Genomic DNA, 109,338 nt, shown 5'->3' on the forward strand with positions numbered 1-109,338 from the left:
CTATTAGCAATGGGCACCATATAGTCCAGGCGGGGCAGGTTATACCCCGCACACCAGGGGCGTGATGCCCTCGGGCCCGTCATCCTCCAGCGGCTGCGGGGGCTGGGCTGCGGCGAGCTTGCCTTCTTCCACGGTCATGCCGCGCGGCAGGGCCACGCCGTTCTTGGCGGCCAGGACCTCGGCCATGATGCTGACGGCGATTTCGGGAGGCGTCTTGCTGCCTATGTACAGGCCGATGGGGCCGCGCAGGCGTGCCAGCTGTGCGTCGCCCAGGCCGAAGTGCTCGCTCAGGCGCTGCAGGCGCAGCGCGGTGTTGCGGCGCGAGCCGATGGCGCCGACGTAGAAGGCCGGGGATTCCAGGGCTTCCATGAGGGCCAGGTCGTCGAGCTTGGGGTCGTGCGTGAGGCCGATGATGCAGGTGCGCGCATCGGCGCGCATGGTGCGCACGAGGTCGTCGGGCATCTCGCGCGACAGCTGCACGCCGGCCACGCTCCAGTGGCGGCTGTATTCCTCGCGCGGGTCGCAGACGGTGACCGCAAAGCCGTTGAACAGCGCCATGGTGGCCAGGTATTCGGACAGCTGGCCTGCGCCGATGAGCAGCATGCGGTACTCGGGGCCGAAGCTGTTGGCGACCTGCTGCCCGTCATGCACCAGCGGCTCGGGCGCGTCGCTGACCTGCTGGGCGACCTGGCCGGTGGCCTTGTCCACGGTGCGCCGCACCATGCGGCCTTCGTCCAGCCATTGGACGAGTTGCTGCAGCGCAGCAGCGTCGGGATTGAATTCGAGCAGCAGCTCCAGCGTGCCGCCGCAGGGCAGGCCGAAGCGGTGGGCCTCGTCGGCGCTGACGCCGTAGCGCAGCAGCCGGGGCGCGCCGTCTCGCAGGGCGTCGGCATCCGAGGCGTGGCTGTAGCGGGCGATCAGGTCGTCCTCGATGCAGCCGCCGGACACGGAGCCGACCACGGCGCCCGAGGCCCCCAGCGCCATGATGGAGCCGATGGGCCGGGGCGACGAGCCCCAGGTACGCACCACCGTGGCCAGCAGCGCGCGCTCGCCCTGAGCGCGCCATTGCGCGAGGTGGCGCAGAACATGAACATCCAGGTTTTCCATTGCAAATCTCCACGCCGGCACCTGGCTTGCCTGTGCAGCTGGGCGCCTGGCGTTTTTCGGCGGCTATTGTCTCTCTGCATCAAGAAGGGTGCTGCAGCATGTAAAAAGGGCTTGGTAGCGCAGGGCGAAGCATAGAAGCCACAACAAATCTGAGGCCAGAGACGCCGAGCAAGAGCCGCCTCGCGGCGAGGGCGTCGTCCCCCTCCCGCGAAGCGAGAGAGGGGGAAGCGGCGCAGCCGCTCAGGGGGAGCGCCCTAGTACCGCGAAAGCAGCCAGCCGGCACCCAGGACGACGACGATGGCCAGCCCCCAGCACCACAGCGGGATGGCGCGGCGCGAGCGTTCCTCGGCCTCGGTGGCCGGTGCGGCATCCAGCGGCGTGGCCACGCCGGCTGCGGCGTCGTGCTCCCAGGCCTGGGCGTCCACGGTGGGCTCGATGTGGCCGGTTTCATCTGCCAGGCCGGCAGGCAGGTGGGACAGGTCGGCGGTGTCGCCTGCATCGGCAGGCGCTGCCGGCGCGCGCGGGTGGCGCTGCTGCATCAGCGTGTCGAAGCGCGCGAAGAAGTCGTCGGCCATGTTGCGCGCGGCGCCGTCGATCAGCCGCTGGCCCAGCTGGGCGATCTTGCCGCCGACCTGGGCCTGCACGCTGTAGCTGAGCAGGCAGCGCGGCTGTCCTGCGGCGTCGTCGGGCTCGGGGGTGAGGGTGACGTCGGCCTCGCCCTTGCCGAAGCCGGCCACGCCGCCCTGGCCTTCAAAGGCGATGCGGTAGCGCTCGGGCGGCGTGATGTCGGACAGCGTGACCTTGCCGCTGAACTTGGCCGATACCGGCCCCACCTTGACCGCCATGCCCACGGCGTACTGGTCATCGCCCAGGGGTTCAAAGCGGTCGCAGCCGGCCAGGCAGGCCTTGAGCGTTTCGGGATCGTTGAGCGCCTCCCAGGCCTGCTGCTGGCTGACGGCGAGGGAACGGCTGGCTTGCATTTCCATGGCAATTCCTTTCTGCGATGGGGGTGGCCGCAAGCGGCTCAGCGGCCTGGCGCCGCCAGCAGCCGCGCCAGGTGACCGGCCAGTTGCTGCAGCGATTCCAGGTTGTGTACCGCAAGCATGGCATGGGCATGACGATGCAGCACGGCCGCCCCCTGGGCCAGTGGGGCATACCCGTCAAAGCGCAGCAGCGGGTTGAGCCACAGCAGCCGCGCGCTGTGGCGGCGCAGCCAGGCCAGTTCGCGGTCCAGCTCGGCGGCATCGCCGGTGTCCAGGCCGTCGCTGATGATGAGCACCAGGGTGCGCCGGCCCACCAGGCCTGAAACCTGGTGGCGCGCATGCAGGCGGCGCAGTTCGCCCAGGCTGCTGCCCAGGCGCGTGCCGCCGCCAAAGTCGGCAATGGCGGCGTTGGCGCGCTCGAGCATGGCGTCGGTATCGGCCTGGGCAAAGGCCGGGCCCAGGTCGCGCAGCTCGGTGCCGAAGCTGTAGACCTGGCGGCGCAGGCCCGCATGGCGCTGCGTGCCGGTGGCCGCGTGCAGGAAAGCCAGCAGCAGCCGCGCATAGCGCTCCATGGAGCCCGAAACATCGACCAGGGCCAGCCAGGGCAGCGGCAGGCGCCGGCGTTCGCGCCGCAGCAGCTGCAGCATTTCGCCGCCGTGGTGCGATGCCGCGCGCAGGCTGGCAGCCCAGTCGGGCACCGCGCCGCGCTGGCCGGTGCGCGTGCGGCGGCTGCGGTAGCGGGGCAAGGGAAGGGCAATGTCCCTGGCCAGGCGCTGCACCAGCAGGTATTCGCTGGCGCTGAGCTGGTTGAAGTCGGCATGGCGCAGGCGGTGGCGCTCGCTGGCCGTCATGGCGGCGTCCAGCTTCAGCTCTTCATCGACGGCGGCCCTGCCCTCGCCTGCCTGGCGAGGCGACAGCGCTTCCTGTACGCGCGGGCGGTGGCGCGGCGCGGACGGCCGGGGCGCCTGCGGCAGCAACTGGGCCAGCAGTTGCCGGGCCACATCGGGATTGCGGAAGTAGGCGTCGAACAGTTCGCGGAACACGGCGCGGTCCTGGGCGTTGCTCACAAATACGGCCTCCAGCGCTGCGGCCATGTCCTCGCGCGCCAGGCCGACAAGGGGCAGGGCCTGCTGGGCCAGCGCCATGCGCCCGCCGTCCACAGGCACGCCCGCACGGCGCAGCGCACGCGCAAAGCCGACCAGATTGCCTGCCAGCTTGCCGCTGCGCGCATCGCCCAGCCAGCTGGTGCGCTCGCCCCTATCGGCGGCACCGGCGGCACCGGCCGCACCGGCTGCACCAGCCGTCACGGCGCGGGCTCCGGCGCCAGCAGTTGCTGCAGCCGCTCGGGCGTGAGCGCGGCCAGGTCCTCGCGCTGCTTGAAGAGGATGCCTGCCGTGTCGTGCACGACTTCGGGATCGACCCCCAGGGTGTCCAGCGCCACCAGGGCCTTGGCCCATTCCACGCTTTCGGCAATGCCGGGCACGCGCTGGAAGGCGTCGGCAAAGGGCTGGCTGCGCAGCCGTCCCACGAAGCTCGCCACCTGGGCGGTCAGGGCCTGCCCGGCCCCGGGCACCAGGGCGCGCACGATGGCCAGCTCGCGCTCGCGCCCGGGATAGTCCAGCCAGTGGTAGAGGCAGCGGCGCTTGACGGCGTCGTGCAGGTCGCGCGTGCGGTTGCTGGTGAGCACGGTCACGGGCGGCACGCGTGCCGCCACCGTGCCCAACTCGGGAATGCTGACCTGGTACTCGCCCAGGTACTCCAGCAGGAAGGCCTCGAAGGGCTCGTCGGCACGATCGATCTCGTCGATCAGCAGCACGGCGCCGGGCTCGGGCTGCTGCAGGGCCTGCAGCAGCGGGCGGCTCACGAGGTAGCGCTCCTGGTAGACCTCCTGCTCGGCGCGCTGCAGTCGGTCCTGCTGCGGTGCGGCCGCGGGCTGCGCCGAGGCCAGCTCGGCCGCGCGCAGGTGCAGCAGCTGGGCCGCGTAGTTCCATTCATACAGCGCCTCGCGCTGCTCCATGCCGTCATAGCACTGCAGCCGGATCAGGCGGCGCTCCAGCACGCGCGCCAGCGCCTGGGCCAGTGCGGTCTTGCCCACGCCGGGCTCGCCCTCCAGCAGCAGCGGCCGCTGCAGCCGCAGGGCCAGGAAGACGGCCGTGGCCAGGCGCCGGTCGGCGAAATAGCCTTCGGCCTGCAGCGCGGCGACCAGGGCGTCTATGGAGGCAATGGCTTGCTCGGGAACCTTCATTCAGTCCTTATCCAATCGTCATGGAACTGCGCTTCGTCTGCGCTGCGCAAAACTGGCGCAATCCAACTCAGGGACACCGAGGAAGGGCCGCCCCGCACCGAGGGTGTCGTCCCCCTTCAAGGGGGAAGGCGCGAAGCGACTCAGGGGGTCACCATAGTCACCCCAGCATCTGCGATACCGCACGCTGCGTCTGCACGCTGATCAACTGCGCCCGGTAGCGCGCGCTGGCATGCAGGTCGCTGTTGAGGTCGGCATGGTCGATCAGCACCTGGGCGGCCGCGTCGGGCGTGAAGCTCTGGTTGAGCGCGGCCTCCAGCCCCGCATGGCGGAACACGCTGAGCCCGGCGCCCGTGATGGCCACGCGCACGCCGCTGTCGGTCTGGGCGACGAAGACGCCCACCAGGGCGAAGCGCGAGGCGGGCTGCTTGAACTTGAGGTAGGCGGCCTTCCTCGGCACGGGAAAGCGCACGGCCGTGATCAGCTCGCCGCTGCCCAGCGCCGTGGTGTACATGCCCTGGAAGAAGTCGTCGGCCGCGATCTCGCGCCGGTCGGTGACGACGGTGGCACCCAGGCCCAGCACGGCGCTGGGGTAGCAGGCAGCGGGATCGTTGTTGGCCAGCGAGCCGCCGATGGTGCCGCGCGCACGCACCTGGCGGTCGCCGATGCCGCCGGCCAGCTCGGCCAGGGCCGGGATGGCGGCCTGGACCTGCGGGTTGGCGGCCACGTCGGCGTGGCGTGTCATGGCGCGGATTTCCACGGTCTGGCCGTTGACGGCGATGCCGGCCAGGCCCTGGACGCGGTTCAGGTCCACGATCTGTTCGGGCCGCGCCAGGCGCAGGCGCATCGATGGCAGCAGGCTTTGCCCGCCGGCCAGGTACTGGCCGCCCTGGGCGGCCAGGGCAGCGGCGTCGGCCGTGTTGCCAGGGGCTTCATAGGTGAATGCGTACATGGCGCTCTCCTCAGGAGGTGGCTGCGGCGTCGATGGCCGACCAGACACGGTGCGGGCTGGCCGGCATGTCCAGGTCCCTGACACCCAGGGGATGCAGTGCGTCAAGCACGGCATTGATGACGGCGGGCGGCGAGCCTATGGCTCCCGCCTCGCCGCAGCCCTTGGTGCCCAGCGGGTTGTGCGTGCAGGGCGTGCAGACGGTGCCGAGCTTGAATTCGGGGAAATCGTCGGCGCGCGGCATGGCGTAGTCCATGAAGCTGCCGGTGAGCAGCTGGCCGGTCTCGCGGTCGTAGACGCAGTTTTCCAGCAGCGCCTGGCCTATGCCCTGGGCCACGCCGCCGTGCACCTGGCCCTCGACGATCATGGGATTGATGATGGTGCCGAAGTCGTCCACGGCGCTGAAGCGGTCCACGCGCACCACGCCCGTGGCCGGGTCCACCTCGACCTCGCAGATGTACGTGCCTGCGGGAAAGGTGAAGTTGGTGGGGTCGTAGAAGGCGGTTTCGTTGAGGCCGGGCTCCAGCTTGTCCAGCGGGTAGTTGTGCGGCACATAGGCGGTGAGCGCGATCTGGGCGAAGGGGATTTTCTTGTCGGTGCCGCGCACCGTGAACTCGCCGCCTGCGAAGTCGATGTCGGCGTCGCTGGCCTCCATCAGGTGGGCCGCGATCTTCTTGGCCTTGGCCTCGATCTTGTCCAGCGCCTTCATGATGGCCGCGCCGCCCACGCTGATGGAGCGCGAGCCATAGGTGCCCATGCCGAACGGCACACGGCCCGTGTCGCCGTGGACGATGTCCACGTTCTCCACGGGTATCCCCAGGCGCGCGGCCACCACCTGGGCGAAGGTGGTCTCGTGCCCCTGGCCATGGCTGTGCGAGCCCGTGAACACGGTGACGCTGCCCGTGGGGTGCACGCGCACCTCGCCGCATTCGAAGAGGCCGGCCCGCGCGCCCAGGGCGCCCGCGATGTTGCTGGGCGCCAGGCCGCAGGCCTCGATGTAGCTGCTGTAGCCCAGGCCGCGCCTGAGGCCCCGCGCCTCGCTGTCGGCACGGCGCGCGGCAAAGCCGGCCACGTCGGCCAGGGCCTCGGCCTTGTCCATGCAGGCGCCGTAGTCGCCCACGTCGTACTGCAGGGCCACGGGCGTCTGGTAGGGGAAGCTGGTGACGAAGTTGCGCCGCCGTATCTCGGCCTGGGACAGGTTCAGCTGCCAGGCGCAGCGGCTGACCAGGCGCTCCAGCAGGTAGGTGGCCTCGGGCCGGCCCGCGCCCCGGTAGGCATCGACGGGCGCGGTGTGGGTGAACCAGGCATCGACTTCCACATAGACCTGGGGCGTGGCGTACTGGCCGGCCAGCAAGGTGGCATAGAGGATGGTGGGCACGGCGCTGGCGAAGGTGCTCAGGTAGGCGCCCAGGTTGGCATCCGTGTGCACGCGCATGGCCAGGAACTTGCCGCTGGCGTCCATGGCCATCTCGGCATGGCTGACGTGGTCGCGGCCATGGGCGTCGGTGAGGAAGGACTCGCTGCGGTCGGCCGTCCACTTGATGTTGCGGTTGAGCTTTCGCGCACCCCAGGTCAGGCAGACATCCTCGGCATACAGGAAGATCTTGGAGCCGAAGCCGCCGCCCACGTCGGGCGCGATCACGCGCACCTTGTGCTCGGGCAGGCCCATGACGAAGGCCGTCATCAGCAGCCGCTCGACGTGCGGGTTCTGGTTGGCCACGTACAGCGTGTACTCGTCATTGGCGCGGCTGTAGCTGCCGATGGCCGCGCGCGGCTCCATGGCGTTGGGGATCAGCCGGTTGTTGACCAGGTCCAGCTGGGCGATGTGGGCGGCACCGGCGAACACCGCATCCACGGCGGCCTTGTCGCCGATGGCCCATTTGTAGCAGTGGTTGTCGGGGGCGATGTCATGCACCACCGCGCCGGGCACGCTGCCGGCCGCCGCGTCGGCCACCAGCACCACGGCGGGCAGCGGGTCGTAGTCCACCTCCACCAGCTCGGCCGCGTCGCGCGCCTGCTCCAGCGTCTCGGCCACGACCATGGCGACCTGGTCGCCCACGTAGCGCACGGTGTCCAGCGCCAGGATGGGATGCGGCGGCTCCTTCATGGGCTCGCCGTTGGTGCTGGTGATCAGCCAGCCGCAGGGCAGGCCGTTGATCTTGTCGGCCGCCACGTCGGCGCCCGTGAGCACGCCGATGACGCCGGGCGCGGCCCTGGCCGCATCGGTGGAAACGGAGCGCACGCGCGCATGCGCGTGCGGCGAGCGCACGAACACCGCATGGGCCTGGGCGGCCAGCGCGATGTCGTCGGTGTACTGGCCCGCTCCCGTGAGGAAGCGGTAGTCCTCCTTGCGCTTGACGGGCTCGCCGATGTGGGGGAGCTTGGAAAAGTCGGATGCACCCATGGCTGTCTCCTTGTGGTGACCTGCGGCGCTCAGGCCGCAGGCCCTGCCATGGCCTGGCTGCCCTTTTTCACGGCGGCCACGATGTTCTGGTAGCCCGTGCAGCGGCACAGGTTGCCCTCCAGCGCCTCGCGGATCTCGCGATCGCCCGCGCACGGCTGGCGCTGGCACAGGTCCACGGCGCTCATGACCATGCCCGGCGTGCAAAAGCCGCATTGCAGGCCGTGGCACTCCTTGAAGGCCGCCTGCATGGGATGCAGGCCGCCGTCGATATCCGCCAGCCCTTCGATGGTGCGCACCTCGCAGCCCTCGGCCTGCACGGCCAGCATGGCGCAGGACTTGACGGCGTGGCCGTCGACGATGACGGTGCAGGCCCCGCACTGGCTGGTGTCGCAGCCCACATGCGTGCCGGTCAGGCGCAGGTGCTCGCGCAGCGCATGCACGAGCAAGGTGTTGGGTGGAACGTCGATGCGCTGCGCGCGCCCGTTGACGGTGAGCTGGACATTCATCGTGCTGTCTCCTGCCTGTGTTCGGCGGTGATCTGGAACGTGGGGGAACGCCGGAAACCTCGCCTGCCATGGTCGCCCTGCCCGCAGGCGCCCGTTCTAGGGTTGACCCGCAAGCCCGGGCCGGGCGGCGCGGATATTCTCAAAATGACACAGTCGTCACCGCAGCCGCAGCCCGCACCGCTTGCGCCTGCGCCCCCGGCTTCGACCGTGCCCGCCTGCCAGCCCGTTCGCAATCCCTTGCCAGCCAGCCACAGGAGTCCCCGCCCCATGTTCGCCCTGAGCCCCGACGCCGCGCAGCCCTGCCCCGCCGATCCGCGCCACGCGCAGATCGCCCGGGCCCGCAGCCTGGCCTTCGGCGAGCAGGCGCTGGCCGGCATGCCGCCTGCCACTCTGCCCGCCACCCCTGCCGGCATCGCGCCCTGGCTGTGGCGCTCCTGGCAGCGCTGCCTGGCGGCAGGCCGCCGCCCGGGCGAGCGCGTGGTCTACGAAGCGCTGGGGCCGCATGCGCTGCGCCAGGCACGTGACGGCCACGAGGCGCTGCTGCAGGCGGCGCACCCCGTGATGACCCAGCTGGTGGGCGCCGTGGGCGCCATGCGCTACTTCAGCCTGCTGACCGATGCGCACGGCACCGTGCTGGACGTGCAGGGGCCGCTGGACCGCAGCGACATCCGCGTGCAGGCCATCGCCCGTGTGGGCGTGGACCTGTCCGAGCAGGGCGTGGGCACCACCGCCATCGGTGCGGCCCTGGCCGAGCACGGCCCCGTCTGGCTGCACCGGGCCGAGCATTTCTTCGAGGCCAACCGCCACTACAGCTGCGCGGGCGCACCGCTGTACGCCCCGGACGGCCGCTGCCTGGGCATGCTGGACATCACGGGCGTGGACGTGCCCGAGCGGCCCGAGCTGATGCACCTGGCGCTGCGCTGCGCCCGCGCCATCGAGGACCGGCTGCTGCGCGCCCTGCCCCACGCGCTGCTGCTGCACCTGAACTGGCCCGGCGGGCCTCTGGGTCAGGAGGGCGAAGGCCTGCTGGCCGTGGACGCCGAAGGGCATGTGGCGGGCAGCAATACCCTGGCGCGCCAGCTGGTGCCCCAGCCGCTGGCGCAGCCGGGCCAGCCGCTGCACTGCAGCGAACTGCTGGCCATGCCCTGGACGGCGCTGGTGGAGCATGCGCGCCAGCGCCCCAACGAACCGCTGCGCCTGCCGCTGTGGTCGGGCCTGCGGCTGCAGGCACTGGTGCAGCCCGGGCCCCAGCTGCGCCAGCTGCTGCCTGCGCTGGGCACGGCGGCACTCGCTGCCGCCGCCCAGGCCAGCCCGCTGCGCGCCAGCGAGGGCGTGCTGATCGAGCAGGCCCTGCAGGATGCCCAGGGCAATGTGACCCGGGCCGCCCGCGCGCTGGGCATCAGCCGGGCCACGATGTACCGAAAACTGGGAGCCCGCAGGCCCCGCGCGACAACCTGAACGGGACGTTTCCTCGGGTTCACACGGATTTCTTTTAGGGGGAGCAGGCCGCCTGCGGCGTTCGGGTCTCCGTAGAATCGACGGCTTTGGTCCATGCGCCGACAAGAGCGCTGCGCGCCGGCCTACAGGCCGGCGTACGGCGACGGACCCAATACAGCCTACTTTTTGGAGACACCATGCAGGCTTTGCTCAAATTCTCAAGAGGGGTCGACTGGCTCAACAGCCTGGTCGGGCGATGCCTTATCTGGCTGATCCTGGCCTCGACGGTCATCAGCGGCATCAATGCCATCGTGCGCAAGGTGTTGCACACCAGCTCGAACGCCTACCTCGAAGTGCAGTGGTACCTGTTCGCCGCCTCCTTCCTGCTGGCCGCCGGATATACGCTGCTGCAGGGCGAGCACGTGAAGGTGGATGTGATCGCCAGCCGCCTGTCCAAGCGCACGCAGATCTGGATCGACATCTTCGGCTTCGTCTTTTTCCTGACCCCCATGGCGCTGGCCATCCTGTGGTTCGGCACGCCGTTCGTGATCCAGGCCATCCAGACCGGCGAGATGTCGGGCAATGCAGGCGGCCTGGTGCGCTGGCCCGTCTACCTGATGATTCCCCTGGGCTTCGGGCTGCTGCTGCTGCAGGGCATGTCGGAGCTGATCAAGCGCATCGCCTTCCTGAAGGGCCTGATCGACGATCCCACGGCCAAGAAGGGCGAGAAGACCGCAGAGCAAGACCTGGCCGAAGCCCTGCGCGGGCTGGCAGGAGCCAAGGACAAAAGCGGGCAAGGCGCCTGATCGGGGAAACAGACATCATGGAATTCGTGATCCACAACCTGGCCCCGATCATGTTCGCGGGGCTGATACTTTTCCTGCTCGTGGGTTTTCCCGTGGCATTCAGCCTGGGCGCCTGCGGACTGTTCTTCGCCTTTGTCGGCATCGAACTGGGCGTGCTGCCCGAAGCCCTGCTGCAGGCCCTTCCGCTGCGCATCTTCGGCATCATGCAGAACGAGACGATGCTGGCCATACCGTTCTTCACCCTCATGGGACTGATACTGGAGCGAAGCGGCATGGCCGAGGACCTGCTGGAGACCGTGGGCCAGCTCTTCGGCCCCGTGCGCGGCGGCGTGGCCTTTGCGGTGATCTTCGTGGGCGCGCTGCTGGCCGCGACCACGGGCGTGGTCGCGGCATCGGTGATCTCCATGGGCCTGATCTCCCTGCCCATCATGATGCGCTACGGCTATGACCGCCGGGTGGCCTCGGGCGTGATCGCGGCCTCGGGCACGCTGGCGCAGATCATTCCGCCGTCCCTGGTGCTGATCGTGCTGGCCGACCAGCTGGGCCGCAGCGTGGGCGACATGTACAAGGGCGCCTTCCTGCCGGGCCTGATGCTGACGGGCTTCTATGCGCTGTTCATCGTCGTGCTGGCCATCTTCAAGCCCGCCATGGTGCCCGCCCTGCCGCCCGAGGCGCGCACGCTGCGCGAGCCCAATGGCAACTCCGGCCTGCCCTCCACCCTGGTGCTGACCGTGCTGTGCGTGGCGGCCTCGATGGTGGTCGCCCAGTACATGCCCCAGCTGCACACCTGGTGGTCCGGCGATGTGGTGGAGAAGGTCGCTCTGGACGAGACCATCGTGGTGTCCATGTGCTTCGGCGTGGCGCTGGCCTTCATCGCCGCCATGTTCAACAAGCTCACGGGCCTGCACCTGCTCAGCCGCATGGCCGAGCGCGTGACCTTCGTGCTGATCCCGCCGCTGCTGCTGATCTTCCTGGTGCTGGGCACCATCTTCCTGGGCGTGGCAACCCCCACCGAAGGCGGCGCCATGGGCGCGCTGGGCGCGGCCGTCATGGCCTTCGTGCGCGGCCGCCTGAGCATGGACCTGCTCAAGCAGGCGCTGATGTCCACCACCAAGCTGTCGTGCTTCGTGATGTTCATCCTGATCGGCGCGACCATGTTCGGCCTGACCTTCCAGGGCGTGGACGGCCCCAAGTGGGTGGAGGAGCTGCTGGTGTCCCTGCCCGGCGGCGAGATCGGCTTCCTGATCGTGGTCAACATCATGATCTTCGTGCTGGCTTTCTTCCTGGACTTCTTCGAGCTGTCCTTCATCGTCGTGCCGCTGCTGGCCCCCGTGGCCGACAAGCTGGGCATCGACCTGGTCTGGTTCGGCGTGCTGCTGGCCGTGAACATGCAGACCTCGTTCATGCACCCGCCCTTCGGCTTCGCGCTGTTCTTCCTGCGCAGCGTGGCCCCGGCCAAGGCCTACGTGGACAAGGTCACCAAGAAGATGACCGAGCCCGTGACCACCATGCAGATCTATGCGGGCGCCATCCCCTTCCTGCTGATCCAGCTGGTCATGGTGGCCCTGATCATCATCTTCCCCGGCATCGTCTCCAGCGGGCTGGACAAGAAGGTGGAGTACGACCTGGACAAGGTGCGCCAGGAGATGGAGGCATCCATGCCCGAGGCCATCGACTTCAACGACCCCATGTTCAACGGCGACGGCGCGAACCAGCCCCCCGCACCCGAGGGCACCCCTGGCGAGCCCTCGGCCCCGGCGGGCGGTGAGGACGATGCGCTCAAGGCGCTGCAGGACCAGCTGCAGCGCGAGCAGCCGGCCACGCCGGGCGAGAGCAAGTCCGGCAGCTGATCGCAGGCTCCCTCAAGGACAGCAAAGGCCCCGCAACCGCGGGGCCTTTTTTCGTTCGGACCCCGGCGTGCGCCGGTCCCCTGCGCGCATGAAAAAAGCCGGGCAGTGCCCGGCTTTCGCGCATGACGCCCGAGGGCGCCGCGACTTCACAGCTTCTGCGCCGACATGAAGGCGTCGTAGCGCGCCTCGGCGAAGCGGAACCACAGCACCTCGTCGCGCTGGAAGTTGCGGTAGTCGCTGTAGATCTTCTTCCATGCAGGGTTTTTCTCGGCCAGCTCCGCATAGACCGCCATGGTGGTCTTGTAGGAGGCATCGAGCACGGTCTGCGGGAAGGCCAGCACCTTGGCCTTGCTGGCCACCAGTTGCTTGAGCGCGCCTGGATTGCGCGCGTCGTAGCGGGCCTGGGTGACCACATGGGCCTCGTGCGAGGCGGCCTGCACCATGGCGCGCTGCTCGGGCGTCAGCGCGGCCAGCGCCTTCTGGTTCACGTAGAACTCGAGGTTCAGGCTGCCTTCCCACCAGCCGGGGTAGTAGTAGAACGGCGCGACCTTGTTGAAGCCCAGCTTGAGGTCGTCATAGGGACCGATCCATTCGGCCGCATCGATGGTGCCCTTTTCCAGCGCCTGGTAGATTTCGCCACCCGGGATGTTCTGGGGCACGCCGCCCATGCGCTCGATGATCCGGCCCGCGAAGCCGCCGATGCGGAACTTCAGGCCCTTGATGTCCTCGGGTGTCTTGACCTCCTTGCGGAACCAGCCCCCCATCTGTGCGCCCGTGTTGCCGCCCAGGAAGTTGACGATGCCGTATTCGGCATAGAACTCGCGCATCAGCTTGCCGCCGTTGCCGTCCACGTTCCAGGCCGTGAGCTGGCGCGAGTTCATGCCGAACGGAATGGCGCCGCCGATGGCAAAGGCCTCGTTCTTGCCGAAGAAGTAGTAGGGCGCCGTGTGCGCGATCTCCACCGTGCCGTTTTGCACGCCATCGACCACGCCGAAGGCGGGCATCAGCTCGCCGGCCGCATGCACCGACACCTCGAACTTGCCGCCCGACATTTCCTTGATCGCCTTGGAAAACACCTCGGCAGAGCCGTAGATGGTGTCCAGCGAACGCGGAAAGCTGGACGCCAGGCGCCAGCGCACCGCCGCCTGCGCATGAACGGCTGGCGCCGCTGCGGCAGTCAATACGCCGGCCAGACCGGCGTGCTTGAGTGCTTTTCTTCTGTCCATCTCTGTCTCCTCCTGATTCGCTCTGCTTGAGAGCATTCAAAAAAGGCCGGACTGCTCTTGGCAGCTCGGCCCACATACATCATCGGAACAAAAAAGCCCGCCGTCCCCGCTGCATTTCGCAGAGGGGACGCGGGCTTGGCCTGCAGGCGTGGAAGGCATGGACCGTCCTTGTGCGTGCTGCTGGCTGCAGACCTGCTTACAGCTTGGCCGTGGTCATGTAGCTGTTGTAGCGGAACTCCGAGAAGCGCTCCCACAGCAGCTGGTCGCGCTGGAAGGTGCGCAGGCTCTGGTTGATCTTCTTGAACATGGGCGACTTGGCGTCATGCTCGGCCATGATCTCCATGACGGCCTTGTAGCCGGCATCCATGAAGTCCTTGGGGAAGGCCTTGAGCTGGGTCTTGTCGGCCACCAGCTTCTTGAGCGCCACGGGGTTGTTGGCGTCGTACTTGGCCGTCATGTCGCGTGCCGCCACGTTGCAGGCCGCATCGACCATGGCCTTGTACTCGGGCGACAGGGCCGCATACGCCTTGGTGTTGATGAAGAACTCCAGCTCGGCGCCGCCTTCCCACCAGCCGGGGTAGTAGTAGTAGGGAGCGACCTTGTTGAAGCCCAGCTTCTGGTCGTCGTACGGACCTACGAATTCCACGGCATCCAGCGTGCCCTTTTCAAGCGCCTGGTAGACCTCGCCCACGGGCATGTTCTGCGCGACCACGCCGAGCTTGAGCATGGCGTCGCCGAACAGGCCGCCGCCCAGGCGCATCTTCAGGCCCTTGAGATCGGCCACCGACTTGATCTCCTTGCGGAACCAGCCGCCCATCTGGGTGCCCGTGTTGCCTGCGCTCTGGCTCTTGATGTTGTACTGGGCATAGAACTCGTCCATGAGCTTGCGGCCGCCGCCGTGCTCCATCCATGCATCCATCTGGCGCGCCGTCAGGCCGAAGGGCACGGCGCAGCCGAAGGCGAAGATGTAGTCCTTGCCGGTGAAGTAGTAGGGCGCCGTCAGCGCCATCTCGATGGTGCCGTTCTGGATGCCATCGACCACGCCGAAGGCGGGCATCAGCTCACCGGCCGCATGCACCGAGACTTCGAACTTGCCGCCCGACATCGCCTTGAGCGTCTTGGAGAACATTTCGGCCGAGCCGAAGATGGTGTCCAGCGACTTGGGAAAGCTCGCGGCCAGACGCCAGCGGACCGCCTCCTGGGCGTGGACTGCGGGTGCGGCTCCCACAGCCAGCACGCCGGCGATTCCCGCATGTTTGATGATCGAACGACGGTCCATGAATGTCTCTCCGCGATGTGTTGTCAGTCAGAAAAAGCCACCACCACCCCTTGCTGCGCAAGGTCCGCTGCCCCTCCGAGGGGCCGCTTCTGCCTTGGGGGCCCGGCGGCAAAAAAAACGCACGTTCGCACGTGCATTCACACTGTATCAGGTGGTATCGATTCTAAAAACGCCGCAAAGCAAGCGCGGACGGGGTTTTCCCCCGCGTAGTCCTGCTCGGCATGCGCGATGCGCCCCATCGCGGGGCACAGGCCCGTCCCATCTTCAGGCCACGGCGCGCTCGGGCGCCAGGTGGGCGCGCACCGACGCCTCGATGCCGGCCGCGTCCAGCCCCTGCAGGGCCAGCAGCCTGGCGGGATCGCCGTGCTCGATGAACTCGTCGGGCAGGCCCAGCTGCAGCAGCTGTCGCGTGATGCCGGCAGCCTGCAGCGACTCGGCCACGGCGCTGCCTGCGCCACCCATGATGCAGCCCTCTTCCACGGTGACGATGAGCTCGTGCGTGGAGGCCACCTGGCGCAGCAGTTCCTCGTCCAGCGGCTTGGCCCAGCGCATGTTGACCACGGTGGCGTCCAGCGCCTCGGCTGCGGTCAGCGCGGGATACAGCAAGGTGCCGAAGGCCAGGATGGCGACCTTCTTCGCCGCCGATTCGCGGCGCACCTCGCCCTTGCCGAAGGGCAGCCCCTGCAGGCTCTCCAGCGGGGCCACGCCCACGCCCGCCCCACGCGGGTAGCGCACGGCCACCGGATGGTCCTGCTCGTAGGCCGTGGTGAGCAGTTGGCGGCATTCGCGCTCGTCGGCCGGGCAGGCCATGCTCATGTGGGGGACGCAGCGCACGAAGGCGATGTCGTAGGCACCGGCATGCGTGGCGCCGTCGGCGCCGACCAGGCCCGCACGGTCCAGCGCAAAGACCACGGGCAGTTTTTGCAGCGCCACGTCATGGATCAGCTGGTCGTAGGCGCGCTGCAGGAAGGTCGAGTAGATGGCGACCACGGGCTTGAGCCCCTCGCAGGCCATGCCGGCCGCGAAGGTGACGGCATGCTGCTCGGCAATGCCCACGTCGTAGTAGCGGCCCGGAAAGCGCTTGTGGAATTCCACCATGCCCGAGCCCTCGCGCATGGCGGGGGTGATGCCCACCAGGCGCTGGTCCTTGTCCGCCATGTCACACAGCCACTGGCCGAAGACCTGGGTGAAGGTCTGCTTCGGGGGCGTGGCCGGCTTGACCAGGCCCACGCTGGGGTCGAACTTGCCGGGGCCGTGGTAGGCCACGGGGTCGGCCTCGGCCAACTTGTAGCCCTGGCCCTTCTTCGTGACCACGTGCAGGAACTGCGGGCCCTTGAGGCTCTTGATGTTCTCCAGGGTGGGGATCAGCGAGTCCAGGTCATGCCCGTCGATGGGGCCGATGTAGTTGAAGCCGAAGTTCTCGAACAGCGTGGCCGGCACGACCATGCCCTTGGCCTGCTGCTCCAGCCGCTTGGCCAGCTCCAGAAGCGGCGGCACCTGCTTGAGCACGCTCTTGCCCATGTCGCGCGCCTTGGCGTAGAACTGCCCGCTCATGAGCTGGGCCAGGTAGCGGTTGAGCGCGCCCACGGGCGGGCTGATGCTCATGTCGTTGTCGTTGAGGATGACCAGCAGGTTGGCATCGGTCACGCCGGCGTTGTTCAGCGCCTCGAAGGCCATGCCGGCCGTCATGGCGCCGTCGCCGATGACGGCGATGGCGCGGCGGTCCTCGCCCTTTTGCTTGGCGGCCAGGGCCATGCCCAGGGCGGCCGAGATGCTGGTGGAGGAGTGGGCCGTGCCGAAGGTGTCGTACTCGCTCTCGGCGCGCTGCGGAAAGCCCGACAGGCCGCCGAACTGGCGCAGCGACGCCATGCGCTCGCGCCGGCCCGTGAGGATCTTGTGCGGATAGGTCTGGTGGCCCACGTCCCAGACCACGCGGTCGTAGGGCGTGTCGAACACCGCATGCAGCGCCACCGTCAGCTCCACCGTGCCCAGGTTGGAACTCAGATGCCCGCCGGTCTTGGAGACGCTGTCGAGCACATAGGCACGCAGCTGCTGGGCCAGGGTCTTGAGTTCGGCACGCGACAGACGCCTCAGATCCGCGGGATCGTCGATGGTCTGCAGCAGGGAGTAGGTGTTCGTGGTCATGCTAGATATCTTGATGGCCGCAAGACCATCGCCCATATTTTCGTATCAGTTGCCTGTGGCATCGAACGCCACCCTTGCAAGTAGCGCGCCCCCACCAAGGGACACCGAGCAAGGGCCGCCCCGCAGCGAGGGTGTCGTCCCCCTCCCCCGCGAAGCGGGTAGAGAGGGGGAAGGCGCGAAGCGACTCAGGGGGTGCTTCATTGTCAGTGAGTGCGGCTCACGACCATGTCGGCCAGTGCCGCCAGGGCCCGCGTGTCCGGCAGGCCGCTGCGCGCCAGCGCCGCGTGCGCCAGGGCGCACAGCTCGTCGGCATGGGCGCGGGCCTGGTCCAGGCCCAGCAGCGAGACATAGGTCGGCTTGTCGTTGGCCGCGTCCTTGCCGGCCGTCTTGCCCAGGGTGGCCGAGTCGGCCACCACGTCGAGGATGTCATCCACCACTTGGAAGGCCACGCCCAGCGCCTGCCCGTAGTCGGACAGCGCCTGCCAGGCCTGGGCATCCACGCCCTCCTTGCAGGCTGCGCCCATGAGCACGCTGGCATGCAGCAGGGCGCCGGTCTTGAGGCGGTGCATCTCGCGCAGTTGGGCCTCGCTCAGCTGCAGGCCCACGCTGGCCAGGTCAATGGCCTGGCCACCGGCCATGCCCTGCGCGCCTGCGGCACGGCCCAGCAGCCGGCACAGCCGTGCCTGCAGCGCATCGGGCATGCCGTCAGCCTCGTCGGGCGCGGGCACGAGCAGCTCGAAGGCCAGTGCCTGCAGCGCATCGCCGGCCAGCAGGGCCGAGGCCTCGCCGAACTGCACATGGACCGTGGGCTTGCCACGGCGCAGCACGTCGTTGTCCATGCAGGGCATGTCGTCGTGCACCAGCGAATAGGCATGGATCAGTTCCACGGCGCAGCCGGCACGCACGGCGGCCGACGGCAGGCCGGCCACGGCCTCGGCCGCAGCCCAGACCAGCAGCGGGCGCAGGCGCTTGCCGCCATCGAGCACGGCGTATCGCATGGCTTCGCCCAGGCCGGCCGGCGCATCCACGCCCACCCATTGGGACAGCGCGCTTTCGGTGCGCGCCAGGCGGTCGTTCATCCAGCAGGGAAAATCCAGCGCGCCAAGGCCCGGCGCCTGGGAAACATCGGAAGCGGAAGTCATCAGGGCACTCATGGCAATCTTCAATCCTGGCTCCAAGGGGCCAGGGTCCCCTCGTCAAGCACCTTGACCTGCTCCTGCACCGCGTCGAGCTGGCCACGGCAGTAGCCGAGCAGCTGCGCCGCGCGCTGGTAGCCGGCCAGCATCTGCTCCAGAGGCAGCTGGCCCGACTCGATCTGCGCGATGAGCTGCTCCAGCTCCTGCAGCGCGGATTCGTAACTGGTGGGCTCGGCGGGAGCCTTGGGGGCAGCCTTGGGCATGTGGCGTTGGCAGTGCGTTGTGGGGAACCGACGATTCTAGGCGTCCCTCCGCGACCGCGCCGCCAATAACCGGACAGCCCTTGACAGGCGCCATCGGCCGCTTGCAATACACGTACCGGGCATCCGGAAATAACCCCACGGGCTATAATCCCATTCCCCGCCAAACCGGCCCCTTGCCTAGGCATGCGGTCGGGCTCACCGACAAGACAGGACGCCTCGGGCGCCGCTTGTTTTCAAGTCGTGAAGCCTGTCTCCATGTCCAGGAACGGCCGGTTTTGCTTTTTCCAATCCCGTGCGCACGCGCACCCTCCCTGTGGGGAGTCTTTAGGTCAGGTCATCCATGTCTGATTTAAGTCTTCAACTGCAGCAGGCCGCAAGCCAACTACCAGTTTCCAGCTACTTCGACCCTGCGCTGTTCCAGCGTGAGTTGGAGACCATCTTTCAACGCGGCCCGCGCTACGTGGGCCACCAACTGGCCGTTCCCGAGATAGGCGACTACTACGCCCTGCCTCAGGAAAAGGAAGGCCGGGCTCTGGTGCGCAACGCCAGGGGGCAGGTGGAGCTGATCTCCAACGTCTGCCGCCACCGCCAGGCCGTGATGCTCAAGGGCAGGGGCAACCTGATGACCGAAGGCAAGGGCCATGCGGGGGGCAACATCGTCTGCCCGCTGCACCGCTGGACCTACAGCACCAGCGGCGAGCTGCTGGGCGCACCGCACTTCAGCCACGATCCCTGCCTGAACCTGAACAACTACCGGCTGCGCGAGTGGAACGGCCTGCTGTTCGAGGACAACGGCCGCGACATCGAGGCCGACCTCGCCGGCATGAAGCTGCGCGAGCAGCTGAGCTTCGAGGGCTTCGTGCTCGACCATGTCGAGATGCACGAGTGCAACTACAACTGGAAGACCTTCATCGAGGTCTACCTCGAGGACTACCACGTGGGCCCGTTCCATCCGGGCCTGGGCAACTTCGTGACCTGCGATGACCTGCAGTGGGAGTTTTCCAGGGAGTACTCGGTGCAGACCGTGGGCGTGGCGCCCGGTTTTGCCCGGCCCGGCTCGGACACCTACAGGAAGTGGCACGACGTGCTGCTGGCCTACCGCAACGGCGAGCTGCCCGAACGCGGAGCGATCTGGCTGACCTACTACCCGCACATCATGGTGGAGTGGTATCCGCACGTGCTCACGGTCTCGACCCTGCACCCGCTGGCCGTGGACCGGACACTGAACGTGGTCGAGTTCTACTACCCCGAAGAGATCGCCGCTTTCGAGCCCGAATTCGTGCAGGCGCAAAAGGCCGCCTACATGGAGACCTGCATCGAGGACGACGAGATCGGCGAGCGCATGGACGCCGGCCGCAGGGCGCTGTACGAGCGCGGCGACAACGAGGTCGGCCCCTACCAGAGCCCCATGGAAGACGGCATGCAGCACTTCCATGAGTGGTATCGCGGCGTGATGGGCGACGCAGTCCCCGCACGCTGATCGGCTCCGGCTCTTCCGACGGCCCGCATTCGTGCGGGCCGTCTGCATTGGGCCTCCTGCATTGGGCCGCCTTCATCGAGCGGCAGGCCCGCCGCACAGCTCTTCTGAATGCAAGCGCCCTGGTGTGCCCAATGGGCAGGGCTGGCGACTGCAATGCATCCCGAGGCAGACCCAATGTCTTGGCTTATGCAATACAGTGCCTTGCGCGTGCCCCTGCCGCGGCCCCGGGCCGTAGACAGCCAGGCGGCATGCGCCAAAAACAAAACCCAACCCTTTCTCGTCCAGCGCCGCGGTCCTTGTGCGGCTCTATCCGGTCATTAATATGCAAGCCCTGTGGATGGTGGCGGCCGCATTCGTCTTTGCGGTCATGAGTGTGTGTGTGAAGTTCGCCTCCCAGGATTTCAACGCGGCGGAGATCGTCTTCTACCGCGGGCTGGTCAGCATGGTGGCGCTGTGGTGGCTGGCGCGCCACCAGGGCATTTCGCTGGCCACGCGCTACCCGCGCGAGCATGCCTGGCGCAGCTTCGTGGGCGTGACTTCCATGGGCGCCTGGTTCTACTCCATCGGCCACCTGCCGCTGGCCACGGCCGCCACCTTCAACTCCATGAGCAGCATCTGGATGGCGGTGTTTCTGATCGGCCAGGGCCTGCTGCTGCGCCACCAGCTGCGCCGCCAGCCCGAATCGCATGCGCTGCGCGCACTGCCGCCGTTTCCCTGGAGCCTGGTCGCCACCGTGGCCCTGGGCTTCGTGGGCGTGATCCTGGTGCTGCGCCCCAGCGCGGCGCCGCAGGAATTCGTGGCCAGCGCGGGCGGCCTGATCGGCGGGGTGTTCGCCGCCATGGCCTATATGCAGGTGGCCACGCTGTCGCGCATGGGCGAGCCCGAGGCGCGCGTGGTCTTCTACTTCGCACTGGGCTCGGCCGTGGCCGGCGCCCTGGCCATGTGCTTCACGGGCGTGTCCGCCTGGCCGGGCTGGCGCGCGCTGTGGCTGCTGCCCGTGGGCGTGCTGGCTGCCGTGGCCCAGGTCTGCATGACGGCGGCCTACGCTTCGGCCGGCAACAGCCGCAATACCCTGGTGGTGGCCAATCTGCAGTACTCGGGCATCGTCTTTGCCGCCCTGCTGAGCCTGGCGCTGTTCGGCGAAAGCGTGCCGCTGATCGGCTGGGCCGGCATCGTGCTGATCGTGGCCAGCGGCGCACTGGCCACGGCCCTGCGTTCACGCGGCTGACGGCGACGGCCCGCCTGGGGCCGTCGCATAATGGATCGGACCTTTTGCCGCAGGCGCACCGCCGCCTGCGCTGGCTTTCGGAGTTCCGCATCCATGACATCCAACACCTCCTCCTACCAGACCCTGATCTCCGTCCAGGAACTGGCCGCGCTGCAGTCCGGCGGCCGTCCGCTGATGGTCTTTGACTGCAGCTTCGACTTGGCCCAACCCGCAGCCGGCAAGGCGCAGTACCTGCAGGCGCATATTCCCGGCGCCGTCTTCGCCGACCTGGACCATGACCTCAGCGCAAAACACGGCGTGCCCGGCGCACATGGCAGCGTGGCGGCCAGCGAGCAGGCCGCCTCGGGCGGCCGCCACCCGCTGCCCAGCCGCGAGCTGTTTGCCATGTGGCTGTCGGAGATCGGTTTTTCCAACGACATGCAGGCCGTGGTCTATGACCGCAACGGCGCCAACTACTGCGGGCGCCTGTGGTGGATGCTGCAGTGGGCCGGACATGGCGATGTGGCCGTGCTCGACGGAGGTCTCCAGGCCTGGCAGGCCGCAGGCCAGCCTGTGGCATCGGGCGAGGAAAGCGCGCGCTTTCAGTCCAACTTCGAGCTGCACGAGCCGCTGCAGCAGCTGGTGACGGCACAGCAGGTGCTCGATGCGCTGGGCAGCGCAGGCCAGACCGTGGTCGATGCGCGCGCGCCGGCACGCTATCGCGGCGAAGTCGAGCCGCTGGACCCCGTGGCCGGCCATATCCCGGGCGCACTGAACAGGCCCTTCACCGAAAACATTGCGGCCGACGGCCGCTTCAAGCCCGCCGCCCTGCTGCGCGCCGAGTTCGACCGGCTGCTGGCCGGCCGCGATCCGGCCAGCGTGGTCCACCAGTGCGGCAGCGGCGTGAGCGCCCTGCCCAACCTGCTGGCCATGCGCATTGCAGGACTGCCGCCGGCACGGCTTTTCGCGGGCAGCTGGAGCGAGTGGTGCAGTGACCCGAAGAGGCCGGTGGAGCGCGCCTAATTCGGCTTATGCCCGCCCCTGGGAGACTGCACAATGACAGCACTGTGTCAAAAGGCCGACATGCAACAACACCACTGCAGCGGCCTGCTCCCAGGCCCCCGGACGGCAGAGGCCGGGCGAAATCGAGTCATCCAAACCTTGCTACAGGTGTAAGGTAAATCTTACAAACGCCGTCTCACAACCAGACATCCGGCGCAGACCTGCCCCGACTTCAACGGCCAGGGACCCTCCTCCACAATCCATCCCAACAGATCGCAACAGGTTGAACATCTTGTTTCTACCCCGGTGTTGCGGCTGCCGAGATGCAAAGGATGGTCCTATGAACAATGAACAGCTGCTTGCCGAAATCCGCGAAGCCAACCTCACTTACCTGATGCTGGCCCAGACCCTGATCCGCCAGGACAAGGCGGAAGCGGTGTTCCGCCTGGGACTGAACGAAGAATCCTGCGACCTGCTGGCCGCGCTGTCGGCAGCCCAGGTGCTGAAGCTGGCCTCGCGCAATACCCTGCTCGCCAGCTTCCGCGTGGACGACGAAATGGTCTGGAGCTTGCTGACCAACCACAGCAGCAACAAGATCGGCAACGGTGCGACCAATACGCTGCACGCCAACATCCTGATGGCCAGCCGCGTTTCCGAAGTCCTCTGATCCGCCCGAAGAACTCTGGAGCCCGCCATGTCCACCGCCGTCAAAAGTGTCCTGAACGAGTCCAAGCAGATCGAGCGTGCCGCCATGCTCATCGAGATGGGTGCACGCATGCAGGTGCTCGAATCCGAAACCACGCTGTCCTACGAGCGCCTGATCCGCCTGTACAAGGAGATCGCCGGCAAGTCGCCATCCAAGGGCCAGCTGCCGTTCTCGACCGACTGGTTCCTGACCTGGCAGGAGAACATCCACAGTTCGCTGTTCCTGAATATCTACGAATACCTGTCCAAGGGCGCCGAGCTGGATGCCGTTGAACAACTGACCAAGGCCTACCGTCTCTATACCGAGCAGATCCAGGCCGCCGAGCTGGAGGCGCTGCTGTCCTTCACACGCGCATGGCGCCTGGTGAAGTTTGTCGATGCGCAGATGCTGACCCGCACCCAGTGCTCCGTGTGCAAGGGCCAGTTCGTGACCGAGCCCTACGAGAACGAGCGCCACTACCAGTGCGGCCTGTGCAATCCGCCCGCACGCGCCGGCAAGAGCAAGAGCGCCGGCTCCCTGATGCTGCATTGAGCCCCTGCATCGCCGCAGCGATGCACCAGCACGGATTCAGACCGTCTCGCCGCCTGCCCTGGCGGCGCAGTCGCTGGCGAACTGCGGCAACTGCTCTCCCGGCAGGGCGCGGCTGAAGTACCAGCCCTGCACCAGCAGCTCGCCCTCGAAGCCCAGGGCCTGCAGCTGCGCCTGGGTCTCCACGCCTTCGGCCACCACGTTCAACTGCAGCGCCTCGCAAAAGCGCAGCAGGCCGTCCAGCACCAGCGCGCCCTTGGCATGACCGCTGGCCACGACGAAGCTGCGGTCGATCTTGATGGCATCCACGTCGAACTGGTGCAGGTAGCTCATGGACGAGAAGCCGGTGCCGAAGTCGTCTATGGCCACCTTGGCGCCCAGCGCGTGGATCTGGCCTATGGCCTTGCGGATCGCCTCCACATCGCCCACCAGCGCTTCCTCCGTGATCTCCACGCCCACCTGGCCCCTGGCCTGCGCCAGCAGCATCAGCAGGCGCGAGCAGTACTCGGGCGATGTCAGCGTGGCGCCCGTGACATTGATGCTGATCGGCAGGGAAAAACCGTGCTGGCGCCACAGCCGGCATTGGCGCACGGCAGCGCCCGCCACCCACAGATCGACCTCGCGCATCAGGCCGGCATCACCCAGCCAGCGCAGAAAGCCGCCGGGCTGCTGCAGCCTGCCCTGCGAATCGTGGGCGCGCAACAGGGCCTCGCAGCCCAGGCACAAGCCGCTGCGGTGCGAGACCTGAGGCTGGAATTCCAGGTGGAATTCGTACTCGCTGATGCGGCGGATATGGGACAGCATGGTCTCGCGCCGGGCCTGGGTCTCGTGCGCCAGCACCAGCGGATCGCGCGTGACCAGGCCCGCCTCCTCGGGCAGCCGGGAGAACGTGGTGTCCAGCGCGCGCAGCACGATGGCGCCATCGTCCTGGCCCAGCCGGTCGATGGAGCGCACATAAGGCGCATAGACCAGCGCCCCCAACACCGTCAGCGCCAGTTGCAGCACCACGGCGCCCATGTCGCCGCCCGTGCTCACGTAGGCATTGAAGACCACGGGCGCGGTCAGGGGCAGCACCATCGAGGCCGGAGCCACCCAGCCGGCCTGCACCACCGTGACGGCCACGACCAGGTTGATGGCGGGCACCGCCAGAAAAGGCACGAGCAGGCGCAGGTTCAGGATGACCGGCAGGCCGAACAGCAGGATCTCGTTGACGTTGAGCAGGGAGATGGGCAGCGCGGCCAGCGCCAGCATGCGCAGGCCGCGCCCCTTGCAAAACAGCAGCACGGCCAGCGCCAGTGACAGCGTGGCCCCCGAGCCGCCGATGAAGACGAAGGACCCCATCAGGCCGCCGTTGAGCGCCCAGGGCGCCACCAGCCCCTTGGCCACGGCGGCGGCGTTGGCCAGCACGGCCTGGTCCAGCACCTGGAAGAAGGGTTGCATGGCGTAGTAGCCCTGCACGCCAAAGAACCAGAGCACGGAATTGAGCAGCGTCAGCGTCAGCCCGCTGCGATAGGGGCTCTCGGGGGTGGCGATGGCCAGCGGCAGTTCGGCCTGGGTGATATCGGGCAGCACCTGCTGCAGGCCCAGCAGCAGCACCACCAGCAGCAGCGCGACGATGGAGCCGGGCACGACCAGGTTCATCACCTCGCGTACGTTCTCGCCCACAAAGCCCGTGCGCGCAATGCGCGTCCAGCGCATGGCGCTGAGCCTGGCCATCAGCGGCACGGTGATCAGGGGCGAGGCTATGGCGATGAACAGCACCAGCGTGGCCGCCGCGCGCGGATGCTCGCGCAGCAGGAAGATGGCCATCTGCACATGGGCAAAGCACAGAAAGGTCACCGGCAGGCGCGGCAGCCTGTGGCGTATGGAGAGCATGTAGCCGATGGAGGCGGCCACCAGCAGCGGCAGGATGCTGCCGATCTGCGCATGCAGGCCCGCAAGAAGCTGCACCACGGGCTCGGGCTGGCCGGACATCTGCGCCAGCGCCGACAGTATGAGAAACAGGGCCGAGACCAGCAGGCATGGGACCAGCCAGAGCAGGCCTTCGCGTATGGCCCGCATGGAGTTGGCACCGGCCAGCCTGGCCAGGCGCTGCGTCAGGAACAGTTGCATGTCCGGGAACCCCGGCCATGGCGTCTTGTTGCCCATAAGCTCCCACCCTTCACTTCCCGGCAGGAGTCATGCGCCCCTGTCCGAAGCACATCCTACACGGCGGCCGGCCGGCGCCCTGCGCATGGCGGCGCGAGGGGCCTCCCGGCCCGCTCGCGCCCTCGATCAGCCGGTATTGCGCACGCCGGCCGCAATGCCATTGATCGACAGGTGGATGCCGGTCTTGATGCGCTCATCGGTCTGGCCGCCGCGCCAGCGGCGCACCAGCTCCACCTGCAGATGGTGCAGCGGATCGATGTAGGGAAAGCGGTGGCGGATGGAGCGCGCCAGCGCCTCGTTGTGGGCCAGGCGCTGCTTGTCGCCCGTGATGCGCGCCAGCGCATCGACGGTGCTGTGCCACTCGGCCTCGATGGCGCTGAAGATGCGGCGGCGCAGGCGTGCGTCCGGCACCAGGTCGGCATAGCGCGAGGCCAGGTTCAGGTCGCTCTTGGCCAGCACCATGTCCATGTTGGACAGCAGGGTGCGGAAGAACGGCCACTGGCGGTACATCTTCTGCAGCAGGGCCAGCTGGGCCTTGCCATCCTTGCCCGGCTGCCCGATGAAGGCCTGCACCGCCGCGCCGAAGCCGTACCAGCCCGGCAGCGTGAGCCGGCACTGGCCCCAGCTGAAGCCCCAGGGAATCGCGCGCAGGTCCTCGATCTTCTGCGAGGGCTTGCGCGAAGCCGGGCGCGATCCGATGTTCAGCTCGGCAATCTCGCGGATGGGCGTGCTGCTGAAGAAGTAGCTGGTGAAGCCGGGAGTCTCGTACACCAGGGCGCGGTAGGCACCCATGCTGGCCTCGGACAGAAACGCCGCCGCGTCCAGGAAGGCGCGCGTGGCCGGCTTGGTCGGCTGCAGCAGCGTGGCCTCCAGCGTGGCGGCCACCAGGGTCTCCAGGTTGCGCCGGCCGATCTCGGGGTTGGCGTACTTGGAGGCGATGACCTCGCCCTGCTCGGTCAGCCGGATCTGGCCGCGCACGGTGCCCGGGGGCTGCGCCAGGATGGCCTGGTAGCTGGGGCCGCCGCCACGGCCCACCGTGCCGCCGCGGCCATGGAACATGCGCAGGCTGATGCCATGGCTGTCGGCCAGATCATCGAACAGCTCGACCAGCGAGATCTCGGCGCGGTACAGCTCCCAGTTGCTGGTGAAGATGCCGCCATCCTTGTTGCTGTCGCTGTAGCCCAGCATGATGTCCTGCTCGCCGCCGCTGCGCTGCACCATGGCCGCCACGCCGGGCAGCTGGAAGTAGCGCCGCATGATGGGCGCGGCGCTGCGCAGGTCGCCGATGGTCTCGAACAGCGGCACGACGATCACGTCGCAGACGGCGCCGTCGTCCAGCGTGCCGCGCAGCAGCCCCGCCTCCTTTTGCAGCAGCAGCACTTCCAGCAGGTCGCTGACCGACTCGGTGTGGCTGATGATGCAGTGGCGTATCGCCTCGGCGCCCAGGGTCGCGCGCAGGCGGCGCGCGGCCTCGAAGATGGCCAGTTCACCGCGCGCATGCTCGGAATAGTCGGCGCCCACCACGCGCAGCGGCCGCGCCTCTTCCAGCAGGCGCACCAGCAGGGCGCACTTGGCGTCTTCCTGCAGGCCCGAATAGTCGGGCTCCAGGCGCGCGGTGGCCAGCAGCTCGGCCACCACCTCCTCATGCTTGTCCGAACTTTGGCGCAGATCCACGGTGGCAAGGTGGAAGCCGAAAACCTGCACGGCGCGCATCAGCGGACGCAGGCGCTGGGGCGCCAGCACCTCGCCATGGTTGCGGCTGAGCGAGTCGTCGATGACGCGCAGGTCGGCCAGGAACTCCTCGGGCGAGGCATAGGCGTTCTGCGGCGCCACGGCATGGCGCGCGGCCTCGCCGCCGGTCAGCACCTTGAGCGTGGCGGCCAGGCGCGCGTAGATGCCGGTGAGCGCGCGGCGGTAGGGTTCGTCGGAGCGGTGCTCGTTGGTGTCGGGCGAGCGCTCTGCCAGCGCCTGCATCTCGGGCGTGACATCGGCCAGGCGCTGGGACAGCGACAGCTCGCCGCCCAGGTAGTGCACCTCGCGCAGATAGTGGCGCAGCGCCACGTCGGCCTGGCGCGACAGCGCCAGCTCCAGGCTCTGGGCCGTGACATTGGGGTTGCCATCGCGGTCGCCGCCGATCCAGTGGCCCATGCGCAGGAAGCTGTGCACGGGCAGGGTGTTGCCCAGCTCCTGCTCCAGTTGCGCATACAGCTTGGGAATCTCGCGCAAGAAGGTGGCTTCGTAGTAGGACAGCGCGTTCTCGATCTCGTCGGCCACGGTGAGCTTGGAGTAGCGCAGCAGGCGTGTCTGCCACAGCTGGCTGACGCGGGCGCGCAGCTGGGCCTCGTTGCGTTCGAGTTCGCGCGGGGTGAGCGCGTCCTTGGCGCTGTTGTACAGCTGGGCGCGGGCCACGATGTCCTCGCGCGCGGCCAGCAGTTGGGAGATGTCGCGCTCGGCCACCAGGATGCTCTGGCGCTGCACTTCCGTGGGGTGGGCCGTGAGCACGGGCGCCACATAGCTCCTGGCCAGCGTCTGCGCCACGGTGCCGGCCGAGATGCCGGCCCAGCGCAGCCGCGCCAGCGCCACTTCGATGCTGCCTTCCTGCGTGTTGCCCGCGCGCTCGTGCACGGCGCGGCGGCGGATGTGGTGGCGGTCCTCGGCCAGGTTGGCCAGATGGCTGAAATAGGTGAAGGCGCGGATCACGCTCACCGTCTGGTCCGTGGTCAGGCCCTTGAGCAGGCGCTTGAGCGCGCGGTCGGCGGTCTCGTCGGCATCGCGGCGGAAGGTCACCGACAGCTGGCGCACCTGCTCGATCAGCTCGAAGGCCGCCACGCCTTCCTGCTCGCGGATCACATCGCCCAGAATGCGCCCCAGCAGGCGTATGTCCTCGATCAGCGGCAGGTCCTTGTCCGTCTTGCGGACAGGCTTGTCATCACGCCTGTCATCTCGCGCATTGCTCTTGCGGGGGGCGGTGGCCATCAACGAATCTCCTGGAATCGGTCAGCGTATCGGTTTGCTTGGGCTTCGGTCCTGGTGCCGGGTTTACTGCGGCGCAGCATGCTAGCATCCCGCGCTCCCCCCGAGGCTCCTGATGAATACCAAACCACTGATCCCCCACTCCATCGTGATCGCCACGCGCGAGAGCCAGCTGGCACTGTGGCAGGCCGAGCATGTCCAGGCACTGCTGCGCGCCCGGGGGCATGAAGTGGAACTGCTGGGCATGACCACCAAGGGCGACCAGATCCTGGACCGCACGCTGTCCAAGGTGGGCGGCAAGGGCCTGTTCGTCAAGGAGCTGGAAGTGGCGCTGGAAGAAGGACGCGCCCACATCGCCGTGCACTCGCTCAAGGACGTGCCCATGGAGCTGCCCGAAGGCTTTGTGCTGGCCTGCGTGATGGAACGCGAAGACCCGCGCGACGCTTTTGTCTCCAATCGCTACGCCGCGCTGGCCGAGCTGCCGCAGGGCGCCGTCGTCGGCACATCGAGCCTGCGCCGCCAGGCACTGCTGCAGGCCCTGCGCCCCGACCTGAGGATAGAGCCGCTGCGCGGCAACGTGAACACCCGCCTGCGCAAGCTGGACGAAGGCCACTACGACGCCATCGTGCTGGCCGCTGCCGGCCTGATGCGCCTGGGCCTGGCTGACCGCATCCGCGCCAGGTTCGAGCCCGCCGGCATGCTGCCTGCCGCAGGCCAGGGCGCGCTGGGCATCGAGGTGCGCGCCGACCGCCAGGACCTGATCGACGCCCTGGCCCCGCTGGCCCACCAGACCACCTGGCTGACCGTGACCGCCGAGCGCGCCGTCAGCCGCTGCATGGGCGGCAGCTGCTCCATGCCGCTGGCGGCGCACGGCACCTTCGACGGCCAGCAACTGCGCCTGGACGCAGCCTGGGGAGACCCGGAAGGCCGGCTGCCGCTGGTGCAGGTGCGCGCCGATGCCACCGTCACCGACTTCGCCAGTGCCGACGCACTGGGCCAGCACGTGGCTGCGCTGCTGCAGGCGGCGGGCGCCCAGCCGGCCCCAAAGCTCTAGGCGCCAGGCCCGACATGCCACCGCGCATACTCGTCACCCGCCCGGCCCATGACGCAGCCGCGTGGGTGGATGCGCTGCAGGCCCGGGGCCTTCCGGCCCAGCCGCTGGCACTGATGGCCATAGGCCCCTGCCGCGATGCGGCCACGCAACAGGCCTTGCAGGCCGCCCGCAACGCGCTGCGCGAAGGCCTGGGCTACCGCGCCGTGATGTTCGTCAGCGGCAATGCCGTCCAGCATTTCTTCGGCACCGACCCCGCACGGCTTCCGGCCTCCACCCGCGCCTGGACGCCCGGCCCCGGCACCGCCCGGGCGCTGCTGGCCCTGGGCATTGCGCCGGAGCAGATCGACGGCCCGCCACCGGACGCCGCCCAGTTCGAATCCGAAACGCTATGGCAGCGCGTGCATGACCAGATCCATGCGGGCGACCGCGTGCTCATCGTGCGCGGCGACAGCCAGGCAGGGGCGCCCAGGACCGTGCCGGCCACGGCAGGCGCCGGCCGCGACTGGCTGGCCGCCCGCCTGCGCGAGGCAGGTGCCCAGGTCGAAATGCTGGCCGTGTACCAGCGCGAACTGCCTGCCTGGGATGCAGCCCAGACGGCACTGGCACGCCTGGCGGCCGAAGATGGCTCGCTCTGGCTGCTCAGCAGCGCCGAATCCGTTGCCAACCTGCAACAGCTCCTGCCGGGCCAATCGTGGCAAAAAGCGCGAGCGCTCGCTACGCACGAGCGAATCGCTGCCCAGGCAAGACACATGGGATTCGGAGATGTCAAGCAATGCCGGCCCGCTCTGGAGGACGTGGTTGCGTCGATAGAATCGTCGCCATGAGTTCCGACGCAGCGCAAGACCGCCCCACCCCACAGGACCTAACGCCCGCATCCTCCGCAGCAGCCTTCGCAGCCGGCTCCGCCCAAAGCAGCCCCGCTGCAGAACTGCGCGGCGGCTCCTCGGCCCTGGTCTACGGCGTGGGCGCCGTGGCCGTCGCGGCGCTCATTGCCTGCGGCATGCTGTGGCAGCGCCTGGGCAATATCCAGGAACAGCTGGCGCGCCAGTCCGCGCAGTCCGGCTCCCAGTCGGTCGAGGCCCGCACCCTGGCGCGCGATGCCCAGGACCTGGCCCGCGATAGCGCGGCGCGCACCTCGGTCATGGAGGCGCGCATTGCCGAGCTGTCTCTGCAGCGCACGCAGCTCGACGAACTCCTGCAAAGCATGTCGCGCTCGCGCGACGAAAACCTGGTGGTGGACATCGAATCGTCCATCCGCCTGGCACAGCAGCAGGCCGAGCTGTCCGGCAGCCTGCAGCCGCTGGTGGCCACGCTCAAGAACGCCCGCCAGCGCATTGAACGCGCCGCCCAGCCCCGGCTGGCCCCGGTCATGCGCGCGCTGGACCGCGATCTGGAACGGCTGGCCCGCATGAGCGTGACCGACACCGCCGGCCTGCTCACGCGCATCGAGGACCTGGTGCGCCTGGTCGACGAGATGCCCCTGCTCAACGCCGTGGCCCAGCCACGCGCCAGCCGCCATCGCGGCGTGGCCGGCCAGGCGGCCCGCCAGCCCGAGCCCGCCCCCATCGAGGGCAGCCCCACCGAATGGCGCTGGTGGCAATCCTGGGGCGAGCGCGGCTGGACGGCCGTGCGCGAAGAAGCCCAGGACCTGCTGCGCGTCAGCCGCATAGACCACCCGGACGCCATCCTGCTGGCGCCGGAACAGGCCTATTTCCTGCGCGAGAACCTCAAGCTCAAGCTGCTGAACTCGCGCCTGGCCCTGCTGTCGCGCCAGTGGGATGCGGCGCGGGCCGACCTGGCCGCTTCCGGGATGGCCGTGAACAAGTACTTTGATCCTGCCGCGCGGCGCACCCAGATCGTGCAGGCCCAGCTGCAGCAGATCCAGGCCAATCTGCGCACCACCGAACAGCCGGCGTTGCAGGAAACCCTGGCGGCGCTGGCAACGGCCGCCGCAGGCCGCTGAGCAGCCGGGAGACAGACGAATGCGCGCTGCACTGTGGTTGATCGGTTTGTTCGGCATGGCCGTTGCGGCCGCCTTGTTCGCGGGCTCCAACCAGGGCACGGTGACCCTGTTCTGGGCGCCCTACCGCCTGGACCTGTCACTGAACCTGGCCATTGCCATCATCGTGCTGGCCTTCGTGCTGCTGTATGCCGCGCTGCGCGCGCTGGCCGCGCTGCTGCAGATGCCGCACCAGGCGCGGCGCTGGCGCAGCCAGCAGAAAGAGCGCGCCATGCACCACAGCCTGCTGGAAGCCCTGTCGCACCAGCAGGCCGGCCGCTTCCTGCGCGCACGCAAGTCCGCGCTGGCGGCCCTGGCCATGGAAGAGTCCCTGGCCGAGACCCATGCCGCCGTGCCGCACGGCATGCGGCTGCGCGCCGCCGCCCACATGGTGGCCGCCGATGCCTCCCATGCCCTGCAGGACCGCCAGCAGCGCGACCACCATTGGCGTGAGGTCCTGGCCAACGCACCGGCCCAAGGCAACGCCCAGGAGCAGGAAATGCGCGAAGGCGCACAGATGCGCGCGGCACGCTGGGCCCTGGACGACCGCGACGCAGCTGATGCGCTGCGCCGCCTGGCCGAACTGCCACAGGGCGCGGCACGCCGCACGATCGCGCTGCGCATCCGCCTGAAGGCATCGCGCCTGGCAGGCCAGACATCGACGGCGCTGGACACGGCGCGCCTGCTGGCCAAGCACCGCGCCTTCTCGCCCGCGGCCGCCGCCAGCGTGGTGCGCGGCCTGGTACTGGAGAGCATCAACGAGGCACGCGACACCACGCAGCTGCAGCACTTCTGGCTGTCGCTGGACACGGAAGAGCGCGCCATGCCCGAGATTGCGCTGCCGGCCGCATCGCGCCTCATGGCCCTGGGCGGCGAGGCCGCGCAGGCCCGTGCCTGGCTGCTGCCCGTATGGGAGCGCCTGCTGTCCCACGCAGGCCCGCGCAGCGAATCCCACCTGCCGCGCCTGGTCCAGGTGCTGGAGCCCTGCCTGGACGGCCTGGACGGCGCCTGGCTGGCTCGCATCGAGGCGGCCAGCAACGCCCATCCGCGCGAAGCCCGCCTGCAATACCTGGCCGGCATGGCATGCGTGCAGCGCCAGCTCTGGGGCAAGGCCCAGCAGCTGTTGCTGCGCGCAGCCCCCCACCTGCAGGAAAGCGCACTGCGCACCCGCGCCTGGCAGCGCCTGGCCCTGATGGCCGAGCACCGCGGCGATGCCGATGCAGCGGCTGCCGCCTGGAAGCAGGCAGCGCAGTCCGTGGTCGTGCTGCCCGCCGATCCGACCCGGCCCTGAGCCCTCCGCGCGGCACGGCGAGCCTTCATCTTTTTTGAATCGAGCCGTCAATACCGCTGAACTCTTTTGGATTTGCCGCTTCCTACACTGCACGTTGTCCGCAGTGCACGAAGTCCACGCAGAGCGCACCGCACCCTTTCTTGCCATCCAGGGCCCCTTTGCAGGGGCCCTGAACGGTTCCAAAGCCTGCCGCCATCCATGACAGAGTCCTCAGCCCGCGCCAACGCGCCAGCAAAATCCTCCTCCAAAGCCACGCGCTACAACGGCGTGGCCATGGCTGCCCACTGGCTGCTGGCCCTGGGCCTGATCGCCGCCCTGGCCCTGGGCTGGTACATGACAGGCCTGCCGTTCTCGCCCTCGCGCCTGAAGCTCTACAACTGGCACAAGTGGCTGGGCGTCACGCTGTTGACGCTGAGCCTGCTGCGCCTGGTCTGGCGCATCACCCATCGCCCGCCCGAACTGCCCGCCGCCGTGGCCCGCGCCATGCCCCAATGGCAGCACTGGGCCCACAACGGCACCCACCACGCCATGTACCTGCTGTTCTTTGCCGTGCCCCTGCTGGGCTGGGCCTACAGCTCGGCGGCCGGCTTTCCCATCGTCTTCCTCGGCGTGCTGCCCCTGCCCGACTTCGTGAGCGCAAGCCCCGAGCTGGCCGAAACCCTCAAGCCCCTGCACGGCTGGGCGGCCTGGGCCCTGGTCGCGCTGATCGCCATGCATGTGGGCGCCGCCCTCAAGCACCAGTTCATCGACCGCGACGGCCTCATCTCCCGCATGCTGCCTGGCCGCGCCTGAGTTTTCTCCCCCAGCCAGGGCCTGCGCACCGCGCTGCGCGCGCCCCAGCCATCCCCGATCGAATGTTTCCCGACCTCCAAAGGAGTCCTGCCATGCGCTTTTCCGCCACGCTGACCACCATTGCCCTGGCCGCTGCGGCCCTGACCTCCCAGGCGGCCCTGGCCGAGCAAAAGCTCGTTCCCGCCCAGAGCGCCGTGAACTTCACGGCCAAGCAGATGGGCGTGCCCCTGCAGGGCCACTTCAAGAAATTCGACGCCCAGGTCCAGTTCGACACGGCCAAGCCCGACACCAGCAAGATCCGCTTCACCGTGGACACCGGCAGCGCCACCATGGGCGCCAAGGAAACCGATGCCGAGCTGCCCAAGGCCGATTGGTTCAATGTCGCCAAATTCCCCCAGGCCGTCTTCGACTCCACGGCCGTCAAGGCGCTGGGCGGCGGCAAGTACCAAGTGGACGGCAAGCTCAGCATCAAGGGCCAGGTCCAGAACGTGAGCATTCCCGTGCAACTGGCACAGTCCGGCACCACGACCACGGCCACCGGCACGCTGCCGCTCAAGCGCCTGCAGTTCAAGATCGGCGAAGGCGAATGGGGCGATACCTCCATGGTGGCCGACGAGGTCCAGGTGCAATTCAAGCTGGCCCTGACCGGCGTGGGCAAGCTGTAAGCGGCACTCTTGCCCAGCATTGGCCGTTTTCTTTTCCGTTTCGTGCAACCCCAACCTAGGAGTTCTTTCATGCGCACTTCCGTGTTTGCCCTGGCCATTGCCGGCCTGTTCGCCACCGCTGCCCAGGCGGCTCCCGCAACCTACGCCATCGACCCGACGCACACCTTCGCCACGTTCGAGATCGACCACAACGGTGCCTCGACCAACCGCGTGCGCTTCGACAAGAAGAGCGGCACCGTGGAATTCGACCGTGACGCCAAGGCCGGCAAGGTCGAAGTCGTGCTGGAAATGGACTCGCTGAGCTCGGGCACCGCCGCCTTCGACAAGCATCTCAAGAGCGCCGACATCTTCAACGTGGCCAAGTTCCCCCAGGCCAAGTTCGTCTCCGACAAGTTCGTCTTCGACGGCGACAAGCTCAAGGAAGTCACCGGCCAGCTGACCATCCTGGACAAGACCCAGCCCGTGACCATCAAGGCCAACAAGTTCACCTGCTACCCCAACGCCATGCTGCAAAAGCGCGAGACCTGCGGCGGCGACTTCGAGGCCGTGATCGACCGCACCGCCTTCGGCGTGAACTACGGCGTGGACTACGGCTTCCCCAAGCAAGTGCGCCTGGTGATGTCCATCGAAGCGGTCAAGCAGCAGTAAGACCGCGCTGGGCAAAGCGCCTTTAGGGGCGTCGGCACCCAAGGCCCGTGAACCGGCACCCCGGTCACGGGCTTTTTTGCGTTGCGGATTGGGTTTGCCACTGACTGACCACGCCCGCCAGCCTGCGCACCCCTTGCTCGATGGCCTGAGGCTGCAGGCTCGCATAGCCCAGGACCAGCCCGGCGCAGGACTGGCGGCGATGGGCGTCACCGGCCGCATAGAGCGGCGAGATGGGGCGCACGCCCACGCCGCGCTCTCGCGCCAGACGCACCAGGGCAATTTCATCGCGCTGGTGCACGGCAGGCACCCAGGCCACCACATGCAGGCCCGAGGCCGAACCTTCGACCTGCACCGCGCCCGGCAGGTGCCGCTCCAGCGCCTGCAGCAATGCCGCCCGCCGGCCTTCGTTGCGGCGGCGGGCGGCGCGCACATGGCGCTCGTAGCTGCCGTCCTCGATCAGCGCGGCCAGCACCAGCTGGTCCAGGCGCGGCGCATGCCGGTCGGCCAGCCGACGGGCTTCCCGGAAAATGGGCACCAGGGACGGCGGCAGCACCAGGTAGCCCATGCGCATTTGTGGGGACAAGGCCTTGGAGAAGGTGCCGACATGGATGACGCAACCCACCTCGTCAATGGACTGCAGGGCGTCGATGGGGCGCAGCCCGTAGCGGAACTCGCCGTCGTAGTCGTCTTCCAGAATCCAGGCACCCGTGGCGCGCGCCCAGGCCAGCAGCTGCTGCCTGCGGCCTATGGACAGCACGCCGCCCAGCGGAAACTGGTGCGAGGGCGTGACATAGGCCAGACGCGCCTGGCGCCCGGCCAGCGCCGAGGTATCCAGGCCCTGTTCATCGACGGCCATTTCCTGCAGGCATGCGCCCTGGGCCTCGAACACGCGGCGCGCCATCAGGTAGCAGGGCTCTTCCATCAGCACGGTCTCGCCCGGATCGACCAGCACGCGCGCGCACAGGTCGATGGCCTGCTGCGAGCCCTGCACCACCACGATCTGATCGGCCGAACAGACAAGCCCCCGCGCCCTTCGCAGATAGCCTTGCAGCGCCATGCGCAGCGCCGGCTCGCCTTCGGGCGCGTCGTAGGACAGGGAAGACTGGCGCTGCACGATGGCGCGGTTGTAGGCACGCCGCCAGGCCAGCGTGGGAAAGTCATCAAAGGCCAGGGCGCCGTAGAGAAAGTCGATCACGGCAGGCCCTTCATCCCAGGCGCGAGCGGGCTGGGCCTGCGCCAGCGCATCCACGCGCCGTCCATAGGAAGACAGGCGGGATCGGCAATCCTGCGCCGCAGCCGCAATGCGGGGCGCGCGGCTGCGCTGCTCCGCGCCAGCTGCCACGCGCGCCCGGGCGCCCTGTGCAGTCTCCAGATAGCCCTCGGCCGCAAGCTGCTCGTAGGCCGCCGTGACGGTGGTGCGCGACACACCCAGGTCCAGCGCCAGCGCGCGGGTGGAAGGCAGGCGCGCGCCCACGGCCAGGCTGCCGTCAGCCATCTGGGATTTCAGCCATTCGTGGATGCGGCGGGCGCTGGGCGCAGCCCCGGCATTGGCGGCGAAATGGGACTTCAACTGGTCTTCCAAAAAATCACGAAACTGGATTTTTCATTGTGCCAGGGATGGTGGATAGTCCTGTTTCCCCCGATGCCGGTCCACCGTTGCACCAAGCTCCATGTACACGCCCGCCCATTTCTCCCTCACCGATTCCGGCAGCCTGCACGGCCTGATCCGCAGCCACCCCCTGGGCACGCTCGTCACCCAGGCCAACGGCGTGCTGGACGCCAACCACCTGCCGTTCCTGCTGGATGCGGCCCCAGGGGAGATGGGCACGCTGAGCGCCCATGTGGCCCGCGCCAATCCCATCTGGCAGCAGTGCCGCGACGGCGCCGAGGTGCTGGTCGTCTTCCGTGGTGCCGAAGGCTATATCTCGCCCAGCTGGTATCCAAGCAAGCACGAGACGCACCGCCTGGTGCCCACCTGGAACTACGAGGCCGTGCATGTGCACGGGCAAATCAGCATCCATGACGACGAGAGATTCGTGCGCGGCCTGGTCGGCCGGCTCACCCGGGTCCATGAGGCATCGCAGGCCCAGCCCTGGAAGATGTCCGACTCGCCGCGTGAATTCATCGACGGCATGCTGCAGGCCATCGTCGGCCTGCAGATCCGCATCACCCGCCTGGAGGGCAAGGCCAAGCTCAGCCAGAACCGGCAGGCCCGCGACCTGGAAGGCGCCATCGGCGCGCTGCGCGAGCGCGGACAGGAGCCGCTGGCCAGCGCCATGGATGCGGCGCCGCGCATCTAGCGCCAGCCACCCTCACACAGGTTGCCACCCACCGATGTACACCTCCACCTTCACCTTCGCGCCGGGCGAATACGACGCGCAGTTCCATGCCCTTGACGGCCGGATCGCCGAGATCGCCCGCGCCATCCCCGGCTACCTGGGCGAAGAGGCCTGGGAGAACCCCGCCACAGGCCTGGTCTCCAACGTCTACTACTGGCAGACCTGGGAGGCGCTGCAAGAGCTGATGCGCCACCCTGCGCATATCGAGGCCAAGCGGCAGCAGGCGCGCTGGCTCAAGGGCTACCAGGTGGTGATCGCCCAGGTGGTGGGCAGCTACGGCGATGGCGGGATAGCGCACCCGCTGGCCACCACTGCGCAAGGCACTGCGCACCCGGCTCGCTGACCGGACCCGCTTTTGGCCCGATGATGGCGGCCATGCGATGGCGTTTTGATCCTGTTTCCCTGGTGTGGGCGGTGGCCCTGTTTGTCCTGCTCGTGCTGCTGGCCACCGTCGGCGCGCGCTGGGGCTGGGTGCGCAGCTTCTTCGGCGACGTGTTGGCCGTGGCCTGGGTCTATGCCGTGTTCAAGACCGTGATCGCCGCGCGCGTGCTGACGCTGGCATCGGCCGCACTGTGCGTGGGCCTGCTGGTGGAGCTGGGCCAGTTCCTGGCATCGACCTTCCAGCTGCACATTCCCAACCGCGCCTTGCGCATCGTGCTGGGCAGCACGGCCGACTGGTGGGATGTGCTGGCCTATGTGATGGGTTTTGCAGCCGTGCTGGTGGTGGAGGCTGCGTTCCGTGGCCGCAGAGCCAGGCCTGTGCTCTGATCAGGCCCTTACAGCGCAGCCACCGGCCTTGAGCACCCGCTTCGTCGAGGCCGGATACCGCTCCAGCTTGTCCGCCGGCCGGCGCGGCCTGGCCACCAGCTCGCCACCGCAGTTGGGGCAGGCGCCGTGCAGCACATGATCCGCACAGCCGGCACAGAACGTGCACTCGAAGGTGCAGATGCGAGCCTCGGCAGACTCTGGCGGCAGGTCCTTGTCGCAGCATTCGCAGTTGGGTCGAAGCTCAAGCATCGGTGCACTCCGGGTGTGGTCCATGAAGACTGGGCATCCTAGTGGATGTGCTCTGACGGGGAGCGGTCCTCGCTCTCCATCTGCAGCGTCGTATGGTGCAGGTCGAAGCCGGCCTGCAGCCTGTCTTCGATATCGCGGCGCACCTGCTCGCCGTCCGCGCCGGGCAGCAGCACCACATGGCCGGTCAGCATGGGCTTGCTCTGCGTGACCGCCCACAGGTGGACATCGTGGATCGCTGCCACGCCCGCCGTGCCCGCAATCGTCTCGCGCACTGCCTGCAGGCTCATTCCTGAGGGCACGCCTTCCAGCAGGATGTTGATGCACTCGCGCAACAGGGTCCACGTCCGCGGGAACACCATGAAGCCGATGCCCACGGCCACCGCCGAGTCGATCCACCGCCAGCCCGTCAGCCAGATCAGCGCAGCACCGGCGAGCACGCCGACCGAGCCCAGCATGTCCGCCCACACCTCCAGATACGCGCCCTTCACGTTCAGGCTCTCGTCCTTGCCACCCGACAGCAGGCGCATGGAGAGCAGGTTGATCACCAGGCCCGCGGCCGCCACCGCCATCATGCCCAGGGACTGGATTTCTGCAGGTGCCGACAGCCGGCGGTAGGCCTCATACAGGATGTAGAAGGCCACACCCAGCAGCACCAGTGCATTGACGGCGGCGGCCAGGATCTCGAAGCGCGCATAGCCGTAGGTGCGCAGCAGGTCGGCTGCCTTGCGGCCGGCGCGTATGGCCACCAGGGCCAGCAGCAGCGCCATCGCATCGGTCAGCATGTGCATGGCGTCGGAGATCAGGGCCAGGCTGCCCGTGACCATGCCGCCGATGATTTCCACCACCATGAAGGTGCCGGTCAATCCGAAGGCAAACCAGAGACGGGATTCCGGCAGGGCGCGCACGTCGCCGTGCTGATGGCTGTCGCTCATGAGGTTCCTTGACTTGAAAACGGTTGTGAACAGAGGGCCGCCGCATCCATGGCGACCATGGCAAGCGGGGGGATCGGACCTCGATGAGAAAGCGTGAAGTGACTTGAAGGTCAAGTGCTGGCGGCAACTCGGCACCGCAGGTGGCCCGGACACCGCAGCGCGCATATCCCTGCATCCATCGCAACATTTCATTTAGGTAAATTGATTACGAATAGTAGAATCAAGACATCCACCAAGGAGACATTCGATGAACACAAGCGCCCGTCCCGACCTGTCCACACTGCCACCGCCCGCCGCCGTGCAGCAGCTGCACCACTACGCCTACAAGGCCCGCGATGCCGAGGAGACCCGCCACTTCTACGAGGACATCCTGGGCCTGCCGCTCTATCACATCATCCAGAGCGACTACGTGCCCAGCACGGGCGAGTACTGCCCCTACACGCACTTCTTCTTCCGCCTGAAGGATGGGTCGTTCATCGCCTTCTTCGACATCGGCGACGACGAAAAGGCCCAGCCCTCGCCCAACACGCCGCTGTGGATCAACCACATCGCCTTCCGCGTGGACACCGTCGAGGAACTGGAGAACACCAAGGCCCGCCTGGTGGCGCATGGCATCGAGGTGCTGGGCGTGACCGACCACCACATCTTCAAGAGCATCTATTTCTTCGATCCCAACGGCATCCGCCTGGAGCTGTCGGCCCAGCTGGCCGACGAAGTGCAGATGGCGCGCGAAAGCACCACCGCCCACGCCCGCCTGAACGAGTGGACGGCACGCAAGGAGCAATGGCGCAAGGAACGCGCGGAAGGCAAGGCCGCCCAGCCGCTCAAGCCCCAGAGCAACGACCGGCCCGAGTTCGTCCCCGACGCAGCGGCCTGAATAAAACCCGGCGAACAGGCAGGCGGACGGGGTCGGTAGAATCCCCGTCAAACCGTCATCCATTTCGCATATGCAGACGGCATCCCTTCAACGGATGCCGTTTTCATTTGCCAAACGCCATTCGCACAATTCCCCGCAAGCAAGCCATGAGCGACACCATTGCCCAGCCAGGCCTCGACAGCCTGTCCAAATCGTTTGAACCCGCCGCCATCGAGGCCCAATGGGGCCCCGAATGGGAAAAGCGCGGCTACGGCGCAGCCGGCGTGCGCGGCACGGGCCAGGCAGATGCATCCCAGCCATCGTTCTCCGTCCAGCTGCCGCCGCCCAATGTGACGGGCACGCTGCACATGGGCCATGCGTTCAACCAGACCATCATGGACAGCCTCACGCGCTACCACCGCATGAAGGGCCACAACACGGTCTGGGTGCCCGGCACCGACCACGCGGGCATCGCCACCCAGATCGTGGTGGAGCGCCAGCTGCAGGAGCAGGGCATCGCCAGCCGCCACGACATGGGCGCGACGCCTCCCGAGGCGCGCAAGAACTTCGTGAGCAAGGTCTGGGAGTGGAAGAACCAGAGCGGCAACACCATCACCGGCCAGATGCGCCGCATGGGCGACAGCGTGGACTGGAGCCGCGAGTACTTCACCATGGACGACAAGCTGTCGTCCATCGTCAACGAGACCTTCGTGCGCCTGTACCAGCAGGGCCTGATCTACCGTGGCAAGCGCCTGGTGAACTGGGACCCCAAGCTGATGTCCGCCGTCTCCGACCTCGAGGTCGAGAACGAGGAAAAGGACGGCTCGCTGTGGCACATCGCCTATCCGCTGGCCGATGGCTCGGGCCAGCTCGTGGTGGCCACCACGCGCCCGGAAACCATGCTGGGCGACGCAGCCCTGATGGTGCACCCCGAGGACGAGCGCTACCAGGCGCTGATCGGCAAGACCGTGATCCTGCCCCTGGTGGGCCGCGAGATCCCCATCATTGCCGACGACTACGTGGACCGCGAGTTCGGCACGGGCGTGGTCAAGGTCACGCCTGCGCATGACAACAACGACTACGCCGTGGGCCAGCGCCACGGCCTGCCGATGATCTGCGTGCTGACGCTCACGGCCACCATCAACGACGAGGCGCCCGAGAAGTACCGCGGCATGGACCGCTTCGTGGCGCGCAAGGCCATCGTGGCCGACCTGGACGCGGCCGGCCTGCTGGTCGAGACCAAGAAGCACAAGCTCATGGTGCCCATCTGCACGCGCACGGGCCAGGTGATCGAGCCCATGCTGACCGACCAGTGGTTCGTGGCCATGAACAAGGTGGGCGAAGGCGATGCCACGGGCAAGTCCATCGCGCAGAAGGCCATCGATGCCGTCTCCAGCGGCCAGGTGCAGTTCGTGCCCGAGAACTGGGTCAACACCTACAACCAGTGGATGAACAACATCCAGGACTGGTGCATCTCGCGCCAGCTGTGGTGGGGCCACCAGATTCCCGCCTGGTACGACGAGGACGGCAAGGTCTACGTGGCCCGCACCGAGGAAGAAGCCCAGGCCCAGGCCCCCGGCAAGACGCTCACGCGCGACGAGGACGTGCTGGACACCTGGTACTCCTCGGCCCTGGTGCCGTTCTCCACCATGGGCTGGCCGAACCAGACCGAGGCGGCCGACGATGACTACAACCTCTACCTGCCCAGCTCGGTGCTGGTCACGGGCTACGACATCATCTTCTTCTGGGTCGCCCGGATGATCATGATGACCACGCACTTCACGGGCCGCGTGCCCTTCCGCCATGTCTACATGCATGGCCTGGTGCGTGACGCCCAGGGCAAGAAGATGAGCAAGTCCGAGGGCAACGTGCTCGACCCCGTGGACCTGATCGACGGCATCGACCTGGACACCCTGCTGGACAAGCGCACCCAGGGCCTGCGCCGCCCCGAGACCGCCCCCCAGGTGCGCAAGAACACGCAAAAGGAATTCCCCGAGGGCATTCCCGCCTACGGCGCCGACGCGCTGCGCTTCACCTTCGCGGCTCTGGCCTCGCTGGGCCGCTCCATCAACTTCGACAGCAAGCGCTGCGAGGGCTACCGCAACTTCTGCAACAAGCTGTGGAACGCCAGCCGCTTCGTGCTGATGAACTGCGAAGGCCATGACTGCGGCCTGCTGCCCCACACCAAGGAGCAATGCCAGGCCGGCGGCGAGTTCGCGGGCTACATGCAGTTCAGCCAGCCCGACCGCTGGATCACCTCGCAGCTGCAGAAGGTCGAGGCCGAAGTGGCCAAGGGCTTTGCCGAATTCCGCCTGGACAACGTGGCCAACGCGCTGTACGACTTCGTCTGGAACGAGTTCTGCGACTGGTACCTGGAAATCGCCAAGGTGCAGATCCAGACCGGCAGCGAGGCCCAGCAGCGCGCCACGCGCCGCACGCTGATCCGCACGCTGGAGGCCATCCTGCGCCTGGCCCACCCCATCATCCCGTTCGTGACCGAAGCCCTGTGGCAGAAGGTCGCTCCGGTCGCCGGCCTGCCCGGCGAGTCCGTGGCCGTGGCCCGCTACCCCGAGGCCCAGCCCGAGAAGATCGACGAGGCCGCCATCGCCTACGTGGGCCGCATCAAGCAGATGATCGACGCCTGCCGCACGCTGCGCGGCGAAATGGGCGTGTCGCCCGCACAGCGCCTGCCGCTGCTGGCCGTGGCCAGCTCGGCCGACGAGGCACAGTTCCTGCGCACCAATGCCGCCGTGCTGCAAAACCTGGCCAAGCTCAGCGAGGTCAAGGTGTTCGACGACGAAGCCGCCTGGGCCCAGGCCGCCCAGGCTGCGCCGGTCTGCGTGGTGGGCGAGGCGCGCCTGGCGCTGTTCGTGGAGATCGACGTGGCGGCCGAAAAGGCCCGCCTGTCCAAGGAAGCCGCACGCCTGGAAGGCGAAATCACCAAGGCCAATGCCAAGCTGGGCAACGAGGCCTTCGTGGCCAAGGCACCTCCGGCCGTCATCGACCAGGAAAAGAAGCGCGTGGCCGACTTCGGCGCAACGCTGATCCGCATCCAGGAACAACTCGCCCGCCTGGGTTGAAAGATCCGTTTATGAGCACCCAGACCCGTGTCCGCAAAGCCGTGTTTCCCGTTGCCGGGCTCGGCACGCGCTTTCTGCCCGCCACCAAGGCCTCTCCCAAGGAGATGCTGCCCGTGGTGGACAAGCCGCTGATCCAGTACGCCGTGGAAGAGGCCTACGAGGCCGGCATCCGCGACATGATCTTCGTCACCGGCCGCAGCAAGCGCGCCATCGAGGACCATTTCGACACCGCCTACGAGCTGGAAAACGAACTGGAGAACGCCGGCAAGCAGGCCATGCTGGAGCTGGTGCGCAGCATCAGCCCCGCCGACATGAACTGCCTGTTCGTGCGCCAGCCGCGCTCCCTGGGCCTGGGCCACGCCGTGCTGTGCGCCGAGCCGCTGGTGGGCAACGAGCCCTTTGCCGTGCTGCTGGCCGACGACCTGATGGTGGGCGAGTCTGGCGGCCCGGGCGTGATGGCCCAGATGACCTCGGCTTTCCAGAAACAGGGCCGCTCCCTGCTGGCCGTGCAGGAAGTGCCGCTGGAGCAGACCAAGCGCTACGGCATCGTGGCCGGCGAGCCGGCCGGCGGCGCGCTGATGCGCATCGAGAAGATCGTCGAAAAGCCCGCGCCCGAGAAGGCGCCTTCGCGCATGGGCGTGGCCGGCCGCTATGTGCTGACACCAGCCATCTTCGAGGAGATCCGCAACCAGCCCAAGGGCGTGGGCGGCGAGATCCAGCTGACCGACGCCATCGAACGCCTGATGGCCCATGAAGCCGTCTACGCCTTCCAGTACCAGGGCAAGCGCTACGACTGCGGCAGCAAGGAAGGCTTTTTGCAGGCCACGGTGGAGCTGGCGCTGCAGCACGAGGACGTGGGCGCGAGCTTCCGCGAATACCTGCAGGGCCTGAGCATCTGAGGCCGGGCCTCAGAGCCGCCCCTGCCCCATGCAAAAGGCCTGCGAAAGCAGGCCTTTTTCTTTGGAGCGAGCCGCGTGCAGCCGCTCAGCGCCGGCGCAGGATGTGGATGAACTCCGCGCCCACGGTCTGCTGCTCCACCAGTTCATTGCCGGTCTGCTTGGCGAAGGCCTGGAAGTCGCGCAGCGAGCCCGTGTCGGTGGCCACCACCTTGAGCAGCTGGCCGCTGTCCAGTTCGGCCAGCGCCTTCTTGGCCTTGAGAATGGGCAGCGGGCAGTTGAGCCCGCGCGTGTCGATTTCCTTGTGAATTTCCATCGGATGCACCTCTTGAGCCTGGGATTCTAGGCGGCATCGCGGCTGAGGCCGGCAGCAGTGTCTTGATCGGCGCGACTCGCTTCAGCCTCCTGGGCCTGCTCGGCACGCTTCCAGAAGTCACGGATCACAGGATCATGCCCCCGGCTGCGCAGCCACTTGGCCAGCGCCATGCCGGTGCCCGAAGGCCAGGCCTGGACTTTCTCGGGCTCCAGCAGGCGGTATTCCAGCAGCTCGGGCGACAGCCGCACCTGGCCGCTGGCGCGCACATGGAAGGCGATGATCACCTGGTTCATGCGCAGGAACTCATGCACGCTGATCAGCTCCAGCGACTCGGCCTGCAGGCCGGTTTCCTCCGCCACCTCGCGCGCCACGCCCTCCTCGGGCGACTCGCCGGCCTCCATGAAGCCCGTGATCAGGCCGAAGACCTTCTCGGGCCAGGCCGCATTGCGCGCCAGCAGCACCTTGCCGTCCAGCTCCACGATGGCGGCCAGCACGGGCGTGGGATTGTTCCAGTGCGTCCAGCCGCACTCGGGGCAGCGCAGGCGCGATACATCGCCGCCGTCCTCGGCCTGGATCACCCACTGCAGGGGGGTAGCGCAGTGCGTGCAATAGCGGGTTTCATAGTGCATGGGGCTGTTCCTGGTTTTTTGCTGTCCTGGCTCAATGCAAACAGGAAGGCCCGCCGGAAGGCGGGCCTGTCGCTGTATCAGGCGGGGAAGACGCCCGTGGACAGATAGCGGTCGCCGCGGTCGCAGACCACGAAGACGATGGTGGCGTTGTTCTCGCGCTCGGCAATCTGCTGGGCCACCCAGCAGGCGCCGGCAGCCGAGATGCCGGCAAAGATGCCTTCCTCGCGCGCCAGGCGGCGCGCCATGTCCTCGGCATCGTCCTGGCCCACGAGCACGGTCTCGTCGATCAGCGAGGCGTCGTAGATCTTGGGCATGTATTCCTCGGGCCACTTGCGGATGCCGGGGATGCGCGAGCCCTCGGCCGGCTGGGCGCCCACGATGCGGATGGCTGGGTTCTTTTCCTTGAGGAACTTCGCCACGCCGGTGATCGTGCCCGTGGTACCCATGGCGCTCACGAAATGGGTGATCTCGCCGCCGGTCTGCTCCCACAGCTCGGGGCCGGTGGTCTCGTAGTGGATACGCGGGTTGTCGGGATTGCCGAACTGGTCGAGCACCACGCCCTTGCCCTGGGCCACCATCTGGTCGGCCAGGTCGCGCGCATATTCCATGCCGCCGCTCTTGGGCGTGAGGATCAGCTCGGCGCCATAGGCCTTCATCGTCTGGGCACGCTCGATGGACAGGTCCTCGGGCATGATCAGCACCATCCGGTAGCCCTTGATCGTGGCCGCCATGGCCAGCGCAATGCCGGTATTGCCCGAGGTGGCCTCGATCAGCGTGTCGCCGGGCTTGATGTCGCCGCGCTCTTCGGCGCGGCGGATCATCGACAGGGCCGGCCTGTCCTTGACCGAACCGGCCGGGTTGTTGCCTTCCAGCTTGCCCAGCACCACGTTGCCACGTTCCTGGCGAGACTGCGCACCGATGCGCTGCAATGCCACCAGGGGCGTGCGGCCGATGGCGTCTTCGATGGTCGGATAAATTTTCATAGCCTCACACTGTGCCATAATTCGCCCCTGCGCTAAGTAGCCCGGGTGGTGAAATTGGTAGACGCAGGGGACTCAAAATCCCCCGCCGCAAGGCGTGCCGGTTCGATTCCGGCCCCGGGCACCAGAGATTACGTAGCCGAAAAAGCAGTCCGCTGCTTTTTCGGCTATTTCTTTTCCGGCCGCTGTCTTCACAGTGTCCGCACACCCCTCCTTCCTGCACCAGCCCTTTTCAGCGGCTGCACTGCAATTCAAGGCCTCCAGCCTGACCAGATCCTGCGTCCTCATGCCTTGGGCGGGATAGCCCCTGCGCGCTTTCACCCGCACACCGCCCAACCTGTGTACAACTTTGGCATCAAGCCACCTCCAAGGCGGAAACGGACTGCAATCAGGCGCATGTCCAGCCCGCCCCGAATCGCCCCCACCGCGGCCTGCCCCCTAGCCTTGCCCAGTGCGCGAAATCCGGCACCTTCCCTCTGAAAACCGGTATCTGCACCATCGCCATGCAGCCAATTTCCGGCGCGGGCACCAGCCCGGTGCGCCCGCTGCAAAAGCCTGGTGATGCCCATGAAAAAAGCCACCCTGGGGTGGCTTTATTTCTCCACAGAACCCTTGAACAACCCTGTGGATATTCAGTGAACAGCAAGTGAACGAGGCGTCCAAGTGCTTGCATTCACTGGCCGCAAGCTAGGCTGCCTGCAAATCAGGCAGCCCCTGAATCCAAGGGAAAACCCTTGAAACCGGGGTCACCTGCCGCGCCGCGCCTCAGGCATCGGAGCGGCGGATCTGGGCACGGCCCGCCGCCGTGATGTGCCATTGATGGCTGCTGTCCACTTCGACCAGTCCACGCTCGCGCAGCCTCTTGGACAGATGCTCGCGCGCCGCGCTTTCCAGCGACACGGGCTCGCCCATTTCCAGCTTCTTGAGCACTTCGAGTTCATCCACCGTCGGCTCGTACACGGGTGCGTGATATGTGGTTTCGGCCATCGCTACTCCTTCGCTATTCAAAGTCTCATGCCCCGGCACTGCCCAAGGCATGGGTCCCAACATAGCGTTGGCCGGGACGCCGCGCAATCGGTGTCCGCACCTTTTTTCGCGATGTGGGCGATGATGGCACGCTTTGCGGCGGCGTCCCACAGGTGCCGGGGCACTGCCCTGTCCGGGAAACGGGCAGCCCGCTCTCTTGCCGCCGCCCTCTGCTCTCCGCTCTTGCCATCTGCTCCAGGGATTCAGGTTTTCATGTTGTACGCCATCACCGCCTTGTTCGCCTTCCAGTTGCTGGGAGAGGCCATCGTCCAGCTCACGGGGCTGCCGCTTCCGGGAGCGCTCATGGGCACGCTGCTGCTGCTGGCGGCGCTGCTGCTGCACGGTCGCCTGCCCGAGTCGCTGGAGAAGGCCGCCGGCGTGCTGCTGCAGAACATGATGCTGCTGTTCATTCCCGTCATTGCAGGCGTGATGCTGGAGTTCGACCGGCTGTCGCGCGAATGGCAGCCCTTCGTGATCGCCTGCGTGGCGGGTGCAGCCATTACCTTCCTGGCCACGGCCTTCACCTTCCGCTGGTGCCTGGAGCGCCAGCGCGCCCGCGAGGCGGCCGCCAGCCAGGGAGACAAGGCATGAGCGCGCTCACCACCCACTGGCACAGCGCCTGGCAGTCGCTGTCCGGCAATGCCTCCACCGCCCACCTGCCCTGGCTGGTGCTGACCATGGCCGTCTACCTGGCGGCCATGGCGCTGTACCGCCGAAGCGGCAACCATCCGCTCCTGATTCCCGTGTTCACGGCTGTGGTCGTCATCGTGGGCGTGCTGCTGGCCACGGGCACCTCCTATGCCAGCTACCGCAGTGGCGTCTCGCTGCTGGGACTGCTGATCGGCCCGGCCACCGTCGCGCTGGCAATTCCGCTGTACGCCCAGCGCGAGCGCATCCGCGCGCTGTGGCTGCCCATCAGCGTGGCGCTGGCCGTGGGCTGCGTGGTGGCGTTGCTGTCGGCACTGCTGATTGGCTGGAGCCTGGGAGCGACGGTGCAGACGCTGGTGGCGCTGGCGCCCAAGTCGGCCACCATTCCCATCGCCCTGCCCATGGCCGAGCGCTTTGGCGGTCCGGCCTCGCTGGCGGCCGTGGCCGTGGCCATCACCGGCATTGCGGGCACGATGATGGCGCCGCTGCTGATCCGCCTGGTGCGCAGCGATGACCCGGCCGTGCAGGGTTTTGCCCTGGGACTTACGGCCCACGCCATCGGCACGGCACGCGCGCTGCAGGTGAATCCGACCATGGGCGCCTTCTCGGCCCTGGCCATGGGCCTGAACGGCGTGGCCACGGCCGTGGTCATGCCGCTGTGCCTGGCCGTGCTGCCCTGGTTTTGAGCGCGATTGCGGGTTTTCCCCAGAGACACCCCCACAAGCCTGTGGACAAGCGCCGCCAGCAGCAAGGATAAGTCAGTTAAGTGACTGTCATCGTTGAACAATCCAAGGCCTGCTTAATTTTCAGGCAGGCCGGTGCTCCCTGGCGCGCTGCTGCAGCCATGAAGAGAACACGCGCAGGGCGGGCGCGGGCTGGGCATCGGGCGCCAGGGCCGGGGTGACCAGGTAGTAGGCGCGGTTGCCACGCAGCGGCTGGGGGCAGGCAATGATGAGGTCGCCGCGCGCCAGTTCCTGCTCGATCAGCATGGGCGGCATCAGCGCCACGCCCAGGCCCTGGCTGGCGGCCACGGCCAGCATGGAAAACAGCTCCAGCCGCATGCCATCCAGCGCGCGCGGCGCGGCCACGCCCATGGCATCGAACCACTGCTGCCAGCCGTAGGGCCGCGTGCTTTGCTGCAGCAGCGGCATCCGGGCCACGATGTCCGCCCCCACAGGCAGCCAGGCCCGGCCCGGCTCGCGCGCCTGGGCCGTGGCCAGCAGTTGCGGGCTGCACACGGGCACCACCTCTTCGTCCATCAGCCATTGCGCCTGCACACCGGGCCAGCGTGCCACCTGCTCGGGCGTGCCTGCATAGAGCGCAGCGTCGAACACGGTATCGGCAAACAGGAAGGGCCGCGTCTGCACATCGATGTGCACGGTGACCTCGGGATGCTCGCGCGCTAGCTGCGGCAGGCGCGGCAGCAGCCAGCGCGTGGCGAAGGTGGGCACGGCCGCCAGATTGAGCGGGCCTCCCTCGCCCTGGTGGGCCATGATGTCCAGCGTGTCGCGCTCCAGGCCGTGCAGCCAGCGGGAGACCTGCTGGGCGTACTGCGTGCCGGCCTCGGTCAGCAGCACGCCGTGGCGCGTGCGCCGGAACAGCTGCACGCCCAGGAACTCCTCCAGCGCAATGATCTGGCGCGATACCGCGCTTTGCGTGAGCGACAGCTCCTGCGCAGCACGCGTGTAGCTGATGTGGCGGGCGGCCGACTCGAAGCAGGCAAGGGCTTGGGTGGATGGCAGGGCTCTACGCATATCTCATGAATTCAATGCACTTCAGAGCCTCACATCATAGGGAATAACCCGCAACAACCCATTCATACATGCGTTTTACGCATTCATGGATGAACAAACATCGTTTGCGCCACGCGCAGGCCCGCTTCTAAGATGCGTCGCAACAACGCTCCATGGTCACAGCCTGCCCGGCTTTGGCATATGGCAGCGACCCGCCCTTGACCTCTTTGTTTTTTGGAGAAACCACGCCATGGCCCGCAACAGCTTCCAATGGGATGACCCCTTCCAGCTCGACCAGCAACTGAGCGAAGACGAGCGCATGATCCGCGACGCGGCCCATGCCTACTGCCAGGAGAAGCTGGCACCCCGCGTGCTGGAAATGTTCCGCCATGAAAAGACCGACGTGAGCATCTTCCGCGAGATGGGCGAGCTGGGCCTGCTGGGCCCCACCATCCCCACGCAGTACGGCGGCGCGGGCCTGAACTATGTCAGCTACGGCCTGGTGGCGCGCGAGATCGAGCGCGTGGACTCGGGCTACCGCTCCATGGCCAGCGTGCAAAGCTCGCTGGTGATGGTGCCCATCAATGAATTCGGCACCGAAGACCAGAAGAACAGGTACCTGCCCAAGCTGGCCAGCGGCGAGTTCATCGGCTGCTTCGGCCTGACCGAACCCGACCACGGCTCCGACCCCGGCAGCATGTCCAGCCGCGCCTACAAGGTGGACGGCGGCTACCGCCTCAAGGGCAACAAGATGTGGATCACCAACAGCCCCGTGGCCGACGTGTTCGTGGTCTGGGCCAAGGAAGTGACCGAGGACGGCCATGTGGGCGAGATCCGCGGCTTCATCCTGGACAAGGGCATGAAGGGCCTGTCGGCCCCGGCCATCCACGGCAAGGTGGGCCTGCGCGCCTCCATCACGGGCGAGATCGTGATGGACGATGTCTTCGTTCCCGAGGAAAACGCCTTCCCCGAGGTGCGCGGCCTCAAGGGCCCATTCACCTGCCTGAACAGCGCACGCTTCGGCATTGCCTGGGGCGCCCTGGGCGCAGCCGAGTTCTGCTGGCACACGGCGCGCCAGTACACGCTGGACCGCAAGCAGTTCGGCCGCCCCCTGGCCGCCAACCAGCTGGTGCAGAAGAAGCTGGCCGACATGCAGACCGAGATCACCCTGGGCCTGCAGGCCGCGCTGCGCGTGGGCCGCATGAAGGACGAGCACCAGAACGTGATCGAGATCACCTCGCTGATCAAGCGCAACAACTGCGGCAAGTCGCTGGACATTGCCCGCATGGCGCGCGACATGATGGGCGGCAACGGCATCAGCGACGAGTTCGGCGTGGCCCGCCATCTGGTCAACCTGGAAGTGGTCAACACCTACGAAGGCACGCACGATGTGCATGCGCTGATCCTGGGCCGGGCGCAGACCGGCATCGCAGCTTTTGCCAACTGACCCCCTGAGGCGCTTCGCGCCTTCCCCCTTCTCGCTTCGCGGAGGGGGACGACGCCCTCGCCGCGAGGCGGCTCTTGCTCGGCGTCCCTGGCCTGTTCCACGCCCATGTCACACGCTATGGGTGATGGAAGCTCAAGCCCTGAGCTGAACTACCAGCGGCATCGGGCGCGCTCATATTTCTTCCCTCTCATGTCCTCCACATCCTCCGCGCCGGCCGCATTGGCTGGCATCAAGGTGCTTGATCTTTCCCGCGTGCTGGCCGGGCCCTGGTGCACGCAGACACTGGCCGACCTGGGCGCCGATGTGATCAAGGTCGAGCGGCCCGTGGCCGGCGATGACACGCGCCACTGGGGGCCTCCGTTCCTGCCGCGCGACGATGGGCAGGCCACGCAGGAGGCCAGTTATTTCACGGCCTGCAACCGCAACAAGCGCTCGGTCACCATCGACATGTCCACCCCCGATGGGCAGCAGCTGATTCGCCAGATGGCGGCCGGGGCCGACGTGCTGGTGGAGAACTTCAAGGTCGGTGGCCTGGCCCAGTACGGGCTGGACTACGAAAGCCTCAAGGCGCTCAACCCGCGCCTGATCTATTGCTCGGTCACGGGTTTCGGCCAGACCGGCCCGTATGCCGAGCGCGCGGGCTACGACCTCATGGTGCAGGCCATGTGCGGGCTGATGAGCATCACCGGCCATGCCGACGAGGCGCCCGGAGGCGGCCCGCTCAAGGTGGGCGTGGCCGTGATCGATGTCTTCACGGGCCTGTATGCCAGCAATGCCATCCTTGCCGCGCTGCATGCGCGCCAGGCCTCGGGCCGGGGCCAGCACATCGACATGGCCCTGCTCGACGTGGGCATGGCCGTGCTGGCCAACCAGGCCGCCGGCTTTCTGGCCACGGGCGAATCGCCGGGCCGCGCCGGCAACATCCACCCCAGCCTGGCGCCCTACCAGGACTTCGCCACGGCCAACGGCAACGTGCTGCTGGCCATTGGCAACGACGGCCAGTTCGCGCGCTTTTGCGCCGCCGTCGGCGAAGCCGGCTGGGCGCAGGACGAGCGCTTTGCCACCAACACCGCGCGCGTGCGCAATCGCCAGGCGCTGCTGGAGCGAATGGTGCCCCTCATGAAGACACGCGGCACGGCCGAATGGATTGCGCTGCTGGAAGACAAGGCCGTGCCCTGCGGCCCCATCAACACCATCGCCCAGGCCTTCGACGACCCGCAGGTGCGCGCACGCGGCATACGCGTCGAGCTGCCGCGCGAGGCCGGCGACGGCATCTCGCGCATCGCCGGCGTGGCCAGCCCCATGCGCCTGAGCGATACCCCGCCCGTGCTGCGCAGCGCACCGCCCTCCCTGGGCCAGCACACCGATGAAGTGCTGGGCGAGCTGGGCATTGCGCCCATGGCCATCCAGGCGCTGCGCTCGCGCGGCGTGGTCTGATCGCCTGCGCCAGGCAACACCGCCTCCTCCCCATCTTTTTCCTCAAGCACCGCCATACGAATGTCTTAAAAAACCCAGCCTTCCCACCCGTCGGTGCCTCACAACAAACGCTCACAACATCCATTCAAGGAGACAACACCATGACTCACACCACTCGAATCGCGCTCGCCGGCATCCTCGGCGCCCTCGCGCTGTCGGGCGCAGCCCATGCCCAGGGCTACCCCACCAAGCCCATCAAGCTGCTCGTGCCCTTCGCGGCCGGCGGCACCACCGACCTGATCGCGCGCATCGTGGCCGAGCCGCTGGGCCGCGCCCTGGGCCAGCCCGTGGTGGTCGAGAACAAGGGCGGCGGCGGCGGCAGCATCGGCGCGGCCGAGACGGCGCGCGCCCAGCCCGACGGCTACAGCCTGGGCATTGCCACCGTGTCCACCACGGCCACCAACCCGGCAATCAACCCCAAGATCCCGTACAACGTGCTGACCGACTTCACACCCATCGTGAACATCGCGGCCACGCCCAACATCATTGCGGCCAACCCCAAGTTCGCGGGCAAGAACTACCAGGAGTTCCTGGCCGAGGTGAAGAAGAACCCCGGCAAGTACTCCTACGCCTCGCCCGGCAACGGCAGCATCACCCATCTGATGATGGAGATGTTCAAGCTGTCCACGGGCACCGACATCACCCACGTGCCCTACCGTGGCAGCGGCCCCGCGCTGAACGACGCCGTGGCCGGCCAGGTTCCGCTGATCTTCGACAACCTGCCCTCCGCCCTGGGCTTCGTCAAGGAAAAGCGCCTGGTGCCCATCGTGGTGGCCGCGCCTCAGCGTCTGGCAGCGCTGCCCGATGTGCCCACCTTCAAGGAAGTGGGCCTGGCCCCCGTCAACCGCATGGCCTACTACGGCATCGTCGGCCCCAAGAACCTGCCGCGCGACATCGTGGACAAGGTCAATGCCGCCACGCGCAAGGTGCTGCAGGACCCCGCCATCAAGAAGCGCATCGAGGAAACCGGCTCGCTAATCGTGGCCGACACACCCGAGCATTTCTTTGAAGAGATCAAGGCCGAACTGGCGGTCTACAAGGACGTGGTGCAAAAGCAGAACCTGACGATGGATTGAGCCTGCGCGTCTCCACCGACCATCCCCGCCACGGCGGGGATTTTTACTGGAGGGCTCGAAGGCGGGAGCCGCCAAGCGACATCCCAGCAACCTGCCTGCCTACCTGTCTTCTGCCCTGCGAGATACAATGTATCTCACCCATTTTTGCAGAAGCACACCATGGCAACCACCACCATGATCCACGTGCGCGTGGATGAAGAGATCAAGGCACAGGCCGCCGAAACCCTGGCCGGCATGGGCTTGACGGTGTCGGATGCCGTACGTGTCTTCCTGATGCGCGTGGTGGCCGACCAGCAATTGCCCTTCGACCTCAGGGCACCCAACGCCGAGACGCGCGCAGCCATGCAGGAGGCACGCGCCATGCGCAAGGGACGCTTTGCCACCGCGGACGATTTGCTCCATGACCTCGAAAAAGGCAGCGAGCAGTAAGCGCGCAGTCCTTCCCCGCGCATCGGACCGGACCAGAGCTTTCGCCAAGGACTGGGTCCGGCTGTCGCATTCCGGCCGCCATGACATGAAGCGGTTGAAGGAGGCCATGCTGCTGCTGATTGCCAACGACGCCCCCCTGGAGCCTCATTGGCTGGACCACGCCCTCACCGGCGACTGGGCCGATCACAGGGAGTGCCACGTGGGGGGCGATTTCCTGCTGATCTACCGGCTCGATGGCCAGGGCGCCAACGAATCGATCATTTTCGTGCGAGCCGGCACGCACGCCGAGCTGTTCGACTAAGACACGCCCAGCAACGCCTCGCACACCTCACACAGGCGCCCGGCCAGACGCCGGCCCTGCGCCGACAACTGGGCCCGCACGTGCAGTGCCACTTCCACATCAGGCACGGGGGCGAAGCCGGCCATGCCGTCGAGCAGGCGGTGGCCGGGCCCGACCAGCCGGCGCGGAAGCAGGCTGATGCCCAGGCCCTGCTCCACGGCGGCTTCCAGGCTGGCCAGGCTGGCGCTCACATAGGCCAGGCGCCAGCGCCGGCCTGCGGCATCCAGCGCATGCGTCATCTCGCTGCGGTACAGGCCGCCCTGTGGAAACACCACCAAAGGCAAGGGATCCATCCCGTGGCAGGGATGCCGCGCACTGTCTATCCAGGCCAGCGGTTCAGGCCAGCGCGCCATGCCGGGCGTGCTGCCGCTGCGCTGCTTGACGATGGCCAGGTCCAGCTCGCCGGACTGGAACTGCTGCCATATCGCCTGCGACAGCCCGCTGGTCAGCTCCAGGCGCAACTGCGGCTGGCTGCGCGCCAGCGCGCCCAAGGCGGGCATCAAGGCATGGCCGGCAAAGTCCTCTGGTACGCCGATGCGCAGCACGGCTTCGGTGGCGCCAGCCAACTGCTCCACGGCCTCGTCCATGAGCGCGAGGATGCGTTGCGCATAGGCCAGCAGGCGCTCTCCTTCCAGCGTGCATTCCACATGGCGCCCGCTGCGGTCCAGCAGCGTGCAGCCCATTTGCTCCTCCAGCCTGCGGATCTGCTGGCTGACCGTGGACTGGGTCAGGTGCACGCCCTGCGCCGCGCGCGTGAAGCTGCCGGTTTCGGCCACGGCGCAGAAGCTGCGCAGCAGGGTGGGGTCTATGGAAGAGGGCTGCATGGGGCTTGGGCGAATTTCAGTGGCTTTGTCACTGCCTGGCATTTGATCATTTAATTTTCCAATTGATGGCCCCCGTCCTAGACTGCGGCCTCAGCTCCCGATTGCCCAGCCATCCCCATGCAAGAACAAGAACACATCCGCCTGCTGCGCCATGCCGTGCAGCTGGCGCACGACAACCGCCTGCGGGGCGGCCGGCCCTTCGGCGCCCTGCTCGCGCGCGAGGGGCAGATCCTGTCCACGGGCGTCAACGAGATCGTGCAAAGCCATGACCCCAGCGCCCATGCCGAAATGCAGGCGCTGCGCGCGGGCACGCGCGCCCAGGCCAACGCCAGCCTGGCCGGCTGCACCATCTACGCCAGCGGCCACCCTTGCCCCATGTGCCTGGCGGCGCTGGTGATGGCCGGGGCCGAGCAGGTCTTCTTCGCCTTCGACAACGCGGATGCACAGCCGTATGGCCTGTCCAGCGAGGGCGCCTACCAGCGGCTGCGCATGCCGCTGCAGCCGCCACCGCTGCCCCTGAGGCGGCTGGACACGGGCATCACGGCGGCCCAGCTGTACGGCAACGCCCCCTGGGCCTGAAGCCATGTCGTCCATTGCGCCTGCGCACACCGAGACCCCTGCCGCGGCACACGCCATTCCAACGGCGCTGTGGCTGGCCACCGTCGTGCTGGTCACGCTGAACCTGCGCCCGTTTCTCACGGCCATCGGCCCGCTGGGACCGCAGATCCAGTCCGCCACCGGCATGGATCTGTCCACGCTGTCCTGGCTGACGCTGCTGCCCATGGCGTTGATGGGCGTGGGCGCCTGGCTGGCCCCGGCCGCGCTGCGGCGCCTGGGTCCGCGCCGCGCCGTGGTCGGCTCCTTGGCGGTGATTGCGCTGGGCTGCGCGCTGCGCGTGGCGGGCTCCAGTGCGGCCACCCTGCTGGCCACGGCCGCGCTGTGCGGCGCTGGCGTGGCCCTGGTGCAAGGCGTGCTGCCGGGCCTGATCAAGCGCCAGTCGCCCGCACGCACGGCGCAGATGATGGGGCTGTACTCGGCCGCGCTCATGGGCGGCGGCGCCCTGGGCGCCCAGATTTCGCCGCTGGCCGTGCAATGGGGACTGGACTGGCGCCTTGCGCTGGCGCTGTGGACTGCGCCCGCCCTGCTGGCATTGGCGCTGGCGCGGCATGCGCTGCGTGCGTTGCCGGCTCCGGCGCCCATGGCAGGGGCCAACGCCACGCAAGACACCGGCTGGCTGCGCCGGCGCCCGCGCACCTGGATGCTGATGGCCTGCTTCGGCCTCATCAACGGCGGCTATGCGGCCATGGTGGCCTGGCTTGCGCCCTTCTACCAGACGCACGGCTGGAGCCCCGCGCAAAGCGGCGGCCTGGTCGCCCTGCTGTCGGTGGCCCAGGCCGGCGCCGCGCTGGGCCTGCCCGTGCTGGCTTCGCGCCAAGCCGACCGGCGGCCATGGCTGGGGTTCACGCTGCTGTGCCAGATCATCGGCCTGGCCGCGCTGGCCTGGTGGCCTGATGCGGCGCCGCTGCTCAACATCGTCATCCTCGGCATCGGCCTGGGTGGCTGCTTCGCGCTGATGATGGTGGTGGCGCTGGACCATCTTCCCCACCCCACGCAGGCCGGGGCGCTCAATGCGCTGATGCAGGGCGGCGGCTTTCTGATTGCGGCGCTGGCGCCCTATGTGATCGCCCGGCTGCACCAGTTCACGGGCGGATTCGGCGCCGGCTGGCTGGCACAGATGGCCGCCGTGCTCGTGGTCTGCGTGCTGGTGTCTCGCCTGGCACCGCAGCGCTACGCCCAGGCCATGCGGGCACCCGGCGGCTGACCCACTTCAGTGCGCGGCCTGGAAGCCGGCCGACCAGCGCACGAAGGCCCAGATGCACCAGGCCAGGCCCAGCGCCACCAGGCCGCCGCCGATCCAGCCGATGTTCTGCATGCCCGCATGCATGCTGACCTGGCTGCCCAGCAACGCGCCGCCGCCAATGCCGATGTTGAAGATGCCCGAGAACATGGACATGCCCACATCGGTGGCGTCGGCCGCCAGCTTGAGCACCTGGGACTGCATGGCCAGGGCGAAGCAGATCATGGCGACACCCCAGACCGAGCTCATCACATAGAGCGAGGCCTCATGGCCCGAGGCCGGCACCAGCATCAGCAGGCTGGCCGACAGCACGCCAATGGCGGCCAGCAGAAAGCCGCGCGGATGGCGCAGCCCCCACCAGCTGAACATCACGCTGCCCACGATGCCCATGCCGCCGTACAACAGCAGCACGGCCGTGGTCACCTTGCCCTCGAAGCCCGCGATGTCCTGCACGAAGGGCTCGATATAGCTGTAGGCCGTGAACTGCCCGGTGATCACGACCACCAGCAGGATGTAGATGGACAGCAGCGCCGGACGGCGCAGCAGCATGGGCACGCTGGCCAGGTTGCCCGCGTTCTCGCTGGGCAGACGCGGCAGCAGCCGGGCCAGGGCCACCATGACGATGGTGGCCACCCCGCCCACGGCCAGGAACGTCGTGCGCCAGCCCAGCCATTCGCCCACGATGCGGCCCAGCGGAATGCCCAGCACCATGGCCATGGAGGTGCCGGTGGCCAGCAGGCTCAGCGCCACGGCCTTCCTGCCGGGCGGCGCCACGCGCACGGCCAGCGAGGCCGTGATGGACCAGAACACCGCATGCGACAGCGCGATGCCGATGCGGCTGACCATGAGCGAGGCAAAGCTCCAGGCCACGCCCGACAGCACATGGCTGGCCACGAACAGCGCGAACACGCCCATCAGCAGCTTGCGCCGCTCGACATTGCGCGTGAGCAGCATGAAGGGCAGCGAGGCCAGGGCCACGATCCAGGCATAGATGGTCAGCATCAGCCCGACCTGCTCGGTGGGCATGCCAAAGCTCGCGCCAATGCTGCTGAGCAGGCCCACGGGCACGAACTCGGTGGTATTGAAGACGAAGGCGCCCAGCGCCAACGCAATCACGCTGAGCCAGGCCTGGGCGGCCGTGGGTGTGGATGACGCGGAAACGGAGCCGGCCGCAGCGGAAACGGAAGGGGGCATGGGGAACGTGGGGCCTTTTTTGTTGCAGCGCAATATTGTGCTGCGCCATGCGACCGCCTGATGTCAGCTGCCGCGCAGGCCCCAGTGCCGCCAGGGAGACTCAGGCGGGCGGCAGGTGGCAGACGGCCTCGATGTTGTGGCCGTCGGGGTCGAGCACGAAGGCTGCGTAATAGTCGTCGTGGTAGTGCGGTCGCAGGCCGGGCTCGCCATTGCAGCGCCCGCCTGCGGCCAGGGCGGCCGCGTGGAAATCATCGACCATGTTGCGGTTGTCCACGCGAAAGGCCACATGGATGGGCGGCTGGTTGGGCTCGCCGCCGGTGATCCAGAAATCAGGCTTGGGCGGCTCGCCAAAGCCGGCCGTGTCGCCGTGGCCGGTGAGCTCGGCGGACAGCTCCATCAGGATCTCGTAGCCCAGGGGAGCCAGCGCCCGCGCATAAAACTCCCGGCTGCGGTCGAAGTCCGATACGAGGATTCCCGTGTGGTCGATCATGGCGGCGCTCCTGCCTGTTCGTGACAGGCACCAGCATGCCATGGAGGCCGCCTGCGCACCAGCCGGGAGCCCCCGGTGCTCAGTAAGCGACGGTAAAGCGCTCGCGCAGGTGCAGGCCCTTGTCCAGCGCATCGACCAGGGCCACGGCCAGATCGGCGGCCGAGATGGTGCCGGGCTGGCCGTCGGCCTGCATCAACGGCTCATCCTTGCCCGTGCGGTACTGGCCCGTGCGCTCGCCATGGTCACCCAGGTGCAGGGCAATCGGCGGGCTCAGCATCGTCCAGTCCAGGCCCTGCTCCTTTTGCAGATCGTTGAGGGCATCGCGCGCAGCCGAGGCGCCGGGCTTGATGGCGGCCGGGAACTCGGGCGTGTCCACCAGTTGCCTGCCGGGCGCGATGTAGAGGCTGCCCGCACCGCCCACCACCAGATAGCGCTTGACGCCAGCCGCCTTGGTGCCCGCCACGATGGCGCGCGAGCCGCGCATGAAATCCTCATAGATGTCGGGATTGCCCCAGCCCGCGTTGTAGGCGCTGACCACGGCGTCCGCGCCTGCCACGGCCCGCTGCACGGCGGCGGCATCCAGCACATCGGCCTGCACGGCGTGCAGATGCGGCTGGGCCGCCAGCCTGGCGGGGTCGCGCACCAGGGCCACGACCTCGTGGCCGCGCTGCAGCAGCTCCTTCAATACCGCCGAACCCACAAAGCCGGTTGCGCCAATGAGTGCCACTTTCATCTTCATTCCTTTGCGGCGCCTGGGCGCCTGTTCACGATGGCATTGAGATTACGCCGTTCACAATCGCTGCGGAAGACGGCAGTTTTCACCAACAGCTTGAAGCACCACTTCACAATACAGCCCATGGACGACTACAAACGCATGGCCGTTTTCGCCGCCGTGGTGCAGCACGGATCGATGAGCGCCGCCGCGCGCGCCCTGGGCATGAGCCCCTCGGCCGTGAGCCAGCAGGTGCGCCAGCTCGAGCGCGACGGCGGCGTCACCCTGCTGCACCGCTCCACCCGGCAGATCGCCCTCACCGACACGGGCGAGCGCTACTACCAGCAGTGCGCCGCCATGGCACAGGCCGCCAGCCAGGCGCGGGCCGAACTGGCCGCTGCGCGCGACGAGCCCGGCGGCGAACTGCGCCTGTCGGCCACCGTGGGCTTTGCGCGCCACATCGCGCCGGCCCTGGGCAGCTGGCTGGCCCGGCATCCGGCACTGCGCCTGCACCTGGATGTGGACGATGCGCCCATCGACCTCATCCAAAGCCGCATCGACCTGGCGCTGCGCTTTGGCCGTCTGGCCGACTCGGGCTGGGCGGCCCGGCGCCTGGGCGCCATGCGCAACTGGCTGTGCGCCTCGCCCGCATGGATACAGGAGCACGGCGGCGGCGCGGCCTGGCGCCACCCGGCACCGCTGGCCAGCGCGCGCTGGCTGGGCCTTGCGCGCGAAGGCCAGGGCCAGGCCCTGCGGGCCGAGGCACGCCACCCGGCCACGGGCGAGACCTACAGCCTGCAGGTGCAGCCCCATGTGGCCAGCAACAACCAACTGTCCCTCCAGCAGATGTGCGAGGCCGGCCTGGGCCTGGCCCTGCTGGGCAGCATGGACGTTGCCGACGCGGTGGCCGAAGGACGCCTGGTGCGCCTGCTGCCCGACTGGGACTTCGGCGGCCTGGACATCTGGGCCGTCACCCCCCAGCGCCAGGCCCAGCCCGCCAAGGTGCGCCAGGCCATTGCCGCGCTGCAGGCCTATCTGGCGCAGTTGCCCGGCGTGGTCGATGCGCCGGCGCAGGCCCCGGCCGAGGTCCCGGGCCGATAAAAAAAGCCCGCACAAGGCGGGCATGAAAACGAAGGGAGGACAGGCTCTCAGTCGAGGGCCGTCTTCTGGCCGTTCTTGAACACGCTCAGCGTGTACGAAGGGTTCTTCATCTCGCCGTTCTTCTCGAAGGCGATCTTGGAGGTCACGCCCGAGTAGTCGGCCTTCTGCAGGAAGGGAATATAGACCTTGGGGTCCCAGGAGTTGGCGCGCTTCATGGCGTCGGCCAGCATCATGGTGGCGTCGTAGAAGTACGGGCTGTAGACCTGGAACTGGCCGGGGTACTTGGCGTCGTAGCGCTTCTTCCATTCCGTGCCGCCAGGCATCTTGGCCAGCGAGGCGCCGCCGTCGGCGCAGATCACGTTGTCCAGCGGCTTGGCGCCGGCGGCCACCTTGGCCAGCTCGGGCACGCACAGGCCGTCGCCGCCGAAGTACTTGGCATCGTTCATGCCCAGCTGGGCCATCTGGCGCAGCATGGGGCCGGCCTGGCCATACATGCCGCCGTAGAAGATGCCTTCGGGCTTCTTGGCCTTGATCGAGGTCAGGATGGCCATGAAGTCCGTGGCCTTGTCGTTCGTGAACTCCGAGGCCACGACCTTCACGCCCAGCTTTTCCGCATCCTTCTTGAACACATTGGCCAGGCCCTGGCCGTAGGCCGTGCGGTCATCGATGATGGCCACGGTCTTGAGCTTGAGCGTTTCGGCCGCGTACTTGGCCAGCGCCGCGCCCAGCGCGTTGTCATTGGCAATCACGCGGTAGGTGGTGTTCCAGCCGGGCTTGGTCAGGTCGGGGTTGGTGGCCGCGCCCGTGATCATGGGAATGCCGCAGTCCTGGAAGACCTTGGACGAGGGAATGGCCACGCCCGAGTTGAGGAAGGCCACGGCGCCGGCGACCTTGTCGTCGCACAGCTTCTGCGAAGCGGCCGTGCCCTGCTTGGGATCGGCCACATCGTCTTCGGCCACCAGCTGGAACTTGACCTTCTTGCCGGCGATCTCCATGCCCTTGGCATTGAGGTCGTCAATGGCCATGCGCACGCCGTTCTCGTTGTCCTTGCCGAAATTGGCCTGGGGTCCGGACACGGGGCCGATGTGGCCGATGCGGATCACCTGCTCCTGGGCCATGGCCACGCCACCCATGCCGGCCACGACGGCCGCAATACACAACTTCCGGGACATCTTCATCGCGCACTCCTCAGTTGAAACAGGCCGTCACGTTATTCCCGTCATCGCGGCTTGGCAATGGCGCGTCACGCCGCGTGACGGGACCGCGACACTCGGCCCCAACTCAGTGTTTACGAGAATCCATCCCCAACCAAAGCTGTGCTGGGAGGCTGGCCGGCTCAGGCCGCGCGCGCCTGGCCCAGTGCCTGTACCTGCGCCAGCTGGTCCAGCGCCGCCAGGCAGGCATGCGCCACTTCCACGCCCTTCTTCACGAAGTGGGCACGGAAGAACTCCACATGGTCGCCATGTTCGTGGAAATCGCGCGGCGTGAGCACGGCCGAGAACACCGGCACTTCGGTATCGAGCTGCACGCGCATCAGGCCGTCGATCACGGCCGAGGACACGAACTCGTGGCGATAGATGCCGCCGTTGACCACCAGCGCGCAGGCGATGACCGCGTCGAAACGGCCGCTGTCGGCCAGCTTCTTGGCCAGCAGCGGGATCTCGAAGGCGCCGGGCACGTTGAAGTGGCTGATGTTCTGCGCGGCCACTCCCTGGGCCTGCAGCTCGGCCGCCATGGAGTCGCGCGCCTGGTGCACGACATCGGTATGCCAGCTCGCGCAGATCACGGCCACGCGGCTGCGGCCCGCGACGGCCTTCCACGGCGTGCCCGAGGCCGTGCCGTGTGCGGAGAAGTTCAAGGAGACAGGAGTCTGATTCATGGTGCTCTTTCGAGATGAGACAAATGAATCAGGGCGCGCGCCATGGCGCCGCATGGCGCGGCACAGCCCATGGGACAACCATGGGCATGGCGCCTGCCATGCAGGTGCTGCGCGATCTCTTTCATCCGGACTGTGACCGTCGGCTCTGGCATCTCACCAGATCTGCTGACCCCGGCCGGCCTTGCGGCTAGCCGGGCGCTCGCGGGCTGCTGGACACATGCCGAAAGACAGATCCAGATACCGCCGGTGGGGAATTTCACCCCGCCCTGAGAACGCTGCTTTGCGGCGCACGGACTGCGCGCCGCCAAAGACAGCGGCCATTCTAGTCCCGCGCAGATGCCATTGCGGCGATCGGGGCGACCGCAGCCATTGCGCGCTGTGCCTGCGGATTTCATCTGGAAGCACCTACAGCACATGGACCAATTGCTATCAAAATAGAAGCTCCGCTGTCGCCGTCGTTGCCTCGCCAGGACGATCCAGGTCAACCATTGAGGCCTGTCAAACGTCATATGAAGAGATCCAGACAGGAAACACGCCTTTGCCCGGACACCACACCATGACCCGAACCAACGCCTCCCCCACGCAGCAGCGCCCGCAGCCTGGCCTGCGCCCCCTGCGCCTGCTGGCCGGCCTTGGCCTTGCAGCCCTGGTCACCGCCTGCGCCGTGCCGCCCGATGGCTATTCGGACATGGGCTCCGGCTACCCCAGCTATCCCAGCTACCCGTCCTATCCCAGCTATCCGTCGGGCGGCGTCGTCTACCCCTCGTATCCCACGCAGCCCGCCTATCCGGACAACGGCTGGTACGAGCGCCAGCGCCTGCAGCGCGAACGTGAGCGCCTGCAATACGAGCGCGAGCGCATCCAGCAGGAACGCAACCGCGATGCCTGGCGTGACCGCCAACAACGCGAGCGTGAAATGCGAGAGCGCGACCGGGACCGTGACCGCCAGGCCCAGGACCGCGACCGCCAGTTGCGCGAGCGCATGCAGGAGCAGCAGCGCCGCGAAGCCGAGCGCCAGCAGCGGGAGCGCGAACGCGACCAGGGCCAGCAGCAGCGCGAGCGCGAACGCCAGCAACGGGACCGGGAGCAGCAGCAGCGTGACCGCGAGCAGCAGCAACGCGCCATCGAGCGCATGCAGCGTGAAAGCCAGGGCGGCGGCAACCCCTACCCCACCCAGGATCCGCGCCACTGGCGCTGAACGGCTGAACGGCGGCATTTCCAGCCCCTGGGCGCCGCACCATAATCGGCAATACACCACATCCTTGTGCCGCTTGTGATGGGAAAGGAAACCGCCATGCACCGCACCCAAGACCTTGGCCACACCGGCCGCCGTTCATCGGCGGCCGCGCGCTGGGCGCTGGCGGCGCTTGTACAGATGTTTGTACCGATGTTTGTACCGCTGGTGCTGGCGCTCACCGCAGGCCCGGCCTCGGCCCAGGTCATCCGCTGCACGGACGCCAAGACCGGCCGCGTCACCTACACCAACAGCAGTTGCAAGGACGGCGAAAACCGCGTGCAGGTGCAGGAAGCCCCCAGCCCCGAAGAGCTGGAGCGCGAGCGCGCGCAGTCCGCCGCCGCCATAGAGCGCAAGAACCAGCAACTGGCCCGCGAAGAGGCCGAGCGCCGCACGCGTGCCCAGCAGCAGGAGCGCGAGGCACGCAGCCGGCGCGAGCGCGAGAACTCGGCCCAGCGCGACGGCGGCGACTCCCCGGCCTGCCAGCAGGCGCGCCGCCGCCTGGACACCATCCTGGCCGAGGCCAATCCCGATCCCGCCACCTGGGGCCCGCGCAGCCAGGCCGCCCAGCAGCAGATGGAGATGGCCTGCCTGGGCCCCAAGGCCTATGAACAGCTGCAGCAATCGCGCGCATTGCAGCCCAATGCCATCAACCGGCCGTGGATCGTCGGACGCCCCGTGCCGCCGCAGCCGCTGCCGCCTTCGGCCCCCATCTCGCACTGCAACGTGTTCCGCTGCTACGACACCAACGGCGGCATCCACCCGCGCTGATTCAGGCGCGCAGCCCCTGCTCCACGGTCGGGTAGCGCAATCTCAGGCCCAGCTCCTCCTTCAGGCGCTGGTTGCGCAGGCGGCGTGACTCCCCCATGAAGCTCAGCAGGCTGGCCGGCAGCTCGCGCTGCGCCTGCTCGCGCGTGATGCGTGCGGGGCGCGGCAGTCCATAGAGATCGGCCGCAAGGTCGAAGTAGTCGCCCATGCGCAGCTGCGTATCGTCGCTGGCGTGGTAGATGCGCTGCGGCCGGCCGAGCCACAGCGCCCGCACGCAGGCGCGGGCCAGGTCGTCGGCATGGATGTGGTTGGTGTAGACATCCTCTGCGGCACACAGCAGGGGCGTGCCGCGCAGCAGGCGCCCGCGCGGCGTACCGTTTTCCCGGTCCGGCGCATAGATGCCCGGGATGCGCAGAATGCTGGCGCGCAGCCCGCCGCGCCCGGCAAAGCGCACGGCTCGCTCGGCGTTCACGCGGCGCTGGGCACGCGCCGTGGCCGGTGCGGGCGGGCGGCTTTCGTCGATCCAGGCGCCCTCGCAGTTGCCATAGACGCCGGAGGTCGAGCCATAGACCAGGCTGGCCGGCCGGCCGCGAAGGCGCAGCACGCGCAGCAAAGCCGTGGTGCGCGGGTCCAGCCACCAGCCATCTTCGCCGGCAGGCGGATTGGGCGGCGGCGCCAGGTGGACGACGCGCGTGGCCAGGCCGGCCAGACGGCGCAGCGTGGCAGGCGCGTCCAGATCGCCCAGCAGCGGCGTGATGCCGCGCCCGCGCAGATCCTGCAGGCGCTCGGCGCCACGCGTCAGGGCCAGCACGCGCGGGCCCCGTCGTGCGGCACCCGAACGGGCGACGGGCGCGCCCGCCAATGCACCAGCCACGCGCAGCCCCACGTCGCCGCAGCCGACGATGAGCACGCGTTCGCGTCGAAAGCGCGCCGGCAGCGCGCCCAATGGGTTTTGGTTTGAGGGCAAAATCCTGGCCTGTTGCGAGGGCGGCCACCCGCGCGCCGCCGGTCGCGGCAGCGGCATGTCCGTCCGGGAAAGAAGATCGCCGGCGCGCTCCACGCGCCGCCAGCGCCCCCGAGGATACCGAGAACATGACCGAGATAGCCAACGCTTCCCACGAAATCACCGTACAGCCCAGCGGCCGCGCCTTCGCCACGCAGGGCAGCGAGACCATCCTGGCCGCCGCCATCCGCTGCGGCGTGGGCCTGCCCTATGGCTGCAAGGACGGTGCCTGCGGCTCCTGCAAGTGCAAGAAGCTGCTCGGCGAGGTCACCCATGGCGCCCACTCGGAAAAAGCGTTGACCGCCCAGGAAGAGGCCGACGGCTATGTGCTGACCTGCTGCGCCACGCCCAGCACCTCGGTGGTGCTGGAGTCGCGCCAGGTGACCGATGCCAGCGCCTTCCCGATCAAGAAGATGCCCGTGCGCGTGGCCACGCTGGAGAAGAAGTCGCACGACGTGATGCAGGTGCGCCTGCAGCTGCCCGCTGCAGACAAGTTCCGCTACCACGCAGGCCAGTACGTGGAATTCATCCTGCGCGACGGCGCCCGCCGCGCCTACTCCATGGCCACGGCCCCCCATGTGCAGGACACGGCACCGGGGCTGGAGCTGCACATCCGCCACATGCCGGGCGGCAAGTTCACCGACCACGTGTTCGGCGCCATGAAGGAAAAGGAAATCCTGCGCGTGGAGGGCCCGTTCGGCAGCTTCTTCCTGCGCGAGGACAGCGACAAGCCCCTTATCTTCCTGGCTTCGGGAACGGGCTTCGCCCCCATCAAGGCGCTGCTGGAGCACATCCGCCACAAGGGCATCACCCGCTCCGTCACCCTGTACTGGGGAGGACGCCGGCCCGAGGACCTCTACCTCGACGCCTGGGTGCGCGAGCAGGCCGAGGCCATGCCCCAGCTGTGCTATGTGCCCGTGGTCTCCGACGCGCTGCCGGAAGACGGCTGGACCGGCCGCACGGGCTTCGTGCACCAGGCCGTGCTGGACGACTTTGCCAACTTGTCCGGCCATCAGGTCTATGCCTGCGGTGCACCCATCGTGGTCGATTCGGCACGCCATGCCTATGTGGAGCAACGCGGCCTGCCGGCGGAAGAGTTCTACGCGGACGCGTTCACCTCCGAGGCCGACAAGGCTTCCTGAGTGCGCAGAAAGTGGCACGGATCAAGCAATACGCAGAAAAACTGCTTCCCATACCTGCGCGCAGCCAGGTGTCGCAATTTTTTTGCACAATAGCGCCCCTATGAACCGTAGAAACAGCCTTCTCTCGGTCATGGCGGCCGCTGCTGCCCTGGCCTCCCCGCTTGCCCTGGCGCAAGAGCCCATCCGCCTGATCGTGCCCTATGCGCCCGGCGGTCCGCTGGACATCACCGCGCGCGCGCTGGCCGAGCGGGTGCGTGACTCCCTGGGAGTGGTGATCATCGACAACAAGGCCGGCGCCGGCGGCAACATCGGCGCCGACGCCATTGCCCGCGCCACGCCGGACGGCATGACCATCGGCCTGGCCGCCACGGCCACCCATGCCGTCAATCCCTGGCTGTACACCAAGATGCCCTACGACGCGGGCAAGGACTTCGCGGGCATCACCCAGATGGTGCGCGTGCCCAACGTGCTGGTGATGAATGCGGCCCGTGCCGAGCAGCTCAAGATCCACAGCGTAGCCGACCTGATCGCCTACGCCAAGTCCCACCCCGGCAAGCTCAACTACGGCAGCGGCGGCAACGGCAGCGCAGGCCACCTGGCCGGCGAAATGCTCAAGCAAAAAGCCGGCATCTTCGCCCTGCACGTGCCCTACCGTGGCGCCAACCCGGCCCAGCTGGCCCTGCTGTCGGGCGAGGTGGACTTCAACATCGACAACCTGGCTGCCGCTGCGCCCAATATCCGCTCGGGCAAGCTCAAGGCGTTGGCCGTGACCTCGCTGAACCCCACCACGCTGCTGCCCGGCGTGCCCGCGCTGTCCAAGACCTTCCCCGGCTTTGCCATCGATACCTGGTGGGGCCTGGTCGCCCCGGCCGGCACGCCCAAGCCCGTGCTGGACAAGCTGAGCCGGGCCTTTGCCGACGCACTGGCCGCGCCCGAGACCAAGACCCGCTTCGAGACCCTGATGGCCGAGCCCGTGTCCTCCACGCCCGCCGAGTTCGACAGGTTCATGGCGGCCGAGCGCGCCAAGTACCAGGCCATCGTCAAGGCCTCCGGAGCGAAGGTGGACTGAGTCGATCCACCGCGTCCCGCCTGGCAAAAAGCCGCAGCCGCCCTCAGGGCGCTGCGGCTTTTTCATTCAGGCCACTGTCGGGATTCAGGCTTGCCGGAGATGCCAGCCAGGCTTGTGCGCCAGGCAGATGCCCTGCCCCGCCACGGCCTGCAGCTGCGCGGGCGTGACGCGCTCAGGCGCGATCTCGGCCAGCGGCACGAGCACGAAGGCGCGCTCGTGCATGCGCGGGTGCGGCACGCTCAGGCGCGGCAGCGCGATGCGCTCGTCGCCCCACAGCTCGATGTCCAGGTCCAGCGTGCGCGGCGCATTGCGGTAGGGGCGCTCGCGCCCGGCCGCCAGTTCGATGGCCTGCAGCGCATCGAGCAGCGCCAGCGGCTGCAGCGTGGTGCGCACAGCGGCCACGGCGTTCAGATAGTCGGGACCGCTGGAATCGATGGGCGCCGTGCTGTAGAGCGAGGAAACGGCCAGCAGGCGCGTGCCCGTCAGGCCGCCGATGGCCTTCAAGGCCTGGCCCAGGGCCTGGCCGCAGTCACCGAGGTTGGCACCCAGGCCGATGGCGACCCAGTGGCCTGGCTCAGTCATCACCGCCCATGCCGCCATCGCCCCCGCCCTGGGGCTTGCGGCGGCGGCGCCGCCGCTTCTTGGGCGCTGCAGCCTCCTCGCTGCCAGCCTGTGCCGGTGCGGGATCCTCAGGCTGCACGCCTTCCGCCAGGTTCACGCCATCGCGCGGCTGGCGGACCTTGGGCACGCGGTGCACCTTGGGTTCGGCGCTGCGCTGGCGGGCGCGCTGCTCGTCGCGCGCCTGGGCGATCAGGTCGTCGCGGCGCGCGTCGTCGGCATTCTGGAACTCCTGCCACCAGCTGGCCAGGCTTTCCTCGACCTCGCCGATATCGGCGCGCAGCCGCATGAAATCGAAGCCCGCGCGAAAGCGCGGCTGGGCCACCAGGCTGAACGGCGTGGCGCCCGTGCGCTTGTCGAAGCGCGGCTGCATGACCCAGATCTCGCGCATGTCGGCGGCCAGCTTGCCGCGTCCCGAGACATCGCCGATGCGCTGGTCGAACACTTCGTCGATGGATTCCTGCAGCGCGGGAAACGGGTGCTGACGCTGGTTCAGGCGGCGCTCCCAGCCGGTCTTCACGTCATGCCACAGCACGCAGGCCAGCAGGAAGCTGGGCGCCACGGGCTTGCCTTCCTCGACACGGCGATCGGTATCGGTCAGAGCGGCCTGCACGAAGGGCTGCTCGGCACGCTCGACCACCACATCCAGAAGCGAGTAGATGCCGCGCGCCAGGCCCAGGCCGCGCAATTGCTCCACCGAAGCCAGCGCATGGCCGGTCTGCAGCAGCTTGAGCATTTCATCGAACAGGCGGCTTTGCGGCACATCGGCCAGCAGCGGCTCGCACTCCACCAGGGGCTTGGCCGTCTTGGGCTCGAGCTTGAAGCCCTTGCCCGCCAGCTTGGCGGCGAAGCGCACGGCGCGGATGATGCGCACCGGATCTTCACGGTAGCGCGTGGCCGGGTCGCCAATCATGCGCAGCATGCGCTTCTTGGCGTCGTCAATACCCTTGTGATAGTCGACCACGATCTGCGTGCGCGGGTCGTAGTACATGGCGTTGATCGTGAAGTCGCGGCGCGTGGCGTCCTGGTCCTGCGGACCCCAGACGTTGTCGCGCAGCACGCGGCCACTGGCGTCCACCGCATGGTGCATGCCGGCGAGCTGGGCCTTGCTGGTGCGCTCGTTGCCGCTCACGGCCTCGGCCGCGCTGTTGTCCAGGAAGGCGCGGAAGGTGGAGACTTCGATGACCTCGTTCTCGCGCCCGCGGCCATAGACCACGTGCACGATGCGAAAGCGCTTGCCGATGATGAAGGCGCGGCGGAACAGGCCCTTGACCTGCTCGGGCGTGGCATTGGTGGCCACGTCGAAGTCCTTGGGGCGCAGGCCCAGCAGCAGGTCGCGCACGGCGCCGCCGACGATGTAGGCCTCGTAGCCCGCGTCCTGCAGCGTCTCGACCACGTCGAGGGCACGCCGGTCCACCAGGTTGGGATCGATGCCGTGCACCTGCACGGGCACCTCCTGGCGCTTGCCGAAGGGCGACTTGCGCGCCCGTGGGGCGGCCGAGGCCTTGCCCAGCAGCTTGTCGATGATGTTCTTGATCATGGTGCTTCGCCAAACAGGTCCAGAATGCGCCAGCCACGTTCCTGGGCCAGGGCGCGCAGCCGAGTGTCGGGGTTGGTGGCCACGGGGTGGTCCACGCGCTCGAGCAGGGGAACGTCGTTCCAGGAGTCGCTGTAGAAGAAGGTCTCCACGCCGCTCCACTGCAGGCCGCGCGCATCCAGCCACTGCTGCATGCGCTGCACCTTGCCGCCGCGCATGCTGGGCGTGCCACGGATCTCGCCCGTGAACCAGCCCTGCGCGTCGCGCTCCAGTTCCACCGCGATCAATTCCTGCACGCCGAGGGCGGCGGCGATGGGGCGCGTCACGAACTCGTTGGTGGCCGTGACGATGATGATCTGGTCGCCCGCCTGCTGGTGCGTGCGCAGCAGCTCCAGTGCCTGGGGACGGATGGCGGGGGTGATCACCTCGCGCATGAAGCGCTCGTGCGCCTCGGCGGCCTGCTGCGCGCCACGGGCGCAGAAGGCCTCGGTGGCAAAGCGCACATAGTCGTGCACGTCGAGCGTGCCCGCCTGGTAGTGCGCGAAGAACTCGGCATTGCGGCGGCCGAACTCGACCGGATCGGTCCAGCCGATGCGCGTCGTGAACTCGCCCCACTCATAGTCCGAATCGAGCGGCAGCAGCGTGTGGTCCAGGTCGAACAACGCCAGCCGGGGCCGGAGTTGCTTCTGATCAGAGGTCATGCATATCCTAAAAAAATGGGTCCCGCGCTGCCCTTGCAACGCAGGCTCCGCCGGCTCCCGCAGTCCCTGCCCACAAGAAAATGCGGGCTCATTCGGTTTCCAGCATCGTCTTGAGCAACGGAATGGTGATGGCGCGCTTGTTGCGCAGCGCAAAGCCGTCGAGCATGTCGAGCAGCTGCATCAGGCTGCCCAGGTCACGCGAGAAGCGCTTGAGCATGTAGTCCATCACATCGTCGCCCAGAAAAACGCCACGGGCATCGGCCTCCTGGCGCAGCACCGCGCGGCGCGCGGTTTCGTCGAGCAGCTGCAGCTGGAACACATGGCCCCAGCCCAGCCGCGTGCGCAGATCCTCGCGCAGCTTGAGGTCTGCCGGCGGCAGCGGGCCGGCCCCCAGCACCCAGCGCGGCGAGCCCGTGGCCGGGCTCGTCGCATTCACAAACCAGTTGAAGGCCCGCGCCTGCTGCAGCGGAGTGTAGATGTCCACATCGTCCATCAGCACCGCCGCCCAGCGCTCGTCGAAGGGCGGCGGGAACAGGGTGGAGGCATCCATCCAGCCCACCATGGCACCCTGCTCGCGCAGGGCCTCGCGCACGGCCTTGAGCAGATGGGTCTTGCCCGAGCCCGATTCGCCCCAAAGATAAGTGGGCACTGGCGTGCGGGCCGTCTGCATGCGGCCATCGCCCACCCAATGGCGCAAATGATCGATCACCGCGGCATTGGGGCCGACGAAAAAGCGCGACAGCGTCGGGCTCGACGCCATGCTGATATCCAGAGCCAGCTGCTTCATCTGCGACATACGCGCAGCGCCCCCTTTCCTGTGTCCAGGCGGGTCCATGCGGCAAAAGCAGGCAAAGGAATCGGCAACGGCATTGGGTTGATAGCAAAGACAGGCCCGCCCTGCCGCAGCGCTGCGGCAAGGCGGGCGACGCCGGGGCGTTCCCGGGCGCAACAGGGATTTTAGTCTGCGCGGCGCACGGCACGGCGGCAGCCGGCCCGCTTGTGCAACGAAAGCCCCCTCGAAGCCCACTGGCGCGCGCGCCTGCCGGCGGCCGGCGCCGTAGAATCCCGGGGTTCCAGCCCGGCCTCGGGCCTACCGCACCGTACCCATCCATGAGCTCTTCTGCCCCCTCCTCTACCCCGATCTCCTACAAAGACGCCGGCGTCGACATCGTCGCTGGCGACGCGCTGGTCGAGCGCATCAAGCCGCTGGCCAAGAAGACCATGCGCGAAGGCGTGATGGCCGGCATCGGAGGCTTCGGCGCACTGTTCGAGGTGCCCAAGCGCTACAAGGAGCCCGTGCTGGTCTCGGGCACCGACGGCGTGGGCACCAAGCTCAAGCTGGCCTTCGAGTGGAACATGCACGACACCGTCGGCATCGACCTGGTGGCCATGAGCGTCAACGACGTGCTGGTCCAGGGCGCCGAGCCCCTGTTCTTCCTCGACTACTTCGCCTGCGGCAAGCTGGACGTGGACACGGCCGCTGCCGTGGTCGGCGGCATTGCGCGCGGCTGCGAGCTGTCGGGCTGCGCACTGATCGGCGGTGAAACCGCCGAAATGCCCGGCATGTACCCGGCCGGCGAATACGATCTGGCCGGCTTTGCCGTCGGCGCCGTCGAAAAGTCCAAGATCCTCACGGGCCAGAGCGTGGCTGCTGGCGACGTGGTGCTGGGACTGGCCTCGGCCGGCGTGCACTCCAACGGTTTCTCCCTGGTGCGCAAGTGCATCGAGCGCGCCGAAAGCCAGGGCAGCCTGCCCGAAACGCTGGACGGCAAGCCGTTCAAGCAGGCCATCATGGAACCCACGCGCCTGTACGTGAAGAACGTGCTGGCGGCGCTGGAGCAGCACCCCATCAAGGCGCTGGCCCACATCACGGGCGGCGGCCTGCTGGAGAACATCCCCCGCGTGCTGCCCGAAGGCCTGGCCGCCCACCTGGATGCCGGCAGCTGGCCCCAGACCGAGCTGTTCGCCTGGCTGCAGAAGACGGCCGGCATCGACGCCGTGGAAATGAACCGCACCTTCAACAACGGCATCGGCATGGTCGTTGTCGTGCCCGCCGAGGCTGCCGAAGCCACGGCCGCCACGCTCGCGAAGCTGGGCGAGACGGTCCACACCATCGGACGCATCGCCGCACGCGGCGAGGGCGAGCCTGTCGAGGTCCGCTGACCACGGGCCCGCAGCGCATGACCCAGCACCTGCCCTCGCCCATCATCTCCCCGCAGCCCGCGCCCACGCGCGGCGTGACGCTGTCCAGCTATGTGCTGATGGCCGGCGCCCTGCTGCTGATCATGTGGCAGGGGCTGCTGCCGGGCATGCTGTGCGTCTGCGTGGGCTTTCTGGTCACGCGCGCGCTTGCCGGGCTGCTGTCACGCGCCCAGCCCAAGTCCCGGCGCGGCTCGCTGCCGCGCTGGACACAACTGGTGGCAGCCACCATCGTCATTCTTGCGCCGCTGGCCCTGCTCAGCGGCGCGCTGTCGCACACGCGCACCTACATCACCGACGCGCCGCAGCAGTACCGCGAGCTGCTCGACTATCTGGCGCACACGGTGCTGGAGCTGCGTGACAAGCTGCCGGCCGACATGGCCGACCAGCTGCCGGACGGCGCACAGGAAATCCAGCACCTGCTGGCCAGCTACCTGGCCGCCAAGGCCGGCGCCCTGGCCCATGCGGGCCGCGCCTGGCTCACCGGCCTGCTCTATGCCTACGTGGGCCTGATCATCGGCGCCCTGGCCGCCGTGCGGCCCATGGTCACGCGCCGCCCGCCCCTGGTGGCAGCGCTGCGCGAGCGCATCCGGCTCATGGGACTGGCCTTCCGCCAGATCGTGGCGGCCCAGTTCTGGATTGCGGCCTTCAATACCTTCCTGACGGCCATCTTCCTTCTGGGCGTGCTGCCGCACTGGAACCTGACCCTGCCCTACACGCCAGCCCTGATCACGCTGACCTTCATTGCAGGCCTGGTGCCCATCGTGGGCAACCTGCTGTGCAATGCGGTGATCACCATTGTGGGCCTGTCGGTGTCCCCTGTGGCCGCCGCCGCCTGCCTGGGCTTTCTGATCCTGATCCACAAGGCCGAGTACGTGATCAACGCCAAGGTCGTGGGCCAGCGCACGCACATGGGCGTATGGGAGCTGCTGGCGGTGATGTTCGTGGCCGAATCGGTGTTCGGCCCTGCAGGCCTGGTGGCCGCTCCGCTGTTCTACGCCTATCTCAAGAAAGAGCTGGAAGCCGTCCGGCTGGTCTGATCAGCCCACGCGCGGGCGGCTACAGCCCTCTCAGCCGCCGGATCACCTCGCGCACGGCCACGGCCTGCGCGCCCTGCTGGGACTGCAGGAAGCGCTCCAGGTCTTCAAGCGCACGCTCGGTCACCCCCCATTGCGCATAGGCCAGCCCCCGGTCCCGCAGGATCTCGGGCATGTCGGGCCGCAGCACGGCCAGCCGGTTGAGCACGGCCACCAGCAGCGGCCAGTCGCGCCGGGCATGGTGGATTTCCTGCAGGTTGCGCAGCATGCGCTCCAGAACGTCGCGCGGCGAGGCGCCCTGCAGGTACATGCCCAGCGGAGCGGCCTCTTCGGCCGACAGGCCCGCGCTCTGCCAGAAGGGCTCCAGCCGCTCGGCCAGGCTGTTGGCAGAAAAGGACTCGCCACTCAACGGGTCCATCACCACCTGCCCCTGGGGCAGGCGCATCTTGACCAGGAAATGGCCGGGAAAGCTCACGCCCTGCGCCGGCAGATCGATGGCCGCAGCCAGCTCCAGCCAGATCAGCGCCACACTGATGGGAATGCCGCGCCGCGTCTGCAGCACATGGTGGATGTAGCTGTTGGCGGGGTCGTAGTAGTCGTTGAGATTGCCGCCAAAGCCCAGCTCGCCGTAGAAGAACTGGTTGAGTCCGCGCAGGCACTGCAGCGGATCGGTTTCGCCGGCCAGGCGCTGGACCAGGCGCACCTGCAGCCGGTCCAGTTCGGCGCTGGCCGCCTGCAGGTCGAGATCGGGCACGGCATCCTGGGCGATGCTGATTGCCGCCTCCATCAGCGGCAGGTGTTCATCGCTTTGCACCAGCGCTGCAAAGTATTGCAGGGCCGTTGGCGTGTCGTCGTAGCTCCAGCTCATGATGCCTTGTGAATTTGCAGCGCCCAGGCCTGCAATTATGCGGGTTCGGGCTAGCGCCGCAGCAGTGCCCGCAGCTTGAGCCCGGCTGCCCACAGCGCGCCAAAGTACAGCAGGGCCGAGGCCGCCATCAGGCCGGCAAGCAGGCCCACGCGCTGCCATCCGTTGGCACGCAGCGCAATCCAGTCGAAATGCTGGCTTCCCCAGGTCAGCAGCACGGCCAGCAGACTGCTGGCCGCAATCACCTGCAAGGCCAGCCGCCCCCAGCCGGGCTTGGGACGGTAGACGCCCCGGCGCAGCAGCCCCCACAGCAGCCAGCCCGCATTGACCAGGGCCGCCAGGCCGATGGACAGCGCCAGACCCGTATGCGCCATGAAGGGCACCAGCACCAGGTTGAGCAGCTGGGTGATGATCAGCACCACGATGGCGATCTTGACGGGCGTGCGGATGTCCTGGCTTGCGTAGTAGCCGGGCGCCAGCACCTTGATGGCCACCAGGCCCACCAGGCCGGCGCCGTAGCCCACCAGCGCCAGCGCGATCTGGCCCACATCGCTGTCCTGCAGCGCGCCACGGTGGAACAGCGTGGCCACGAGCGGCTCGGCGAAAGTGAGCAGCCCCACCGCGCAGGGCACGGAAAACAGCACCACCAGGCGCAGCCCCCAGTCCAGCATGGCCGAGTAGCGCTCCGAGTCGTCGGCCGCCTTGGCCGCGGCCAGCTGGGGCGTAAGCACCACGCCCAGCGCCACGCCCAGCAGCGCCGTCGGAAACTCCATGAGCCGGTCAGCATAGAACAGCCAGGTCACGCTGCCCGGCTGCAGATAGGAGGCGATCTGGGTGTTGATCATCAGCGAGACCTGGGCCACGCCCACGCCCAGCAGCGCCGGCGCCATCAGCCTGAGGATGCGGCGCACGCCGGCCTCTTGCCAAGCCTGGCGCAAGGCGGCTGGAGAAAACCCGATGCGCGGCAGCAGGCCCAGGCCTGCCAGCGCCGGCAGCTGTACCGCCAGCTGCAGCACGCCGCCCAGCATCACACCGCCGGCCATGGCATAGATGGGCTCTATGCCGCGCGCCTGCAGCCAGGGTGCACCCCAGAAGGCGGCGGCAATCATGGCCAGGTTCAGCAGCACGGGCGTGGCGGCCGAGACGGCAAAGCGCCGCCAGGTATTGAGCACGCCGGACGACAGCGCCACCAGCGACATGAAGCCGATGTAGGGGAACATCCAGCGCGTCATCAGCACGGCTGCGTCATAGCCTTCGGGCGACTGGCGCAGGCCGCTGGCCAGCAGCCAGACCAGCAGTGGCGCGCCGACCACGCCCAGCACGCAGGTCACGAGCAGCACCCAGAACAGCAGCGTGGCCACATGGGAGATCAGCCTGCGCGTGGCCTCCTCCCCCTCCTTGGCCTTGCTGGCGGCTAGCACCGGCACAAAGGCCTGGCTGAAGGCGCCTTCGGCGAACAGGCGCCGGAAGAGATTGGGAATCCTGAACGCGACATTGAACGCATCGGTCAGCGCATTGGCTCCGAACATGGAGGCCATGAGCAGATCGCGCACCAGCCCGGTGATACGGGAGGCCAGCGTCAGCAGGGAAACGGTGGAGGCGGCTTTGAACAGTGACACCGTGGGGAGTGTATGCGCTGGCACGGCCACCGCAGTTGCGTGCCAGGGCGGGCCGGACGGCTCTTGCACTCCGTTGCAACAGGCCCGATTGCGCGGCCTGGGGCCCACAGGCCCTGAAGGGACTGCATGCTATAATCCCACGCTTCGCCGACAACATCCTCAGACACTAGGAATACATATCATGGCATCCAAGCCCGTAAAGAAGAACCCCCGCCTGGCATCCGGCCGCAAGCGCGCCCGCCAGGACGTCAAGCTCAACGCAGCCAACACTTCGCTGCGTTCCAAGTACCGCACCGCCGTCAAGAAGGTCGAGAAGGCCGTTCTGACTGGCGACAAGGCCAAGGCAACCGAACTGTTTGCCGCAGCCCAATCCGTTCTGGACACGATCGCCGACAAGGGCATCTTCCACAAGAACAAGGCCGCTCGCGACAAGAGCCGCCTGTCCGCCAAGGTCAAGGCCCTGGCAGCCCCCGCCGCCTAATCCACTTAGGCAACCGCACGGATGGCCCCGGCCATCTGCCGTTTGTAACGGGTGCGCTGTCAGCGAACGAGAAAACCGCCTTCGGGCGGTTTTTTTGTGCCTGGACAAAGGCGCCGCCGTCCGCATCGCACCGAAGGAAAAGCCCGGCTCCAGCAAAGCGCAGCCGAAAAAAAACGCACCCCAGGCGCGCTTCACATCGGGCGGGAACCGGCCCCGCAAAAAAAGAAGCCGGCCTCAGCGGGCCGGCTCGTCCGGTATCAGGCAGGCTTCGGCAACCTGCAGGTTGTTGTCCTTGGCGAAATTCAGGCAGAAATCCCAGGCCATGGGCTCGTAGTCGCGCAGGTCGCGATGCACGACCACGCACTTGACGCCGTTGAGCGTTGTGGGAACACACCAGGGCGAGTAGCTCAGGTGGCTGCCGCGCTGGGCACCACCGGGGCGGAACTGGCTCATGACGCCTGCCAGCCGCTCGGCCCAGTCGCTGGGCCGGAAAGTCTTGCCTTCGTGGGTGATGCCCTGGATGAACAGTTCTTTGCTGGAGGGAGAGACCATCAGGATGCGCACCAAAATACGACTTGCGCAACAAGGAGCAAAACAGGCGGCTTGCCAAGGGGCCCAGCACCTTGCCACTTCCTGTTTGCGCAAGTCCTTCAAAAAAGCCAGAGCCCGCAGACAGGATCGCTGCCGGCAGGCCAAGCAGGCATTTTATCTCTTATATAAGAGCTGGACCGTTGTGCAGCGCACTAACCAAGTGTGGCGTAGGTTCATTGCATGGCTGTGATGCGCAAACCGCAACGGTAGGCCATTGCGCGGCCCCTAGAATCGGGCTTCGCTGTTTTTCAGGCATCTGCGGCGGCAACGCCCGGATGCCGTTTACTTTCCAGCTCAGGAGATTTTTGCAATGACCGCTTTCATCGAGGCTGCCTCGCCCCACGTGATGAACACCTATGGCCGCGTACCGATCGCTCTGGAGCGAGGCCAGGGCTGCCGCGTGTGGGACGTCAACGGCAAGCAGTACCTCGATGCGCTGGGCGGCATTGCCGTGAATACGCTGGGCCACAACCACCCCAAGCTGGTGCCTGCGCTGCAGGACCAGGTGGCCAAGCTCATCCACACCTCCAACTACTACCATGTGCCCGGCCAGGAAACGCTGGCCAAGCTGCTGACCGAGCGCGCGAAGATGACCAATGTCTTCTTCTGCAGCACGGGCCTGGAGGCCAACGAGGCCGCCATCAAGATCGCGCGCAAGTACGGCGTGGACAAGGGCATCGCCAAGCCGGTGATCGTGGTCTACGAGCATGCCTTCCACGGCCGCTCCATCGCCACCATGACGGCCACGGGCAACCCCAAGGTGCGCGACGGCTTCGGCCCGCTGCTCGACGGCTTCCTGCGCGTGCCGGTCAATGACTTCGAGGCGCTGCAGCAGGCCACGGCCGGCAACCCCGACGTGGTTGCCGTGATGATGGAGCCCATCCAGGGCGAAGGCGGCCTGCACCCCATGCGCATCGAGTACATGCAGCAGGTGCGCGCCCTGTGCGATGCCAACGGCTGGCTGATGATGTTCGACGAAGTCCAGGCAGGCATGGGCCGCACGGGCAAGTGGTTCGCCCACCAGTGGGCCGGCATCGTCCCCGACGTGATGACCCTGGCCAAGGGCCTGGGCTCGGGCGTGCCCATCGGCGCCGTCGTCGCCCATGGCAAGGCGGCCACCGTGCTGCAGCCGGGCAACCACGGCTCCACCTTCGGCGGCAATCCGCTGGCCATGCGTGCGGGCATCGAAACCATCCGCATCATGGAAGAAGACGGCCTGCTGGCCCATGCCACCAAGGTGGGAGACCGCCTGAAGTCCACGCTGCAAAAGGAGCTGGCCGACGTCAAGGGCGTGGTCGATGTGCGCGGCCAGGGCCTGATCATCGGCATCGAGCTGAACAAGCCCTGCGGCGCCCTGCTGGGCCGTGGCGCCGAAGCCGGCCTGCTGTTCAGCGTGACCGCCGACACCGTGGTGCGCCTGGTGCCGCCGCTGATCATGACCGAGGCCGAGGCCGACGAAGTGGTCGCCAAGCTCAAGCCCCTGATCGTGCAATTCCTGTCCGAATGAGGACCTGCCTATGACTGCCATCAAGCACTATCTGCAGTTTTCCGACTTCACGGCCGACGAGTACGCCTATGTGCTCGAGCGCGCGGCCCTGATCAAGAAGAAGTTCAAGAACTACGAAAAGCACCACACGCTCAGCGACCGCACGCTGGCCATGATCTTCGAGAAGGCCAGCACGCGCACCCGCGTGAGCTTCGAGGCCGGCATGTACCAGCTCGGCGGCTCGGTGGTCCACCTGACCACGGGCGACAGCCAACTGGGCCGCGCCGAGCCCATCGAGGACAGCGCGCGCGTCATCAGCCGCATGACCGACCTGGTGATGATCCGCACCTACGGCCAGGACAAGATCGTGCGCTTTGCCGAGTACTCGCGCGTGCCCGTCATCAACGGCCTGACCAACGAGTTCCACCCCTGCCAGATCCTGGCCGACATCTTCACCTTCATCGAGCACCGCGGCTCGATCCAGGGCAAGACTGTCGCCTGGGTCGGCGACGGCAACAACATGGCCAACACCTGGCTGCAGGCTGCCGACCTGCTGGGCTTCACCGTCCACGTCAGCACGCCGGGCGGGTACGAGGTGGACGAGAAGCTGGCCTTTGGCGGCAAGGCGCCGCGCGAGGGCTGCTACAAGGTCTTCAAGGACCCGCTGGATGCCTGCAAGGGCACCGACCTGGTGACCACCGACGTGTGGACCAGCATGGGCTACGAGGCCGAGAACGAGGCCCGCAAGAAGGCCTTCGCCGACTGGTGCGTGGATGCCGAGATGATGGCCGCCGCGCGTGCCGACGCCCTGTTCATGCACTGCCTGCCCGCCCACCGTGGCGAGGAAGTGCAGGCCGAGGTCATCGACGGGCCGCAGTCCGTGGTCTGGGATGAGGCAGAGAACCGGATGCACGTGCAAAAGGCACTGATGGAGTACCTGCTGCTGGGCCGCCAGCCGGGCTGATCACGCCCACTCCTTTGGCCCAGGCGCATTCCCTCACACCCATGCACCTGAGCCACGAACACTCCAGACACCGCCTGCAGGCCAAGCGCCCCCAGGCGGTGTTTCCGTTGGGCGGCTGCGCATTGCGCCATCCGCACATTGCACGCCATACGCGCGTGCCCTCGTTCTTCGGGCCGCGCCGGCATTTCGCGGCCCGGGTGCGTGCGCTGTTCGTGCGCATCCACACCTTCTATCTGAAGTTCCTCCAGGGCCATACCTAGGGCCGCACCCCCTCTTCCCAGCCTTATGCGCCGCCCCGGGCACCGGGCGCGGCAAGCCTGTGCGTGCCCTGCTGTCTCCCGAAGAAGAACTTCCATGTCCGAAGCCCTGCATCCCTGCCTGAACTGCGGCGTCTGCTGCGAACACTTCCGTGTCGAATTTTCCGTCTACGAGCTGCGCTCCATGGGCGGCACCGTTCCCGATGAACTGGCCCATGAGGTCCACGGCAACCGCTGGCGCATGAACGGCACCGAGCGCCGCCCCGTGCGCTGCAAGGCCCTCACGGGCCGCTGCGGCGAACAGGTGGCATGCAGCATCTACGAGCAGCGCTCATCGACCTGCCGGGAATTCGAGATGGGCACGGACCGCTGCAACGCTGCGCGCCTGGCGCATGGCCTGCCTGCGCTGGATGACGGCGCCCGCATCTGGCTGGCCGCTGCCTGAGCGTGCAACCGGCCGGCGGCCCGGCGACCGGCCTGGCGACCGATCTGGCGCTATGGCTGGCGCCTGTCCGGTGCGCAGCTGTCTCCGCCGCAGGCGCTGCAGCCGCCACAGCCTCCCCCGTCCTTGGGCGCCAGCGACGGATGCAGCTGACCGGCCTTCAGCCGCCAACTTGCCGGCAGGTAGCGCCAGACCAGGGACACGGCCGCCACCACCACGATCACGCCCACGATGATGTTTTGCCACATGCTCAAGGCCCTCCTCAGCCCGCGCCCAGCGCGAGGGCCACGCGGTAGGTGATGAAGCTGGCCAGGTAGGCCAGCGCGAACAGGTAGCCCGTCATCAGCAGCGGATAGCGCCAGCCATTGGTCTCGCGCCGCACGGCCGCCAGCGTGGAAATGCACTGGGGCGCGAACACGAACCAGGCCAGCAGCGACAGCGCCGTGGCCAGGGACCAGGTATGGGCGATCAGCGGCCCCAGCTGCTCGGCCATGGCCTCGTCGCTGGCAGCGGACAGTGCATAGACCGTGCCCATGGCACTGACGGCCACTTCGCGCGCAGCCATGCCGGGCACCAGGGCGATGGCGATCTGCCAGTTGAAGCCGATCGGCGCCAGCACCACCTCCAGCCAGCCGCCGATGCGGCCTGCAAAGCTGTAGCGGATGGCCGCTTCGGTGACGCCATCGGGCGGCGCCGGGTAGCTGGCCAGGAACCACAGCACGATGCTCACGGTCAGGATGATGCCGCCGACGCGGCGCAGGAAGATCATGGCGCGCTCGTACAGGCCCAGGGCCAGGCTGCGCGGGCTGGGCCAGCGGTAGGAGGGCAGCTCCATCAGCAGCGGCGTGGGGCCGGCGCTGCGGCCCACCAGCTTGGCCACGCCGGCCACGGCCATGGCACTGGCGATGCCGGCCACGTACAGCGCGAACAGCACCAGGCCCTGCAAATTGAAGATGCCGCCCACCGTGCGCTCGGGAATGAAGGCGCTGATCAGCAGCGCATAGACCGGCAGGCGCGCCGAGCAGGTCATCAGCGGCGCGATCATGATGGTCACCAGGCGGTCGCGCCAGCTGGTGATGGAGCGCGTGGCCATGATGCCGGGCACGGCGCAGGCGAAGCTGGACAGCAGCGGAATGAAGGAGCGGCCCGACAGGCCGACCTTGCCCATGATGCGGTCCAGCAAAAAGGCGGCACGCGGCAGGTAGCCCGAATCCTCGAGTGCAAGGATGAACAGGAACAGGATCAGGATCTGCGGCAGGAAGACCAGCACGGCGCCCGTGCCGGCGATCACGCCATCGGCCAGCAGGCTGCGCAGCGCGCCTTCGGGCATGTGCTCGTTGACCAGGGCCGAGACGGCCGAAACGCCGCCCTCGATGCCATCCATCAGCGGCTGTGCCCAGCTGAACACGGCCTGGAACATCAGGAACAGCGTGGCCGCCAGCAGCAGCATGCCCCACAGCGGGTGCAGCACCACGGCGTCGATGCGGTCGTCGCGCCGGGTATCCACCACGGGCTCCTTGACGCAGTCGGCCATGATGCGGGCCACCTGCTGGTGCAGGGCCAGCACCTGCTCGCGCGCATCGCCCGGGCGGGCCGGGGCCTGCAGCTGCGGCGCCGCCAGGGCGCGGGCTTCGGGGCCGTCCAGCCATTGCAGCAGTTCGCGCGCGCCGTCCTGGCGCACGCCCACCGTGGACAGCACGGGCATGCCCAGGGCGCGTGACAGCGCCTCGCGGTCGATATCGATGCCCTGGCGCCTGGCCATGTCGCTCATGTTGAGCACCAGCAGCATGGGCAGGCCCAGGCGCTGGGCCTCCAGCACCAGGCGCAGGTTCAGGCGCAGATGGGTGGCGTCGGTGACGCAGACCAGCAGTTCGGGCGGCGCCTCGCGCGCATGGCGACCCGAGACGATGTCGCGCGTGATGCGCTCATCCTCGCTGTGCGCATGCAGGCTGTAGGTGCCCGGCAGGTCCAGCACGCGCACGCGCCGGCCGCTGGCCGTGCTCAGCCAGCCTTCCTTGCGCTCAACGGTCACGCCCGCGTAGTTGGCCACCTTCTGGCGTGCGCCGGTCAGCAGGTTGAACAGCGCCGTCTTGCCGCAGTTGGGATTGCCCAGCAGGGCCAGGCGCAGTGCGGAATCACCGCTGCCGCCGCCGCCCTGGGCAGGCTGCAGCGGCTGAATGAGTTTGGGAGAGGACGACGCGCTCATGCCACCGCCTCCGGCGCCACGCGCACCAGGGCCGCCTCATGGCGGCGCAAAGCGAATGTGGTCTGGCCCACGCGCACGGCCAGCGGGTCGTCGCCCGGAAAGCCCGCGGCCAGGATGCGCACGGGCTCGCCGGGCAGAAAGCCGATCTCCATGAGCCGCAGCAGCAGTTCCTGCTCGCTGGCATCGCGTGCGGCATGGAGCTCGACCACGCGCGCCGATACCTGGCGGGGCAGGGCATCAAGGGTGATGGCCGTGGTGGCAGCAACGGCGGCAACGGCAGCAGAGGAGGACATGGGAGGCGCGGACAGCGTGGACGGAGCCGCAGCGTCCGTCGCGGGGTTCATCGAATGCATGGCGTGTTGTATCAATTGATTTTTATTCTCATTTTGATTTTGATCGAACCCGGGCGGCGGGACCGCGCATGGTATCGGAGTGCGGGACAGGGTTTTGCGCTCCCGGCTTTGCCCCCTGGCGGGCCCAGGCGGGCGGCGCGCGGCACAATGGCGGCCGACGCCGACACGGCCTTTGCGCACTCCCCTCCCCACGCCATGACCCATCCCTGCCTGAGCTGCGGCGCCTGCTGCGCATCGTTTCGCGTGGACTTTTCCGTGCACGAGTCGCAGGCGCAGGGCGGCCGCGTGCCAGCCGGGCTGGCCGAGGAAGTCACCGACCACACCTGCCGCATGCGCGGAACCGACTGGGCGCGTCCCCGCTGCGCGGCCCTGGTCGGCAAGGTGGGCGAGAAGGCCCATTGCGGCATCTATGAATGGCGCCCCTCGCCCTGCCGCGAGTTCGCCGCCGGCAGCGATGCCTGCAACCGCGTGCGCGTGCGCCATGGCATGCAGGCGCTGGACAGCGGCCTGCTCTAGCAGCCTGCCAGGCGCCACCAGCCGTCATTCCACCGGCAGCCCCGCCAGCTGTCCCTTGAATTCCTGCAGCGAGAAATGCGTGTGCACCTGGCGCACGCCGGGCAGCCGGTGCAGGCGGCTGAGCAGCAGATCGGAATAGGCGTCGAGATCGCGCGCCACGACGACCAGCAGGAAGTCCTCCGGCCCCGAGATGCCATGGAACATCACGACCTCGGGAATGGCGCAGACCGCTTCCTGGAAATGGCGCGAGGACTCCTCGTTCTGGTGATCTATGCCCACCATCACGAAGGCCAGCACGCCAAAGCCTATGGCGCGCCGGCTCAGCGCGGCGTGGTAGCCGGTGATCACGCCCTCATCCTCCAGCCGCTTGATGCGCCGCCATGACGGTGACTGCGACAAATGCACACGCTGCGCCAGCTCACCCGAGGTCAGCCGCGCGTTGTCCTGCAGGGCGCGGATCAGCAGCCGGTCCGTTCTGTCGATGTCGATTGGCATAAATCACCTATGAATTCATGTTTCACAGAATAACTTATCCAAGATCAAGTCGATTTAGGGATAACTACTAAACGTCCCGCGAAGGCCGTCCATAGCATCCGCCTCCGAAGCCCCCCACAGCAACGGAGACAACAACCCATGCCAGCCTTCGAAGACATCGTCCAGCGCGAAGCCGGACTCAAACAGCAGCTGTCCGCCGGACAGATGACCATGATCGCCATCGGCGGTGCCGTCGGCACCGGCCTGTTCCTGGGCAGCGGCTTTGCCATCGGCTTTGCCGGGCCCAGCGTGCTGATCAGCTATGCCATCGGCGCAGTGATCTCGCTGCTGCTCATGGGCTGCCTGGCCGAGATGACGGTGGCCCACCCGACCTCGGGCTCGTTCGGCGCCTATGCCGAGCACTACATCAGCCCGATGGCCGGCTTCATGGTCCGCTATGCCTACTGGGCCTGCGTGGTGCTGGCCGTGGGCACCGAGGTGACGGCCGTGGGCCTGTACATGGGCTACTGGTTCCCCGAGGTGCCGCGCTGGGCCTGGGTGGTGATCTTCTCGGGCGCGCTCATCGGCGTGAACATGATGAGCGTCAAGGCCTTCGGCGCAGTGGAGTACAGCTTCTCCATGATCAAGATCATCGCCATCGCGGCCTTCATCGTGGTCGGCGCCTGGGTGGTGTTCGGCGCCCGTCCGGACGGCGTGGGCTTTGCCAACTACGTCAACAACGGCGGCTTCTTCCCCAACGGCCTGTGGGGGACCTGGGTGGGCGTGATCATCGCCATCTTCAGCTACCTGAGCATCGAGATGATCGCGGTGGCCGCCGGCGAGGCCAAGGACCCGCAGCGCGCCGTCACCAGCGCCTTCCGCTCCACCATGGTGCGCCTGGTGGTGTTCTACCTGGCCACGATCGCGCTGATGCTGGCCATCGTGCCGTGGTCGGCCGCCGGCAAGGAGGGCAGCCCCTTCGTCAAGGTGATGGAGATCATCGGCCTGCCCGGCGCGGCCAGCGTGGTCAATTTCGTGGTGCTGGTGGCCGCCCTGTCGGCCATGAACAGCCAGCTGTACATCACCACCCGCATGATGTTCAGCCTCTCGCGCGCCGGCCATGCGCCCGCCATGCTGGGCCGCGTGAACTCGCGCGGCGTGCCGCTGCCGGCGCTGCTGCTGTCGTGCCTGGGCATTGCCGTGGCCACCCTGTTCAACATCATCAATCCCGAGCAGTCCTTCATGCTGATGATGGCCGTGGCCATGTTCGGCGCCATGTTCACGTGGTTCATGATTTTCGTGACCCACCTGTTCTTCCGCATCCACTGGGTGCGCCAGGGCAACAAGCCGCTGGCCTTTCGCATGTGGGGCTTTCCGGTGCTGACGCTGCTGGGCGCGGCGCTGATGCTGGCCGCCCTGGTGTCCACGCTGTTCACCGACGTGTTCCGCCTGACCGTGCTCACGGGCCTGCCCTTTTTGCTGCTGCTGGCCGCCGTCTACGCCATCTGGTATCGCCGGCCGGCCGGCCAGCCCTCCCCTCAGCCCCCAACCCCAACCCAGACCCCAACATCCACCCAAGCCCAGGTTCCCGCCCGGTGACATCCGGCCTCCCGTTTCTCTCTCTGCCTTAGACACATGACGACTCTTGCCCCCCTCGATACCGCCCGCGCCTCGATGTTCAGCCACGTCCCGCCCTACCCCGGAGATCCCATCCTGTCGCTGATGGAGGCCTTCCAGCAGGACCCACGCGCCGACAAGGTCAGCCTGAGCATCGGCCTGTATTTCGACGAGGCCGGCCGCCTGCCCGTGCTGGACTGCGTGCGCCAGGCTGGCGATGCCCTGGCCCGCGAGCAAAGCCCCAGCGGCTACCTGCCCATCGAAGGCATTGCTCCCTACCGCCAGCTGGTGCAGGACCTGGTGTTCGGCGCTGGTCATGAGGCCGTGCGCAGTCAGCGCATCGCCACCGTGCAGACCCTGGGCGGCTCGGGCGCGCTCAAGCTGGGCGCGGACTTCATCCAGCACTATTTCCCCGGCGCCGAGGTCTGGCTCAGCGATCCCACCTGGGACAACCACCTGGCCATCTTCCAGGGCGCGGGACTGCGCACCCACAGCTATCCCTACTACGACGCGGCCACGGGCAGCCTGCGCTTCGACGCCATGCTGCAGACGCTGCGCGAACTGCCCTCGGGCAGCGTGGTGCTGCTGCATGCCAGCTGCCACAACCCCACGGGCGTGGACCTGTCGCGCGAGCAGTGGCAGCAACTGATCCCGGTGATCGTGGAGCGCGGCCTGATCCCCTTCGTGGACATGGCCTACCAGGGCTTTGGCGATGGGCTCGATGAAGACGCCTGGTCCGTGCGCGCCCTGGCCGACGCGGGCGCCCAGGCCTTCGTGGCCAATTCGTTTTCCAAGAACTTCTCGCTGTATGGCGAACGCGTGGGCGGCCTCAGCGTGGTCTGCAACGACGCGTCCACGGCCGGCAATGTGCTGGGCCAGCTCAAGGCCACGGTGCGCAGCAACTATTCCTCGCCACCCACCCGTGGCGCACGCCTGGTGCAGCAGGTGCTGGCATCGCCCGAGCTGAGCGCCCAATGGGCGCAGGAGCTGGCGCAGATGCGCGGGCGCATCAAGGACATGCGCGCCCAGCTGCACGGCGCGCTGCATGAACGCTTTGGCGGGCGGCGCGACTTCGGCTTCCTGCTGACCCAGCGCGGCATGTTCAGCTACACCGGCATCAGCGAGCCCCAGGTCCACCGCCTGCGCGACGAGCACGGCGTGTACCTGATCCGCTCGGGCCGCATGTGCATGTCGGGCCTGTCCGGCGCCAACGTGCAGTACGTGGCCGACGCCATTGCCACGGTGCTGGAGTCGCCGCAATGAGCGGCTGCCCCGTCCATGGCGGCCTGACCGAGCGCATCGTCGCCGAGGAAAGGGCGCAGCTGGATTTCAGCCAGTCCATGAGCTATGGCGACTACCTGCAGCTGGACGCCATCCTGGGCGCACAGCAACTACTGTCGCCCACGCATGACGAGCTGCTGTTCATCATCCAGCACCAGACCAGCGAGCTGTGGATGAAGCTGATGCTGCACGAGCTGGGCGCGGCCACGGCCGCCGTGGCGGCCGACCGCCATGCCGACGCCTTCAAGATGCTGGCCCGCGTGAGCCGCATCATGGAGCAGCTGGTAGGCGCCTGGTCCGTGCTGGCCACCATGACGCCTACCGAGTACACGGCCATGCGCCCGTATCTCGCCAGCTCCAGCGGCTTCCAGAGCTACCAGTACCGCTGCATCGAGTTCGCGCTGGGCAACAAGAATGCCGCCATGCTCCAGCCCCATGCCCACCGGCCCGATCTGCTGGCCCAGGTGGAGGCGGCATGGCGCTCGCCCTCGCTCTATGACGAGGCCCTGCGCCTGCTGGCACGCCAGGGGTTGGCCATTCCTGCCGGGCACCTGGAACGCGACTGGACCCTGCCCTACACGGCCAGCCCCGAGGTCGAGGCTGCCTGGGCCCAGGTCTACCGCGACCCGCAGTCGCACTGGGACCTGTACCAGCTCGGCGAAAAGCTGGCCGACATCGAGGACGCCTTCCGCCTGTGGCGCTTTCGCCATGTGACCACGGTGGAGCGCGTCATCGGCTTCAAGCGCGGCACGGGCGGCACGGGCGGCGTCAGCTATCTGCGCAAGATGCTGGACGTGGTGCTGTTCCCCGAAATCTGGTCCGTGAGAACCGCGCTGTAAGGCCTTCCGCCTGACAACAACCACCAAGAACCAAGACACCATGAAGCAAATCATCGACGTGGGACTGCCGCCGCTCAAGCAGCCCTTCTCCTGGGCCGTCAAGGCCAGCGGCCAGATGCTGTTCACGGCCCACGGCCCCGTGCGGCCCGACGGCAGCATCGACACCGGCCCCATCGAACAGCAGGCGCGCCTGACCTTCACCAACCTGCGCAACGCGCTGCAGGCCGCAGGCGGCACGCTGGCGCATGTGACCCAGGTGCTGATCTACATGACCGACGTGGCCGACATGCCGGCCATCGACGCCGTGTACCGCGAGTTCTTCGAGGCGCCCTATCCCAACCGCTCCAGCATGGGGATTTCGGCGCTGGTGGTGCCGGGCATGAAGCTGGAGATCGTGGCCTACGCCATGCTCCCCTAGAGGCTGTGACGGACATGCCGGCGCCCCGCAATTGCGTTCAATACAGGGGCGGCGTGCGGGACGAGACTGCGTGCCTTGTGCAGTCCTGCGTCCGCGCGAAATCTCATGTCCTCCTCGCTGCTCGCCATGGGCGTCTTCACCCTCGTGGGTGCCATCACGCCCGGCCCCGTCAATGTGCTGGCCCTGCGCCACGGCGCAGCGCGCTCGCGCCTGGTCTCTGCAGCCTATGTGCTGGGCGCCAGCGCCAGCTATGCGGCCGTGGTCTGGGTCATGGGCCAGGGCGCACAGTGGCTGCTGCAGACGCTGCCGCAACTGTCTGCGGCCGCACAGTGGCTGTGCGCCGCCTATCTGCTGTGGCTGGCCTGGCGGCTGGCCAACGCACCTGTGGGCCAGGCCGGTGCGCAGCAGCAGGCCGGATCGCAGCGCACGCTGCAGGCCTTGCTGCAAGCGCTGTTGCAGGGCACGGCCGTGCAGACGCTCAACCCCAAGGCCTGGCTGGTGGCGCTGGCCGGCGTGGGCCTGTTCGTGCTGCCCCATGCGAATGCGCCGTGGGCGCTGCTGCAGTTTTGCGCCATCTCGCTGCTGGCCTGCCTGGTGGGGGTCGGCAGCTGGGCGCTGCTGGGGCAGCTGCTTTCGGGCTGGCTGCGCACCGAACGCCGCCAGCGCCTGTTCCACCGCCTGCTGGCCCTGCTGCTGGTCGCCAGCGTGGCGGCCATGCTGGCATGATGGCTGGCCGCCATGACTTCAGCCTCTCCCCACCGATTCCACCGCCATCCGGCCGCTCCCTGGGCCGAGCTGCGCGACAGCGCGCGCTCGCCGCATTGCTTTCGGCTGCACATGCATGCCGAGTACTCGATCGGCATCGTGGACGCGGGCCGCACCGTGTTCCACCATGCCCACGGCCCGCAGCCTGTGGAGGCGGGCGGCGTGGTGCTGATCGAGCCCGGCGCCTGGCATGCCTGCAATCCCGACCCCGGCGCGCCATGGTCCTACCGCATGCTGTTTGTCGATGCCGACTGGCTGCACGCGCGGCTGGGCGTGGCCGCGCTGCGCTTTCCCCGGCGCACGCTCACGGATGCGGACATCGCCCGCCTGGTGGATGGCCTGTGCCGCCCCGTCGATGGCGCGGCCGCCGCCGACCGCCTGGCCCTGGGCCTGGAGCACCTGCTGGACCGCTGTGCCCAGCCCGCAGCCTTACCCCTGCCCGGCGATGCGGCGGCCCTGGCCCCCGCGCTGCAGCGCCTGCATGCAGGACCCGATGCAGGCCTGACCGTGCAGTCCCTGGCCCAGGAATGCGGCATGAGCGCCACGCGCTTCATCCGCCGCTTCAAGGCGGCCACGGGCATGACGCCCGGCAGCTACCGCCTGAACCTGCGCATCAACGGCGCGCGCCGCCTGCTGGCCACGGGGGCGGCGCTGTCCGATGCGGCCTATGCCATGGGCTTTGCCGACCAGGCCCACCTGCAGCGCGCCTTCAAGGCCCACCATGCGCTGACGCCGGGCTGCTACGCACGCGGAGCCTGAGCCGGACCCTCCCATGGTTTTGCAGCGGCCAGCCCGGGGCCGGCGGTGAAAGCGCAGATACTTACGCCTTCCGCTTTCAGCCCCCAACCGCCGCGCACCATGGCCGCCTTCCAAGACATTCAGCAACGAGAAACCGGCCTGCGCCAGCAGCTGTCCGCCGCCCAGATGGTGATGATCGCCATCGGAGGCGCCATCGGCACCGGCCTTTTCATGGGCAGCGCCTTCGCCATCGGATTCGCCGGCCCCAGCGTGCTGGTCAGCTACGCCATCGGCGCGCTGATCTCGCTGCTGCTCATGGGCTGCCTGGCAGAGATGACGGTGGCCCATCCGACCTCGGGCTCGTTCGGCGCCTATGCCGAGCACTACATCAGCCCGATGGCCGGCTTCATGGTCCGCTATGCCTACTGGGCCGCCGTGGTGCTGGCCGTGGGCATGGAGGTGACGGCCATCGGCATCTACATGGGCTACTGGTTCCCCGACGTGCCGCGCTGGATCTGGGTGGTGGTGTTCTCGGGCGCGCTGGTGGCCGTCAACGCCAGCAGCGTCAAGGCCTTCGGCCAGGTGGAGTACGGCTTTTCCATGGTCAAGATCATCGCCATCGTGGCCTTCATCCTGATCGGCGCCTGGGTGGTGTTCGGCTCGCAGCCCCAGGGCATCGGCTTTTTCAACTACACGGCCGATGGCGGCTTCTTCCCCAAGGGCCTGTGGGGCACCTGGGTGGCCGTGATCATCGCCATCTTCAGCTACCTGAGCCTGGAGGCCGTGGCCGTGGCGGCCGGCGAGGCCGAGGACCCCAAGCGCGCCATCACCCGGGCCTTTCGCACCACCATGGCGCGCCTGGTGATCTTCTACCTGCTGACGCTGGCGCTGATGCTGGCCATCGTGCCCTGGCAGCAGGCCGGCACGGACAAGAGCCCCTTCGTGAAGGTGATGGAGATCATCGGCATCCCGGGCGCTGCCAGCATCATCAACTTCGTGGTGCTGGTGGCCGCGCTGTCGGCCATGAACAGCCAGCTGTATGTGACCTCGCGCATGATGTTCAGCCTGTCGCGCGGCGGCTATGCGCCCTCGGTGTTCGGGCGGCTGAACAGCCGCGGCGTGCCCGTGGCGGCGATTGCCATCTCCTGCCTGGGCATTGCCGTGGCCGTGGCCGTGAACCTGTGGAAGCCCGAAGGCTCGCTGCTGTGGATGATGTCCGTGTCCATGTTCGGCGCCATGTTCACCTGGTTCATGATCTTCGTGACCCATCTGTTTTTCCGCGCGCGCTGGTCGCGCGAGCATCCGGGCCAGCGCCTGCAGTTCCGCATGTGGGGCTATCCGCTGTTCACGCTGGCCGGCGCCACGCTGATGCTGGGCGTGATCGTCACCACCTATTTCACCGAGGTCTTCCACATGACGCTGCTCACGGGCCTGCCCTTCCTGGGCCTGCTGGCCCTGGTGTATGCGCTGTGGTACCGGCCGCGCGCACAGGCCGCCCGAACCGCCCCGAAGGAGTGAAACCATGACCCGCAGACTCTGGGACATCTCCCCGGCCGTGCAGGCCGCCAGCCCCGTCTTTCCCGGCGACACGGCCTACAGCCAGCAATGGTGCGCCACCATCGGGCCGGGCTGCCCGGTCAATGTCAGCGCCATCACGCTGTCGCCCCATGTGGGAGCGCATGCCGATGCACCGCTGCACTATGACGCGGACGGCGCCAGCATCGGCCATGTGGACCTGGACGCCTTCCTCGGCCCCTGCCGCGTGATCCACGCCATCGGCAAGGGACCGCTGGTCGAATGGGAGCACATCGCCCACGCCGTGGAGCATCTTCCGGCACGCGTGCTGGTGCGCACCTACGAGCGCGCCCCCACCACCTGGGACCAGGAACTGGCAGCCTATGCACCAGCTACGGTAGAACGCCTGGCCGACCTGGGCGTCAGGCTCATCGGCATAGACACGGCCAGCATCGACCCGGCCAGCAGCAAGAGCCTGGACAGCCACCAGGTGATCCGCCGGCGCGGCCTGCGCGTGCTGGAGAACCTCGTGCTGGACGAGGTGCCCGAGGGCGACTACGAGCTCATCGCCCTGCCGCTCAAGCTGGTCGAGGCCGATGCCTCGCCCGTGCGCGCCGTGCTGCGTGCCCTGGCCTGATTCCCGGGCCGCACCTTTCGCCTTTCGCCTTTTCCATACCCAAGGAGACCCCGTGACGAGCCTGCAAGACTGCCTCACCCTCGATGCGCAAGACCCGCTGCGCGCCCTGCGCGACCAATTCACGCTGCCCGAAGGCGTGATCTACCTTGACGGCAATTCGCTGGGCGCCAGCCCCCGCGCCGCCGCCGCGCGCGTGGCCGAGGTGGTGCAGCAGGAATGGGCCCAGGGCCTGATCCGCTCGTGGAACGACGCCGGCTGGATCAGCCTGCCCCAGCGCCTGGGCGACCAGTTCGCCCCCTGGCTGGGCGTGGGCGCGGGCGAGCTGGTGTTCACCGACACGGCCTCCATCAACCTCTACAAGGTGCTGACGGCGGCGGCCCGCATCGCGCGCGAGGACGCGCCGCAGCGCAAGCGCCTGATCAGCGAGCGCAGCAACTTCCCCACCGACCTCTACATCGCCCAGTCGGTCTGCCAGGAATACGGCCTGGAGCTGGTGCTGCTCGAACCCGAGGAGATTGCCGATGCGCTGACCGACGAGGTCGCCATCTGCATGCTCACCCATGTGAACTACCGCACGGGCGCCATGCACGACATGGCTGCCGTGACGGCTGCCGCGCAGGGCAAGGGCATTCTCTGCGTCTGGGACCTGTGCCACAGCGCGGGCGCCGTGCCTGTCGATCTCAAGGGAGCGAATGCAGACTTCGCCATCGGCTGCAGCTACAAGTACCTCAACGGCGGCCCCGGTGCGCCGGCCTTTGTCTGGGCCCATCCACGCCTGATCAACCGCTTCTGGCAGCCGCTGTCGGGCTGGTTCGGCCATGCCGAGCCTTTCAAGTTCGTGCCGGACTACCACCCGGCCCAGGGCATACAGCGCTACCTGTGCGGCACCCAGCCCATGGTCAGCCTGAGCGTGCTGCAGTGCGGCCTGGACGTGTTCACGGCCGTGGAGCCGCTGGGCGGCATGGACGCGCTGCGCAACAAGTCGCTGGCGCTGACCGACCTGTTCATCGCCCTGGTCGAGGAACGCTGCCAGGGCCACGGCCTGGGCCTGGCCACGCCGCGCGAGCACGGCCGGCGCGGCTCCCAGGTCTGCCTCACGCGCGAGGAAGGGCTGGGCGTGGACGGCAAGGACAGCGGCGCCTATGCCATCGTGCAGGCGCTGATCGCGCGCGGCGTGATCGGCGACTTCCGCAAGGGCGACGGCACGGGCCTTCACAAGGACATCCTGCGCTTCGGCTTCACGCCGCTGTACGTGGGATTCGAAGATGTCTGGCATGCCGTGGAGCATCTGCGCCAGGTGCTGGAATCGGGCGAATGGCGCAAGCCGGAGTTCAACCGCGTCAATGCGGTGACCTGAAGCCTGGAGCCAGCCCTTCAGAACGCCGTGGACGACAGCGAGGCCCAGAGATGGGCCGCGACCAGGGCGCGCCAGGGCGCGAAGTCCCGCAGCCACAACTCGGTCTGCGCGGCGTCCACGGATTCCGTCTCCAGCAGCCGCGCCAGGGCGCGGCGCACGGCCACATCGCCGTGCAACGGGCCGTCCAGGTGGCCATAGCCGCGCAGCAGCATGTAGTTCACGGTCCACGGGCCGACGCCCTTGAGGGCCAGCAGCCGCCGGCTGATCTCGCTGGCGGGCAGCTCGGGCATGGCGGCCCAATCGTCCAGCGGCAGTTCGCCCGCCTGCACGGCATGCGCCAGCAGGCGCAGCGTATGGGTCTTGCTCCGGGAAAAGCCGGCCGCGCGCAAGTCGTCCTCGCTCAGCTGCGCCACCTGCGCGGCCTCCGGCATGCACCACAGCTGCTGCGGCGCGTCGGCATGGCCATCGTGCAGCGCCACCGGCTGGCCGGCTGCAGCGATCAGGCGGCGGCGCAGCGACACGGCTGCCGCCACGCTGATCTGCTGCCCGGTGACGGCCCAGCTCAGCGCCTCCCAGGGCGTGCAGGCCGCGGGCACATGCAGGCCCCGCTGGCGCGCCAGCAGCGGTCCCAGCCGCTCATGGCGGCCAAAGCGGCGCTCGAACTCCCCCACATCCTGGGACAGTCCGAACATGCGCCGCAGCATGGCGGCCAGCACATCGTCCATGCCGGTGATTGCGCCTGCACCGGCGGGCAGGCGCCATCGGGCCTGGACCACGGCCGCCTCTTCGCACTGCGGCGTCAGCTCCAGGGTGAGCAGCGTGGGAAGGCCTTTCCACATCAGGCCCTTGTGCATGCGGATGGTGCCGCCATCCTGCAGATCGCATTCGGACAGGCGCTGGGCATCGCGCCGGTGAAAGCCCCAGAACTCGGTCATGCGGTAGCCGGCCGGCAGCGTCAGTTGCTGCTGCGCCTGATAGGTCTGGCCGGTGCCACGCCCTTGCCCTGGCCCTTGTCCTTGCCCGCTCATGCGCTTCCTGCCTGGCGCAGCGGTGCGTGCCCAGCGTCCTTGCCAGACGCCTCCTGCGCCTGGCGCGCCTCGCGCAGCAGCAAGGCGCGCTTGCGCTCCACGCCCCAGCGGTAGCCGGAGATGCTGCCGTCGTTGCGCACCACGCGGTGGCAGGGCACGGCCACGGCAATGGGGTTGGCCGCGACGGCGCTGGCCACGGCCCGGGCACCCGTGGGCATGCCCAGGCGCAGGGCCAGTTCCGAATAGCTCAGCGTCTGCCCGGCGGGAATGGCGCACAGCGCCTGCCATACGCGCTGCTGGAAGGCCGTGCCCTGCACATCCAGCGGTAGTGCCAGGCCCCGGCGCGGCTGCTCGACCAGGGCCACGACCTGGGCCACGGTGTGCTCGAATCCGGCATCGCCGCCCACCAGTTCGGCCAGCGGAAAGCGCTGCTGCAGGTCCTGGACCAGGGCCTCGGCATCGTCGCCCAGCAGCACGCAGCACACGCCGCGATCGGTGCTGGCCACCAGGATGCTGCCCAGCGTGCATTCGGCCACCGCAAAGCGGATGGTCTGGCGCATGCCGCCGCGCCGGTAGTCACCGGGCGCCATGCCCAGCATGGCGCCTGCATCGCGGTAGAAACTGCTGCTGGCCGCATAGCCGCTGAGGTAGGCGGCATCGGTGACCGAGTCGCTCTGGCCTGGCTGCAGCGCCTGGCGCAGCGCACGCGCGCGGTGCGCCTTGGCATAGGCCTTGGGCGTGAGGCCCGTGGCCTGCTTGAACAATCGGTGCAGCTGCCAGGGGCTCAGCCCCGAGCGTTCTGCCAGCGCGCCCAGGGCGGGGGGCGGCTCCTCGGCCTCCAGCCAGCGGCAGCATCGGGCCACCAGGGCAGCGGGGTTGGCAGGGGCATCGCTGGCTTGATTCATGGCTTGGTGGGACACGGCATGTCTTTCAGGATCATCGGATGCCCTACTCTACGCAGCCCGGCGCGTACGCGCATCCCGCTTCTTGCAAGCCGCAGGATTGCTGCGCGGGATTCGGTTACGCTGCGCCCTGCATTTTCCGCATCGAGACTTGCGAGACTCCCACATGACCACCGAACACTCCGGCTGTCCCATGAACAGCCCCGGCCGCACCGAATCCATCGTCAAAGAGGAGCGCGCCCAGTTGGACTTCAGCCAGTCCATGAGCTATGGCGACTACCTGCACCTGGACCAGATCCTCACGGCCCAGCACCCGCTGTCGCCCGCGCATGACGAGATGCTGTTCATCATCCAGCACCAGACCAGCGAGCTGTGGATGAAGCTGATGCTGCACGAGGTCCGCGCCGCCACGGCCGCCATCGTCAGCGGCACGCGCGCCGACGCCTTCAAGATGCTGGCCCGCGTCAGCCGCATCATGGAGCAACTGGTCAGCGCCTGGACCGTGCTGTCCACCATGACGCCGCCCGAGTACACGGCCATGCGTCCCTACCTGGCCAACTCCAGCGGCTTCCAGAGCTACCAGTACCGCTGCATCGAGTTCTCGCTGGGCAACAAGAATGCCGCCATGCTCCAGCCCCATGCCCACCGGCCCGACCTGCTGGCCCAGGTGGAGGCGGCATGGCGCTCGCCCTCGCTCTACGACGTGTCCCTGCAACTGCTGGCGCGCGAGGGCATCGAGGTGCCCGCCGACCGGCTGGAGCGCGACTGGACCCAGCCCTACGAGGCCAGCGAAGGCGTCAAGCAGGCCTGGATCACGGTCTACCGCGATCCCCACCAGCACTGGGACCTGTACCAGCTCGGCGAAAAGCTGGCCGACATCGAGGACGCCTTCCGCCTGTGGCGCTTCCGCCATCTGACGACTGTGGAGCGCGTCATCGGCTTCAAGCGCGGCACGGGCGGCACCGGCGGCGTCAGCTACCTGCGCAAGATGCTGGACGTGGTGCTGTTCCCCGAAATCTGGGCGCTGCGCACCGAGCTGTAAGCAGCGCACGGACGCTGAGCCGCTGCTGCCACGCGCCTGCGCCTGTGGCCGCGACGGCGACAGCGCGCAGGCGCGCAAACGGGTAAGCTGCGGCGCCAGGAGAAATACCGTGTCCGCAGCGCCGCAACAGCCCCCACACAGCAACACACACACAGAGGCTTCGCAGACCTCCACCGCAGCACCGCCGCCACGCAGCCAGCTGCTGTGGGCCATGCTGCTGGCCCTGCTCTCGGCCTTTGCGCTGAGCCAGGCCTTTCGCACCACGACCTCGGTCATGGCGACCGGCCTGCAGCAGGATTTCGGGCTTACGGCCCAGTCGCTGGGGGCCTTTGCGGGCCTGTTCGGACTGTCCTTCGGCGTGGCCCAGCTGCTCATGGGCATCGGCATGGATCTTTATGGCCTGCGCCGCACGGTGCTGCTGTCGTTTCCGCTGGCGATCGCGGGGTCGGCCCTGTCCGCCGCCGCACCCAATTACGGTTGGCTGATGGTGGGCCAGTTGCTGATCGGCGTGGGCTGCTCGCCGGCCTTCCTGGCCTGCACCATGTTCATCTCGCGCCACTTTCCCATGGACCGCTTCGCCTTTCTGTCGGGCGTGGGCATGGGCGTGGGCGGCTTGGGGCTGCTGTTCACAGGCACGCCGCTGGCCTGGCTGGTCCAGCATTTCGGCTGGCGCTCGGGCTTTGCGCTGCTGGCCGTGATGTCGGCCCTGTCGTGGCTGCTGATCTGGTGGCGCGTGCATGAGCCCGCCCGCCGCGGAGCACAGACCGCCGCACGGGAAAGCTGGGGCGTGGCGGCACGCCGCATGGCCGAGCTGTTCACGCTGCCGCACACGCTGGGTATCGTCCTGCTGGCCATGGCCTGCTATGCATCGTTTCTGGCGCTGCGCGGCCTGTGGCTGGGGCCGCTGCTCATCCATCGCTATGGCTTTTCGCTGGTGGAAAGCGGCAATGTGGCGCTGGTCGTATCGATGATCTCGCTGTTCAGCCCCGCGATTTTCGGGCGCATGGACCCCGGCCCAGGACGGCGCCGGCGCTGGCTCACCAATTACTCGCTGCTCATGGGCAGCCTGTTCATGCTCATGGCCTTTTTGCACCATGGCTGGACCAATGTGGCGCTGATCTTCGCCATGGGCCTGCTGTCGGGCTATTCGGTGCTGCAGTACGCCGATGTGCGCGCTTCCTACCCCCCAGAGATGACCGGCCGCGCGCTGTCGCTGTTCACCATGGCCATGTTCCTGGGCGTGGCCCTGGTGCAATGGTTCACGGGCTGGGTGGCGGCCTGGGCCGAGGCCTGGGGCGTGGAGCCCTACAAGGCCGTGATGATCTCGATTGCAGCCACGCTGGTGGGCGCGTCGACCGCGTTCCGTTTCCTGCCCTCCTCGCCGCTGCTGCGCCAGGCATCCGCCGCCTAGCGGCCGGAGTCTGTGCCTCTACAAGGCGTTGGCGGCCGAGCCATCGCCACGGTACAGCCAGGGCAGATCCATCAGCCTGGAGCCCAGCAGGCGCAGCGACAGGTCACGCCCCCAGCGCACGGGACCCGTGGCATGGAAGATGCGGCCATTGCGCTGCGAGCGCGCCTGCACGCGCGCATTGCGCTGCCAGCGATTGAGCGCGTAGCGGCGCAGGCGCATGTTCACATCCAGGTCATGCATGGACAGGGCGCGCTGCAGCTCCGCTGCATCTTCAATCGCCATGCCGGCGCCCTGGGCCAGATAGGGGCGCATGGGGTGGGCGGCATCGCCCAGCAGCGCCACCACGCCGCGCGCCATCTGCGCGGCCGATTGCACGGGCGGGCGATCGCCCACCGGCCACAGCCGCCAGTCACCGCCAGCGGCAGGCACATGCTGGACCAGGTCCAGCAGGTGCGGGCAGCTGCCCTGCAGCACCCGCACCAGATCATCGAGATTGCCCGCGTGGTCCCAGTTCGCCAGGTCCTCGGGCGCCGGGCCCTGGACGATGACCACCAGGTTCTGCAGCTCGCCCCGGCGCACGGGGTACTGGATGGCATGCATGCGCGAGCCCAGCCAGGCCGTGACATCGGTGGCACGCAGCCGCTTGGGCAACTGGGCCTGGTGCACCAGGGCGCGGTAGGCCAGGTGCCCGGTGACACGCGGCGGGCCGTCGCCCAGCAGCTGCTGGCGCAGGACGCTGCGCACGCCGTCGGCGGCGACCAGGGCATCGCCTTCGATCAGCTTGCCGGCCTGGGTTCGCACGGTGACCACGCCGTCCGTTTCGGAAAAGCCTTCAATGGGCTGGCCCAGGTTCAGGTGCATGCCCGGATAAGTCTGAGCGGCTTCCTTCAGCAGCTGCTGCAGATCGGCCCGGTGGATGGTGGCGTAAGCAGCGCCGTAGCGATGCACGGCCTCGCTGCCCAGAGGCATGTGCCCCAGTTCCTGCCCTGTGGCGGCGCTGCGCACCCGCAAGCTGTCCGGCAGCGCCACCACCTGCTGCAGCGGCTTTTGCAGGCCCCAGGCCTGCAGGCGGCGCACCACATTCGGCCCCAGCTGGATTCCAGCCCCCACTTCGCTGAGCACGCGTGCCTGTTCGAAAAGACGCACTTCCCAGCCCGCCCGCGATGCACCAATCGCGGCAGCCAGGCCGCCAATGCCGCCGCCGGCAATCAACACCTGCTTGTTCATGCGCGTATTGTGCCCCTGCCTTCGCCCATGGTGGCTGGTGCCTGGATATTCAAGTCGGCCACCACTGAAGAAAATCAAAAAATCATCGGATTTGTCTGAAACACGCATGCATCCGCCATGCGTTGAGACGCCGCGACCCGGAAACACCCACCTCGCATGCTCCAAACTGCTGCAAGGTGCATCACTGGCACCGTGCATTTTGCGTTACCGTCAGAAATCGACCCTGGCATCGCCGCCGCGCAATGTCCGTGCACAGGCCCACGCTTTGCATAGCGCATGATAGTCATTCTCAACCGAGTCAATTTTTGACAAATGGCCGTGCCAATGAAAAAAGCCCGCACAAGGCGGGCTCTTTCAACATGCGCGAAGGGAAAATCAGATGACGAACTTTTCGCGGTCCTGATTCTGAATCCACTTCGGCGGCTTGCCGCGTCCGGTCCAGGTCTGGCCAGTGGCGGGATCACGGTACTTGGGCGCCACCTTGGTGCCCGTTGCACCCGCATTGCCGCGACCACGAGCCGAAGGAAAGACGTCATCCGCAGTCAGGCCATATTCGGCAATCAAATTGCGAACCTTGCCCACGGCGTCAGACAGTTCACGCTTGCGCGCTTCCTGGATCTGTTGCTCCAGTTCCTGTCGCTGCTTCAGCAATTCCTTGTAAGAGCTCATGGTGTGCGCCTTGAAAGTTGTTTAAGAGCTTTCATTATAAAAACATAATCGCCCTACAGGGCAAGACGCATGTAAGCAAAATCCACAATATCGCAGTTGCCTATTGCAGCGAGGACCCTTCGGATAATTCCGAAATGGCAAGCACCTTGTCAATGCGTTTGCCATCGAGATCAATCACCTCGAAGATCCAGCCCGCGCAGCTGATCCGCTCTCCCAGAACCGGCAAATGACCGCTTTCCGCCATGAGAAGGCCGGCAACGGTGTTGTATCGGCCACGGTGCTCATCGGGCAGGTCACGAATATCGAGGCGCGCCTTCAGCTCCGATATGGGCATCAGCCCGTCCAATAACCAGGAGCCATCCCCACGCTGCATGGCCCATGCTTCCGTTTCGGTCACAGGCTGTAACTCGCCGGTAATCGCCTCCAGCAAATCGCGCGGCGTCATGATGCCCTGCACCACGCCATATTCATCCACCACGAACACCATGCGCCCGGATCGGGCACGCAATTGCTCCAGCAGTTCCATGGCGCTGAGCGTCTCGGGCAGGAACGAGGCCGGCAGTACATGCTCGTAGAGCGTGGAGCCCGCCGCATCGGGACCCAATGCCAGCAGGCGCGCCACGCTGATGATGCCGACCACGTCATCAAGGGAATTGCGGCACACCGGATACCAGGAATGGCCGCCCTTTGCGTGGTCATCGGCCGAGGCCTGCAATGCCTCGGTGACGGTCATGTCGGCATCCAGCCATTGCACATCGCCGCGCGGCACCATGATCGACGTCAGCGAGCGGTCATCGAGATGGAAGACGTTCTGCACCATCTGGTGTTCGCTGGCCTCGATGACGCCGGCATCGCGGCCCTCGGCAAGGCTGGCCGCGATCTCCTCCTCGGTCACGGAGCGTGCCGCCGATTCATTGATGCGCAGCAAGGTCAGCATGGCGCGGGTGGAGAAGGCCAGCAGCCGCACAAAAGGCTTGGCTGCCGACGCCACCCACGTCATGGGCCGTGAGACCACGATGGCCACGGTTTCGGGATAGAGCTGGCCGATGCGCTTGGGCACCAGCTCGCCGAAAACGATGGTGACGAAGGTGATCACGGTCACGACGACTGCCGTTGCCGAAATGCTGGCTGCGCGCTCTGGAACGCCCAGGCCCAGCAGCCATGCGGCCAGTCCGTCGCTGAAGGCCGCCTCACCCAGGATACCGTTGAGCAGGCCGATGGAGGTGATGCCCACCTGCACCGAAGAAAGAAATTGCGTGGGGTTGTCGAGCAAGGCCAGTGCCGCCACCGCCCCCTTGTCGCCTGTTTCAGCCAGTGCCACCAACCGAGCCTTGCGGCTGGAGGCCAGTGCCAATTCGGACATTGCAAACACCCCATTGAGCAGCGTAAGCAACGCGATCAGCAGAAAATCCATGGTTCGTATATCAGAAAGAAGACCATGGCACTTTACTGTATCGGTGATATCCAGGGATGCCACGACGCCTTTGAGCGCCTGCTGCAACGCGTGGATTTCTCCGCCAGCCGCGATACCTTGTACATCCTCGGCGACCTGGTGAATCGCGGCCCGGCATCGGACAAGGTACTGCGCACCTGCATGGCCGCCGGCGACTCCATGCGCGCCCTGCTGGGCAACCATGACCTGCACCTGCTGGCCGCCGCCCACGGCGTGCGCCGCAACAGCCGCCGCGACACCTTGGCCCAGGTGCTGCAAGCGCCCGATCGTGACCAGCTGCTGGACTGGCTGCGACAGCAGCCGCTGGCGCGCAGCCACCGCACGGTGCATGGCGATGAGCTGCTGATGGTCCACGCAGGCGTGCTGCCGCAGTGGACCGCCCAGGAAGTGATGGACCTTGCAGGCGAGGTGCACACGGTACTTCGCAGCGCGCAATTGCCGGATTTCCTGCAAGCCATGTACGGCAACCAGCCCGATCGCTGGTCGCCGGATCTGCAGGGCTGGGAACGGCTGCGTGTCATCGTCAACGCGCTGACCCGGCTGCGTTTTTGCAGCGCTCAGGGGGTCATGGATTTCGACAGCACGGAGTCGGCAGAGCAGGCGGCGCCAGGACTCATGCCCTGGTTCGATGTGCCGGGCCGCGCCACGGCGGGCGTGCCCATTGCCTTTGGCCACTGGTCCACGCTGGGCCATATCAACCGGCCCGATCTGGTGGCGCTGGACACGGGCTGCGTCTGGGGTGGCTGCCTGAGCATGATGCGCTTCGGCGACCATCTGGCGGACAGGGAGCTGATCCAGGTGGATTGCCCGCAGGCCCAGGCCCCAGGCTGATCGGGAGCAGCCCGTGCACCCATGAAAAAACGCCTGCAAGGCAGGCGTTATTCGGGAAGCAGGCCGCGTGTGCGGCGCTCAGACCTCGGAGGTGGCGACAGGCGCGGCGGGCGCGACCGGTGCCTTGAACAGCGCTGCCAGTTTGCGCTTGGGCTTGATGTTGCCGCCGGCCTTGGGCGCAGCGCGCTGGCTTTCCCAGTTGGCGTCGGCGCTGGCCGAAGGCTCATAGGGCTTGTCGAAGAAGGGGTCGGAATGCGCCGGGCGCTGGGCCATGCGCGAGCCGCGATGGCCGAAGCCCGTGCTGCCCCGTGCTGCATCGGCACCGCGATCGCCACGCTCGCCACCGCGATCCCGTTCACGACCGTACCCGCCGCCAGCGCCTTGGCGCGGCAGCTCGTCGAAACGGTGACCACGCGGTGCGCTGCCGCGGAAATCTTCCATGGGGCAGGTTTCGACGTTGATCTTCTTCTTGATGAGCTTCTCGATCTCGCCCACCAGGCGCGCATCGTGGCTGGTCACCAGGGTCACGGCAATGCCGGAGGCGCCTGCACGGCCCGTGCGGCCGATGCGGTGCACATAGTCTTCGGCGTTGAAGGGCACGTCGTAGTTGAAGACGGCCGGCACGTCCTTGATGTCCAGGCCACGGGCCGCGACATCGGTACACACCAGCAGATCCACCTCGCCGCGCTTGAAGGCTTCAAGCGCCTTCAGGCGCTCGTCCTGGCTCTTGTCGCCGTGCAGCGCCGTTGCACGCAAACCGTCGCGCTCCAGCGCCCGCGTCAGGCGGGCGCAGCCCAGCTTGCTGTTGGAAAAGACGAAGGCCTGGCGGATCTCGCGCTGCTTGAGCAGCGAACGCAGCGCATAGCGCTTGTCGTCGTCGCTGACGCTGTAGAAGCGCTGCTCCACCGTGGACGCCGTCTCGTTGGGACGGGCCACTTCGATGGTGACGGGGTCTTGCAGGTAGCTGCCGGCCAGGCGCTTGATCTCGGGCGAGAAGGTGGCGCTGAACAGCAAGGTGGTGCGTGTCTTGGGCAGATGGGACAGGATGCGCTGCAGGTCGGGCAGGAAGCCGATGTCCAGCATGCGGTCCGCCTCGTCGAGCACCACGTACTCGACCTGGTTGAGCACCACGTTCTTGGCTTCGATATGGTCAAGCAGCCGGCCCGGCGTGGCCACCAGCACCTCGACGCCCTTTTTCAGTTCCAGCGTCTGCGGTTTCATGTCCATGCCGCCGAACACCACGGTGCTGCGCAGCTTGGTGTACTTGGCGTACTGGGCGATCTGCTGAGCCACCTGGTCCGCCAGTTCGCGCGTGGGCAAAAGCACCAACGCCCGCACGGGGTGCCGTGCAGGCGAAGCGGAGGCATTTTCGTGGCGCATCAGCCGCTGCAGCAACGGCAGCGAGAACGCTGCCGTCTTGCCCGTGCCGGTCTGGGCTGCGCCCATGACATCCTTGCCGGTCAGAACAACCGGAATGGCCTGCGCCTGGATGGGCGTCATGGACTCGTAGCCCATGTCGGCCACGGCGCGCGCCAGGGACTCGGCCAGTTGGAGATTGGAGAAAGAGCTTGTCATTGAGGACGCTATTGTCGCACCTAGCGCGATTTGTGCGTTGCAATAACGCCAATTGGCACCTGGACAAGCATGGCGTTGCGTGAGCGCAACCCGCAAAAACCCGGTACGAGGGCCCGCTATGCGGGCATTTTTTCATCGCCGGGCCGCCGCCTCGAGATGGGAAAGCGCCCCTCGGGGGGCATTTTTCAAAGCGAAGCGGCCGAGAAAGTGTCGCAGGACTTGACGCTGCCGGTGCGCAGACCGGTGCTGAACCAGCGCTGGCGCTGGGCACTGGTGCCATGCGTGAAACTGTCGGGCACGACGGCGCCGCCACCGGCGCGCTGCAGGGCGTCGTCGCCGATCTTGGAAGCGGCATTCATGGCCGACTCCACATCGCCCTGCTCCAGGATCTGGCGTGCGCTTTGCGCGCGGTTCGCCCAGACGCCGGCCAGGCAATCGGCCTGCAGCTCCAGCTTGACCGACAGATGGTTGTATTCGACCTTGCTGACGCGGCCCCGCGCACGGTCCACCTGGGCGCTGATGCCCAGCAGGTTCTGCACGTGGTGGCCCACCTCATGGGCAATCACATAGGCCTGGGCGAAATCGCCGGGCGCGCCCAGCTGGTTCTTGAGCGTCTCGTAGAAGCCCAGGTCGATATAGACTTTCTGGTCGGCAGGGCAGTAGAACGGCCCCATGGCGGACTGCCCCGTGCCGCAGGCCGTGGGCGTGGCGCCGCGGAACAGCACGAGCTTGGGATCGGCATATTGGGCTCCGCCCTGGCGGAACACCTCGCGCCACACATCCTCGGTATCGGCCAGCACGGTGGAGACGAAGCGGGCGAGCTGGTCGTCGGCCGGCGGCTTGTGGGCCGGCCCCTGGGGCTGCTGCACCTGCACCGGCGCGCCGCCGCTGAGCGCCCCCAGGATGGTCAGCGGATTGATGCCCAGCACCCAGCCACCGACCAGGGCGATGACGATGGTGCCGATGCCGATGCTGCGCCCGCCAAAGACGGGACCACCACCTCCACCACCACCGTCATCACGGCGGTCCTCCACATTGTCCGACTCGCGGTTGCCTTCCCATCTCATGGTGTTCGCTCCTGGATCTGTGCTGCGGCCTGCAGCATCGGGCGGCGATATTACGTCGGAACCTGCGGGGCCGCAGCGTCCGCAGTCCCGGCAATGATACGGCGTGTATCAGCGCACGGGCTGCACCGCCATGGGGGCTGTGACGGGCGGCGCCTGGCTGCGCAGTACCTGCTCGCGCGCCACCAGCACCATGCCGGCCAGCAGCGCGGCGACGATGCACAGGCCGACGACGACCGCCAGGCCCAGCCCCCATCCGCCGCGCCTGCGCCGCTCGCGTGCAGGCTCGCCGGGCCTGCGGGGCGCAGGTGCCTGTTCGCTGGGAGGCTCCTCGCGCTGCCACGGTTCGGGCGCGGGCCCGCGCCGCTGCTGCTCGTAGCGCGGGGCCGATTCCTTGCGGGGAGCTTCGGGCCGCGCCGAACCGTCCCAGCTGGGCTCCTCGCGCGGATAAGAAGGCTTTTGTGACATAGGCGACATCGTAGTGCCTGCGCAGGCCCGCGCGGGCCTGGGTGCACCACCGGACACATCGCGCATTGGCCTGCGCGCGCCTACTGTGTACAGTCGCGGCCATGAGCCATTCCAGCACGCACTCCTCCGCCGCCCTAGACGCGCAGGCCACGGCCGCCCTGCTGCCCTGGAAGGAGCTGGCCGAAGAGATCGCGGCTGTACTGCTGCAGCCCCGGGCAGTGCAGGTGCCGCCGCGCATCGTGATGCCACTGCCCGCAGGAGGCAGCCTGTTTTGCATGCCCGCCACCGATGGGCAGGTGGCCATGACCAAGCTGATCAGCCTCACGCCCGGCAATGCCGGCACGCCGCGCGCCACCATCCAGGGCGATGTGGTGGTCTTCGATGTGGCCACGGGCGAGCGCCGCCTGATCCTGGACGGCCCCACGGTCACGGCGCGGCGCACGGCCGCCGTATCGCTGCTGGCCGCGCAAAGGCTGGCTCCCAATCCGCAGGGCCCGCTGCTGATCGTGGGCGCCGGCGTGCAGGGCCTGGCCCATATGCAGGCCTTTGCAGCAGGCCTGGGCGTGCGCGAGGTCCAGGTGGCATCGCGCAGCGCCGAGAGCGCCCAGTCACTGGTCAGCCAGGCGCATGCCATGGGCCTGCAGGCCAGTGCCGTGCAGGATCTGGAGGCCGCCGCGTGCCATTGCCCGCTGATCGTGACCTGCACGCCGGCCCGCGCCGTGGTGCTGCATGCAGCCCCGCGCGCCGATGCCTTCGTCTCGGCCGTGGGCGCCTTCACGCCGCAGATGGTGGAGCTGGCGCCCAGCCTGTGCCTGGGCCTTGCGCAGGCGGGCCGCGTCGTCGTCGATACCGCAGATGCGCTGCACGAAGCCGGTGATCTGCTGCAGGCGGGCATGGACGTGGCCGCCCTGCCCACGCTGGAGCAGGTGGTGCGCGAGCAATGGCTGCGCCCGCAGGTGCCGGTGCTGTTCAAATCCTGCGGATGGGGGGGCTGGGACCTTGCGGCCACCCGCCTGGCAATGCGCCGGGCTGCGCTTCAGAACAGTTGACGACGGATTTCTGCGTTGAACGAGCTTTCTCCCCCGGATTCCCCCGCCCCGCCCCCAAGCACCGAGCCCGGCCGCTGGCAGCGCCTGGGCCTGCGCACGCAACTGGCCCTGGTCTTCGGCTCGCTGCTGGTGGGCGTGACGGTGCTAATGTCACTGGCCTTCGGCGAACTGCTGCGCTGGCGCATGGAGCGCGAGGTCAGCGCCTCGCTGCATGCCATGGCCTCCAACGCGGCGCGGCAGTTGTCTGAAGGGCTGTTCAGCCGTGCCCATACCGTGGAGGTGCTGGCCGCTTCGCCGGAGCTGTGGGTGCAAGGGCTGGATTCCCCGGGCGTGGGAGCGCTGCTCAACCGCGCCCGTTCGCTGACGCCGTCCAACCTCTGGATAGGCGTGGCCGACGCCGAGGGCACGGTGCGCAGCGCCACCGACCAGTTGCTGGTGGGCCACGATGTCAGCGACCGGCCCTGGTTCGAGCCGGGGCTGCAGCGCGTGCATGTGGGCGACGTGCGTGCCTCCTCGCCGCGCATGGCCGCGCTGCTTGCGCCCCCGGCCGACGGCGCGCCGCGCCGGTTCATGGACTTTGCAGCGCCCATCCGCGTGGGCGGACTCACGCAGGGCGTGCTGTGCATGCACAGCAGCTGGGAATGGGTGCGAGAGACCATGCAGACCTTGCAGCAGGCCGACAGCGGGGATCGCCAGATCGGCCTCTTCATCTTTGACCGCCACGGCAAGATCATCCACGCCCCGGGCGACAGCCTGGAGCCGCTGCAGGCGCTGGACCAGCGCCTGCCGGTGGCCCATACCGTGTCTGCCGATACGTCCGATGCCACGCTGCTGCCCGTGCAGGTGGCGCGCTGGCAGGACAGCCCGCAGAGCTTTCTGACGGCCACCGTGCCGCTGCAGGCCCACAACCGGGTGACGGCCATGGGCTGGCACATCGTGGCCCGCCAGCCGCACGACAGCGCCTATGCACCCGCGCGCCAGGCCATGCACCAGGTGCTGGCCGGCGGCCTGGCGGCGGCGCTGGTGGCCGCCGTCATCGCCTGGCTGGTGGCACGAAGGCTCAGCCAGGACCTCAAGCGCCTGGCCCGCGCGGCCAACGGCATCGATGGCAGCGGCGCGGCGCCGGACATTCCGCAGCTGCACAGCAGCCGCGAAGTGCACCGCCTCTCGCAGGCGCTGCGCGGCAGCATTGCCCAGCTGCGCTCGGCCAACGAGGCCATGGAGCGCCAGGTGCGCGAGCGCACCCTGCAGCTGCAGCAGGCCAATGCCGAGCTGGAGCACCAGGCGCGCAGCGATCCGCTCACGGGCCTGCTCAACCGCCGGGGCTTCGATTTCCAGCTGGACTTCGCCATGGCGCTGGCGCGCCGCAGCGGCCGCCCCTTGAGCGTGCTCGTCATCGACGTGGACCACTTCAAGCGCATCAACGACCAGCATGGCCATGACATGGGCGACGCCGTGCTGCGCACCCTGGCGCGCGCCTTCCGCATGCGGCTGCGCGAGTCCGACGTGCTGGCCCGCATGGGGGGCGAGGAATTCCTGGCCCTGCTGCCCGACACCACGGCCGACGCGGCCGTGGCCATTGCAGAGCAACTGCGCGAACTGCTGGCCTCCACGCCCATGGCCCACGGCGAGCCCGTCACCGCCAGCGTGGGCGTGGCCACGCTGCGCGGCACCACGGACACGGCCGCCGCCATGCTGCGCCGTGGCGACGAAGCGCTGTACGAGGCCAAGGGCGCAGGCCGCAACAACGTGCAGCTTCAGCGCTGAGACGGCCCCGCGCCGCTTTCTGCCCCCTCGGCTTGCCGCCTGCCGCAAAACACCAGTGCGGGAAAAAACATCACACTAATACTCAAATTGAGCATATTATTCGCAGCCATCACCAGACCTTTTCCACAGTCCCGGACGGCCACCATGCAGCTCAAATCCGTGCAGTACGACAAGCCCCATTTCTCCCACGCCGGCCAGTGCGGCATCGGCGAGGCCTGGGCCCGCATTCCCCCTGAACTGGACCGCGCCCAGCGCCTTCGGACCACCGAGCGCATACGCGCCCTGCTGCACGAGCGCGATGCCGTGCTCGTGGCCCACTACTACGTGGATGGCGAACTGCAGGACCTGGCGCGCGAGACCGGCGGCTGCGTGGGCGATTCGCTGGAGATGGCGCGCTTCGGCGCCCAGCACCAGGCCAGCACCCTGGTCGTGGCCGGCGTGCGCTTCATGGGAGAGACCGCCAAGATCCTCAGCCCGGAAAAGCGCGTGCTCATGCCCGACGACGACGCCAGCTGCTCACTGGACCTGGGCTGCCCGGCAGACGAGTTCAGCGCCTTTTGCGACGCCCACCCGGACCGCACGGTCGTGGTCTACGCCAATACCAGCGCGGCGGTGAAGGCGCGTGCCGACTGGGTGGTCACATCGTCGGTGGGACAGGACATCGTGGCCCACCTGCATGCCTGCGGCGAGAAGATCCTCTGGGCGCCCGACCGCCACCTGGGCGCCCACATCCAGCGCCAGACCGGCGCCGACATGCTGCTGTGGCATGGCTCCTGCCTGGTCCATGACGAGTTCAAGGCCGACGAACTGGCCGCCATGGCATTGGAGTATCCGCAGGCCGCCATCCTCGTGCATCCCGAGTCGCCGGCCGCCGTGGCCGCCCAGGCGGACGTGGTGGGCTCCACCACCCAGCTCATCAACGCGGCTGGCCGGCTTCCCACCGACACCTTCATCGTGGCCACCGACCAGGGCATCCTGCACGACATGCGCATGCGCTACCCGGGCAAGACCTTCCTGCCCGCGCCCACGGCCGGCCAGGGCGCCACCTGCAAGAGCTGCGCCATGTGCCCGTGGATGGCGATGAACAGCCTGCAGGGCGTGGAGCTGGCCCTGGAGCAGGGCCTGTGCGCCATCGAGGTGGACCCCGCCATCGCCCAGGCCGCGCGCCGGCCCATCGAACGCATGCTGGCTTTCGCGGCCGGCCACCGCCAGCCCGTGCGCGCCAGCGGCGACCTTGCGCGCGATGCGGCGCTCTTCCAGCACTTCGGTCCCGCCTGAGGACAGCGCCATGACACAGCCTTGCACAGACGTACTCATCATCGGCGCCGGCCTGGCCGGCATGGCCGCCGCCCTGTCGCTGCCGCCGCATCTGCGCGTGGCCCTGCTCAGCAAGGGCGCGGCCGAGGAATGCGCCAGCGCCTGGGCCCAGGGCGGCATTGCCGCCGTGCTGGATGCACAGGACAGCATCGACGAACACGTGGCGGACACCCTGGTTGCGGGCGCAGGCCAGTGCGATGCGCAGGCCGTGCGCGCCATCCTCGAGCAGGCGCCCGACGCCATCGATTGGCTGGTGGCCCACGGCGTGCCTTTCACGCGCGACGACAGCGGTGGCCTGCACCTCACGCGCGAGGGCGGCCACGGCCGCCGCCGCATCGTGCATGCCGCCGACTGCACCGGCCAGGCCGTGCACGCCGCCCTGCTGCGCGCCTGCCGGGAGCGCGCGAACATCGATCTGCATGAACACACCAGCGCGCTGGACCTGCTGACCGAAGGACAGCCTGCGCACTGCACAGGCGCGCTGGTGCGCCTGCCCGATGGCCGCCAGCAGCGCTGGCATGCCGCGCATACCGTGCTGGCCACGGGCGGGCTGGGGCAGGTCTATCCCGCCACCACCAACCCGGCCACCGCCACGGGCGATGGCGTGGCCATGGCCTGGCGCGCGGGCTGCCGCGTGGGTGATCTGGAGTTCATGCAGTTCCATCCCACGGCCCTGCAGGTGGGCGGCCGCGCGGCCGGCCT

General features: G+C 67.9%; 107 protein-coding genes, 1 tRNA gene and 1 riboswitch (1 of these 109 cut by a window edge). Of the genes, 60 read left to right on the plus strand and 48 right to left on the minus strand.

Annotated features, from left to right (window positions below; genetic code table 11):
* Nucleotides 1–39 precede the first annotated feature (39 nt).
* From AAN986_RS20795 to AAN986_RS20825, 7 genes are all read right to left on the minus strand, one after another.
* Nucleotides 40–1,107 (minus strand): XdhC family protein, encoded by a 1,068-nt coding sequence (locus tag AAN986_RS20795; protein ID WP_034365394.1) that lies wholly within the window; start codon nucleotides 1,105–1,107, stop codon nucleotides 40–42.
* Between the two features lie 254 nt (nucleotides 1,108–1,361).
* Nucleotides 1,362–2,093 (minus strand): carbon monoxide dehydrogenase subunit G, encoded by a 732-nt coding sequence (locus AAN986_RS20800; protein ID WP_043824113.1) that lies wholly within the window; start codon nucleotides 2,091–2,093, stop codon nucleotides 1,362–1,364.
* Nucleotides 2,094–2,131: 38 nt separating this feature from the next.
* Nucleotides 2,132–3,397: a VWA domain-containing protein gene (locus AAN986_RS20805; protein ID WP_047217781.1), complete on the minus strand. Its 1,266-nt coding sequence runs from the start codon at nucleotides 3,395–3,397 to the stop codon at nucleotides 2,132–2,134.
* Nucleotides 3,394–4,335 (minus strand): MoxR family ATPase, encoded by a 942-nt coding sequence (locus AAN986_RS20810; protein ID WP_047217782.1) that lies wholly within the window; start codon nucleotides 4,333–4,335, stop codon nucleotides 3,394–3,396. The genes AAN986_RS20805 and AAN986_RS20810 overlap by 4 nt, the downstream gene beginning before the upstream one ends.
* Before the next feature lie 157 nt (nucleotides 4,336–4,492).
* Nucleotides 4,493–5,284 (minus strand): xanthine dehydrogenase family protein subunit M, encoded by a 792-nt coding sequence (locus AAN986_RS20815; protein ID WP_046241966.1) that lies wholly within the window; start codon nucleotides 5,282–5,284, stop codon nucleotides 4,493–4,495.
* Between the two features lie 10 nt (nucleotides 5,285–5,294).
* Nucleotides 5,295–7,685, minus strand: coding sequence for a xanthine dehydrogenase family protein molybdopterin-binding subunit (locus tag AAN986_RS20820; RefSeq protein ID WP_047217783.1), 2,391 nt, complete (start codon nucleotides 7,683–7,685; stop codon nucleotides 5,295–5,297).
* Between the two features lie 29 nt (nucleotides 7,686–7,714).
* Nucleotides 7,715–8,191 (minus strand): (2Fe-2S)-binding protein, encoded by a 477-nt coding sequence (locus AAN986_RS20825; RefSeq protein WP_013803615.1) that lies wholly within the window; start codon nucleotides 8,189–8,191, stop codon nucleotides 7,715–7,717.
* Between the two features lie 267 nt (nucleotides 8,192–8,458).
* Here AAN986_RS20825 and AAN986_RS20830 point away from each other — a divergent pair, with 267 nt between their 5' ends.
* From AAN986_RS20830 to AAN986_RS20840, 3 genes are all read left to right on the plus strand, one after another.
* Complete coding sequence (locus AAN986_RS20830; RefSeq protein ID WP_047217784.1) at nucleotides 8,459–9,649, plus strand: helix-turn-helix domain-containing protein; 1,191 nt, start codon at nucleotides 8,459–8,461, stop codon at nucleotides 9,647–9,649.
* A gap of 176 nt (nucleotides 9,650–9,825) precedes the next feature.
* A complete protein-coding gene (locus AAN986_RS20835; protein ID WP_016448926.1) occupies nucleotides 9,826–10,434 on the plus strand; it encodes a TRAP transporter small permease subunit in 609 nt (202 codons plus the stop codon).
* Between the two features lie 17 nt (nucleotides 10,435–10,451).
* A complete protein-coding gene (locus AAN986_RS20840; RefSeq protein ID WP_016448927.1) occupies nucleotides 10,452–12,284 on the plus strand; it encodes a TRAP transporter large permease subunit in 1,833 nt (610 codons plus the stop codon).
* 146 nt (nucleotides 12,285–12,430) lie between these two features.
* On the opposite strand, the gene AAN986_RS20845 is transcribed toward AAN986_RS20840, so the two are convergent.
* The 5 genes from AAN986_RS20845 to xseB form a co-directional block, all read right to left on the minus strand.
* Complete coding sequence (locus tag AAN986_RS20845; RefSeq protein WP_047217785.1) at nucleotides 12,431–13,510, minus strand: ABC transporter substrate-binding protein; 1,080 nt, start codon at nucleotides 13,508–13,510, stop codon at nucleotides 12,431–12,433.
* A 196-nt stretch (nucleotides 13,511–13,706) separates the two neighbouring features.
* On the minus strand, nucleotides 13,707–14,789 hold the full coding sequence (locus AAN986_RS20850) for a TRAP transporter substrate-binding protein (RefSeq protein ID WP_016452489.1): 1,083 nt from the start codon (nucleotides 14,787–14,789) through the stop codon (nucleotides 13,707–13,709).
* A gap of 264 nt (nucleotides 14,790–15,053) precedes the next feature.
* Nucleotides 15,054–16,934, minus strand: coding sequence for a 1-deoxy-D-xylulose-5-phosphate synthase (gene dxs, locus AAN986_RS20855; protein WP_017405740.1), 1,881 nt, complete (start codon nucleotides 16,932–16,934; stop codon nucleotides 15,054–15,056).
* Nucleotides 16,935–17,137: 203 nt separating this feature from the next.
* Nucleotides 17,138–18,088, minus strand: a complete 951-nt coding sequence (locus tag AAN986_RS20860; RefSeq protein ID WP_016452491.1) for a polyprenyl synthetase family protein — start codon at nucleotides 18,086–18,088, stop codon at nucleotides 17,138–17,140.
* Between the two features lie 8 nt (nucleotides 18,089–18,096).
* A complete protein-coding gene (gene xseB / locus AAN986_RS20865; RefSeq protein WP_016448932.1) occupies nucleotides 18,097–18,333 on the minus strand; it encodes an exodeoxyribonuclease VII small subunit in 237 nt (78 codons plus the stop codon).
* Nucleotides 18,334–18,673: 340 nt separating this feature from the next.
* On the opposite strand from xseB, the gene AAN986_RS20870 reads away from it, so the two are divergent.
* From AAN986_RS20870 to flhC, 5 genes are all read left to right on the plus strand, one after another.
* The gene (locus tag AAN986_RS20870) at nucleotides 18,674–19,813 is read left to right on the plus strand and encodes an aromatic ring-hydroxylating dioxygenase subunit alpha (RefSeq protein WP_016448933.1); all 1,140 of its coding nucleotides are present in this window, start codon (nucleotides 18,674–18,676) and stop codon (nucleotides 19,811–19,813) included.
* Between the two features lie 322 nt (nucleotides 19,814–20,135).
* Entirely contained in the window at nucleotides 20,136–21,041 is a 906-nt protein-coding gene (locus tag AAN986_RS20875; protein WP_016452492.1) for a DMT family transporter, read from the plus strand.
* A gap of 93 nt (nucleotides 21,042–21,134) precedes the next feature.
* Nucleotides 21,135–22,043, plus strand: a complete 909-nt coding sequence (locus tag AAN986_RS20880; RefSeq protein ID WP_047217786.1) for a sulfurtransferase — start codon at nucleotides 21,135–21,137, stop codon at nucleotides 22,041–22,043.
* Nucleotides 22,044–22,362: 319 nt separating this feature from the next.
* Nucleotides 22,363–22,689, plus strand: coding sequence for a flagellar transcriptional regulator FlhD (flhD, locus tag AAN986_RS20885; RefSeq protein ID WP_012204159.1), 327 nt, complete (start codon nucleotides 22,363–22,365; stop codon nucleotides 22,687–22,689).
* 27 nt (nucleotides 22,690–22,716) lie between these two features.
* Nucleotides 22,717–23,259, plus strand: coding sequence for a flagellar transcriptional regulator FlhC (gene flhC / locus AAN986_RS20890; protein WP_016448936.1), 543 nt, complete (start codon nucleotides 22,717–22,719; stop codon nucleotides 23,257–23,259).
* Nucleotides 23,260–23,295: 36 nt separating this feature from the next.
* Here flhC and AAN986_RS20895 read toward each other — a convergent pair whose 3' ends face one another.
* Nucleotides 23,296–25,404 carry an EAL domain-containing protein gene (locus AAN986_RS20895; protein ID WP_016448937.1) on the minus strand — a complete coding sequence of 703 codons (2,109 nt, stop codon included), beginning with the start codon at nucleotides 25,402–25,404 and terminating at the stop codon, nucleotides 23,296–23,298.
* A 126-nt stretch (nucleotides 25,405–25,530) separates the two neighbouring features.
* The gene (gene ppc / locus AAN986_RS20900; protein ID WP_017406380.1) at nucleotides 25,531–28,380 is read right to left on the minus strand and encodes a phosphoenolpyruvate carboxylase; all 2,850 of its coding nucleotides are present in this window, start codon (nucleotides 28,378–28,380) and stop codon (nucleotides 25,531–25,533) included.
* Nucleotides 28,381–28,492: 112 nt separating this feature from the next.
* Here ppc and hemC point away from each other — a divergent pair, with 112 nt between their 5' ends.
* From hemC to AAN986_RS20935, 7 genes are all read left to right on the plus strand, one after another.
* Nucleotides 28,493–29,431 carry a hydroxymethylbilane synthase gene (gene hemC, locus AAN986_RS20905; protein ID WP_047217787.1) on the plus strand — a complete coding sequence of 313 codons (939 nt, stop codon included), beginning with the start codon at nucleotides 28,493–28,495 and terminating at the stop codon, nucleotides 29,429–29,431.
* Between the two features lie 14 nt (nucleotides 29,432–29,445).
* Nucleotides 29,446–30,255: a uroporphyrinogen-III synthase gene (locus tag AAN986_RS20910; protein WP_047217839.1), complete on the plus strand. Its 810-nt coding sequence runs from the start codon at nucleotides 29,446–29,448 to the stop codon at nucleotides 30,253–30,255.
* Nucleotides 30,252–31,394, plus strand: coding sequence for a uroporphyrinogen-III C-methyltransferase (locus tag AAN986_RS20915; protein WP_034348890.1), 1,143 nt, complete (start codon nucleotides 30,252–30,254; stop codon nucleotides 31,392–31,394). The genes AAN986_RS20910 and AAN986_RS20915 overlap by 4 nt, the downstream gene beginning before the upstream one ends.
* Nucleotides 31,395–31,413: 19 nt before the next feature.
* Entirely contained in the window at nucleotides 31,414–32,721 is a 1,308-nt protein-coding gene (locus AAN986_RS20920) for a heme biosynthesis HemY N-terminal domain-containing protein (protein WP_034365389.1), read from the plus strand.
* 198 nt (nucleotides 32,722–32,919) lie between these two features.
* Nucleotides 32,920–33,513, plus strand: coding sequence for a cytochrome b (locus tag AAN986_RS20925; protein ID WP_016452500.1), 594 nt, complete (start codon nucleotides 32,920–32,922; stop codon nucleotides 33,511–33,513).
* Between the two features lie 92 nt (nucleotides 33,514–33,605).
* Entirely contained in the window at nucleotides 33,606–34,178 is a 573-nt protein-coding gene (locus tag AAN986_RS20930; protein WP_016448944.1) for a YceI family protein, read from the plus strand.
* A gap of 69 nt (nucleotides 34,179–34,247) precedes the next feature.
* Nucleotides 34,248–34,826, plus strand: a complete 579-nt coding sequence (locus AAN986_RS20935) for a YceI family protein (RefSeq protein WP_016448945.1) — start codon at nucleotides 34,248–34,250, stop codon at nucleotides 34,824–34,826.
* Between the two features lie 64 nt (nucleotides 34,827–34,890).
* On the opposite strand, the gene AAN986_RS20940 is transcribed toward AAN986_RS20935, so the two are convergent.
* Nucleotides 34,891–36,396: a PLP-dependent aminotransferase family protein gene (locus AAN986_RS20940; protein WP_349335468.1), complete on the minus strand. Its 1,506-nt coding sequence runs from the start codon at nucleotides 36,394–36,396 to the stop codon at nucleotides 34,891–34,893.
* Between the two features lie 100 nt (nucleotides 36,397–36,496).
* On the opposite strand from AAN986_RS20940, the gene AAN986_RS20945 reads away from it, so the two are divergent.
* From AAN986_RS20945 to AAN986_RS20955, 3 genes are read left to right on the plus strand one after another with little or no spacing between them, the layout of a single operon-like run.
* Nucleotides 36,497–37,126, plus strand: coding sequence for an FMN-binding negative transcriptional regulator (locus AAN986_RS20945; RefSeq protein ID WP_349335469.1), 630 nt, complete (start codon nucleotides 36,497–36,499; stop codon nucleotides 37,124–37,126).
* A gap of 34 nt (nucleotides 37,127–37,160) precedes the next feature.
* The gene (locus AAN986_RS20950) at nucleotides 37,161–37,508 is read left to right on the plus strand and encodes an antibiotic biosynthesis monooxygenase (protein WP_349335470.1); all 348 of its coding nucleotides are present in this window, start codon (nucleotides 37,161–37,163) and stop codon (nucleotides 37,506–37,508) included.
* Nucleotides 37,509–37,528: 20 nt separating this feature from the next.
* On the plus strand, nucleotides 37,529–37,933 hold the full coding sequence (locus tag AAN986_RS20955; protein WP_016448949.1) for a DUF2809 domain-containing protein: 405 nt from the start codon (nucleotides 37,529–37,531) through the stop codon (nucleotides 37,931–37,933).
* On the opposite strand, the gene AAN986_RS20960 is transcribed toward AAN986_RS20955, so the two are convergent.
* The gene (locus AAN986_RS20960; protein WP_012204142.1) at nucleotides 37,934–38,182 is read right to left on the minus strand and encodes a DUF1272 domain-containing protein; all 249 of its coding nucleotides are present in this window, start codon (nucleotides 38,180–38,182) and stop codon (nucleotides 37,934–37,936) included.
* Between the two features lie 38 nt (nucleotides 38,183–38,220).
* Nucleotides 38,221–39,114, minus strand: coding sequence for a cation diffusion facilitator family transporter (locus AAN986_RS20965; RefSeq protein ID WP_047217791.1), 894 nt, complete (start codon nucleotides 39,112–39,114; stop codon nucleotides 38,221–38,223).
* Nucleotides 39,115–39,361: 247 nt separating this feature from the next.
* Between AAN986_RS20965 and AAN986_RS20970 the strand changes: the two genes are divergently transcribed.
* The 3 genes from AAN986_RS20970 to galU all read left to right on the plus strand — a co-directional run bounded on the left by AAN986_RS20970 (nucleotide 39,362) and on the right by galU (nucleotide 43,949).
* Complete coding sequence (locus tag AAN986_RS20970; protein ID WP_349335471.1) at nucleotides 39,362–39,991, plus strand: VOC family protein; 630 nt, start codon at nucleotides 39,362–39,364, stop codon at nucleotides 39,989–39,991.
* 146 nt (nucleotides 39,992–40,137) lie between these two features.
* A complete protein-coding gene (locus tag AAN986_RS20975; protein WP_349335472.1) occupies nucleotides 40,138–43,050 on the plus strand; it encodes a valine--tRNA ligase in 2,913 nt (970 codons plus the stop codon).
* 11 nt (nucleotides 43,051–43,061) lie between these two features.
* Complete coding sequence (gene galU, locus AAN986_RS20980; protein ID WP_016448953.1) at nucleotides 43,062–43,949, plus strand: UTP--glucose-1-phosphate uridylyltransferase GalU; 888 nt, start codon at nucleotides 43,062–43,064, stop codon at nucleotides 43,947–43,949.
* A gap of 85 nt (nucleotides 43,950–44,034) precedes the next feature.
* Here the strand turns inward: galU and AAN986_RS20985 are convergent, their stop codons facing one another.
* The 3 genes from AAN986_RS20985 to cysM all read right to left on the minus strand — a co-directional run bounded on the left by AAN986_RS20985 (nucleotide 44,035) and on the right by cysM (nucleotide 45,874).
* Nucleotides 44,035–44,262: a sulfurtransferase TusA family protein gene (locus AAN986_RS20985; RefSeq protein ID WP_012204137.1), complete on the minus strand. Its 228-nt coding sequence runs from the start codon at nucleotides 44,260–44,262 to the stop codon at nucleotides 44,035–44,037.
* 26 nt (nucleotides 44,263–44,288) lie between these two features.
* Nucleotides 44,289–44,891 (minus strand): NUDIX hydrolase, encoded by a 603-nt coding sequence (locus AAN986_RS20990; RefSeq protein ID WP_013803642.1) that lies wholly within the window; start codon nucleotides 44,889–44,891, stop codon nucleotides 44,289–44,291.
* Nucleotides 44,892–44,968: 77 nt separating this feature from the next.
* Nucleotides 44,969–45,874 carry a cysteine synthase CysM gene (gene cysM, locus AAN986_RS20995; protein ID WP_017407070.1) on the minus strand — a complete coding sequence of 302 codons (906 nt, stop codon included), beginning with the start codon at nucleotides 45,872–45,874 and terminating at the stop codon, nucleotides 44,969–44,971.
* 39 nt (nucleotides 45,875–45,913) lie between these two features.
* On the opposite strand from cysM, the gene AAN986_RS21000 reads away from it, so the two are divergent.
* Nucleotides 45,914–45,998 (plus strand) — tRNA-Leu (locus AAN986_RS21000).
* Nucleotides 45,999–46,636: 638 nt separating this feature from the next.
* Here the strand turns inward: AAN986_RS21000 and AAN986_RS21005 are convergent.
* Nucleotides 46,637–46,858 carry a hypothetical protein gene (locus tag AAN986_RS21005; RefSeq protein WP_016452574.1) on the minus strand — a complete coding sequence of 74 codons (222 nt, stop codon included), beginning with the start codon at nucleotides 46,856–46,858 and terminating at the stop codon, nucleotides 46,637–46,639.
* 252 nt (nucleotides 46,859–47,110) lie between these two features.
* Between AAN986_RS21005 and AAN986_RS21010 the strand changes: the two genes are divergently transcribed.
* Nucleotides 47,111–47,488 carry a CidA/LrgA family protein gene (locus AAN986_RS21010; protein WP_017407068.1) on the plus strand — a complete coding sequence of 126 codons (378 nt, stop codon included), beginning with the start codon at nucleotides 47,111–47,113 and terminating at the stop codon, nucleotides 47,486–47,488.
* The gene (locus tag AAN986_RS21015) at nucleotides 47,485–48,231 is read left to right on the plus strand and encodes an LrgB family protein (RefSeq protein ID WP_047217793.1); all 747 of its coding nucleotides are present in this window, start codon (nucleotides 47,485–47,487) and stop codon (nucleotides 48,229–48,231) included. The genes AAN986_RS21010 and AAN986_RS21015 overlap by 4 nt, the downstream gene beginning before the upstream one ends.
* A 120-nt stretch (nucleotides 48,232–48,351) precedes the next feature.
* On the opposite strand, the gene AAN986_RS21020 is transcribed toward AAN986_RS21015, so the two are convergent.
* On the minus strand, nucleotides 48,352–49,299 hold the full coding sequence (locus AAN986_RS21020; RefSeq protein ID WP_012204131.1) for a LysR substrate-binding domain-containing protein: 948 nt from the start codon (nucleotides 49,297–49,299) through the stop codon (nucleotides 48,352–48,354).
* 229 nt (nucleotides 49,300–49,528) lie between these two features.
* Between AAN986_RS21020 and AAN986_RS21025 the strand changes: the two genes are divergently transcribed.
* The 5 genes from AAN986_RS21025 (at nucleotide 49,529) to AAN986_RS21045 (ending at nucleotide 54,007) form a co-directional block, all read left to right on the plus strand.
* Complete coding sequence (locus AAN986_RS21025) at nucleotides 49,529–50,725, plus strand: acyl-CoA dehydrogenase (RefSeq protein WP_016448959.1); 1,197 nt, start codon at nucleotides 49,529–49,531, stop codon at nucleotides 50,723–50,725.
* Between the two features lie 189 nt (nucleotides 50,726–50,914).
* Nucleotides 50,915–52,162, plus strand: a complete 1,248-nt coding sequence (locus tag AAN986_RS21030) for a CaiB/BaiF CoA-transferase family protein (RefSeq protein ID WP_013803646.1) — start codon at nucleotides 50,915–50,917, stop codon at nucleotides 52,160–52,162.
* Between the two features lie 140 nt (nucleotides 52,163–52,302).
* On the plus strand, nucleotides 52,303–53,277 hold the full coding sequence (locus tag AAN986_RS21035; RefSeq protein ID WP_047217794.1) for a tripartite tricarboxylate transporter substrate binding protein BugE: 975 nt from the start codon (nucleotides 52,303–52,305) through the stop codon (nucleotides 53,275–53,277).
* Nucleotides 53,278–53,436: 159 nt separating this feature from the next.
* Nucleotides 53,437–53,706: a type II toxin-antitoxin system RelB/DinJ family antitoxin gene (locus AAN986_RS21040; RefSeq protein WP_047217841.1), complete on the plus strand. Its 270-nt coding sequence runs from the start codon at nucleotides 53,437–53,439 to the stop codon at nucleotides 53,704–53,706.
* Entirely contained in the window at nucleotides 53,678–54,007 is a 330-nt protein-coding gene (locus AAN986_RS21045) for a type II toxin-antitoxin system YafQ family toxin (protein ID WP_047217795.1), read from the plus strand. The genes AAN986_RS21040 and AAN986_RS21045 overlap by 29 nt, the downstream gene beginning before the upstream one ends.
* On the opposite strand, the gene AAN986_RS21050 is transcribed toward AAN986_RS21045, so the two are convergent.
* Entirely contained in the window at nucleotides 54,004–54,870 is an 867-nt protein-coding gene (locus AAN986_RS21050) for a LysR substrate-binding domain-containing protein (RefSeq protein ID WP_047217796.1), read from the minus strand. The genes AAN986_RS21045 and AAN986_RS21050 overlap by 4 nt on opposite strands.
* A gap of 117 nt (nucleotides 54,871–54,987) precedes the next feature.
* Between AAN986_RS21050 and AAN986_RS21055 the strand changes: the two genes are divergently transcribed.
* Entirely contained in the window at nucleotides 54,988–55,449 is a 462-nt protein-coding gene (locus tag AAN986_RS21055) for a nucleoside deaminase (protein ID WP_047217797.1), read from the plus strand.
* Between the two features lie 4 nt (nucleotides 55,450–55,453).
* On the plus strand, nucleotides 55,454–56,692 hold the full coding sequence (locus AAN986_RS21060; protein WP_047217798.1) for a cyanate transporter: 1,239 nt from the start codon (nucleotides 55,454–55,456) through the stop codon (nucleotides 56,690–56,692).
* 6 nt (nucleotides 56,693–56,698) lie between these two features.
* Here the strand turns inward: AAN986_RS21060 and AAN986_RS21065 are convergent, their stop codons facing one another.
* The 3 genes from AAN986_RS21065 to AAN986_RS21075 form a co-directional block, all read right to left on the minus strand.
* Entirely contained in the window at nucleotides 56,699–57,922 is a 1,224-nt protein-coding gene (locus tag AAN986_RS21065) for a sugar transporter (protein WP_349335473.1), read from the minus strand.
* A 100-nt stretch (nucleotides 57,923–58,022) separates the two neighbouring features.
* Nucleotides 58,023–58,412: a VOC family protein gene (locus AAN986_RS21070; RefSeq protein ID WP_016448965.1), complete on the minus strand. Its 390-nt coding sequence runs from the start codon at nucleotides 58,410–58,412 to the stop codon at nucleotides 58,023–58,025.
* Between the two features lie 79 nt (nucleotides 58,413–58,491).
* Nucleotides 58,492–59,145, minus strand: coding sequence for an NAD(P)-dependent oxidoreductase (locus AAN986_RS21075; protein WP_016448966.1), 654 nt, complete (start codon nucleotides 59,143–59,145; stop codon nucleotides 58,492–58,494).
* Between the two features lie 123 nt (nucleotides 59,146–59,268).
* Between AAN986_RS21075 and AAN986_RS21080 the strand changes: the two genes are divergently transcribed.
* Nucleotides 59,269–60,225 carry a LysR family transcriptional regulator gene (locus AAN986_RS21080; RefSeq protein WP_016448967.1) on the plus strand — a complete coding sequence of 319 codons (957 nt, stop codon included), beginning with the start codon at nucleotides 59,269–59,271 and terminating at the stop codon, nucleotides 60,223–60,225.
* A 47-nt stretch (nucleotides 60,226–60,272) separates the two neighbouring features.
* Here AAN986_RS21080 and AAN986_RS21085 read toward each other — a convergent pair whose 3' ends face one another.
* Nucleotides 60,273–61,403, minus strand: a complete 1,131-nt coding sequence (locus AAN986_RS21085) for a branched-chain amino acid ABC transporter substrate-binding protein (RefSeq protein WP_016448968.1) — start codon at nucleotides 61,401–61,403, stop codon at nucleotides 60,273–60,275.
* Nucleotides 61,404–61,561: 158 nt separating this feature from the next.
* Nucleotides 61,562–62,104 (minus strand): 6,7-dimethyl-8-ribityllumazine synthase, encoded by a 543-nt coding sequence (locus tag AAN986_RS21090; protein ID WP_016448969.1) that lies wholly within the window; start codon nucleotides 62,102–62,104, stop codon nucleotides 61,562–61,564.
* A gap of 109 nt (nucleotides 62,105–62,213) precedes the next feature.
* A riboswitch (FMN riboswitch) is annotated at nucleotides 62,214–62,382 on the minus strand.
* 278 nt (nucleotides 62,383–62,660) lie between these two features.
* Between AAN986_RS21090 and AAN986_RS21095 the strand changes: the two genes are divergently transcribed.
* The gene (locus AAN986_RS21095; RefSeq protein ID WP_016448970.1) at nucleotides 62,661–63,302 is read left to right on the plus strand and encodes a hypothetical protein; all 642 of its coding nucleotides are present in this window, start codon (nucleotides 62,661–62,663) and stop codon (nucleotides 63,300–63,302) included.
* A 96-nt stretch (nucleotides 63,303–63,398) separates the two neighbouring features.
* A complete protein-coding gene (locus AAN986_RS21100) occupies nucleotides 63,399–64,109 on the plus strand; it encodes a DUF4124 domain-containing protein (protein WP_241150340.1) in 711 nt (236 codons plus the stop codon).
* A gap of 1 nt (nucleotide 64,110) precedes the next feature.
* On the opposite strand, the gene AAN986_RS21105 is transcribed toward AAN986_RS21100, so the two are convergent.
* On the minus strand, nucleotides 64,111–65,130 hold the full coding sequence (locus AAN986_RS21105) for an SDR family oxidoreductase (RefSeq protein ID WP_016448972.1): 1,020 nt from the start codon (nucleotides 65,128–65,130) through the stop codon (nucleotides 64,111–64,113).
* A 68-nt stretch (nucleotides 65,131–65,198) separates the two neighbouring features.
* On the opposite strand from AAN986_RS21105, the gene AAN986_RS21110 reads away from it, so the two are divergent.
* A complete protein-coding gene (locus AAN986_RS21110; protein WP_016448973.1) occupies nucleotides 65,199–66,251 on the plus strand; it encodes a CDP-6-deoxy-delta-3,4-glucoseen reductase in 1,053 nt (350 codons plus the stop codon).
* 100 nt (nucleotides 66,252–66,351) lie between these two features.
* Nucleotides 66,352–67,320: a tripartite tricarboxylate transporter substrate binding protein gene (locus tag AAN986_RS21115; RefSeq protein ID WP_026062233.1), complete on the plus strand. Its 969-nt coding sequence runs from the start codon at nucleotides 66,352–66,354 to the stop codon at nucleotides 67,318–67,320.
* Between the two features lie 84 nt (nucleotides 67,321–67,404).
* On the opposite strand, the gene folK is transcribed toward AAN986_RS21115, so the two are convergent.
* From folK to hda, 4 genes are all read right to left on the minus strand, one after another.
* Nucleotides 67,405–67,920, minus strand: coding sequence for a 2-amino-4-hydroxy-6-hydroxymethyldihydropteridine diphosphokinase (gene folK, locus AAN986_RS21120; protein ID WP_016448975.1), 516 nt, complete (start codon nucleotides 67,918–67,920; stop codon nucleotides 67,405–67,407).
* Nucleotides 67,895–69,478 carry a polynucleotide adenylyltransferase PcnB gene (gene pcnB, locus AAN986_RS21125; protein WP_016448976.1) on the minus strand — a complete coding sequence of 528 codons (1,584 nt, stop codon included), beginning with the start codon at nucleotides 69,476–69,478 and terminating at the stop codon, nucleotides 67,895–67,897. Before pcnB ends, folK begins: the two co-directional genes overlap by 26 nt.
* Entirely contained in the window at nucleotides 69,475–70,176 is a 702-nt protein-coding gene (locus tag AAN986_RS21130) for an HAD family hydrolase (RefSeq protein ID WP_016448977.1), read from the minus strand. The genes pcnB and AAN986_RS21130 overlap by 4 nt, the downstream gene beginning before the upstream one ends.
* Before the next feature lie 88 nt (nucleotides 70,177–70,264).
* On the minus strand, nucleotides 70,265–70,963 hold the full coding sequence (gene hda, locus AAN986_RS21135) for a DnaA regulatory inactivator Hda (RefSeq protein ID WP_026062235.1): 699 nt from the start codon (nucleotides 70,961–70,963) through the stop codon (nucleotides 70,265–70,267).
* Nucleotides 70,964–71,286: 323 nt separating this feature from the next.
* On the opposite strand from hda, the gene purM reads away from it, so the two are divergent.
* Nucleotides 71,287–72,339 (plus strand): phosphoribosylformylglycinamidine cyclo-ligase, encoded by a 1,053-nt coding sequence (gene purM, locus AAN986_RS21140; RefSeq protein ID WP_016452588.1) that lies wholly within the window; start codon nucleotides 71,287–71,289, stop codon nucleotides 72,337–72,339.
* A 17-nt stretch (nucleotides 72,340–72,356) separates the two neighbouring features.
* Nucleotides 72,357–73,415, plus strand: coding sequence for an AI-2E family transporter (locus tag AAN986_RS21145; protein WP_016448979.1), 1,059 nt, complete (start codon nucleotides 72,357–72,359; stop codon nucleotides 73,413–73,415).
* A 19-nt stretch (nucleotides 73,416–73,434) separates the two neighbouring features.
* On the opposite strand, the gene AAN986_RS21150 is transcribed toward AAN986_RS21145, so the two are convergent.
* Together AAN986_RS21150 and murJ are read right to left on the minus strand one after the other, a co-directional pair.
* Complete coding sequence (locus tag AAN986_RS21150) at nucleotides 73,435–74,280, minus strand: tetratricopeptide repeat protein (protein ID WP_016448980.1); 846 nt, start codon at nucleotides 74,278–74,280, stop codon at nucleotides 73,435–73,437.
* Nucleotides 74,281–74,330: 50 nt separating this feature from the next.
* Nucleotides 74,331–75,896: a murein biosynthesis integral membrane protein MurJ gene (gene murJ / locus AAN986_RS21155; protein ID WP_016452589.1), complete on the minus strand. Its 1,566-nt coding sequence runs from the start codon at nucleotides 75,894–75,896 to the stop codon at nucleotides 74,331–74,333.
* A 178-nt stretch (nucleotides 75,897–76,074) separates the two neighbouring features.
* Between murJ and rpsT the strand changes: the two genes are divergently transcribed.
* Nucleotides 76,075–76,377, plus strand: a complete 303-nt coding sequence (gene rpsT / locus AAN986_RS21160) for a 30S ribosomal protein S20 (RefSeq protein ID WP_026062774.1) — start codon at nucleotides 76,075–76,077, stop codon at nucleotides 76,375–76,377.
* A 234-nt stretch (nucleotides 76,378–76,611) separates the two neighbouring features.
* Here the strand turns inward: rpsT and AAN986_RS21165 are convergent, their stop codons facing one another.
* Entirely contained in the window at nucleotides 76,612–76,929 is a 318-nt protein-coding gene (locus tag AAN986_RS21165; protein WP_012204103.1) for a DUF3579 domain-containing protein, read from the minus strand.
* A gap of 349 nt (nucleotides 76,930–77,278) precedes the next feature.
* On the opposite strand from AAN986_RS21165, the gene AAN986_RS21170 reads away from it, so the two are divergent.
* The 4 genes from AAN986_RS21170 (at nucleotide 77,279) to AAN986_RS21185 (ending at nucleotide 80,120) form a co-directional block, all read left to right on the plus strand.
* Nucleotides 77,279–78,475, plus strand: coding sequence for an aspartate aminotransferase family protein (locus tag AAN986_RS21170; protein ID WP_016448983.1), 1,197 nt, complete (start codon nucleotides 77,279–77,281; stop codon nucleotides 78,473–78,475).
* A gap of 10 nt (nucleotides 78,476–78,485) precedes the next feature.
* A complete protein-coding gene (gene argF, locus AAN986_RS21175) occupies nucleotides 78,486–79,418 on the plus strand; it encodes an ornithine carbamoyltransferase (RefSeq protein WP_047217799.1) in 933 nt (310 codons plus the stop codon).
* A gap of 41 nt (nucleotides 79,419–79,459) precedes the next feature.
* On the plus strand, nucleotides 79,460–79,678 hold the full coding sequence (locus AAN986_RS21180) for a hypothetical protein (protein WP_016448985.1): 219 nt from the start codon (nucleotides 79,460–79,462) through the stop codon (nucleotides 79,676–79,678).
* A 94-nt stretch (nucleotides 79,679–79,772) separates the two neighbouring features.
* A complete protein-coding gene (locus AAN986_RS21185) occupies nucleotides 79,773–80,120 on the plus strand; it encodes a YkgJ family cysteine cluster protein (RefSeq protein WP_047217800.1) in 348 nt (115 codons plus the stop codon).
* A 50-nt stretch (nucleotides 80,121–80,170) separates the two neighbouring features.
* On the opposite strand, the gene AAN986_RS21190 is transcribed toward AAN986_RS21185, so the two are convergent.
* Genes AAN986_RS21190 through AAN986_RS21200 form a run of 3 tightly spaced genes read right to left on the minus strand, consistent with a single transcriptional unit; the run spans nucleotide 80,171 to nucleotide 82,676 of the window.
* Nucleotides 80,171–80,365, minus strand: coding sequence for a hypothetical protein (locus AAN986_RS21190; protein ID WP_034365348.1), 195 nt, complete (start codon nucleotides 80,363–80,365; stop codon nucleotides 80,171–80,173).
* A gap of 14 nt (nucleotides 80,366–80,379) precedes the next feature.
* Entirely contained in the window at nucleotides 80,380–82,323 is a 1,944-nt protein-coding gene (locus AAN986_RS21195; protein ID WP_016448988.1) for a ferrous iron transporter B, read from the minus strand.
* A complete protein-coding gene (locus AAN986_RS21200; RefSeq protein WP_016448989.1) occupies nucleotides 82,320–82,676 on the minus strand; it encodes a FeoA family protein in 357 nt (118 codons plus the stop codon). Before AAN986_RS21200 ends, AAN986_RS21195 begins: the two co-directional genes overlap by 4 nt.
* A 195-nt stretch (nucleotides 82,677–82,871) precedes the next feature.
* On the opposite strand from AAN986_RS21200, the gene AAN986_RS21205 reads away from it, so the two are divergent.
* The gene (locus tag AAN986_RS21205; RefSeq protein ID WP_026062772.1) at nucleotides 82,872–83,192 is read left to right on the plus strand and encodes a YkgJ family cysteine cluster protein; all 321 of its coding nucleotides are present in this window, start codon (nucleotides 82,872–82,874) and stop codon (nucleotides 83,190–83,192) included.
* 24 nt (nucleotides 83,193–83,216) lie between these two features.
* Here the strand turns inward: AAN986_RS21205 and AAN986_RS21210 are convergent, their stop codons facing one another.
* On the minus strand, nucleotides 83,217–83,687 hold the full coding sequence (locus tag AAN986_RS21210) for an Lrp/AsnC family transcriptional regulator (RefSeq protein WP_016448991.1): 471 nt from the start codon (nucleotides 83,685–83,687) through the stop codon (nucleotides 83,217–83,219).
* Nucleotides 83,688–83,825: 138 nt separating this feature from the next.
* On the opposite strand from AAN986_RS21210, the gene AAN986_RS21215 reads away from it, so the two are divergent.
* From AAN986_RS21215 to kynU, 9 genes are all read left to right on the plus strand, one after another.
* The gene (locus tag AAN986_RS21215; RefSeq protein WP_047217801.1) at nucleotides 83,826–85,265 is read left to right on the plus strand and encodes an amino acid permease; all 1,440 of its coding nucleotides are present in this window, start codon (nucleotides 83,826–83,828) and stop codon (nucleotides 85,263–85,265) included.
* 75 nt (nucleotides 85,266–85,340) lie between these two features.
* Nucleotides 85,341–86,546, plus strand: coding sequence for an amino acid aminotransferase (locus AAN986_RS21220; protein WP_206424518.1), 1,206 nt, complete (start codon nucleotides 85,341–85,343; stop codon nucleotides 86,544–86,546).
* Nucleotides 86,543–87,403, plus strand: a complete 861-nt coding sequence (gene kynA / locus AAN986_RS21225; RefSeq protein ID WP_016448994.1) for a tryptophan 2,3-dioxygenase — start codon at nucleotides 86,543–86,545, stop codon at nucleotides 87,401–87,403. The genes AAN986_RS21220 and kynA (AAN986_RS21225) overlap by 4 nt, the downstream gene beginning before the upstream one ends.
* Before the next feature lie 40 nt (nucleotides 87,404–87,443).
* Complete coding sequence (locus AAN986_RS21230) at nucleotides 87,444–87,821, plus strand: RidA family protein (RefSeq protein ID WP_013803668.1); 378 nt, start codon at nucleotides 87,444–87,446, stop codon at nucleotides 87,819–87,821.
* Between the two features lie 105 nt (nucleotides 87,822–87,926).
* Nucleotides 87,927–88,547 carry a LysE family translocator gene (locus tag AAN986_RS21235; protein WP_034365336.1) on the plus strand — a complete coding sequence of 207 codons (621 nt, stop codon included), beginning with the start codon at nucleotides 87,927–87,929 and terminating at the stop codon, nucleotides 88,545–88,547.
* A gap of 12 nt (nucleotides 88,548–88,559) precedes the next feature.
* A complete protein-coding gene (locus tag AAN986_RS21240; RefSeq protein WP_016448995.1) occupies nucleotides 88,560–89,345 on the plus strand; it encodes an AraC family transcriptional regulator in 786 nt (261 codons plus the stop codon).
* 99 nt (nucleotides 89,346–89,444) lie between these two features.
* Nucleotides 89,445–90,842: an amino acid permease gene (locus AAN986_RS21245; RefSeq protein WP_349335474.1), complete on the plus strand. Its 1,398-nt coding sequence runs from the start codon at nucleotides 89,445–89,447 to the stop codon at nucleotides 90,840–90,842.
* Nucleotides 90,843–90,846: 4 nt separating this feature from the next.
* The gene (kynB, locus tag AAN986_RS21250) at nucleotides 90,847–91,476 is read left to right on the plus strand and encodes an arylformamidase (protein WP_047217803.1); all 630 of its coding nucleotides are present in this window, start codon (nucleotides 90,847–90,849) and stop codon (nucleotides 91,474–91,476) included.
* Nucleotides 91,477–91,528: 52 nt separating this feature from the next.
* Nucleotides 91,529–92,833, plus strand: a complete 1,305-nt coding sequence (gene kynU, locus AAN986_RS21255) for a kynureninase (protein WP_016452599.1) — start codon at nucleotides 91,529–91,531, stop codon at nucleotides 92,831–92,833.
* Nucleotides 92,834–92,850: 17 nt separating this feature from the next.
* Here kynU and AAN986_RS21260 read toward each other — a convergent pair whose 3' ends face one another.
* Entirely contained in the window at nucleotides 92,851–93,861 is a 1,011-nt protein-coding gene (locus tag AAN986_RS21260; RefSeq protein ID WP_047217804.1) for a DNA-3-methyladenine glycosylase, read from the minus strand.
* A complete protein-coding gene (gene ada, locus AAN986_RS21265; RefSeq protein WP_052862653.1) occupies nucleotides 93,858–94,766 on the minus strand; it encodes a bifunctional DNA-binding transcriptional regulator/O6-methylguanine-DNA methyltransferase Ada in 909 nt (302 codons plus the stop codon). The genes AAN986_RS21260 and ada overlap by 4 nt, the downstream gene beginning before the upstream one ends.
* Nucleotides 94,767–94,929: 163 nt before the next feature.
* Between ada and kynA (AAN986_RS21270) the strand changes: the two genes are divergently transcribed.
* Together kynA (AAN986_RS21270) and AAN986_RS21275 are read left to right on the plus strand one after the other, a co-directional pair.
* Nucleotides 94,930–95,805 (plus strand): tryptophan 2,3-dioxygenase, encoded by an 876-nt coding sequence (gene kynA / locus AAN986_RS21270; RefSeq protein WP_349335475.1) that lies wholly within the window; start codon nucleotides 94,930–94,932, stop codon nucleotides 95,803–95,805.
* Nucleotides 95,806–95,914: 109 nt separating this feature from the next.
* Nucleotides 95,915–97,216 carry an MFS transporter gene (locus AAN986_RS21275; protein ID WP_047217806.1) on the plus strand — a complete coding sequence of 434 codons (1,302 nt, stop codon included), beginning with the start codon at nucleotides 95,915–95,917 and terminating at the stop codon, nucleotides 97,214–97,216.
* An 18-nt stretch (nucleotides 97,217–97,234) separates the two neighbouring features.
* On the opposite strand, the gene AAN986_RS21280 is transcribed toward AAN986_RS21275, so the two are convergent.
* From AAN986_RS21280 to AAN986_RS21290, 3 genes are all read right to left on the minus strand, one after another.
* Nucleotides 97,235–98,443: an FAD-dependent monooxygenase gene (locus tag AAN986_RS21280; protein ID WP_016449003.1), complete on the minus strand. Its 1,209-nt coding sequence runs from the start codon at nucleotides 98,441–98,443 to the stop codon at nucleotides 97,235–97,237.
* Nucleotides 98,444–98,818: 375 nt separating this feature from the next.
* Complete coding sequence (locus AAN986_RS21285; RefSeq protein WP_016449004.1) at nucleotides 98,819–99,112, minus strand: H-NS histone family protein; 294 nt, start codon at nucleotides 99,110–99,112, stop codon at nucleotides 98,819–98,821.
* A 100-nt stretch (nucleotides 99,113–99,212) separates the two neighbouring features.
* Nucleotides 99,213–100,526 carry a hemolysin family protein gene (locus tag AAN986_RS21290; protein WP_016449005.1) on the minus strand — a complete coding sequence of 438 codons (1,314 nt, stop codon included), beginning with the start codon at nucleotides 100,524–100,526 and terminating at the stop codon, nucleotides 99,213–99,215.
* A gap of 24 nt (nucleotides 100,527–100,550) precedes the next feature.
* Between AAN986_RS21290 and AAN986_RS21295 the strand changes: the two genes are divergently transcribed.
* Nucleotides 100,551–101,396, plus strand: coding sequence for a symmetrical bis(5'-nucleosyl)-tetraphosphatase (locus AAN986_RS21295; RefSeq protein WP_016449006.1), 846 nt, complete (start codon nucleotides 100,551–100,553; stop codon nucleotides 101,394–101,396).
* Nucleotides 101,397–101,474: 78 nt separating this feature from the next.
* Here AAN986_RS21295 and AAN986_RS21300 read toward each other — a convergent pair whose 3' ends face one another.
* From AAN986_RS21300 to AAN986_RS21310, 3 genes are all read right to left on the minus strand, one after another.
* Nucleotides 101,475–102,971: a DEAD/DEAH box helicase gene (locus AAN986_RS21300; protein WP_016449007.1), complete on the minus strand. Its 1,497-nt coding sequence runs from the start codon at nucleotides 102,969–102,971 to the stop codon at nucleotides 101,475–101,477.
* 185 nt (nucleotides 102,972–103,156) lie between these two features.
* On the minus strand, nucleotides 103,157–104,038 hold the full coding sequence (locus AAN986_RS21305) for a neutral zinc metallopeptidase (RefSeq protein WP_016449008.1): 882 nt from the start codon (nucleotides 104,036–104,038) through the stop codon (nucleotides 103,157–103,159).
* 108 nt (nucleotides 104,039–104,146) lie between these two features.
* Entirely contained in the window at nucleotides 104,147–104,503 is a 357-nt protein-coding gene (locus AAN986_RS21310; protein WP_227472599.1) for a hypothetical protein, read from the minus strand.
* 101 nt (nucleotides 104,504–104,604) lie between these two features.
* Here AAN986_RS21310 and AAN986_RS21315 point away from each other — a divergent pair, with 101 nt between their 5' ends.
* From AAN986_RS21315 to nadB, 4 genes are all read left to right on the plus strand, one after another.
* The gene (locus tag AAN986_RS21315; protein WP_279493092.1) at nucleotides 104,605–105,552 is read left to right on the plus strand and encodes a delta(1)-pyrroline-2-carboxylate reductase family protein; all 948 of its coding nucleotides are present in this window, start codon (nucleotides 104,605–104,607) and stop codon (nucleotides 105,550–105,552) included.
* 15 nt (nucleotides 105,553–105,567) lie between these two features.
* Nucleotides 105,568–107,319 carry a sensor domain-containing diguanylate cyclase gene (locus tag AAN986_RS21320; protein WP_016449011.1) on the plus strand — a complete coding sequence of 584 codons (1,752 nt, stop codon included), beginning with the start codon at nucleotides 105,568–105,570 and terminating at the stop codon, nucleotides 107,317–107,319.
* A 144-nt stretch (nucleotides 107,320–107,463) separates the two neighbouring features.
* Nucleotides 107,464–108,597 carry a quinolinate synthase NadA gene (gene nadA, locus AAN986_RS21325; RefSeq protein WP_017405637.1) on the plus strand — a complete coding sequence of 378 codons (1,134 nt, stop codon included), beginning with the start codon at nucleotides 107,464–107,466 and terminating at the stop codon, nucleotides 108,595–108,597.
* Nucleotides 108,598–108,607: 10 nt separating this feature from the next.
* Nucleotides 108,608–109,338 carry the start of an L-aspartate oxidase gene (nadB, locus tag AAN986_RS21330; protein ID WP_047217808.1) on the plus strand. The gene runs 772 nt beyond the window's last position, so 731 of the gene's 1,503 nt are visible here — the first part of the coding sequence; the start codon lies at nucleotides 108,608–108,610; the stop codon falls past the right edge of the window.

Origin of the sequence: Delftia sp. DS1230 (assembly GCF_040112715.1) — a bacterium.
Classification (GTDB): Bacteria; Pseudomonadota; Gammaproteobacteria; order Burkholderiales; family Burkholderiaceae_C; genus Comamonas; species Comamonas tsuruhatensis.

What these genes read in the sequence shown, in the direction of transcription:
- folK (WP_016448975.1), bottom strand. Translation starts at nt 67,920, where the DNA reads ATGGCGGCATGGGCGGTGATGACTGAGCCAGGCCACTGGGTCGCCATC.
- AAN986_RS21085 (WP_016448968.1), bottom strand. Translation starts at nt 61,403, where the DNA reads ATGAAGATGTCCCGGAAGTTGTGTATTGCGGCCGTCGTGGCCGGCATG.
- pcnB (WP_016448976.1), bottom strand. Translation starts at nt 69,478, where the DNA reads ATGATCAAGAACATCATCGACAAGCTGCTGGGCAAGGCCTCGGCCGCC.
- AAN986_RS21215 (WP_047217801.1), top strand. Translation starts at nt 83,826, where the DNA reads ATGCCAGCCTTCGAAGACATCGTCCAGCGCGAAGCCGGACTCAAACAG.
- flhC (WP_016448936.1), top strand. Translation starts at nt 22,717, where the DNA reads ATGTCCACCGCCGTCAAAAGTGTCCTGAACGAGTCCAAGCAGATCGAG.
- AAN986_RS20985 (WP_012204137.1), bottom strand. Translation starts at nt 44,262, where the DNA reads ATGGAAATTCACAAGGAAATCGACACGCGCGGGCTCAACTGCCCGCTG.
- AAN986_RS21025 (WP_016448959.1), top strand. Translation starts at nt 49,529, where the DNA reads ATGGCCCGCAACAGCTTCCAATGGGATGACCCCTTCCAGCTCGACCAG.
- AAN986_RS21105 (WP_016448972.1), bottom strand. Translation starts at nt 65,130, where the DNA reads ATGCCGCTGCCGCGACCGGCGGCGCGCGGGTGGCCGCCCTCGCAACAG.
- AAN986_RS20835 (WP_016448926.1), top strand. Translation starts at nt 9,826, where the DNA reads ATGCAGGCTTTGCTCAAATTCTCAAGAGGGGTCGACTGGCTCAACAGC.
- kynB (WP_047217803.1), top strand. Translation starts at nt 90,847, where the DNA reads ATGACCCGCAGACTCTGGGACATCTCCCCGGCCGTGCAGGCCGCCAGC.
- AAN986_RS21020 (WP_012204131.1), bottom strand. Translation starts at nt 49,299, where the DNA reads ATGCGTAGAGCCCTGCCATCCACCCAAGCCCTTGCCTGCTTCGAGTCG.
- AAN986_RS20800 (WP_043824113.1), bottom strand. Translation starts at nt 2,093, where the DNA reads ATGGAAATGCAAGCCAGCCGTTCCCTCGCCGTCAGCCAGCAGCAGGCC.
- AAN986_RS21130 (WP_016448977.1), bottom strand. Translation starts at nt 70,176, where the DNA reads ATGACCTCTGATCAGAAGCAACTCCGGCCCCGGCTGGCGTTGTTCGAC.
- kynA (WP_016448994.1), top strand. Translation starts at nt 86,543, where the DNA reads ATGAGCGGCTGCCCCGTCCATGGCGGCCTGACCGAGCGCATCGTCGCC.
- AAN986_RS21035 (WP_047217794.1), top strand. Translation starts at nt 52,303, where the DNA reads ATGACTCACACCACTCGAATCGCGCTCGCCGGCATCCTCGGCGCCCTC.
- AAN986_RS21185 (WP_047217800.1), top strand. Translation starts at nt 79,773, where the DNA reads ATGTCCGAAGCCCTGCATCCCTGCCTGAACTGCGGCGTCTGCTGCGAA.
- AAN986_RS21075 (WP_016448966.1), bottom strand. Translation starts at nt 59,145, where the DNA reads ATGAAAGTGGCACTCATTGGCGCAACCGGCTTTGTGGGTTCGGCGGTA.
- purM (WP_016452588.1), top strand. Translation starts at nt 71,287, where the DNA reads ATGAGCTCTTCTGCCCCCTCCTCTACCCCGATCTCCTACAAAGACGCC.
- AAN986_RS21080 (WP_016448967.1), top strand. Translation starts at nt 59,269, where the DNA reads ATGGACGACTACAAACGCATGGCCGTTTTCGCCGCCGTGGTGCAGCAC.
- dxs (WP_017405740.1), bottom strand. Translation starts at nt 16,934, where the DNA reads ATGACCACGAACACCTACTCCCTGCTGCAGACCATCGACGATCCCGCG.
- AAN986_RS20830 (WP_047217784.1), top strand. Translation starts at nt 8,459, where the DNA reads ATGTTCGCCCTGAGCCCCGACGCCGCGCAGCCCTGCCCCGCCGATCCG.
- AAN986_RS21180 (WP_016448985.1), top strand. Translation starts at nt 79,460, where the DNA reads ATGCACCTGAGCCACGAACACTCCAGACACCGCCTGCAGGCCAAGCGC.
- nadA (WP_017405637.1), top strand. Translation starts at nt 107,464, where the DNA reads ATGCAGCTCAAATCCGTGCAGTACGACAAGCCCCATTTCTCCCACGCC.
- AAN986_RS21030 (WP_013803646.1), top strand. Translation starts at nt 50,915, where the DNA reads ATGTCCTCCACATCCTCCGCGCCGGCCGCATTGGCTGGCATCAAGGTG.
- xseB (WP_016448932.1), bottom strand. Translation starts at nt 18,333, where the DNA reads ATGCCCAAGGCTGCCCCCAAGGCTCCCGCCGAGCCCACCAGTTACGAA.
- AAN986_RS21095 (WP_016448970.1), top strand. Translation starts at nt 62,661, where the DNA reads ATGACCCGAACCAACGCCTCCCCCACGCAGCAGCGCCCGCAGCCTGGC.
- AAN986_RS21190 (WP_034365348.1), bottom strand. Translation starts at nt 80,365, where the DNA reads ATGTGGCAAAACATCATCGTGGGCGTGATCGTGGTGGTGGCGGCCGTG.
- AAN986_RS21220 (WP_206424518.1), top strand. Translation starts at nt 85,341, where the DNA reads ATGTTCAGCCACGTCCCGCCCTACCCCGGAGATCCCATCCTGTCGCTG.
- ppc (WP_017406380.1), bottom strand. Translation starts at nt 28,380, where the DNA reads ATGGCCACCGCCCCCCGCAAGAGCAATGCGCGAGATGACAGGCGTGAT.
- cysM (WP_017407070.1), bottom strand. Translation starts at nt 45,874, where the DNA reads ATGAAAATTTATCCGACCATCGAAGACGCCATCGGCCGCACGCCCCTG.
- AAN986_RS21110 (WP_016448973.1), top strand. Translation starts at nt 65,199, where the DNA reads ATGACCGAGATAGCCAACGCTTCCCACGAAATCACCGTACAGCCCAGC.
- AAN986_RS20895 (WP_016448937.1), bottom strand. Translation starts at nt 25,404, where the DNA reads ATGGGCAACAAGACGCCATGGCCGGGGTTCCCGGACATGCAACTGTTC.
- AAN986_RS21060 (WP_047217798.1), top strand. Translation starts at nt 55,454, where the DNA reads ATGTCGTCCATTGCGCCTGCGCACACCGAGACCCCTGCCGCGGCACAC.
- AAN986_RS21245 (WP_349335474.1), top strand. Translation starts at nt 89,445, where the DNA reads ATGGCCGCCTTCCAAGACATTCAGCAACGAGAAACCGGCCTGCGCCAG.
- AAN986_RS21145 (WP_016448979.1), top strand. Translation starts at nt 72,357, where the DNA reads ATGACCCAGCACCTGCCCTCGCCCATCATCTCCCCGCAGCCCGCGCCC.
- AAN986_RS20950 (WP_349335470.1), top strand. Translation starts at nt 37,161, where the DNA reads ATGTACACCTCCACCTTCACCTTCGCGCCGGGCGAATACGACGCGCAG.
- AAN986_RS21315 (WP_279493092.1), top strand. Translation starts at nt 104,605, where the DNA reads ATGAGCCATTCCAGCACGCACTCCTCCGCCGCCCTAGACGCGCAGGCC.
- AAN986_RS21040 (WP_047217841.1), top strand. Translation starts at nt 53,437, where the DNA reads ATGGCAACCACCACCATGATCCACGTGCGCGTGGATGAAGAGATCAAG.
- AAN986_RS21070 (WP_016448965.1), bottom strand. Translation starts at nt 58,412, where the DNA reads ATGATCGACCACACGGGAATCCTCGTATCGGACTTCGACCGCAGCCGG.
- galU (WP_016448953.1), top strand. Translation starts at nt 43,062, where the DNA reads ATGAGCACCCAGACCCGTGTCCGCAAAGCCGTGTTTCCCGTTGCCGGG.
- ada (WP_052862653.1), bottom strand. Translation starts at nt 94,766, where the DNA reads ATGAATCAAGCCAGCGATGCCCCTGCCAACCCCGCTGCCCTGGTGGCC.
- AAN986_RS21290 (WP_016449005.1), bottom strand. Translation starts at nt 100,526, where the DNA reads ATGGATTTTCTGCTGATCGCGTTGCTTACGCTGCTCAATGGGGTGTTT.
- AAN986_RS20795 (WP_034365394.1), bottom strand. Translation starts at nt 1,107, where the DNA reads ATGGAAAACCTGGATGTTCATGTTCTGCGCCACCTCGCGCAATGGCGC.
- AAN986_RS20870 (WP_016448933.1), top strand. Translation starts at nt 18,674, where the DNA reads ATGTCTGATTTAAGTCTTCAACTGCAGCAGGCCGCAAGCCAACTACCA.
- AAN986_RS21115 (WP_026062233.1), top strand. Translation starts at nt 66,352, where the DNA reads ATGAACCGTAGAAACAGCCTTCTCTCGGTCATGGCGGCCGCTGCTGCC.
- flhD (WP_012204159.1), top strand. Translation starts at nt 22,363, where the DNA reads ATGAACAATGAACAGCTGCTTGCCGAAATCCGCGAAGCCAACCTCACT.
- AAN986_RS21305 (WP_016449008.1), bottom strand. Translation starts at nt 104,038, where the DNA reads ATGAGATGGGAAGGCAACCGCGAGTCGGACAATGTGGAGGACCGCCGT.
- AAN986_RS21310 (WP_227472599.1), bottom strand. Translation starts at nt 104,503, where the DNA reads ATGTCACAAAAGCCTTCTTATCCGCGCGAGGAGCCCAGCTGGGACGGT.
- AAN986_RS21170 (WP_016448983.1), top strand. Translation starts at nt 77,279, where the DNA reads ATGACCGCTTTCATCGAGGCTGCCTCGCCCCACGTGATGAACACCTAT.
- AAN986_RS21260 (WP_047217804.1), bottom strand. Translation starts at nt 93,861, where the DNA reads ATGAGCGGGCAAGGACAAGGGCCAGGGCAAGGGCGTGGCACCGGCCAG.
- AAN986_RS21015 (WP_047217793.1), top strand. Translation starts at nt 47,485, where the DNA reads ATGAGCGCGCTCACCACCCACTGGCACAGCGCCTGGCAGTCGCTGTCC.
- AAN986_RS20810 (WP_047217782.1), bottom strand. Translation starts at nt 4,335, where the DNA reads ATGAAGGTTCCCGAGCAAGCCATTGCCTCCATAGACGCCCTGGTCGCC.
- AAN986_RS21295 (WP_016449006.1), top strand. Translation starts at nt 100,551, where the DNA reads ATGGCACTTTACTGTATCGGTGATATCCAGGGATGCCACGACGCCTTT.
- AAN986_RS21235 (WP_034365336.1), top strand. Translation starts at nt 87,927, where the DNA reads ATGTCCTCCTCGCTGCTCGCCATGGGCGTCTTCACCCTCGTGGGTGCC.
- AAN986_RS20965 (WP_047217791.1), bottom strand. Translation starts at nt 39,114, where the DNA reads ATGAGCGACAGCCATCAGCACGGCGACGTGCGCGCCCTGCCGGAATCC.
- AAN986_RS21055 (WP_047217797.1), top strand. Translation starts at nt 54,988, where the DNA reads ATGCAAGAACAAGAACACATCCGCCTGCTGCGCCATGCCGTGCAGCTG.
- AAN986_RS21200 (WP_016448989.1), bottom strand. Translation starts at nt 82,676, where the DNA reads ATGCATTCGATGAACCCCGCGACGGACGCTGCGGCTCCGTCCACGCTG.
- AAN986_RS20815 (WP_046241966.1), bottom strand. Translation starts at nt 5,284, where the DNA reads ATGTACGCATTCACCTATGAAGCCCCTGGCAACACGGCCGACGCCGCT.
- AAN986_RS21285 (WP_016449004.1), bottom strand. Translation starts at nt 99,112, where the DNA reads ATGAGCTCTTACAAGGAATTGCTGAAGCAGCGACAGGAACTGGAGCAA.
- AAN986_RS20850 (WP_016452489.1), bottom strand. Translation starts at nt 14,789, where the DNA reads ATGGACCGTCGTTCGATCATCAAACATGCGGGAATCGCCGGCGTGCTG.
- AAN986_RS20990 (WP_013803642.1), bottom strand. Translation starts at nt 44,891, where the DNA reads ATGCACTATGAAACCCGCTATTGCACGCACTGCGCTACCCCCCTGCAG.
- AAN986_RS20880 (WP_047217786.1), top strand. Translation starts at nt 21,135, where the DNA reads ATGACATCCAACACCTCCTCCTACCAGACCCTGATCTCCGTCCAGGAA.
- AAN986_RS21090 (WP_016448969.1), bottom strand. Translation starts at nt 62,104, where the DNA reads ATGAATCAGACTCCTGTCTCCTTGAACTTCTCCGCACACGGCACGGCC.
- AAN986_RS20970 (WP_349335471.1), top strand. Translation starts at nt 39,362, where the DNA reads ATGAACACAAGCGCCCGTCCCGACCTGTCCACACTGCCACCGCCCGCC.
- AAN986_RS21065 (WP_349335473.1), bottom strand. Translation starts at nt 57,922, where the DNA reads ATGCCCCCTTCCGTTTCCGCTGCGGCCGGCTCCGTTTCCGCGTCATCC.
- AAN986_RS20860 (WP_016452491.1), bottom strand. Translation starts at nt 18,088, where the DNA reads ATGAGTGCCCTGATGACTTCCGCTTCCGATGTTTCCCAGGCGCCGGGC.
- kynA (WP_349335475.1), top strand. Translation starts at nt 94,930, where the DNA reads ATGACCACCGAACACTCCGGCTGTCCCATGAACAGCCCCGGCCGCACC.
- AAN986_RS21205 (WP_026062772.1), top strand. Translation starts at nt 82,872, where the DNA reads ATGACCCATCCCTGCCTGAGCTGCGGCGCCTGCTGCGCATCGTTTCGC.
- AAN986_RS20910 (WP_047217839.1), top strand. Translation starts at nt 29,446, where the DNA reads ATGCCACCGCGCATACTCGTCACCCGCCCGGCCCATGACGCAGCCGCG.
- AAN986_RS20975 (WP_349335472.1), top strand. Translation starts at nt 40,138, where the DNA reads ATGAGCGACACCATTGCCCAGCCAGGCCTCGACAGCCTGTCCAAATCG.
- AAN986_RS20875 (WP_016452492.1), top strand. Translation starts at nt 20,136, where the DNA reads ATGCAAGCCCTGTGGATGGTGGCGGCCGCATTCGTCTTTGCGGTCATG.
- AAN986_RS20840 (WP_016448927.1), top strand. Translation starts at nt 10,452, where the DNA reads ATGGAATTCGTGATCCACAACCTGGCCCCGATCATGTTCGCGGGGCTG.
- AAN986_RS20915 (WP_034348890.1), top strand. Translation starts at nt 30,252, where the DNA reads ATGAGTTCCGACGCAGCGCAAGACCGCCCCACCCCACAGGACCTAACG.
- AAN986_RS20945 (WP_349335469.1), top strand. Translation starts at nt 36,497, where the DNA reads ATGTACACGCCCGCCCATTTCTCCCTCACCGATTCCGGCAGCCTGCAC.
- AAN986_RS21010 (WP_017407068.1), top strand. Translation starts at nt 47,111, where the DNA reads ATGTTGTACGCCATCACCGCCTTGTTCGCCTTCCAGTTGCTGGGAGAG.
- AAN986_RS21165 (WP_012204103.1), bottom strand. Translation starts at nt 76,929, where the DNA reads ATGGTCTCTCCCTCCAGCAAAGAACTGTTCATCCAGGGCATCACCCAC.
- AAN986_RS20925 (WP_016452500.1), top strand. Translation starts at nt 32,920, where the DNA reads ATGACAGAGTCCTCAGCCCGCGCCAACGCGCCAGCAAAATCCTCCTCC.
- AAN986_RS21240 (WP_016448995.1), top strand. Translation starts at nt 88,560, where the DNA reads ATGACTTCAGCCTCTCCCCACCGATTCCACCGCCATCCGGCCGCTCCC.
- hda (WP_026062235.1), bottom strand. Translation starts at nt 70,963, where the DNA reads ATGAAGCAGCTGGCTCTGGATATCAGCATGGCGTCGAGCCCGACGCTG.
- AAN986_RS21100 (WP_241150340.1), top strand. Translation starts at nt 63,399, where the DNA reads ATGCACCGCACCCAAGACCTTGGCCACACCGGCCGCCGTTCATCGGCG.
- hemC (WP_047217787.1), top strand. Translation starts at nt 28,493, where the DNA reads ATGAATACCAAACCACTGATCCCCCACTCCATCGTGATCGCCACGCGC.
- AAN986_RS21005 (WP_016452574.1), bottom strand. Translation starts at nt 46,858, where the DNA reads ATGGCCGAAACCACATATCACGCACCCGTGTACGAGCCGACGGTGGAT.
- AAN986_RS21045 (WP_047217795.1), top strand. Translation starts at nt 53,678, where the DNA reads ATGACCTCGAAAAAGGCAGCGAGCAGTAAGCGCGCAGTCCTTCCCCGC.
- AAN986_RS20820 (WP_047217783.1), bottom strand. Translation starts at nt 7,685, where the DNA reads ATGGGTGCATCCGACTTTTCCAAGCTCCCCCACATCGGCGAGCCCGTC.
- AAN986_RS21280 (WP_016449003.1), bottom strand. Translation starts at nt 98,443, where the DNA reads ATGAACAAGCAGGTGTTGATTGCCGGCGGCGGCATTGGCGGCCTGGCT.
- AAN986_RS20935 (WP_016448945.1), top strand. Translation starts at nt 34,248, where the DNA reads ATGCGCACTTCCGTGTTTGCCCTGGCCATTGCCGGCCTGTTCGCCACC.
- AAN986_RS20845 (WP_047217785.1), bottom strand. Translation starts at nt 13,510, where the DNA reads ATGGACAGAAGAAAAGCACTCAAGCACGCCGGTCTGGCCGGCGTATTG.
- AAN986_RS21195 (WP_016448988.1), bottom strand. Translation starts at nt 82,323, where the DNA reads ATGAGCGCGTCGTCCTCTCCCAAACTCATTCAGCCGCTGCAGCCTGCC.
- AAN986_RS20960 (WP_012204142.1), bottom strand. Translation starts at nt 38,182, where the DNA reads ATGCTTGAGCTTCGACCCAACTGCGAATGCTGCGACAAGGACCTGCCG.
- AAN986_RS21050 (WP_047217796.1), bottom strand. Translation starts at nt 54,870, where the DNA reads ATGCAGCCCTCTTCCATAGACCCCACCCTGCTGCGCAGCTTCTGCGCC.
- argF (WP_047217799.1), top strand. Translation starts at nt 78,486, where the DNA reads ATGACTGCCATCAAGCACTATCTGCAGTTTTCCGACTTCACGGCCGAC.
- AAN986_RS21300 (WP_016449007.1), bottom strand. Translation starts at nt 102,971, where the DNA reads ATGACAAGCTCTTTCTCCAATCTCCAACTGGCCGAGTCCCTGGCGCGC.
- AAN986_RS20955 (WP_016448949.1), top strand. Translation starts at nt 37,529, where the DNA reads ATGATGGCGGCCATGCGATGGCGTTTTGATCCTGTTTCCCTGGTGTGG.
- AAN986_RS21210 (WP_016448991.1), bottom strand. Translation starts at nt 83,687, where the DNA reads ATGCCAATCGACATCGACAGAACGGACCGGCTGCTGATCCGCGCCCTG.
- AAN986_RS20920 (WP_034365389.1), top strand. Translation starts at nt 31,414, where the DNA reads ATGCGCGCTGCACTGTGGTTGATCGGTTTGTTCGGCATGGCCGTTGCG.
- AAN986_RS20825 (WP_013803615.1), bottom strand. Translation starts at nt 8,191, where the DNA reads ATGAATGTCCAGCTCACCGTCAACGGGCGCGCGCAGCGCATCGACGTT.
- AAN986_RS20930 (WP_016448944.1), top strand. Translation starts at nt 33,606, where the DNA reads ATGCGCTTTTCCGCCACGCTGACCACCATTGCCCTGGCCGCTGCGGCC.
- AAN986_RS21230 (WP_013803668.1), top strand. Translation starts at nt 87,444, where the DNA reads ATGAAGCAAATCATCGACGTGGGACTGCCGCCGCTCAAGCAGCCCTTC.
- AAN986_RS21150 (WP_016448980.1), bottom strand. Translation starts at nt 74,280, where the DNA reads ATGAGCTGGAGCTACGACGACACGCCAACGGCCCTGCAATACTTTGCA.